Consider the following 115,343-nt stretch of genomic DNA (forward strand, 5'->3'; position numbering starts at 1 on the left):
TCCCTTTGAGCAATCAAGAAAGACCCCTCAGAGACGATGAGGTAGATAGGTCATGGGTGGAAGCACGGCGACGTGTGGAGCTGAATGATACTAATCGGTCGAGGCTTTGATCTAGTCTAAGGTTTGTATGAATTGATGAGTCTTCAGTTTTGAGAGAACGATCTCTCTATGTCTGGTGGCGATGGCGAAGTGGTCACACCCGTTCCCATGCCGAACACGGAAGTTAAGCGCTTCAGCGCCGAAAGTAGTTGGGGGTCTCCCCCTGTGAGGATAGGACGTCGCCAGGCAAACGGTGGTTCTGGAGCATTCGCTCAAGGGCCGCCGCTTTTTTTATTTATATCGTGATTCAAATGAAAGAGAGGAAGAACAGATGGCCAAAAAAATCAAAGTATACGTCGAGCCAAACGAGACAATCGATGACTGTTTAAATCGAATTGCTCAAATGGGGTATCGCCCGGTACGTAGGATTGAAAAGCCTGTCTTTGAACAAACGGGAACCAAAGACGAACCTGTACATTCCCATCAATCGATTTTGTTTGAGTGCGTTGCTCTCGAATCATAATGCCAAACCGTCACGAATGCGTGGCGGTTTTTTTGTATTTTAACACCACTAAAGACGAACGATAAATATTCAGACAATTAAATTGTTCGCAGTTTGTTGACATGTTTTGAAAGAACAAGGTACGATAGGCGTGTGAGTTAATAACAAATTAAATAGTGCTCCATATAATCGCGAGGAAATGGCTCGCAAGTTTCTACCTGATCGCCGATTCTGATCAGACTATGGGGTATAGTCGACATTTTTTTGTCGTGGCCTATACCCTAAACTGGTTATTCGGTTTAGGGATTTCTTTATTTAAGGGGGACATTTGAATGAAGACAACAGTAGGTGTGATCATGGGTAGCTCGTCTGATTGGGAAACGATGCGCCATGCTTGTGACATCCTAGAAGAATTGAGTATTCCATATGAAAAACAAGTTGTCTCGGCACATCGGACGCCGGACTTAATGTTTAAATATGCTGAAGAGGCCCGTGCTAGAGGCATACAAGTCATCATTGCAGGCGCAGGAGGAGCAGCCCATTTACCGGGAATGGTCGCAGCGAAAACAACGCTTCCTGTCATCGGAGTGCCTGTTCAATCTAAAGCGTTAAATGGACTTGATTCCTTGCTCTCGATTGTTCAAATGCCTGCAGGAGTACCAGTGGCAACGGTCGCTATCGGACGTGCCGGGGCGACGAACGCGGCCCTACTCGCCGTTCAAATCCTCAGCCTGCAATTCCCCGCACTGGTTGAACGCCTAGATACATATCGCCAAGCGAAGCGCGATATGGCACTTCAAGCGACGGAGGAACTGATCTAATGAAAATCGGCATTTTAGGTGGAGGTCAGTTAGGTCGCATGATGTCTCTCAGTGCGAGTGCTATGGGGTACGAAACGCTAAGCCTCGATCCAAACGCAAACGCGCCCGCCGCTCAGGTTGCACCAAGCATCGTCGCCGCATTTGACGACGTAACGGCAGCACGTGAACTTGCACATCGTTCAGACGTCATCACCTATGAATTTGAGAACATTGATACAGCGATGATTGAAGCCATTGCTGACAAATGTCCTCAAGGGATGGATGTCTTGAAGGCGACACAGCATCGAATCTTTGAAAAACAAATGATTGAAGGGGCAGGTCTTCAAGTCGCACCGTACGTTCCAGTCCGTTCCGTCCGTGATGTCATTCGAGCAAGAGACGTGTTAGGTTTTCCGTTTGTGATTAAGACGTGCCGTTTTGGTTATGACGGTAAAGGTCAAACGGTAATACGTTCAGAACAAGACGTAAGCTCGTTCACAGATCAGTTCGAAGAGACGGAATATGTGGCCGAAGCTTGGCTTCCTTTTAAAAAAGAAATCTCTGTTATCGTGACGAGAGGGACGCACGAGACGACGACGTTCCCCATCAGCGAGAACATTCATCGAAACAATATTTTATATCTTTCGATTGTACCGGCACGAGTGGAGCCTGATATTTTAGAGGAGGCGCGTCATTTGGCCCTCCAACTCGCTGACCACATCGGACTGATCGGTACGCTTGCGGTTGAGTTGTTCATTATGGAAGACGGTTCATTGTACGTGAATGAACTTGCGCCACGCCCTCACAACTCAGGGCATTACACGATTGATGCCTGTGAGACATCACAGTTCGAGCAACACATTCGGGCAATCACCGGGATGAAGCTTGGACGAACGACGCTTTACACACCAATCGTCATGGTCAACCTGTTAGGCGAACATATGGACGAGCTGAACCCGCAAACGTTACCGTCGAATGTTAAACTACATTTGTATGGGAAAGAAGAAGCGAAGCAGGGGCGGAAAATGGGACATTTGAACGTGATTGCTGCTTCCGTCGAAGAAGCGCTTCAGACCATCGAACAATTGGCAATTTGGAAGGAGACCGTTTTATGATTTCACGTTATACCCGTCCTGAGATGGCGGCGATTTGGACAGACCAGAATAAATTTGAAGCATGGCTCCAAGTAGAGCTGTACGCCTGCGAGGCGTGGAGCGAACTTGGTATCATCCCGAAGGAAGATGTCGCCGTCTTATGGGACAAGGCGTCGTTTGATGTCGAACGCATCCTTGAAATCGAGCAAGAGACGCGTCATGATGTCATCGCATTCACCCGTGCCGTCTCAGAGACACTCGGTGAAGAGAGGAAGTGGGTGCATTACGGACTGACTTCGACAGACGTCGTCGATACGGCCTTATCGTACTTGATTAAGCAAGCGAACGATATTTTAGAAGCTGATATCGACCGTTTCATCGACATCCTTGCTGAGAAAGCAAAAGCACATAAGTATGACATCATGATGGGTCGTACACACGGTGTCCATGCAGAACCGACGACGTTCGGGTTGAAGCTCGCCCTTTGGTACGAAGAAATGAAGCGCAACAAGAAACGGTTTATGGCAGCCCGCGAGACGATTGAATTCGGTAAGATGAGTGGTGCGGTCGGTACGTTCGCAAACATTGATCCATTCATCGAATCGTATGTGTGTGACAAATTAGGGATTCAAGCAGCACCGATTTCGACGCAGACGTTACAACGTGACCGTCACGCCGAATACATGTCGACGCTCGCGTTAATCGCCACATCGATTGAGAAGATGGCGACAGAGATTCGCGGCCTTCAAAAGACAGAGACACGTGAGGTCGAAGAATTCTTCGCCAAAGGTCAAAAAGGGTCTTCAGCGATGCCACATAAACGTAACCCGATTGGTTCAGAGAACATGACCGGCCTGGCCCGTGTCATTCGCGGTCATATGGTGACGGCGTATGAGAACGTCCCGCTCTGGCATGAACGTGACATCTCGCACTCTTCAGCCGAACGAATCATTCTTCCGGATGCGACGAGCCTTCTCAACTACATGTTGAACCGCTTTGGCAATATCGTGAAGAACTTGACAGTCTTCCCAGACAACATGCGGCGCAATATGGACCGGACGTTTGGCATTATCTTCTCCCAACGCATCTTGCTCGCGTTGATTGAAAAAGGATGGTCGCGCGAAGCCGCTTATGATGCCGTTCAACCGAAGGCGATGCAAGCGTGGGAAGAAGAGACGATGTTCCGCACCTTGATTGAACAAGACGCCGAGATGGGCGCACTCTTCACGAGTGACGAGCTCGACGACCTATTCGACCCGAGCCATCACGTGCGCCGTGTCGATGTTATTTTTGAACGCTGTGGTTTGTGATCGTTGAGGGGCTTCATGCCCCTCTCACTTTTAAGGGGGACGATACAGATGGAAGCAATTTACGAAGGTAAAGCGAAAGCGTTATTTGAGACTGAAGAACAGGGTGTGCTCCGCGTTTATTATAAAGACGACGCGACAGCATTTAACGGGGAGAAGAAAGAATCAATCGCCGGCAAAGGCGTGTTGAACAATGCCATCACGACGCGCTTGTTCGAACTCATGCACGATAACAAGATTCCGACGCATTTCATTAAGCGGCTATCGGATCGCGAGCAGCTCGTGCGCCGTGTCGACATCATTCCGCTCGAGGTCGTCGTTCGCAACGTCGCCGCCGGAAGCCTTGCCAAACGACTAGGTTGGGAAGAAGGGACACCACTCCTGTCACCAATCGTCGAGTTTTACTATAAAGATGACGCACTCGGAGATCCACTCTTAACGGAGGATCATATCCGTTTACTGCAAGTTGCCACACATAAAGAAGTCGAAACATTGCGACAACTTGGTCTGTGGGTCAACGATGTGTTGCTCGATTTCTTCAATGAACATGGTATCGATTTAATCGATTTCAAACTTGAGTTCGGTAAAGTCGACGGCACGGTCATCCTTGCCGACGAGATTTCACCAGACACATGCCGGCTTTGGGACAAAGAGACGAAACAAAAGCTCGATAAAGACGTTTTCCGCAGGGACCTTGGATCTCTGACAGACACATACAGCCAACTGTTAACACGCATAGGGGGAATGGACCGATGAAAAAAGTAAACGTGTACGTGACATTACGTGAAAGTGTACTGGATCCACAAGGCGTCGCCGTAAAAGGTGGACTCGAACATCTCGGTTTTACAGGGGTAGAGTCGGTACGCATCGGGAAAGTCATCGAGCTTCAAGTGGCAGATGAGACGACCGAAGCGATGGTGCGTGACATGTGTGAGAAGTTGCTCGTCAACACGGTCATCGAGAACTATCGAATCGAGATGGGGGTACTCGCATGAAATTTGCTGTCATCGTCTTCCCCGGATCGAACTGTGACCTCGACATGTATCACGCTGTAAAAGATGTCCTCGGCGAAGAAGCGGACTATGTGTTCCATACGGAAACGTCGCTTGACGGTTACGACGGTGTGCTCCTGCCAGGCGGATTCTCATATGGGGATTACTTGCGCTGTGGCGCCATCGCCCAGTTCTCACCAATTATGAGTGAAGTCAAACGGTTCGCCGAAGAAGGGCGTCCGGTACTCGGCGTCTGCAACGGTTTCCAAGTGCTCGTCGAAGCCGGGCTTCTCCCGGGTGTGTTGATGCGCAATCGTGACTTGAAGTTCATGTGCAAGACGGTCGAATTGAAAGTCGAGACGAACGAGACGATGTTCACGAACGATTATGCGCTCGGGGAGACGATTCAAGTCCCGATTGCCCACGGGGAAGGCAACTACTACTGTGACGAGGCGACACTTGAGACGCTCCGGACGAACGGACAGATCGCCTTCACGTATACCGACAATCCGAACGGATCGGTCGCGAATATCGCAGGAATCACGAACGTACAAGGCAACGTACTCGGAATGATGCCACACCCGGAACGAGCGGTCGAAGCACTCTTAGGCGGGGAAGACGGCAAACGATTATTCACTTCAATGGTGAAATGGGGGACTCGACATGCTACTTACAACTGAACCGACAGCAACACACATCCGTGAAGAGCGACTTTACGCCACGATGGGCTTGACCGATGAGGAATACGCGCTCGTCGTGTCACTGCTCGGTCGTGAGCCGAATTACACAGAGATCGGGTTATTCTCGGTCATGTGGTCTGAACACTGTTCGTACAAAAACTCGAAGCCTGTCCTCCGGAAATTCCCGACCACTGGGAAACACGTCCTTCAAGGACCCGGGGAAGGTGCTGGCATCGTCGACATCGGCGATGGCCAGGCCGTCGCATTCAAAATCGAGAGCCATAACCATCCGTCGGCGATTGAGCCGTACCAAGGTGCGGCCACAGGGGTCGGCGGGATTATCCGCGACATCTTCTCGATGGGCGCGCGACCGGTCGCACTCCTCAACTCGCTCCGTTTCGGAGATTTGAACGAATCACGTGTGAAACATCTTTTCGGCCACGTCGTCTCCGGCATCGCCGGTTACGGCAACTGTGTCGGCATCCCGACGGTCGGTGGGGAAGTCGCGTTCGACCCGGCCTATGCCGGCAACCCGCTCGTCAACGCGATGTGCGTCGGACTCATTCGCCATGAAGACATTCAAAAAGGGATTGCCGAAGGTGTCGGCAACTCGGTCATGTACGTCGGCGCGACGACAGGACGCGACGGCATTCACGGGGCGACGTTCGCCTCGGAAGAACTCGGTGAGGATGCGGACGAGAAACGCCCGGCCGTCCAAGTCGGTGACCCATTCATGGAGAAGCTGTTGATTGAGGCGTGTTTGGAAGTCATTAAGCACCCGGCCCTCGTCGGGATCCAAGACATGGGAGCGGCCGGTCTCACGTCGTCTTCAGCCGAGATGGCATCGAAGGCAGGCATGGGCATCGAGATGAACCTCGACCTCGTCCCACAACGCGAGGCTGACATGACGCCATACGAGATGATGTTGTCCGAGTCACAAGAGCGGATGCTTCTCGTCGTCAAGGCAGGGCATGAAGATGAAATCGAAGCAATCGTCACGAAGTGGGGACTTCATGCGATCAAAGTCGGTGTCGTCATCGAAGACAAAGTGCTCCGTCTTCTTCATCACGGGGAAGTCGCAGCCGAAGTACCGGTCGACGCGCTCGCAGAAGACGCACCGGTCTACCATAAGCCGTCGAAAGTACCGGCATATTATGAGACGTTCCAAACGATGGCACCGGTCCAACCGGTCGTCACGGACGTACTCACGACATGGAAAGACGTGCTCGCCATGCCGACGATTGCCTCGAAACGTTGGGTGTATGAGCAATACGACCATATGGTCCAAACGTCAACTGTCGTCGCGCCAGGAAGTGATGCGGCCGTCATCCGGATTCGCGACACAGACAAAGCACTCGCGATGACGACGGACTGCAACGCCAAATACGTGTACCTCGACCCACGTGTCGGTGGTGCGATTGCGGTCGCAGAGGCAGCGCGCAACATCGTTGCCAGCGGCGCCACACCGCTCGCCCTCACGGACTGCTTGAACTTCGGTAGCCCGGACAAGCCAGAAGGGTTTTGGCAGCTCGATCAAGCTGTCGAAGGGATGGCAGAAGCGTGCCGTGCCCTCGACACACCGGTCATCGGTGGGAACGTTTCGCTTTACAATGAGTCGAACGGGACGGCGATTTATCCGACGCCGGTCGTCGGCATGGTCGGCTTGATTGACAAACCGGAACATATCACGACGTCGTTCGCGAAAGCAGCAGGCGACATCATCTTCTTGCTCGGAGAGACGAAACCTGAGTTCGGTGGCAGTGCGCTTCAAATGCTGCAAGACGGTAAAGTGAGCGGACAGGCGCCGATGCTTGACCTCGAGACAGAGAGCCGTCAGCAACAAGTATTGCTTACGGCGATTCGGGAAGGTCTTGTCACAGCGGCCCACGACGTATCGGAAGGCGGACTCGCCGCGGCACTCCCTGAGCTCGTGTTCGGCACGGGCTTCGGCGCAGATGTCACAGTCGACGCAGATCTCGTGACGACACTTTTCAGCGAATCACAGTCACGGTTCCTCGTCACAGTCGCGCCACATCAGGCTGATGCGTTCGCGAAGTTGACGAAGGCGACACGCATCGGACAGGTGACAGACACGCCACAATTGACGGTCCGTGCGAGCGACCGCCTCATCGAAATGGATGTCACGGAACTTGAACGGGTATGGGAAGGAGCTATTCCATGTTATATGACATCCGAGGCATGAACGAGGAGTGCGGGGTATTCGGGGTTTTTAATCACCACGAAGCGTCACACCTCGCCTACTACGGCCTCCACAGCCTGCAACACCGGGGACAAGAAGGGACAGGCATCGTCACGGCTGACGGCGAGCGCTTGCACGCCAAACGCGGGCTTGGCCTTGTCGCTGAAGTGTTCGACGAACCGTCGCTCGACGCATTGACCGGGCATCACGCCATCGGTCATGTCCGTTATTCGACGGCAGGCGGCAACACGCTCGAGAACGTCCAACCGCTCCACTTCAAGTCGCTTACGGGCGACTTGGCGATGGCGCATAACGGTAACCTCGTCAACGCCAACGAGTTGAAACATATGCTCGAAGCGGAAGGTGCGATTTTTCAGACGACGTCCGATACGGAAGTCGTCGCCCACTTGATTAAACGAAGCCGCGGCAACTCGATGAAAGAGCGGATTGCAGATAGCTTGGCCCGTCTCGTCGGCGCATTCGCCTTCCTCTTCTTGACGGAAGACGCGCTCTACGTCGGCGTCGACGTTCACGGCTTGCGCCCGCTCTCGCTCGGCCAGACCGAGGACGGAGCCTACGTATTCGCCTCAGAGACATGTGCGTTTGACGTCGTGGGGGCGACGTACGTACGCGATGTCGAGCCAGGGGAACTCCTCATGATCACGCAAGACGGGATCGTGTCGGAGCGGTACAGCGAGGCATCGGTCCGCGCGATGTGTTCAATGGAATACATCTACTTCTCGCGGCCGGACTCGATTATCGATGGCGTCAACGTGCACACCGCCCGTAAGGCGATGGGGAAGAAGATGTTCGACGAGGCACCAGTCGAAGCGGACGTCGTCACCGGCGTACCGGACTCGAGCATTTCGGCGGCCATCGGTTACGCCGAGGCGAGCGGGATTCCGTACGAGATGGGACTCATTAAAAACCGCTATGTTGGCCGGACGTTCATTCAGCCGTCGCAAGAACTACGGGAGCGCGGTGTCAAGATGAAGCTGTCGGCGCTTCGAGGCGTCGTGAACGGAAAACGGGTCATCATGGTCGACGATTCGATCGTCCGCGGTACGACGAGCAGACGCATCGTCAAGTTGCTCCGTGAAGCCGGGGCGACCGAGGTGCATGTTCGCATCACGTCACCACCAATCAAGCATCCGTGCTATTACGGCATCGATACATCATCAAAGGAAGAGTTGATTGCGGCCACCAAATCCATCGAAGAGATTAAAGAAGAGATTGGGGCCGATTCACTGGCGTTCCTCACATTGGACGGAACGGTCGAAGCGATCGACCGACCGTTCGAAGGGAACTTGCGCGGGCAGTGTGCCGCTTGCTTCACCGGACTTTATCCAACTGAACTGGCGGAACTTGTAACAGAGACAAAAGCTTGAGGGGGACTGACGATGAGTTTAAGATATGAACAAGCGGGTGTGAATTTAGAAGCAGGCTATGAAGCAGTATCACGCATGAAGCGTCACGTTGCACGGACGATGCGTCCAGAAGTGATGACCGGGCTCGGTAGTTTCGGGGCGATGATCGACCTCGGCTCGATGCAGTTGAAACATCCGATTCTCGTCAGCGGAACGGATGGGGTCGGCACGAAACTCAAACTCGCGTTCGCGCTCGACCAACATGATACGATTGGAATTGACTGTGTGGCGATGTGTGTCAACGACTGTCTCGTCCACGGGGCCGAACCGCTTTATTTCTTAGACTATATCGCGACCGGCAAGGCAGAACCGGCCAAACTCGAGCGCATCGTCGCAGGGGTCGCCGAAGGTTGCGTCCAAGCGGGCTGTGCCCTCGTCGGAGGCGAGACGGCCGAGATGCCGGGGATGTATCCGGACGGCGAGTACGATATCGCTGGATTCGCCGTCGGTGTCGTCGAGAAGGAAGCACTGATCGATGGACGGACAATCGAAGCGGGGGACATCGTCCTAGGTTTAGCATCATCAGGTGTCCATTCGAACGGATTCTCGCTCGTCCGCCATATCGTCGAGTCGCAAGGGCTCGCCTACACTGATGAGATCGCCATGCTCGATACGACGCTCGGGAACGCCCTTTTGTTGCCGACACGCATCTATTCCGAGGCGACGAAAGCGGCCATCGCGACGGGGCGTGTCCAAGGCATGGCCCACATCACGGGCGGCGGTTTTTACGAGAACGTGCCACGCATGTTGCCGGAAGGTCTCGGTGTCACGTTCGACGCATCGAATTGGCCGAGTCTGCCCGTGTTCGACTGGCTCGAGCAAGTCGGGCACGTCTCGAAACAAGAGATGTTCAACGTATTCAATATGGGCATCGGCTTCATGATCACGGTCCGGCCTGAAGATGTCGAAGCCGTCGAAGCCGCACTCGAACGCGCTGGAGAGACGTCGCACCGCATCGGGAAAGTTGATGCCAAACCGGGCGTCCGCATCATGGGGGTCGACCAGTGAAAAAATTTGCCATCTTCGCCTCCGGGTCCGGTAGCAACGCCGAAGCGATTTGGCAAGCCATTGACCGAGGCGACTTGTCAGGGGAATGCGTCCTGCTCGTCACGGACAAACCAGAAGCGAAAGTACTCGAGCGGGCCGATCGGTTCAACATCCCGACCTTCTCGTTCGAACCGAAGACGTACGCCTCAAAAGCGGAATTCGAACAAGAAATACTCGTCCTACTACAGGCACTCGGCGCCGACTATATTGTCTTGGCCGGGTATATGCGGTTGATTGGGGACGTGCTGCTTACCGCGTATCCAAAGCAAATCATCAACATCCATCCGTCGCTCTTACCAGCGTTCCCTGGAAAAGACGCCATCGGTCAGGCGCTCGCGGCGAATGTGCCGACGAGCGGGGTCACGGTTCATTACGTAGATGCCGGGATGGACACGGGACCAATCATCGCCCAACAAGACGTCGCCATCGCAGGCTGTGATGCGGCCGAAGCGGCAAGACGCATCCAAGCGGTCGAGCATCAGCTCTATCCGCGCGTACTACAACAAGTGTTTATCCAACAGGAGGTTTTCAAGTGAGAGCATTACTGAGTGTGTCAGATAAAACAGGAATCGTCGAGCTCGCGCAGGCGTTGCATGAAGCGGGCATCGAACTCATTTCGACAGGTGGGACGGAAGCAGCGCTCATCGCGGCCGGCCTTCCGGTAAAAAACATCTCAGCAGTGACGTCGTTCCCAGAGATGCTCGACGGACGTGTGAAGACGCTCCATCCGCTCGTTCACGGTGGTCTGCTCGGACGCCGCGATTTGGACTCGCACGTCGAACAGATGAGAGACCACGACATCGAGCCAATCGACTATGTCGTCGTCAATTTATACCCGTTCAAAGAGACGATTGCGAAAGAGAACGCGACGTATGAAGAAGCGATTGAAAATATCGATATCGGTGGACCGAGTATGCTTCGTTCGGCCGCGAAAAACCATGCCAGCGTGACGGTCGTCGTTGACCCGGCCGACTATGGTCATGTGGCCGAAGCGGTTCGTGACGGCGGGACGACGTTCGAAACACGTCAACGTCTTGCGACAAAAGCGTTCCGTCACACGGCGGCGTATGACGCCTTGATTGCCGACTATTTAGGGCAGCAGATCGGTGAGACGTTCCCGGAACAGCTCACGGTCACGTATGAGAAAGTACAAGACCTTCGTTACGGGGAAAACCCGCACCAGCAGGCAGCGTTTTATAAGACGCCGCTCTATCACGGGATGACGCTCGCGAACGCGAAACAACTGCACGGCAAAGAACTCTCATATAACAATATCCAAGATACGAATGCGGCGCTCGAGGCGCTCAGCGAATTGACGGAGCCGGCAGCGGTCGTCGTCAAACATATGAACCCGTGCGGTGTCGCTGTCGGAGAAACGATCAGCCAGGCGTTCTCAAGAGCGCATGCGGCCGATCCGGTCTCGATTTTTGGGGGTATCGTCGCCTTAAACCGTGAAGTCGATGTGGAAACGGCAGAGGCGCTCCGCAACATTTTCCTAGAAATCATCATTGCACCATCCTTTAGTGAGGCAGCACTTGACCGATTGAAAGAGAAAAAGAATCTTCGGTTATTGACGCTCGACATGGGCCAGATGACAGGGATGCGGTTGACAGCCGTCGCGGGCGGTCTGCTCGTGCAAGACGGGGACGACGTCACACTCGATGATGCGTCATGCCAAATCGTGACGGACCGTCGTCCGACGGCGTCTGAATGGGAAGACTTGAAGCTTGCGTGGCGTGTCGTGAAACACGTGAAATCAAACGCCATCGTCGTAGCCAAAGACGAGACGACAATCGGCATCGGTGCGGGACAGATGAACCGCGTCGGCGCGGCGAAAATCGCTTTCGAACAAGCAGGGGAACGTGCTCAAGGGGCCGCTCTCGGTAGCGATGCGTTCTTCCCGATGGGCGATACGGTCGAGGCTGCGGCTGCGGCTGGGATCACGGCCATCATTCAACCGGGCGGGTCGATTCGTGACGAAGAGTCGATCGAAGCGGCGAACCGTCACGGCATCACGATGGTGTTCACGTCGGTTCGACACTTCAAACATTGAGAGGAGCGATAAGATGAACGTACTCGTCATAGGACGTGGCGGCCGTGAACACGCGCTCGCCTGGAAACTGGGACAAGATGGACATGAGGTGTTCGTCGCCCCGGGTAATCTCAATATGGACGGTGTGACGTGCGTGCCGATTGAAGAGACGGATGTCTTGGCCCTCGTTGGGTTTGCGAAGCGCGAAGGAATCGACTGGACGATTGTCGGCCCCGAATCGGCCCTGATGGCCGGTGTCGTCGATACGTTCCAAGCAGAAGGTCAACACATCTTCGGACCGACGAAAGCGGCAGCGCTCCTCGAGGGTAGTAAAGCCTTCGCCAAAGAAGTGATGCGCGAAGCAAATATCCCGACCGCAGGGTACGACACGTTCACCGACGCCGAGTCAGCGCTACGTCATATCGATCAGTCGGAAGCGCCGCTCGTCGTCAAAGCGGACGGGCTCGCTGCCGGGAAAGGCGTGACCGTCGCGTTCACACTCGAAGAGGCGCGAGAGGCGATTCACGACATCTTCGGCACCGATAAGTTCGGGGATCAGTCCCGTGTCGTCATCGAAGAGTTTTTAGACGGGGAAGAGTTCTCGCTCATGGCGTTTGTCTCAGGCGAGCACGTCATTCCGATGATCACGTCACAAGATCACAAGCGTGCGTTTGACGGCGACAAAGGGCCGAATACGGGTGGCATGGGCGCGTACAGTCCGATGCCTCATCTCGACAATGCCGTGTACGCGGAAGCGGTCGAGCGCGTGCTCTTCCCGCTCGCGCGGACGATGGTCGAACGAGGAACTCCGTTCGAAGGGTTCTTGTATGCAGGCTTGATCTTGACGGCGGATGGCCCGAAAGTAATCGAGTTCAACGCTCGGTTCGGCGATCCCGAGACCGAGGTCATTCTCCCGAACTTGGCATCTCCTCTCCTCGACGTCATCGAGGCGGTCGTGGACCAAAAACCGTATCCGATTGAATGGGTGGAAGGCTATACGATTGGAGTCGTCGTCGCGGCAGAAGGCTATCCTGATCGAGCGACGACCGGACAGGTACTATCAGGCTTCGGTGACTTACGAGACGATGTGCTCGTATTCCATGCGGGCACGACCCGTGACGGGGCGGACATCGTCGGCAATGGGGGGCGTTTGTTCGTGCTCACGTCGACAAAACCGACCTTGCTCGAAGCAAAACATGCCGTCTATACGGCACTCGAACAACTTGATTTGCCAAAGACGTTCTACCGTCGAGACATCGGGGGACGGGCGTTGGCACATATTTTTTAAAGGATGGGTCAACCCGTCCTTTTTTTCATGCGAAAAGAAGGGAATTCACACTTCCTGCTCTACAATAATGGAGTAGATTGAAGGAAGAAGGTGGTCGACGTGCGCATTCGGACGAAACTCATGATTGCGGTGGCCGTGAATATAGTCGTGTTTGTCGGAGTCATCTTTTTTGGGGTCCGCCCTTATTTTATCGAAAAAAGCATGGAACAAGACCGGCAGACGGTCGAGAGTCACGTCGCGAGCGTGTCAGAGACGCTTGCCAATCGGAAGCATACGCTCGAGCGCACACTCGTCGACTGGGCTGTCTGGAATGACACGTATACGTTCGTGCAGCGACGGAACGCCTCCTATGTTCAAAGTAACATTAGTGAGGAATCGCTTGAAAACTTGAGCGTAAACGCCATCGTCTATTTGGACCAGAACGGAGAAACTTTCTACTCGTCGTTCCGTTCAGCGGGCACGACGTTGTCAAAATCCGATCAACAAACGCTCATCAAGGCGGTCACTTCTCGATTGAGTAATCAGGAAGGTACGCAAAACGGCATATATGCGAGTGATTTCGGTCCGACGCTGTACGTAAGCCACCCGATTTTACGAAGTGATAGTAGTGGTCCAAGTCAAGGTACGCTCGTCATGTTCGAGTTCGTGGATTCGGCATTTCTGGCGGACATGAGCACTCAGACGAAAATTCCATTGACGATTCAACCTGCGCGTCAAAATCAGACGGTCATCACGGATGGCGATGCGGGGACCAACGTTGTGATTCCACTTGGCACGGTGTTTCAACAGTCCGATTTCGAAGTCAAATTCACCGTCGAACAAACACATTATGAAAATACGGTGGCGATGTTGCGACTCGGGATGATCGCCCTCGTCGTCCTTGGGCTCGGCCTGTTCTTTTCGTTGCTATGGACGATTCACCGGGTCGTGATTCGGCGACTCATGGAAATCGTCAGTGAGTTGAAAGTGATCACGCTCGAACGGGATAGTCGGCTCCGGCTCAGTCGTGATGCGAACAGCCACGATGAGATTGAACAGATGGCAACGAGCATGAATGAAGTGCTCGCGGCACTCGAAGACACACGTGCCGAAGTGATTGATCGGGCGTTCCGTGACGCGTTGACGGTGCTCCCGAACCGGCTCGCGCTTGAGGACTACTTCTCGAACATACGCGGCAAACAAGACCAAATCGGCGTGCTCGGTTTGGACTTGGACGATTTCCGGCGCGTCAACGACCAGTATGGACACCGGACAGGCGACGCCGTCCTGATTTATATCGCTTCCCGACTTAACTTTTATAAAGAAGACGGATTTGTCGCCCGAATCGGTGCCGATGAATTCATGTTCGTCCACCCAAGCTGGACGCTCGAACAATTGCAGCCGGTCGCCCGGCGTTTGATCAAAGACTTGAAGGATTGGGCTGAAGTCAACGGGGTGAAGGGGATGGCGGCGACAATCGGTATCGATGTGTTCACTTGTGCCGAACCGCACCATACGTACGAGATGATGATGGGGCGGCTCGATGTCGTCATTCATGAGGCAAAACTTTCAGGAAAGAATCGAGTGCTCACGTTCCAAGAAATTGAGGATGGAAGCCACTACTTACAGACGCTCGAGATGGAGCGTGACTTGCGCCATGCTCTCGAACATGATGAATTCGAACTATATTATCAACCAATCGTGTCGCCGCGACCGTTTACCGTACGTGGCGTGGAGGCGCTCGTTCGTTGGAATCATCCGACGAAAGGTCAAATCTCACCTGGACTGTTCATACCTGTCGCCGAACAGCTCGGTCTCATCTCTGATTTGGGTCGTTGGGTGCTCGAACAAGCGGTCATAGAGATGAAAGACCACGTGGAACGACATCACTTGTTCCTATCGATTAACGTGTCGAAGCGCCAAATCGCCGACGGATCGTTTTTAGCTTCATTAGAACGAGTGTTGATGAGTTCGAGGTTTGACCCTCACCGTCTCCATGTGGAAATCACCGAGAGCGAGGTCGGCGGCAATTTATATGAGCTTCAGCAGTTCATTCAATCGCTCAAGGCCATCGGCGTCAAAATCTCGCTCGATGACTTCGGGGTCGGCACGTCGTCGCTGTCGTTTTTACAGTCGCTCCAACTCGACTTGATTAAAATCGACCAGAATTTCGTCAAAGGGATTCCAGAGAACACGTTTGACCGGGCGTTGCTCGAAGGATTATATCAGACGTTCCACACGCTCGGGCTCGATATCGTCACCGAAGGAGTCGAACGTCCAGAACAGCTTGCCTTCGTGCTCGAACATAGCAGCTCCCTCATTCAAGGCTATCATTACAGCAAGCCCGTTCCGCTCGCTCAACTCGAGCATTATTTGAAAAAGACGGTCACGATGTATGAATGGTGAAGGCGTCTCCCGCGGGAGACGTCTTTATTTGTGTGAATTTCATGTGAATTCCGTTACAATGGGCAACATAGCTTGCGAGCCTTTCAGAGAAAAGGTAAACTTGAATCAGAAGAAAGAAAACGCTTACAAAATTATTTTCTAATAATAATGGCGAGGCGATTAAGGGAGGATTGGGTTCGATGCCACCAAAACGATCGGCGCGGGCACCGTGGTCTAAAGCGATGATTCGGTCACAATTAGAAGTCGTGAGCCAAGTCAGACCACCTTCGCTCGTATTGACGAATGCCACATACTTAAACATGTACGTGAAGCAGTGGAAACAAGCAAACATATGGATTGAGCATGACCGAATCGTCTATGTCGGGCCAGATGTACCGAAAGCCGCCGTCGAGACGGTGGATATGTCAGGGAAATACATCGTGCCGGGCTATATCGAGCCGCACGCGCATCCATTCCAACTATATAATCCGGCGACGCTGTCGAAGTATGCAGGTGAGCGGGGGACGACAACGCTCGTGAATGACAACATGCTTCTTTTTTTACAAAATAAGGAGCAAGCGTTTGCGCAACTGGAAGCGATGCAACAGCTTCCGACGAGCACGTACTGGTGGGCGCGTCTCGATACGCAGACCGAACTTGACCGTGATAGCGTCCTCGTCGACTCCGAGCGGATTCACGCTTGGTTCAATCACCCGGACGTCATCATGGCCGGAGAATTGACGGCCTGGCCGCGAACGTTAAAAGGTGATGACGAGATGCTTCAGTGGATGCTCGATGCGGAGACGTGCGGGCTCCCGGTCGAAGGACACTTCCCAGGTGCCTCGGCGAAGACGTTGACGAAGATGGCGCTGATGGGTGTTCACAGCGACCATGAAGCGATGACGGCCGAAGAAGCGCTCTGCCGGCTTGAACACGGTTATACGACGACGCTCCGTCATTCCTCAATCCGTCCCGACCTACCGGGCATCATCCGTGGTCTGCTCGACGCAGGACTCGAGGCGTTCGATCATCTTATGGTCACGACAGACGGTTCGACGCCAGGCTTTTATCAAGACGGGCTCCAAGACGCACTCGTAAAAATCATGATTGAGGCCGGATTGCCTCCGGTTGAAGCGTACCGCATCGTCTCGTTGAACGTGGCGCGCCACTTCGGGCTCGATCACGTCCTCGGTTCGATTGCGCCGGGACGCATCGCCCATCTCAATATTCTTGATGCGATTGATGAGCCACGGCCGACCGCTGTCATTGCTAAAGGGCAATGGATTTATCGGGACGGGACGTCCGAATTTCCGAACGAGCTCGTCGATGCGGCGCTTGCCTTGATGCCGTCAACGAACGTCGACATCGAACTGACGCCGAACGATCTGTCGTTCAGCATGCCTGTCGGGCTCGACATGGTCAACTCGGTCATCATGAAACTGTTCAAAATCACACACGACACCGGTCAAGACGAATTGCCGCGTGACGGGGACGAGTCGTTCCTCATGTTGCTTGATAAAGAAGGGAAGTGGCGCCTCAACACGGTGCTGAAAGGATTTGCCAACGACTTCGGTGGGCTTGTCAGCTCGTATTCAATTAGCGGCGACTATTTAATTCTCGGAAAATGTAAACGCGACATGATGACGGCGTTCGAGCGGATGAAAGAACTTGGCGGCGGCATCGTCCTCGTCGACCGCGGTGAAATCGTCGCAGAAATCCCGCTCCCGCTCTGTGGCATGACGTCGAAGGAACCGGTCGAACAACTGATTGTCCAAGAAGAAGTGTTGCGGGCTGAGCTCCTCGCACGCGGGTACAAGTTCGAAGATCCGATATACACGCTCCTGTTCTTGGCATCGACGCACTTGCCGTACGTCCGGGCCACGCCACTCGGAATTTACGAAGTGATGAAGAAACAAATACTATTTCCGGCAATTTTACGATGAACAGTTGAGTCCGAGCCGGTCGTGCTTTAGAATGATAAAGAAGTACGATGAGAGAGGATGCTTGCGGATGCAACTCGATAAATTACGAGGACGAGAGCTCGATCAGCTGTTTGAGGCGATTTTGAAGCTCGATACACTCGAAGACTGTTATCAACTATTTGAAGATTTAGCGACCGTGAACGAAGTACAGGCGCTCGCCCAACGGCTTGAAGTGGCCCGCCAAATTCGCGAAGGTAGCACATATCATAAAATTGAAGAAGCGACAGGCGCTTCGACAGCCACCATTTCCCGCGTCAAGCGTTGCTTGAACTACGGGTCTGGCGGTTATGATCTTGCCCTTGAACGTCTACAACAATCAGAAGGTGACTCGTAAGAGTCATCTTGTTTTTGATGGGAGAGGAGGGGCGAGATGCAAGACAAGTTTATGAAACGAAATGTACAGCTGTTCTTTCGAAACCTGACACCGGTCCAGACGCTCGTACTCATCTATAGTGCGGCGGTCGTGTTGTCGATCATTCTGCTCGCCTTACCGATTGCGCGACAGCCGGGTGTCACGATCACGTTCACCGATCTCGTCTTCTTCGCGGTCAGCTGTGTAAGCGTCACCGGCTTGACGCCAATCGTCGTGACGGAGACGTTTTCGACGTTCGGGCTGTTCATCATCCTGTTCATCGTTCAAGTGAGCGGGGTCGGTCTGATCAGTTTGCACGTCATCATGTGGATTTTGCTCGGAAAGCGCATCGGTTTTCGCGAGCGGCAGCTGATTTTACGGGACCAGAACCAGACGTCGATGTCTGGAATCGTGAAGTATATTGCGGAAATCGTCATCACCGTTATCACGATTGAAGCGATTGGGGCAATCATACTCGGAATCCATTACTTAAATTACTTTGATACGGCCAGAGAGGCGTTCCTGCAAGGGCTGTTCGGTTCAATCAGTGCGACGACGAACGCCGGGTTCGATATCACCGGCAGCTCGCTCGCGCCGTTTCGGGAAGACCCGTTCGTCATCTTTACGCAAATCGCGCTCATGACCGGTGGCGCCATCGGGTTCCCGGTCCTCGTCGAGATTCGCACCTACTTGACGAACCGAATTATGCGGAAACGTGAAAATTTCCCGCGCCGTTTCTCGTTGTTCACGAAATTGACGGTATCCACGTTCTTCGGATTGATTGCGGTCGGGACCGTCGGCTTGTTTCTATTTGAATACAATAACGCGTTCAAAGACTTACCGCTCTGGCTGGCGCTCTCGGATTCGTTGTTCCAGTCCGTGACGACGCGAAACGGAGGCTTGACGACGGTCGACGTCAACCTCTTCTCGGAAGGCAGTATGTTATTGTTATCGATTCTGATGTTCATCGGGGCGTCCCCGTCCTCGGTCGGCGGGGGGATTCGGACGACGACGTTCGCCGTCGCCGTGCTCGGGGTCGTCGCGTTCATTCGCGGGGACTCGTCCATCAAAATTTTCGGGCGTGAGATTGTGCTCGAGGATATTTGGAAAGCGTTTGTCATCATCACGGTGTCACTCGCTGTCCTGCTCACGGGGGTCATGGTGCTCACCTTCTTTGAAGACGCATCGCTTACCCGCATCTTGTTCGAGGCGTGCTCAGCGTTCGGAACGACCGGCTTGTCGGTCGGTCTGTCGGCAGAGTTCAGTAACGTCGGAAAATGGGTGCTCACGATTTTAATGTTCATCGGTCGAATCGGTGTCATCGCCTTCATTTTGATTTTGCAGCGGAGACAGCCGAAACGGATGTACAATTATCCGAAAGAATCAATCATCTTAGGCTAAGGAGCTCAGATCATGAAGGCTTTTTGGATCAATTTTGGTTACGTGTTCGCCGTCCCGGTCTTACCGTTCATCGCGGTCGTAAACGGAACGGCGCTCTGCTCGCCGGATTCACCGTTACTCGAGATTCCAGTGCTCGGCTTCTTTTTGGCCAATCCGCTCTGGTTCATCCCAGTTTACGGACTGTTCGCACTCGTCGTCGCCAAATGGATGACGGCCCGCGAACAAAAGACGCACGCTAGACGTGCTTGAGACTTGCCTCGGCAAGTCTTTTTTTGTTCAACAGATGCAAGCGACAGGAAAAATCGCTACACTAGAGAAGGTATCGAATGGGAGGGAAGCCGAATGGATTTTCAATCGTGGCGCCACGTCTTTAAACTTGATCCGAATAAACCGCTCGATGATTCGGCGCTCGCGGCGCTCATCCGTTCGGGCACGGACGCTTTCCTCATCGGCGGGACGGACGGGGTCGACGCGGAGAACACGTTCGCGCTCTACACTCGTCTCGAAGGATGTGGTATCCCGCTCGCGCTTGAGATGAGCCATCCCGAGCAAGTGATTCGAGGCTTCGACCACTATTTCATTCCGACCGTCTTGAACGCGGGCACCGTGGACTGGGTCATCGGTCATCAAACGAGGGCGTTCGAACGATACGGACACTTGTTTCATGCGGATGTGACCGGACAAGGGTATATCGTTTTGAATCCAGATGCGAAAGTGGCCCATGTGACCGAGGCGAAGACCGATTTGTCCATCGAGACAGCCATCGCTTATGCGGAAGCGGGACATCGCTTGTTCCACCTGCCTTCCTTGTATGTGGAGTATAGCGGCACGTTCGGATCGGTCGAGCTCGTCCAAGAAGTGCGGCTAGCGGTGCCGGACGCCCATCTGTTTTATGGGGGCGGCATCACCGGATACGAGTCAGCCCGGGTGATGGCTGAACACGTCGATACAATCGTCGTGGGCAATGTGATTTATGACAATTTCGAAGGAGCGCTTGCGACTGTCGCGGCACTCCGATAAAATAAGAACAAATGTTTGGATAGGGAAAGGAAACGATTATGTATAACTTGAGTGAAGAATTAGTCAAAGGCATGAACCCTCCGCAAGCGGAGGCGGTCAAATATACGGACGGCCCGTTGCTCATCATGGCCGGAGCAGGGTCTGGGAAAACACGTGTCTTGACGCATCGCGTCGCCTACTTGATGGCGTCGAAACAAATCGCGCCGTGGAACATTCTCGCCATTACGTTCACGAACAAAGCGGCCCGCGAGATGAAAGACCGGATCGCCCGCCTCGTCGGTGGCGTCGCGGACGATATTTGGATTTCGACGTTCCACTCGATGTGCGTCCGGATTTTACGGCGCGACATCGACCGCATCCGTTATGACCGGAACTTCTCGATTCTCGACTCGTCCGATCAGTTGACGGCCATCAAACAAGTGCTTAAAGAGTTGAACCTTGACCCGAAAAAATATGAGCCGCGGACGCTCCTCGGTATGATCTCGAACCATAAGAACGAGCTCCGCACGCCACAAGACGCGGCCGCACTCGTCAGCAACAACCCGTACGAGAAAGTCATCTCGGACGTCTACACGGCGTATGAGAAGAAATTAAAGCAAAACAACGTGCTCGACTTTGACGACTTGATCATGAAGGCGATTCAGTTGTTCCAAGAAGCGCCGGACGTGCTCGCGTTTTATCAGAAGAAATTCCAATACATCCACGTCGACGAGTATCAAGATACGAACCGGGCCCAATACACGCTCGTCAAGTTGCTCGCGCAGGCACATGAGAACTTGTGTGTCGTCGGTGACTCGGATCAGTCGATTTATCGCTGGCGCGGTGCCGATATCGCCAACATCTTGACGTTCGAGAAGGATTACCCGAGCGCGCATGTCATCTTGCTCGAACAAAACTATCGGTCGACGAAGCGGATTTTGGAAGCGGCGAACGGTGTCATTCAAAACAACTCGGGTCGAAAAGACAAGCAGCTTTGGACCGAGAACGTCGAAGGCGAGAAACTCCTCTTGCATGTCGCCTCGGATGACCGGGATGAAGCGTTCTTCATCATCAATCAGATGAAGGAGCTCCGCCAAGAAGGTATCGATTACGGCGAGATGGCCGTCCTGTACCGGACGAACGCCCAATCGCGTGGACTCGAGGAAATGCTCCTCAAGTCGAACATCCCGTATAAGATGGTCGGCGGGACGAAGTTCTATGAACGAAAAGAAATCAAGGATATCTTGGCGTATTTGCGCTTAATCGCCAACCCGGACGAGGACATCTCATTCGTCCGTGTCGTCAACGAACCGAAGCGCGGCATCGGCGCCGCGACGGTCGATAAGCTCGGCGACTTCGCCGGGATGCAAGGCGTGTCGCTCATGGAAGCGATTCGTGACATCGAACTGTCGGGCATTGCGCCGCGCACAGCGACGAAGCTCGCCGAGTTCCGTCAATTGATGGTCGATTTGCGTCAAATGGCCGACTACTTGTCCATCTCGGAATTGATTGAAGAAGTGTTGAAGAAGTCAGGCTACGAAGAGATGCTCAAAATCGAGAAGACGCTCGAAGCCGAGAGTCGCCTCGAGAACTTGCAAGAATTCCTCTCGGTCGCCCAAAACTTCGAGAAAGAGAGTGACGAGCAGACGCTCGTCGCCTTCCTCACAGATTTGACGCTCGTCTCGGATCTCGATTCGCTCGAAGAAGTCGACGAGTTGCACCAAGTCACGCTCATGACGCTGCACTCGGCCAAAGGACTCGAGTTCCCGGTCGTCTTCTTGATTGGGATGGAAGAAGGGTTGTTCCCGCACAGCCGCGCGTTGAACGACCCGGAGGAGATGGAAGAAGAACGCCGTCTCGCGTACGTCGGCATCACGCGGGCCGAGAAGCGTCTCTATTTGACACGGGCCCAGTCCCGCATGTTGTACGGGCGTTTCCAAAACAACCCGGAGTCGCGCTTCTTGCACGAGTTGCCAGAGACGCTCTTGGAGCGCTCGGGCAAAGCGAAGAAGCCGATGCCATGGAATCCAGTCGAGTCGCCGGGGAAACTTCCTGTGAACGGCTTCAGCTCGAAACCGAAACCAAAACTTGCCCAGTCGTCCGGCGCCGAATCAATCGGTTGGAACGTTGGGGACAAGGCCAATCATAAGAAATGGGGACAAGGCACGGTCGTTCAGACGCGTGGCGAAGGCGATCAGCTCGAGCTCGATATCGCTTTCCCGGCAGTCGGCATCAAGCGCCTGCTCGCCAAGTTTGCCCCAATCGAAAAAGCGTGAGGTGATCATATGGAGATGGCAGAACGCGTTGAAGCGATTCGTCAAAAGTTAAATCAATACGGGTATGAATATTATGTGCTCGACCGACCGAGTGTCCCGGATGCGGAATACGACCGTCTCATGAACGAATTGATTGAAATCGAGACGGACTATCCGGAACTCCGGAGTCCGGATTCACCGACGCAACGTGTCGGCGGCGTCCCGCTCGATGCGTTCGTCAAAGTGACACATGACACGCCGATGCTGTCGCTCGGGAACGTCTTCTCCAAAGAAGAACTCGTCGAATGGGTCGAACGGATTGAGAAAGATCTCGGCTACAGTCCGCTGTTCGTCGCCGAGCTCAAGTTTGACGGGCTCGCCGTGTCGCTGAAATACGAAGAGGGTCGGCTCGTCCGTGGCGCGACGCGCGGGGACGGGACGACTGGGGAAGACATCACGCAAAATTTGAAGACAATCCGCTCGATTCCGCTCCGGTTGAACGAGGACGTCACGTTCGAGGTGCGCGGTGAGGCGTACATGCCGAAACGATCGTTCGAACATTTGAACGACGAGCGGGAACGTCTCGGCGAACCGCTATTCGCCAACCCGCGCAATGCGGCGGCAGGTTCGCTCCGGCAGCTCGACTCGAAAATCGCGGCGTCGCGGAATTTGGCATTCTTCGCCTACGGGCTCGTCTCGACGGACGATCTCGTCGCCTCGCATGACGAGTCGCTCGAATATTTGCGCCGTCTCGGGATTGCCGTCAGCCAAGAATACACGACGTGTCATACGGCCGATGAGTTATGGGACTATATTGAAACGTATGTGACGAAGCGGTCGGAGTTGCCGTACGAGATTGACGGCATCGTCATCAAAGTCGCAGCTTACGAAGAGCAAGAACAGCTCGGCTTCACGGCGAAAAGTCCGCGTTGGGCCGTCGCGTATAAATTCCCGGCCGAGGAAGTCGTGACGACGATTGAAGACGTCGACTTTAGTGTCGGGCGGACCGGGAAAGTCACGCCGCGTGCGCGGTTCGCACCGGTCTCGGTCGCAGGGTCGACCGTGACGTATGCGACGCTCCATAACGAGGACTTCATTGTAGAGAAGGACCTTCACATCGGAGACCGTGTCGTCATCAAGAAAGCGGGGGACGTGATCCCGGCCGTCGTCTCGGCGCTCGTCAGTGAGCGGACCGGGGAGGAAAAGGAAATCGTCTTCCCGTCGCATTGTCCAGCTTGTGAATCTGAACTCGTCCGGTTGGAGGGCGAGGCGGACCACCGCTGCGTCAATCCGGAATGCCCGGCCCAACTGCTCGAAGGGCTGATTCATTTCGTATCGCGCCCCGCGATGAATATCGATGGGCTCGGTGAGAAAGTGATTACGCAACTCCATGCGTCTGACCTCGTCCATAACGTGGCCGACCTATATCGTCTCGACCGGGATGCGCTGCTCGCACTCGACCGGATGGGTGAAACGTCGGTGACGAACTTGCTCGCGGCGATTGAACAGTCGAAACAGAACTCGCTCGAGCGCGTCTTGTTCGCGCTCGGTATCCGCCTCGTCGGACAAAAAGCGGCCGCGTTGATTGCGGAACGGTTCGAGACGATGGAAGCGGTCATGGAGGCATCCGTCGACGAGTTGACGTCAATCGATGGTATCGGTACGAAGATGGCTGAATCGATCGTCTTATACTTTGAGAAGCCGGAAGCTCGTGACCTCGTCCGTGACCTCGGCGCTGCAGGTGTCAATCTGACGTTCAAAGGTGCGAAACGACCGGTCGCTGACGCTGATGCGCCGCTCGCCGGGAAGACAGTCGTCTTGACCGGGAAACTGCATGAGATGACGCGTGGCGAGGCCGGTAAGCAACTTGAACTACTCGGTGCAAGCGTCACAGGCAGCGTCAGCAAGAACACCGACCTCCTCATCGCCGGCGAGAAGGCAGGGTCGAAATTGACGAAAGCCGAGTCACTTGGCATCGAAGTGTGGGATGAGGCAGCGTTGCTCGCCTTCTTAGCCGACCGATCTTGAACGAGGTCCTCCGTAGGGAGGGCCTTTTTTCATTGACCTGATTTTCAAACGTTTCCGTTTTCGAGCAGATTCGTGCCCTCATGGGACGGGTAATGATTAGTATCTACAAATACTTTTCGACACCAAGACCTTACACCACGACTCGCGCACACTCATCCTCCATCCCTCTCCCGTGCCGGAGCGTGTCATCGCAGACGTTCGTCACACCTTAGAGGAGGGGACCATCATGCAACGCACCAACCGACGTTTCATCGCACTCATCACATTCGTCCTCGTATTGATTGGCATGTGGGCACCGCATGGAAGTTACGCCAACACGACAATGACACCTACGCCAATTTATGCACAAATTGATTTGAGCCCTGAAGAAATCGAAGCGTACGATGACGCGAGTTTGATTTACGCGGACGTCACGTATTACGGGGCGCGTGAGACGTCAACGATTTGGCGGTTCATGATTGATGCGACAGAGGTCGACTTGACGACGATCGATCAAGTCACCTTGTATGATAAAGCCGGTGTTCCTTATTCATTTCCGAACGCCGTCTATGCGTTTCAGATGGAGGAGCTTGCAGGTGAGTCAAGCGAACCGGGCGATGATGGGACGGAGACCGTTCCAGACGTCGACACACCGGTCGAGCCTCCGCTCGTTGATCCAGAGCCATCACCAGAGGAACCTGTCACAGAAGAAGTGGTCGCACCCTCCGCTAATCCGGCAGTTGCCATCGAGCAATTGGTGCTCGGTGCCGATGGGCCAATCGAGCGTGTGTTAAGCGGAGATTTAGTGACACATCGGCTCGTCATCGATGTGACGGGCGCTCCAATTGAGAACTTGTCTGTGACCAACACGGTGCCCGAAGCGTTGACCGTCGTCGCGGATTCGGTCGAAGTGCTCGGTCCGGAAGGCTCGGTCGCTCCAACGACCGTGAGTGGGCTGCCTGCATTTGAATGGACGTTCCCGACGATACCGGTCGGGACGACGACGATTCAATTCGACACGTTCGCACCAGACGTGACGAGTGAGACCGTCGTGACGAATACGTTCTGTATCGGTGTCGAAGACGAGGCTGTCCCGTCAGCTTGTAAGGAAGCGAGCGTCACGGTCGTACCGAACGAGACGATTGGCCTTGAGGTTGGGAAAGAGGCAAACATTGACCAAGCCGTCGTCGGTGGGATGATTCCGTATACGTTCGTCATCGAGAATACAGGCGAGACGGCGCTCACAATCACGTCCATCGAAGATGAGTTCTTTAGCGGCGACATCGACGCCAAGGCGGTCGATACGTTTAATGCAAACGTCCGCGAGCGCTTATTGGCACTCGTCGGCGATGATGGGCTTCTCGCTGGGGAACGAGTCGAGGCGACCGTCAACTTATCGATTCCAACCGATTACGATTGGACGAGCGCCCCTGAAATCGGGAACGTGTTCCGCGTCGCTGCGACCGATGCTTACGGTCGGATCATCGATGCCGAGAGTCAACAAATCGTCTTATTGAATCAAGCCGACTTCACCGTCACGAAGATGGCGCGTCCCGAGACGGTGCATCCAGGTGAGGCGATTCGCTATACGTATACAATCACGAACACGTCGAACGTCACGTTGTACTTCGTCGACGTCCTCGACGAATGGACGAGCGGGTCGTTGACGACCAAAGAACAGCGCGAGACGACCGAGACGCTTCGAGACGGAATGCGTGCCCTGGCTGAAGTCGAGAACGGACTAGTCCCAGGCGAAGAGGTCGTACTCGAGATGGAGAAAGTACTCTTGCCATCTTACGATGTGCGGGCCGGCGCAGTGCTCACGAACCGGACGACGTTCACGTTCGAAGTCAATCGTGAGGTGCGCGTGTCGCGGACGGTCGAGGCGACCGTGCACGTGAAGCAAAGCCTTCCAAAACCGGACGACGATAACCGTGATGACCAAGATGAATCGGTTTATGTGCCGGAACCGACGACTCCGGTGACGCCAGACCAAGCGACCCTCCCGATGACAGGCACGACCAAAACGTGGGGAACGGTACTCGGACTCGTCTTGATCGTGCTCGGTCTCTTGTTCTTGACGCATCGACGTCGCCCATCCCCGAAAGCATGACGTGGACACCCTTCAACTCGAGTTGAAGGGTGTTTTGCTGTGAATTGGCACTGATTCCGCTTCGACACTTTTTTCAACGGATGATTTTGTTATAATGGACAAAGTGTAACGAAACGAATCATTAAAGGAGTTCTGACATAGATGAAATGGAAACAAATGCTCATCCCAGCTCTCGCCGCAACGGTTTTTCTCGGTGGGTGCTCTATGAAAATCCCGATGGGGGAAGAAGAAGTCACACCGACAGGCGAAGAGACGGCAGCCGAAGGGGTCACGCAAGCGATTCAAGCGCGTGATTCATATTACCAGATGGTCATTCCGTTTAAACCGGCTGCGGCCAGAGGGCTGGCGCAACGTCAAGTCAGCTCATCGCTCGAGCTCGAAGAAGTGGAACTCGGCCTCATGCGCCATTCGACCGGCGCGTTCGATCCGGAGAAGTACGCCTATCAAGAAGGGCAGCTATTGACGAGTGAAGATGTATCGCGTCTGCTTGGCCGTAAAGACAAAACGTCAGAAGGTCTCGTCCCGCTTAACCCGGCGTATGCGAACGGCACGGCCGAAGTGGCCGAAGACCAGTTCGTCGAGGGGAATAAAAAGTCGCCACTCTATTTGGCATCGCTTGTCGAACAAAACTATATGACGAAAACGGATAGTGGGTATCAACTCGGCGGTGTGTCATTCGCCTTGATTTTGAATCAAGAGTACGTGTTCCAGGCTCCGAATTTCGGTCCGACGTATACGGAAAAGTTGGACGAAAAGAAAGTCATCGCTGAAGGAGAACGCATGGCGAATGAACTCGTCGCCCAGTTGCGGAAACGTGAGGACTTTAAAGACCTCGATATTAACGTCGCGTTGTATATGAAAGCGCCGCAAGGTTCACCGACACCAGGGAACTATATCAAATCGGCATTCGTCGGCTCAGCTAATGAAGTGGCGGCAAACGACTGGACCGCCATCGATGAGACATATTATTACTTCCCGTCCGCCACGGCGACGACAGAAGTGCGCGACGATGCCCAAAAGTTCTCCCTCTTCAGTGATCGGATTGCCGATGTGTTCCCGGATTTCAGCGGAATGATCGGGAAGGGCTTCTATCAAAACGGCGAGTTGTCACGAATCGAAATCGACATCCCAATCCAGTTTTATAGCCGGGCCGAGCTCGTCGGGTTCACCCAACACGTCGTCGGTCTGCTCGAGAACCGGTGGGAGTACAACCGGAACGTACCGGTCCGCATTAACGTCACCTCACTCGGTGGCCAACAAGAAGTGACCATCGTGTTCGAAGAAGGCATGGACAGTCCAAGAGTATATTTCTAATCGTAAGAAGGCATCGTGATGAAACGGATGCCTTCTTTTTTTCGTATGCTAAGTAACGAGGAAATTCTTTGACCTTCTTTGACCAAATCGGTAGAATAGACTTAACAGAATCGGGTAAGAAATAGGTGAGGTGAAACGAGATGGCAAAAAACTATTATGACGTCCTTGGCGTGCCGAAAGAGGCGTCCGACCAAGACATTAAGCGAGCGTATCGAAAACTGGCAAAACAATACCATCCGGATGTGAACAAAGACTCGGACGCACAGGACAAGTTCAAAGCGATCCAAGAAGCGTTCGATGTGCTGAGCGATCCCGATAAGAAAGCGAACTATGACCGCTATGGCAGTCCAGAAGGGCCGACGTTCGGCGGAGGGACTTACAGCGGCGACGGATATGGGGAAGGGTCGGCCCAGTTCGAAGACTTGTTCCGCCAGTTTGGCGGCGGGTCACGGACAACGTCGCGGACGTTCGGGTTCGAGGACATGTTCGGCAGCTTCTTTAATCAAGCGGTCGAAGAAGACCTCGATGAGACGGTCCGTGTCAACGTCCCACTCAGTCAATTGACGTCTGATTCCAAAGTGAGTCTGCGTCTCCAGACGGGGACGGTCAACGTGAAAATCCCGCAAGGCGCCCACGAAGGGCAAAAGTTACGGCTCAAAGGTAAGAGTAGCAAGGTCGGACAAGCGGGTGACCGCGGCGACGTGTACGTCGAGCTGCATTTCACGGATGATGATACGTACCGTCGAGAAGGAGCGAACGTCATTACCGTCAAACGGTTGCGCCCGCTCGCTTTCCTCGACGGCACAGAAGTCGTCGTGGCGACATTAGATGGTGGCCGGGTCAAACTGAAAGTGAAACCGGGGTCACGCCCGGGTCAACGGATGCGCATCCCAGGGCGCGGGTTCATGACCGCCTCGAAAGTCCGGTCGGATCTCTTCGTCCAACTCGAAGTCGACTTGCCGCTAGACGCCGGCCACCGATCTGTTTACGAACAACTCGAACGTTGAGCCTAAGGAGGAAGCAAAATGGATTTCAATCGATTTACCGATAAAGCACATGAAGGCATCGTCAGTTCGCAGGCACTTGCGAAACAGTACCACCATAGCGAGATGAACGAATGGCACGTCTTGGCGTCGATGATTTCACAAACGGACGGCATCGCGCCGCTCCTACTGCAAAAAATGGAATTGAGCGTCGCCGACATCGAGGCCGAGGTCGCGATGGCACTCAAGAACGCACCGAAGCTTCAGACGCCGACGACGCCGATGATCTCGGCCTCGCTGTTGAACGTGTTGACGACGGCGGAACGGGAAGCGACCGGTATGAGTGACGAGTACGTCTCGGTCGAGCACGTCCTGCTCGGCATCATTATGAATAAGAGCCAAGCGCAAAGCATGCTCGAGCGCAAAGGTGTGACCGAAGAGAAACTACGCGAGGCGCTTGTCGCCGTCCGCGGAAATCGGCGCATCACGTCGAAGTCGCCGGAAGCGACGTATGATGTCTTGACGAAGTATGGCCGCGACTTGATTCAAGAAGTGAAGACCGGGAAAATCGATCCCGTCATCGGGCGCGATAGCGAGATTCGGCGCGTCATCCGCATCTTGAGCCGGAAGACGAAAAACAATCCGGTCTTAATCGGGGAGCCGGGTGTCGGGAAGACGGCAATCGTCGAAGGGCTCGCCCAACGCATCGTTCGCGGCGACGTTCCGGAAAGCTTGAAAGATAAGACGATTTTCAGCCTCGATATGAGTTCGCTCGTCGCCGGGGCCAAATATCGCGGCGAATTCGAAGAGCGGCTCCAAGCTGTCTTGAACGAAGTGAAAGAAGCGGAAGGGAAAATCATCCTCTTCATCGATGAACTGCACACGATTGTCGGAGCCGGCAAGTCCGAAGGGGCGATGGATGCCGGGAACATGCTCAAACCGATGCTCGCCCGCGGCGAACTCCACTGCATCGGCGCGACGACACTCGATGAGTATCGCCAATATATCGAGAAGGACCCGGCACTTGAGCGCCGCTTCCAACAAGTGCTCGTCAACGAACCGGACGTCGAAGACACGGTGTCGATTTTGCGAGGTTTGAAAGAACGCTTCGAGATTCACCACGGTGTCCGCATACACGACAACGCGCTCGTCGCAGCGGCAGTCTTATCGAATCGCTACATCACCGACCGATTCATGCCGGACAAGGCGATTGACCTTGTCGACGAGTCGTGTGCGATGATTCGGACGGAGATGGAGTCGATGCCGGCCGAACTCGATGAACTCGTACGTCGCGTCATGCAACTCGAGATTGAGGAGGCGGCTTTGAAGAAAGAAAGTGATGACGCCTCGAAGAAACGACTCGATGCGCTGCAACAAGAACTCGCCTCAATTCGCGAACAGTCGGACGCGCTCCGACTCCGCTGGGAGAACGAGAAAGAGTCGACGCACCGAGTGCAACACATCCGTGGCGACTTAGAAAAAGTGAAGCTCGAACTGCAAGAAGCTGAGAGCCGCTACGATTTGAACCGGGCCTCCGAGCTCAAATATGGCCGTATCCCGGAACTCGAGCGTGAACTCGCGGAAGCAGAACGGCTCGCCGGTTCGGTGACACGTGAACTCGTCCGCGAAGAAGTGACCGAGGAAGAGATCGCCGAGGTCGTCTCGAAATGGACGGGCATTCCCGTGACGAAATTGACCGAAGGAGAACGAGATAAGTTGCTCAACCTCGAGACGGTGCTCCATCAACGTGTCTTTGGACAAGACGATGCGATTCGCCTCGTCAGTGATGCCGTCATTCGGGCTCGAGCCGGCATTAAAGATCCGAACCGTCCGATTGGATCGTTCCTCTTCCTCGGGCCGACCGGTGTCGGGAAGACCGAACTCGGGAAAGCGCTCGCCGAGGCGATGTTCGACTCGGAAGACCATATCGTACGTCTCGACATGAGCGAGTATATGGAGAAACACGCCGTGTCGCGTCTCGTCGGAGCACCTCCGGGTTATATCGGCTATGAAGAGGGTGGCCAGTTGACGGAAGCGGTCCGCCGCAACCCGTACTCGGTGCTCCTGCTCGATGAGGTCGAGAAAGCGCACGCCGATGTGTTCAACATCTTGCTGCAACTGCTCGATGATGGTCGCTTGACCGATTCGCACGGACGCGTCGTCGACTTCAAAAACACAATCGTCATCATGACATCGAACATCGGGGCCGACATCTTGCTCGAAGCGGCGAAAGATGGTGTCATCGATGAGGCGGAAGAACGCCAAGTCATCGAGCGGCTCCGTCGCCACTTCCGTCCCGAGTTTTTGAACCGGGTCGATGAGACGATTTTGTTCCATCCGCTCACGCGGGCCCAAATCGGCCAAATCGTCGAAAAAGCAGTCGCGCGCATGGGTAGTCGCTTGACGGCGCGCTCGATTCAAATCGAGATCACGGATGCCGCGAAAGTGTTCATCGCCGACGAGGCGTATGAGCCACAGTTCGGGGCCCGTCCGATCAACCGGTACGTACAACGGACGATTGAGACGAAACTCGCCCGTAGCATCCTCGCCGGAGACATCGAGGACGGCCAGACGGTCGTCATCGATGTCGAGAACGACGAGCTGACGCTTCGTCCCGCAACGGTGACGCATTAAACATTGAAAGAGCGCTGGCTGATGCCGGCGCTCTTTGTTTAGGAGACGGGTGCGGGTTGATAGATGCAGTATGGTTCTTCGGCCTTATAGTCGCCGGTGACGGCATAAGCTCGGGCCCGCGAGCCGCCGCAGACGTAACGATACTCGCAGTAGCCGCATTTTCCGTGATGAGTATCGGGATCGCGTAGTGATTTAAAAACCGGGTGGTGCCGATAAATCTCGGCGAGCGGTGTCTGTTTCACGTTGCCGCACGTGATTGGTAAAAAGCCGGACGGCTGCACGTCGCCCGTATGCGAGATAAACACGAAACCGTTCCCGTCATTCGTGCCGCGGGGTGCTTTGGCGAGATCGTCATGCGGATGGCCGATGGGTGACAATCCAACTTGTTTTCGGTTCAAGTTTTCTTGCCGGGCGATGCGCCGATAAAACTGGGCTTCGGTCGTCGAGATGATGAATGGGACGTGTTCTTGCAAGGCGAACGCCCAGCGGAGCACATCTTCATGCCGTTCCGGAGAGATGGGCTGCAGGAGCGACCCGCGGCCGGTCGGAACGAGGAAGAACAGCGTCCACACCGACACCCCGAGCTCACCGACGAGTTTGGCGATTTCCGGGAGTTGATCGACGTTATATTCCGTGACCGTCGTATTGATTTGGAATGACATGCCTTCTTCCCGGAAGTAAGAGATACCGCGCAACGTCCGTTCGAAACTGCCGCGGGTACCCCGAAAATAGTCGTGCGACTTGGCGTCCGGACCGTCGAGCGAGAACGCCCAGCGCGTCAATCCGGCATCTTTCGCCCGTTTGACGGCGTCATGGGTCACGCGTGGCGTTGCCGATGGGGTCATCGATACGCGCATGCCGAGCGAGGCGGCGTATGCCGTCAACTCGAACAAGTCTTCGCGCATGAGCGGGTCGCCCCCGGTGAAGACGAGAATCGGATTGTCCATCGCATGTATGTCGCGGATGAGCGCCTTACCTTGGGCGGTGTCGAGTTCATCCGGATAACGATGGAACTGGGCCTCGGCCCGGCAATGGACGCAGGAAAGCGCACAGGCGCGTGTCACTTCCCAAATGACGATGAACGGATTCTCGTTGTAGTCGATTCGTTTCATACGGACACCGCCTGTCTTGCCGTGATGCGTGTGACGGCTTGTTTGGCCGAGTCGACGCAGTCAGGGAGACCGACGCCGTGTAAAATCGCCCCGCAAGCTTCGACGCCGTCGAGGGAGGACATCGTCTCCTCGAACGCGCGCACGTATTGTTTATGACCGACCTCATACTGCGGCATCGTGTCGACGTGACGCTCGACTCTCGTGAAGATCGGGGTACCGACGTGTTGAATTTTCCGAAGTTCACGGAGCGCGAAGTCGGCAATCGTGTCGTCGGATTCTGTCAACAAGTCGGGAACGAACGCGGAGCCGATGTAGACGCGTAACAGCGCCTTGTTTTCGGGTGCCATATGCGGCCATTTCTTATGCATCCAGCTACAAGCGGTCAAGGCGTTGCCTTCGCCTTTGGCGATGACGTAGCCCGTCCCGTCGAGTGCCTCGACGTCTGCTTTCTCGAACGCCGCGAGCACGGTGATGGAAGACGTGCGTTTCAATGACGACAACCGTTCCGCTTCCGGGAGACCGAGGAGCGGGCCGAGGGCGTTCGGCGAGGTGGCTAACACGATGCCGTCAAACGACTCGACCCTTCCGTCCTCGAGCACCACTTCATGGGGCCGGACTGCCGCGACTCGTGTCTCGAGACAGAGGCGATCAATCGATGGACGGAGCGCCTCAATCAAGACACCAAGCCCTTGGCCGAGCGATAAAAATTTACCAGCCTCGCGCGGTTTGACACCGGCTTGGACAGGAGGTGTCAATGCTTTCATACCGAGAATCAGGCTGCGTGTTTTTTGTTCAATCGTGATAAACTGAGGGAAAGTAGACTCGATGCTCATATCGTCGAGCGTACCATTGTAAATCCCTGACAGGAGCGGTTCGATCATCGCCTCGACGACTTCCGACCCGAGCCGGGCCCGAAAAAACGTATCGAGCGAGATATCTGATCCCGCATAGACGCGGGGTAACACGAGATCTATACCGGCCCGAAACTTGCCGCGCCACGTGAACAGATCCGTTTTGACCATCGGCCAGAACTTGGTCGGGATGCCCATGACCGAACCTGAAGGCATCTGTCGCAGTCGGTTCCGGACGTAAATGTACGAGGTCCCGGTCATCGACCGGACGAGATCGTCGTCAAGCCCAAGTTCGGTGATCAGCTCGGTCAATGTCGGCTTACGGGCCATATATCCGTCCGGCCCACATTCTAAGACGAAGCCGTCCCGATAAACGGTCTTGATTTTTCCGCCAATCCGGTCACTTGCTTCATACAATGTGACGTGCGCTCCCGCCTGTTTCGCATAATACGCGGCAGCCATGCCAGTAATCCCTCCACCGATGATTGCAATCTTGTTCAATCCATTCACCCATTTCTATGTAGTATTCCTACTAACGGTACCGAGAATGTTGACGTAGACATAGGATAAGTCTCACACGGTTCAAGACAAATTCGTCACGATTGGAAGGAGGACCACCTATGGTTTGGTTCGGGATAACGGCCGCGGTCGTCGTCGTCGGCATCATCGCGTTCATCGTCTCGATGAATCGGCATGGCGAGAAGCTCGAAGGTGACGAGGACAGCCCGCCGGTCATATGGGCCGACGAGGAATGGTATAAGCCGGACAAGGAAGACGGTCCACTTGATGGTTAACCGTCTTCAAATATGTTAAGATGACCCGGGTAAAAACTATCGGACATGGGGTGATTGGATGAACGTATTGGAACAGCAGTTGGCGCATTTGGTCGACGAGTGTCGTCCGTACACAGCACAAGGAAAAGTCGCCGACTATATTCCGGAGCTCGCGCATGTACAAGATGATTTGCTCGGCGTGGCGATTTGCCTACCTGATGGTTCTTATATTCATGCGGGGGACGTCCATCATAAGTTCACGATTCAAAGCGTCTCGAAGGCGTTGACGCTCTGTTACGTCTTGATGGAGTTCGGAGAAGATTACGTGTTCTCAAAAGTCGGTATGGAACCGACGGGGGATGCATTCAATTCGATTGCCAAACTCGAAGAGACGGTGCCATCGAAACCGCTCAATCCGATGATTAACGCCGGGGCGCTCGCGGTCACGAGCATGATTTTAGGGGACACGGCGGAGCTGAAAATCTATCAGTTCCGTCAATTTTTGGCGACGTTGCTCGATGTCCCGGTCGAGGAAGTCACGTATAACGAAAAAGTCGCCCGCTCGGAATACGAGACGACCGACTTGAACCGGGCCTTGCTCTATTTCATGCGCCATCACGGAATCGTCGAGGGCGATGTCGATGAGATTATCGATGTGTACACGAAACAGTGTGCCATCGAAATCGATTGTTTTGACTTGGCTCGCATCGGCCGGATTCTATCAGGTAACGGAGAAGACCCGGTCACCGGCGAAGAGTTGATTCCACGTCGTGTCGTCCGTATCGTCAAAGCCATCATGACGACGTGCGGCATGTACGATGCATCGGGTGAGTTTGCCGTCCGTGTCGGCCTGCCCGGAAAGAGCGGGGTGTCGGGTGCGATTCTTGCGACCGGCAAACACGAGCTCGGATTGAGTGATGTCGGCTTTGGTATTTTTGGGCCTGCCCTCGATTCAAAAGGGAACTCGATTGCTGGGATGAAGTTGCTCGAACTGCTCGTCGAACGCTACACGTCGCGCTAAAGCTTGATGGCGTCGACCGATTCGTCGAGCCGGGTGTGCAATTGCTGGACGACTTGTTCATAGTCGTCGGTCAAGGCGGCTGGCGGCGTGAAATCGGTCCAGCGCAACAACAGCTGATGCCGGTCATTCATATCACCAAGTTCGGTCTGGAGCCGCTTCAGTTTTTGAACTTGGTCTTTTGAGGCGCTCGGCTCATAGTTCAATAAGTACTCATTTAAATAGCGCTCCCGCTTCACGGCGAGCCGGACTTTGTGGAGGGTATCGAGCCGGTCGTTCCGTTTCGTCGCTGCGTGATAGGTCGCGATGCGGCGCTTGCGGTCGGCTTTGGCTTTATCGAGAAACACCGCCGCGTCTTGTTTGCGAAAGGCGCGGAACAGCTGCCCGCCAATGAAGCGACGGACTTGCTGGTCGAGCGAAGGCGTCATTTTTTCGGTCACACGCGCTTTCAACAGCGTGCGGTCCTTGGCCCGTTGTGTTTCGACATGCTCAACAAAAGCTTGATCGAGCTCGGTCTCGACGGCGAGCCCTTCAAGCAGGACGTCTCCGTCACGCACCGCACCGAGCGCCTCCATCAACTGCTTTAATTGACGATACGTCGAGGGCTTCGTGTCGTACAATTGGATGAACGTCAATAGCTTGCGCAAGTGGACCCGAGCTTGATGGATATCTTCGCTGTTTTGAAACGTCAGCGCTTCGGTCATGTAATGATTGAACGTATTCCACGTCTCTAACAGCTCATATTTTAATTTTTCCGCATTCCGTTGATTCATTCTAATTTTTCCTTTCTGAAATGAGATGAGGTTGCCCATGTATCAAACACATTCACTAAATGAAAAAATCAAACTGTTCTTCACCATCTTCTTCCCGATTTTGGTGACACAAGTGTCCTTTTACTTAATCAGCTTTTTTGACACAGTCATGTCGGGCCGAGCCGGCGCCGTCGATTTGGCGGGTGTCGGTGTCGGGTCGAGTTTATGGATGCCGGTGTATACGGGGTTGAGCGGGATTCTGCTCGCCGTCGCACCGATTGTCGCTCAGGCGCTTGGTGCCCGTAATATCCAACAAATTCAACGGACGCTGTACCAAGGCGTGTACTTAGCAATCGGTTTAAGCATCGCGACGCTCGTCCTCGGCTTTTGGCTCGTGCCGACGGCTGTCGACGGCATGGGACTGAGCGAGGAAGGAAAACGGATTGCCAAAGGGTATTTGCTCGCACTCGGATTCGGGGTGTTGCCGATGTTCTTGTTCAACGTGCTACGCACGCTCATGGACTCACTCGGCAAGACACGAATCTCGATGCTGCTTATACTATTAGGGTTACCCATTAACGTCGGATTAAATTACATCTTCATCTTTGGAAAACTCGGCGTCCCAGCGTATGGCGGTGTCGGGGCGGGAATCGCCTCGGCCATTACGTATTGGCTGCTCTTCTTTATGGCGTTCGCGTTTGTCCGGAACGGCAAGCCGTTCCTTGAATATCGTTTCTTGCGCTCAGTGGAGCGTATCTTCTGGCCGAGACAGAAAGAACTGCTCAAGCTCGGGACACCGATTGGTCTCGCCATTTTTGCGGAAGTGAGCATCTTTGCGGCGGTGACGTTGCTCTTGAGTGAATATGGAGACAATATCGTCGCGGCCCACCAAGCGGCCATCAACTTCGCTTCGTTCGTCTATATGTTGCCGTTGTCCGCGTCGAGCGCGCTCACGATTGTCGTCGGCTATGAGCTCGGGGCCCGGCGGCTTCAAGACGCCGTGCGCTACGCCAAAATCGGCATTGTGCTCTGCCTGGCTGTGTCGCTCTTTTCCGGTGGGCTCTTGTTTTGGCAGAATGAACGGGTCGCCGCCATCTATACGAACGACGCGGCCGTCGTGGAACTCGCGGCCCACTTCATGATCTTCGCGGTCTTCTTCCAATTGTCGGATGCGGTAGCCGCCCCGATTCAAGGGATTTTGCGTGGGTTCAAGGACGTCAACGTGACGCTCATCTTGTCGCTCATCGCCTATTGGGTCATCGGCCTCCCGCTCGGCTATACGCTCGCCGAAAGGTTCGGTTTCGGACCGGACGGCTATTGGATTGGTTTGATTGCGGGTCTAGCGGCCGGAGCCGTGTTGCTGGTCATGCGTCTCATCCATATCGTCAAACGGTATGAGGCCCAACCGATTACGAACGAAACATCCTAAACAAGACAGGTTGACGCTACGGCGTCAGCCTTTTTTGTTGTTTGAGGGGGAAACAGGACGGGCAAAGAATTGGGGAAATAGAGTTTATTAGTCAGTTGAATTGGTCTATACAACTATACTGGTTTTTGATATGATAACGATGAAGCTACTTGAAGAAAGGTGGATGACCGATTATGGTGATCATCAATGCACACATCGTTTCGGGGGACGAAACGTGGGAACGAGGCTATATCGAGTTCGATGGCACGACGATTGTGAGCGTCGGTGCGATGGAGGACTATCAGGCAGGAACAAATAAAGAGATTGACGTTCACGGGGCGCTCGTGACGCCAGGCATGATTGACGTCCACATTCATGGAGGTTACGACGTCGATACGATGGATGCGGACGTGGATCGACTACGTCATCTCAGCCGTTCGATGCTCGCTGAAGGTGTGACGTCTTATTTTGCGACGACGATTACACAGTCACCGACTGCCATTACGAAGGCGCTGCAAGCAGCCCGGACTGTCATCGAGGCGGGAGACGCGGCACTCGTCGGCATCCATCTAGAGGGACCGTTCGTCAACGTCGACAATGCGGGGGCACAGCCGGCCGAATATATTATCGATCCCGATGCAAGTCAATTCCGCACATGGCAACAGGAAGCGGGCGGTCACATTCGCCTCGTCACGTATGCGCCGGAACGTCCGGGAGCACGTGAGCTTGAACAGGTGATGGGTGAGACCGGTGCAATCGGATCGACCGGACACACGAACGCCACGTTTGCCGAGAACAAGGAAGCGAACGTCAAGCATGGCACGCACTTATACAATCAGATGCGAGGGATTCATCATCGGGAGCCGGGAACGGTCGGCTATTGTCTGTTGGAGCGGGACGTCATGGTTGAAATCATTCCAGACGGGATTCACAGCCGGCGCGAGATGATCGACTTCGCCTATCGCATGAAAGGGGCGGACGGTCTCGTCGTCATTACAGATGCGATGCGCGCCAAAGGTCTTCCGGACGGCCGTTATGAACTCGGGGGTCAACCGGTCATCGTCGAAGGCGGGGCGGCTCGACTCGAAGCCGGTAACTTGGCCGGCAGCGTCTTGACGATGGACGCGGCGTTCCGCAACGTAATCGCGTTCACGGGATGCACGGTGCAAGAAGCGGTGAAGATGACGTCGGCGAACCAAGCGCGTGAGTTCGGTTTGACGAACAAAGGGGCCATCGCGCCTGGCTTCGACGCGGATCTCGTCATTTGGGATGACGCGATGACGGTCGTGACAACGATTCATCAAGGACAGGTCAGTTATTCGAAGGAGGACATGCAATGAACATATTAGTGGCGAACACACCGACGGACGCAGAAGAAATCGCATATACACTCATCAAGGAACGGGTCGCCGGGAAGCGCGATTTCGTGCTCGGACTCGCGACGGGCAGTACACCGGTCGGGATGTATCAGATGTTCAAACGAGATCAACTCGACTGCAGTCACGTGACGAGCGTCAATCTAGATGAGTATATCGGGCTCGCACCGAGCCATCCGCAAAGCTATCATCACTTCATGGAAGAGAAGCTGTTCAATGACATCCCATTCAAACAGAGCCATCTGCCTCATGGTGACGCGGCCGACCCGGAAGCGGAAGCGGCCCGCTATGAACAGCTCATCCGCTCGATTGGTGTCGACCTGCAATTGCTAGGCATCGGAGAGAACGGACATATCGCCTTCAATGAGCCGGGTACCGCGCTCGATGCGAAGACGCATGTGACCGAACTGACCGAGTCGACGCGTGAAGCGAACCGCCGTTTCTTCGATTCAATCGAAGACGTGCCGACGCAGGCCATCACGATGGGACTCGATACGATTATGAACGCACGCGAGATCGTCCTCGTCGCGACCGGTACCCGTAAAGCCGAAGCCGTGCATCACATGATTGAGAGCGTGCCGACGATTGACTGGCCGGCTTCCATCTTACAGGCGCATCCAAGTGTGACCATCGTGCTCGATGCCGAGGCGGCCTCGGCTTGTAGCAATGTGTTACAGGCGCGTGGCAGTGAAGCGGCCGACCGATTCTTTTCGATTCGAGCTTGATGACCTGGAGACAAGTGTCTCCAGGTTTTTTTCTCGTTAACTGTGGGAAATTGTATGGAAATGGATTTGTAATCAAAACGTTTTCGACAAAAGTCGAGGTTTCCTCTATAATAGGTGAGGCTCATATCATTCGATCGCGAAGGAGAAACTCATGAATTCAAGAACCCAAGCTCGTAGACGGCGCAAAGGCCCGTCTGCGTTTTATAAGCTGTTCAGCGCCCTTGTATTGATTGCCGTCATCGTTGGCTCAAGCATGTATGGAACGGCTTTTTATAAAGCGCATAACATGCTGTCAGGTACTCAAGTGACGCTTGAGGATGATCCGACTATCGAACCGACTCGATTTGATAAAGAGGATACCGAGAGCTTCCTCGTGCTCGGGACGGACTTGTCCCCGCAGAAGAAAGCGCGCGGCGAGTATGGTCGGTCTGACGTCATGATTGTCGTCATTCTGAACAAGAAAAACAAACAGACGACGATGCTCAGCATCCCGCGTGACTCGTACGTCAACATCGACTATACGGGCTTCAATATCCCGTACGGTAAGACGGGTCTCGATCAAGACAAAATCACGCACGCCTATTACTTCGGGTCGATGGATGAATCGAACCCGAACAACGGCATGCGGATGGCGACGAACACGATTGAAGACTTGGTCGGCATCGACATCGACCACGTCGTCTCCCTCAACTTCCAAGGGTTCGTCGACTTCATCGATGCCGTCGGCGGGGTCGAAATCGACGTCCCATTCTCGTCTGAACAGAAGAGTTACGACGCTTCACGCGAAGTCGTCCAAGTCGAAGCAGGGCTTCAACAGTTATCGGGCGAAGAGGCACTTGCTTACGTCCGTAACCGTTATGACGACCCACGCGGAGACATCGGTCGCGGACAGCGTCAGATGGAAGTCATCAATGCCGTCCTTGACCAAGCGCTCGGCACGTCGCTCATCAACAACTACGACAAAGTGTTGAAAGCAGTCGGGGACAACATGCAGACGACGCTCGGTCCGAACGACTATATGCGTTTAATCGAGGACGTCGGCGCCCTCAACAACACGGTTCAATATCAGTTGACCGGTGAAGGGGCCCGCGGTGTCGACGGTCATTTCTATTACTTCTTGAACGAGCCGTTGTTCGAAGAAGTCCGTTATCGCGTCCAACAGGCCGATGCCGGGAATGAAGTCGAACCGATGACCGATACCGAGCTTGAGACGTATATGTACGACCCAGCTGGAATCACGTACGAAGCACAATAAAAAATGGTTTGCCGTCCGCGGCAAACCATTTTTTATGTGCGTTCCATCGCGACGGTGAATGAGTAGGCGTCGCCGCGGAACAAGGAACGGCTATACTCGAACATGTCCCCGTTCTCGAGATACGTCCGTTGGTCGATTAAGAGCACAGGGGCGTTCGAAGAAATCGTCAACAGCTTCGCTTCCTCCGGTCCCGCGCTCCTCGCCTCGAGGGTTTGGGTCGCATTCTTCAACCGGAGCCCCGACTGCTCGGCGAACTCGTAAATCGAACCGACGGCATCTGTCTCGGTCAAGTTCGGTAGTAAGGCGACCGGGATGTATGCTGTCTCGAGGGCGAGCACGTTCTCATCGGCGAGACGGAGACGTCGCATCTCATAGACGGGGGTGTCGAGCGCGACACTCAGTTTTTGGGCGATTTTGGCTGGTGCCGGAATCGTTTGGAACGATAACAGGCGGCTAAACGGACGCATGCCCCGATGTTTGATTTCTTCCGAGAAACTTGTCAATCCGGACAAGGCCATCGTGATTTTTTTTTTGGCGACGAACGTGCCTCGGCCTTTTTGACGGCTCAAATAACCGGCGTTGACCAAGTTCGTGATGGCTTGGCGGACCGTCATCCGGCTGACGTTATAGCGCTCGGAAAACTCCCGTTCGGATGGGATGGATTCTCCCGGTTGAAGCTCGCCGGCATCTATTTGTTGCTTTAAATAGGCTTCGATTTGATAATAAATAGGTAGCGGTGATTGTTTATCAATCTGTAACATGCATATCGCTCCTGACTGCTAAAGTAAGTGTTTCTTATTATAGACCAAATTAGACTAGTTGTCTGAACATATCCTACAGAAAAGGTGGCGATCAAGATGAAGCCATGGCAATTTGAAACGACGGTGACCGACGTGCGCACCGATGCGCGCGGGACGTGGGTCGCGCTTGAATCCACATTATTTTATGCGGAAGGCGGGGGCCAACCTCCGGACGTCGGAACACTCGACGGACAACCCGTTCTCGACGTGCAACGGGTTGATGAGGTCGTCTGGCATTTAGTCGAAACGGGGCTCGAACGTGGGAAGTTCGTGACTGGAATGGTCGATGACGCGGTCCGTCACGACCACTCGATTCAACACACGGCTCAGCACGTGTTGACGGCTTTATTGGAAGACGAATACGGTATTCAGACGCTCAGCTTCGGCATCGGACAAGAGGAGTCGTCGCTTGAAATCGAGACAGAGACGCTCGATTGGACTCAAATCGAGTCGTTGGAACGAGACGTGCAACGCATTATCTTTGAGAACCGTCCCGTCTCCACGTACGAACTCACGTCCGCAGAGGTCGAGGTCGATCGGTTACGCAAACCGACCGACCGCACCGGGATGATCCGGATTGTCGACATTGAGGGACTCGATTACAACGCGTGCGGTGGGACACATGTCGAGACGACCGGCCAACTTGGGATCGTCCATGTGACCTCGATGAAAAAAGTTCGTGGGAACGTCCGCCTGACGTATGTGGCCGGTCACCGGGCCTTGTCCGCCATCCATTCGTCACGGACAGCGCTGCGGACGATTCACCAAACGTTATCGACGACAAACGAGACGGTCGCTGCCCGTGTCCTCGAGGAACGAAATCTTCGTCTCGAGCGGGACAAGGAAGTGAAGGCGCTCGAGGCGCGCGTCGCGAAAGCGAAAGTCGCTGCCTTTTTGCAGGAAGACAATTACGTCATCACCCATATCGGTAAGACGGAAGCGGAAACGTTGACGACGACCATCGTCGAACGCATCGCTGCGACGGGCCGAATCGCTGTCGGAGCCAATCATACAGGTCAAAAGCTATGGCTCATGCATGACGGGACACATGACATCGCCATCGGTAAATTCTTAAAACGGACGCTCGACGACCTCGGCATCGGTCGCGGTGGCGGCAGTCATAAACAAGCCCAGGCCCGATTCGAATCGGTCATCGAGTTGGAACGTGCGACGGCAGAAATCGTGAAACGGCTTCAGGAAGGAATGGTATCATGTTGAAGATTGAGCACGGCACGGAAGCAGAACTGATTGAACAGGCACGGGTTGTGCGAGCGACAGTGTTTATTCACGAGCAAGGCATCGCCCCTGAAATCGAGTATGATGAGCTTGACCCAGACTGCATCCATTTCGTCGGGACGGTGGACGGTGAGCCGGTGACGACGGCGCGTCTGCGTCCAATCGGTGACGCGGTCGGGAAAGTCGAGCGGGTCGCCACACTCGCTTCGGCGCGCGGTAACGGGTATGCCAAGGAAATCATGCTCGCCATCGAGTCTGTCGCGCGAACGAGTGAGTTACATCAGCTCAAACTTGGTGCTCAACTGACGGCTCTGCCGTTTTACGAGCGTCTCGGATACGAGGCGTACGGGGACAATTTTTTAGACGCGGACATTCCGCATCGGATGATGAAGAAGACGTGGTGACTGTTTTTAGAAATTTTCCTTTTTTCTAAAAAAAGGTTGGCAAGCCGGGATGCATTTGTTATAACTAAAACTAACAACTGACAGATAGAGGTTGCGAATGACATGAGTACGCTTGATCGACACGGACGCATTCCGGATCGAGCCGAAAGGGGAATTTCGCCGAAGTCGACGTTCGCATGCGTACGAACGAAGGCTGGGGTAGTCGTGAATAACGCCTACACTGCCATGGATGAAATGCCATGGAGCGCTATCTACGGAACGATTCTTTAATCGTTTTTCAACTGCGCGTACAAGCGGCAGACCGTAGGGAGAGTGCTTCCTACCGGTCTGCCGCTTTTTCTGTTGGTGGACATCATGAAAGTGGGGAACCTGATGACAACCGTATTGAAATTTGGAGGCAGCTCCGTTGCCACGATTGAACAAATCCAGGCCATTTCCGAATATTTACAGACACGGGCCGCGGCCGGAGAGAAACTTGTCGTCGTCGTCTCCGCGATGGGGAAAACGACTGACTCACTGTTGTCACTCGCCAAACAAATCACGGAACGCCCGATGATCCGTGAACTGGACCGCCTGCTTGCGGTCGGTGAGGAGCAGACGATCAGCCTGCTCAGCATCGCTTTGAACTCTCGAGGCGTGGCGGCCATCTCGCTTACCGGACAACAAGCCGGGATAGACACGATGGGTATTCACACGAAAAGTAAAATCAAAGCGATTCGCAAAGAGGTGCTCGAAGAGAAGCTCCGGACATATGACGTCGTCATCGTCGCCGGTTTCCAAGGCGTCAACGAGTTCGGTGATGTGACGACGCTCGGACGAGGCGGATCGGATACGACTGCTGTCGCCTTGGCCGCCGTCCTCAGCAAACGCTGTGAGATTTACACGGACGTCGCCGGTGTCTATACGGCTGACCCGCGCATCCATCCGACGGCCCGCCGATTAGATACCGTCTCGTATGACGAGATGATGGAAATGAGCGCGCTCGGGTCGAAAGTGATGGAGATGCGTAGCGTAGAGCTCGCGAAAAAATTTGATGTGAACATCTTTGTAGGAAAGACGCTTGCGAGCGAAGGAGGAACATGGATCATGGATATGACACAGGCGATGGAACAAAAAGCGGTGACGAGCGTGAGCGTCGTGAAGAACGTGCTCAGCGTCTCAATCAAACATATTCCACATTCGGTGGCAGGAGTTGCCGACATTTTCGAGAAATTGTCACAGCGTCATGTCAATATCGATATGATCAGTCAGACGGCGTTCGATGGTGAAGTATTCCTGTCGTTCACCTGTCCGCTCGATGAAGAGACGTTTCTCGAAGAGGCACTCGCGGAACTGACTGAGACGTTCCCACAAATCAAAATCGACCGTCATACCGAGCATGCGAAAATCTCGGTCGTCGGCATCGGCATGCGTGATGCGACCGGTGTCGCTGCCGAACTGTTCGCCACGTTCCGCGAGAGCGGGATTCCATTCTATCAAGTCACGACATCCGAGATTAGCATCTCGTACACGATTAACGAACAAGACGTCGAAGCAGCTGTCGCGGCCATCGCGACCCGCTTCAAGTTATAAGGAGGACGCCACATGTATAACGTAGCCGTCGTCGGTGCGACCGGTGCCGTCGGCCAAAAGATGATTGAAGTATTGACCGAGTATGAATTTCCAATCAACGAATTGATGTTGTACGCATCGGCCCGTTCAGCCGGGAAGACCGTGAACGTGAACGGCAAGGACGTCGTCATCCGAGAACTGTCGGACGCGATTTATGCGGACCCAATCGATATCGCGCTCTTCTCAGCCGGTGGGAGCATCAGTGAACAATATGCGCCTCGCCTGAGCGAACAAGGTGTCATCGTCATCGACAACTCGAGCGCATTCCGGATGAAAACGGACATTCCGCTCATCGTACCGGAAGTGAACCGAGTCGAATTGAGCCCGGACAAGACGCTCATCGCCAACCCGAACTGCTCGACGATCCAATCGGTCGTCGCGCTCGCACCACTCGCGGAAGTATACGGGTTGACGCGTGTCGCCTATACATCGTATCAAGCCGTCTCTGGCTCGGGCCAAAAAGGGATAGAGGACTTGGAACGCGGAGCACGTGGGGAAGAGCCGAAGAACTACCCGTATCCGATTTACGATAACGTCTTGCCACACATTGATGTGTTCTTAGAGAACGGTTATACGAAAGAAGAACAGAAGATGATTGAAGAGACACGCAAAATTTTAAACGCGCCGAACCTCGGTGTCACAGCGACATGTGTCCGTGTCCCGGTCCGCAACAGCCACGCCGTCTCCATCACGGTCACGCTCGACCGCGACGCGACGCTCGCCGAAGTAAAAGCCGTGCTCGCGGACGCGCCAGGTGTCGTCTTGATGGACAACCCAGGGGAGCTCGTCTATCCGACACCACTCGATGCGAACGGGACAGACGACGTGTACGTCGGTCGTATCCGTGTCGACGAGTCACAGCCGAACACGTTCCATCTCTGGTGCGTCGCTGATAACGTTCGAAAAGGCGCGGCAGCGAACGCCGTCCAAATCGCCCAATGTATGATTGGGCAGACTGCTACGAAATAAGGGGGAGATTATATGTTCACAGGAGTCGCAACCGCACTCGCTACACCGTTTCAAGCAGACGGTCTGCTAAATCTCACAGCGTGGGAAGCGTTGATTGAAGATCAAATTAAAGAAGGTGTCAGCGGTCTCGTCATCGGGGGAACGACTGGTGAAGGCATGACCATCACGGACGAAGAGTTCGAGACGCTTCTCGTCAAAGCGATTGAAGTCGCTGCCGGCCGCGCCGTTATCATCGCGGGAACCGGGTCAAACAACACGGCGCTCAGCATTCAAAAGACGAAACGGGCCGCCGAACTCGGAGCCGAGATGGCGATGGTCGTCACGCCTTATTACAACAAGTCGACGCAAGCGGGTCTGATTGCCCACTTCACAGCGATTGCCGACGCGTCACCGATTCCGCTCATGCTCTACAACGTACCATCTCGGACGGGCGTCGCACTTGATCCGGCAACGGTTGGGGAACTCGCTGATCACCCACGCATCGCTGCGCTTAAAGAAGCGAGTGGGGATATCTCAGTGATGGCTCAAATGATGGCGCATGTGCCGGAAGGGTTCCCAGTTTATTGCGGGAACGATGATCAAATCCTTCCTTATATGGCTTGGGGGGCGCAAGGTGTTGTATCGGTCCTCTCGAACGTCTATCCGGGTGCGACGGTCGCTTTAGCTGAAGCGCTCCTCGTCGGAGATTTGGAAACGGCACGCACATGGCAGCTCCGACTGCTCCCGGTCATCGACGAATTGTTCGCGGAAGTGAACCCGATTCCGGTCAAAGCAGCATTGAATGCACGCGGATTCGAGTTCGGTGCACCACGTCTCCCGCTCGTCCCAATGAGTGCGACGGCCGAGGCCCGCTTGTTGTCGGCAATGGAGCAGTTCAATGAGGTGAGACAGTGAACTTACTCATTCATGGATACGGCGCGATGGGACAAATCGTCGAAGAAGTCGCCCGGACACAAAATTTGAACGTTGCGGCCATTGTTTCGCCGGCCGGAGGGGAACATCCTGTCTCGCTACAAGATGTCGAGGCCGAGGTCGATGTCGTCATCGACTTCTCGAACCCGGCGCTGTTGGATGATGTGCTTGCGTTTGGAAAAGCTAAACAAATCCCGCTCGTCATCGCGACGACGGGCTTCTCGGAAGCAGAGCTCGCCAAAATTGAGGCGGCGTCTCAAGAGATCCCGATTTTCCAGTCGTATAATACGTCTTACGGGATCGCTCTTTTGAAACAGTTGCTCGACCAACTCGTCCCGCTCACGCTTGGTTATGACATCGAAGTGATTGAGGCGCACCACCGTAAGAAAGTCGATGCACCGAGCGGGACGGCGGAACTGCTCGCCCGTGCCATCGAGGCGAAACGCGACGTGACACCGGTATATGACCGTACACCGCGTCGTGAAGCGCGCGCAGCCGATGAACTCGGCATGCATTCGGTACGCGGGGGGACGATTTTCGGTGAACATACCGTCCTCTTTGCCGGAGACGACGAAATGCTTGAATTGAAACACACGGCCCTGTCCAAACGCGTCTTCGCGAACGGGGCACTCGCTGCGGCGGCAACGATTCTTGACCGCCCAGCCGGATTATACAATTTAACGAACCTATACGAGGAGGCCACTCATGTTACTCACAAACGCTTATGAAATCGCGCAATACATTAAAGATGCCAAGAAAGAAACGCCTGTCAAATTGTACGTCAATGGTCAATTGGCCGGTCTGACGATCGAAGATGCCAAAGCTTTTGGAACGGACGAGTCGAAACTGTTCCTCACGACGGCTGAACGTGCGGCTGCTTTCCTAGAAGCGAACGCTACCGTCATCACGGACACGCACCTCGAGTACGACCGCCGCAACAGCGCCGTACCGATGCTTGATACGACGCAGTTGAATGCCCGCATCGAACCAGGTTCGTTCATTCGCGACCACGTTCAAATCGGGAATAACGTCGTCGTCATGATGGGTGCTGTCATCAATATCGGTGCCGTCATCGGTGACGGGTCGATGGTCGATATGAACGCGGTCATCGGTGCCCGCGGGACGCTCGGGAAAAACGTCCACCTTGGCGCTGGCGCTGTCGTGGCGGGTGTCCTTGAGCCACCTTCAAAAGATCCGGTCATCATCGAAGATGGCGTCATGGTCGGTGCGAACGCCGTCATTTTGGAAGGCGTCCGCATCGGTGAAAATGCCGTTGTCGCAGCAGGTAGTGTCGTCACACAAGACGTACCGCCAGGCGTCGTCGTTGCCGGTACACCAGCCCGCGTCATTAAGCAAAAAGATGAAAAAACCGCAGAAAAAACACAACTTGTTGATGACTTACGCTCCCTGTAACGTATAATAGACAGAAAATATCAAAAATGAATGGGAGAGTTGAACAATGGAACAGTATGGACAATGGATGTGGCAAGACGGGGCTTGGATCGAGCCGAGTGACGCGAACACGAGTATCATGACACACGCGATTCACTACGGTAGCGGGTTCTTTGAAGGAATTCGGGCATACCACACAGAGGAAGGCCCGGCCATCTTCCGACTCCGTGAACACTTGGAGCGACTCGTTCGTTCGTGTGCATACTATCACGTCGACTTGCCGTACACGGTCGATGAGCTCGAACAAGCGACAATCGAATTGATTGAACGCAACGGATTCGAAGCTTGTTACATCCGCCCATTCGTTTTCCTCGGCACACCTTGGCAGGCACTCATGCCGACACAGGAAACGAAAGTACACGTTGCCATCTCATGCTGGCCGCTCGGCGAATATTTCAGCAAGACGGTCGGGATCCGCGCGAAAGTCGCCTCGTATCGTCGCGTCTCTTCGACGATGATGCCGATGCAAGCGAAAGCGGCAGCGAACTATATGAACTCACAACTCCTTAAAGGAGAAGCGGTCCGCGACGGGTATGACGAAGCGATCGCCCTCGACATGAACGGAAACGTCAGCGAGGCGAGCGTCGCCAACATCTTCCTCGTCAAAGGAAACAAAATTTTCACACCGTCACTCGATTGCTCGGTGCTCGACGGCATCACGCGTCAAACGGTGATCGAACTTGCCCGTGAGGAAGGGTTCGAGGTCATTGAACGCCACATCGGACGTGACGAACTATATGTCGCAGATGAGATCTTCTTAACAGGAACGGCGGCTGAAGTGACGAGCGTCATCGAAATCGACAACATCTCGATTGGCGGCGGCGTCCAAACGGTCGCGACGAACATGCTCACGCGTTACCGTGAGGCCGTGACCGGACAAATCGCGGGCCACCGTGATTGGGTCACGTTCGTCAAAGCCGGAGTCAAAGAATAAAGGAGTTTTTTGTATGGGAGTCACAATTGACTTGAATGCGATTCGCGAAAACAAACGTCGGATTGAAGCGCTTGGCCGACCGGTGTTCGCCGTCGTAAAAAACAACGCCTATAACTTAGGGATGGAGCCAGTTGTGACGACACTGTACGAAGAAGGGGTGCGTCACTTCATGGTGACGACGCTTGACGAGGCGAGCGAGGTCCGGGCATCAGCTCCGGAAGCGCGCGTCCTTGTCATGAACCCGGTCTACGAGTGGACAAGCGTCCATCGGGACCATCTTGACGTCGCCATCGGTTCTTACGATTGGCTCGTCTCGCAACGGGACCAGCTCGACGGGGTCCGGCTTCATTTGAAGCTCGACGTCGGCATGAACCGTTTCGGTGCGAAGACGTTCCAGGAAGCGTTGGCCATCGTCGCCTTTTGCCAAGACGAAGGGCTCGACCTTGTCGGCTTATGTACACACTTCCCACTCGCGGACGCGGATAACGCCGAAATCGAGCATAGTGTGCACGTGCAACGGTTCGCCGACTGGTCGAATCGTCTCATGGAACGGCACACGTTCGAGATCGTGCATGCGGCCAACAGTGCGGCGACGCTTCAAGCGGATCCGCGTCTCGGACATTGCACGCACGTACGTGTCGGCATCTTTCTGTATGGCTACTCTTCGGTCGAACCGGTCGATTGGCTCGTCCCGGCGTTTCGCTGGGAGACAGAAGTCGTCGCCGTGCACGACATCGAGGCCGGTGCCCACGTCGGTTACGGCACGGGCTACACGGCCGAGACGAAAGAACGCATCGCCGTGCTCGCGGTCGGCTATGGCGACGGACTCATGCGGGCCCGGCGCTTCTTACCGGCCCACATCGAAGGACGGGCCTATCCGTTCATCAGTAACATCTTCATGAGCCACAGCTTCCTACGCGTCGATGACACGATTCAAGTCGGAGACCAGGTCGAGCTTTACGGCCATCTCACGAAAATCGATGACGTGACCCGCACCGGGCACGCCAACAACTCAGAACAATTATGCGCACGCTCATGGCGTGTCCCGCATCGCTTTGAAGGAGGCAATGTATGTACACCACCAACCAATCAGTTTGTATGATCGAAGGCGTGTCCGTCCGTGAACTTCAAGCGACGTACGGGACACCGCTCTATATCATGAGCGAGCCTGAACTCGAACGTCGCCTCGGCCTCATCCGGAACGCGTTCCTCGACAAGTATCCGAACACGTACGCGCTGTACGCATCGAAAGCGATGTCGATCGCGGCCGTGTACGACAAAGTGATGGCAGCCGGTCTGAGCATCGACGTCGTCTCGCGCGGCGAGATGTTCGTCGCGCTCCACGCCGGTGTCCCGGCCGACCGGATTCACGTCCACGGGTCGAACAAGACGGTGCAGGACATCACGTTCGCGCTCGAGAACGGGATCACCCACTTCACGATCGACAACATGCGTGAGATTGGGCTGTTGTCGGGTCTGGCCGCTGCGCAAGGGGTAGACGTTGATGTATTGCTCCGCATCGTCCCACAAGTCGTCGGAGGCGCCCACGAGGCGATTCAGACGGGCGGGGTCGATACGAAGTTCGGCTTCCCGACCCATGACGACACGTATCTCGAAGCGATCAAGGCGACGCTGCAAGCGGAACGGTTGAACTTGACGGGGATTCATTGTCACGTCGGTTCGCAGATTCAAGAGCCGACGCTGTTCATCAATACGGTCAAGACGATGGTCAACTTCATCGAGACGATTCGTCAAGAGACGGGGTATACGGCCGACGTCTTAAATATCGGAGGCGGCTTCGGTGTCGCCTATCTCGAATCGGACGACCCGCTCGACTTCGCCGATACGATGACGCAAGTGATGGATACGCTCGTCGCGGAAGTGGAACGCTTCGGCTTGCCGCTTCCGAAAATCGGCATTGAACCGGGCCGTTGGCTCGTCGCCAACGCCGGTGCGACGCTCTATGAAGTCGGGACGGTGAAAGAAGTGAGCGGTGTCCGCACGTACGTCTCGGTCGACGGAGGGATGACGGATAACATTCGTCCCGCTCTCTATGACGCTGAATATGACGTCATTGTGGCGACACGGATGGATGAAGCGAAGACGCTCGAGGCGAAAATCGTCGGGGCGTGCTGCGAGTCGGGAGACATCATCTCGAACCGTTCGCTTATCCCGCCGGTCGAAGCGGGTGATCTCTTGCTCGTCAAAGCGACGGGAGCGTATAACTTCTCGATGGCGAGCAACTATAACCAGATGCTCCGCCCGGCCGTCGTCTTCGTGAAAGACGGAACGCATCGTCTCGTCGTCCGGAGACAGACGCTCGAAGACTTGGTCACCTGTGAGATTATCGGACAATCGACATGACGCCATAAACGCATTCCTGAATCAGGGATGCGTTTTTTTATGGAAGTCGTTCTTCTTCAAATGAGAAATGCTTTTAATTATGATGAGAGAGAGAACAGAGGGGGAAGTGACTTCAATGGAAAAGACAGCAGGACAACAGTTGATTGAATCACGGCGGACGATTCGCATGTTCACGGAAGAACCAATCGCGACGAAAGTACTCTATGACTTGTTGGCGTCAGCTCATCAAGCGCCGTTTCATAACAAAGTCGAACCGTGGAATCTCTATTTGTTCAACGGGGAGGGAAAAGAAGTCTTGCTTCAGGCGCTCGAACCGGCGTTTCAAGATGGACCAGAGGGGAAGCGTGAGAAGATTGCCGGGCGTATTCGTAACGCGGCCGCATGTGTCTACGTGACGACGAAGCATTTCGAGACGGACAAAGGGAAGAAAGATGCAATGCTCGCAACGGCGACGATGATTCAAAACTTCCATTTATTATGTAGCGAGCAACAAATCGGACTCGTTTGGCGGACGGGCGGTATTTTTGAGGATGCTAGGCTTCAAGAGATGATTGGAGCTGAAGGTGAGACGTTTGTCGGGTTACTCCAGCTCGGTCGTTACGAAGACGTGCCACCGACGAAGCAACGTCAATCGATTGACGCTAGTTTGACAATTTTTGAGTGAACGAAAAGGCCCGAGCGTAGGTGACTACGACCGGGCCAATATTTATAGGTCAATGAGACTGAGCCGTTCATGTGAGCGCTCGGTTTATTTTTTTAACTTGGCTGCAAGCCAGTCTTGAATGACATTCGTTGGAATCATTGTGTTCACGTTCCCTCAGTTTTAATTTCTTTCTCTATATTATTATCCAATTGCAGTCGTTCCCAAACCTCGCGATGTGTTCCTTGAAGCGTAGCGTCAAATGAATCCTCGATATGCAGGTAATGACTTGGGTTAATGGACGAGGCGTACAAGTCTAGAATCAGTTCGGCATGGTTTGGATACATACAATTGGCCCCTTTCGAAACGTCGGCTTGACTACATCCTCAGTATACAGGGGGAACATGAAGAAAAATCGGGGGAATCGTTAACATTTTATGAATCTTGCAAACGCTTTCACAAACTTTGTGTAGATGTCAGTGGTTCACACGTCTGTTTGTACTGCTCGGCCCGCTTCGCGTATTTGTTGACGGTCCGTTCCATGATAAAGCGATCCTCATCATTGAGCGGACGGACGACTTTGGCGGGGACACCCATGACCATGACGCCTTCCGGGATTTGCATGTTCGGTGTGACGAGCGCCCCGGCGGCGATGAACGACCCCTTCCCAATCTTTGCCCCGTCGAGGACGGTCGCATGCATGCCGATGAGACAGCCTTCTTCAATCTCACAGCCGTGAATCATCGCCATATGTCCGATGGAGACGCGGTCATGGATGACCGTCGGAGAGCCTTCATATTGGTGCACCATCGATCCGTCTTGGATGTTCACGTAAGAACCGATGCGAATCGGTCCTTCATCTCCCCGAATGACCGTATTGAACCAGACGCCGGAATGGGCACCGATTGTGACATCACCGATGACATGGGCTCCGGGTGCGAGAAACACCGTCTCGTCGACTTGCGGCGTCAATTCGCCTAATTTGTATTGCATATGTGTAACCCCTTTCAAACAGATATGCTTTCATTGTCGCATAAGTTGAAAAAGAAATTGCGCCTGAAAGATTATTCTTGTTAAGATAGTAAAAATACGTAGAAAAAAAAGGAGACACACAGATGGAGAAACAACATTTGATTGACATCGCGGCGAAGAAAAAGAAAGCAGCGGTCGTCTTTAAAGATGTGGCGGTCATTGACGTCTACAGTCGCGAGACGATTCGCACGGATGTCGCCATCGACGCAGGATACATCGTGGCCATCGGGGACGGCTACGAAGGGGAGACAGAGTATCACGACCCGTCTTGGACATTGGCACCATCGTTCATCGATTCCCACGTCCATATTGAGTCATCGATGGTTCCACCCCACGAGTTCGCCAAAGCGGTCCTGCCGCTCGGTGTGACGACGGTCATCGCCGATCCGCACGAGATCGCGAACGTCAACGGGGCACTCGGGATTGAGTATATGCTCGCGGATGCTGAGGGGTTGCCGCTCGACGTGCGCATGATGCTCCCGAGCTGTGTACCGGCGACGCCGTTCGAGCACGCAGGGGCGAAACTATACGCCGAGGACTTGGCGCCGTTTTTAGACGATCCAGGGGTGCACGGTCTCGGCGAAGTGATGGATTATCCGTCCGTCGAGTCGGGGAGTGCGGACATGCTTCAAAAGATCGCCCAGACCGAACTTGCCGGGAAAGTCGTCGACGGCCATGCCTCAGGTCTTGGTCCGGATCAGTTGAACGTGTATCGCACGGCCGGTATCATGACCGATCATGAATGCACGACCGCTGAAGAGGCGCTCGAACGGGTGCGCCGCGGTTTTTACGTTCAGATTCGGGAAGGATCGGTCGCCCGGAACGTCGAGCAGGTCAGTTTGGCCATCACCGAGAGCAACGCCCACCGGTTCTTGTTCTGTACGGACGACAAGCATTTGGACGATCTCGTCGCCGAGGGTGGCATCGACTACAACATTCGCATGGCGATCAAACAAGGCGTCAAGCCGGAAACGGCGTATGCTGTCGCCAGCCTGCACGCGGCCGAGGCGTACGGGTTGAAAGAAGTGGGGGCCATCGCACCGGGCAAGCGCGCGAACTTTGTCATCTTGTCAGACGTCGAATCGGTAACAATCGATACTGTGTACGTGAACGGGGAAGTCGTCGCCAAGGCAGGCAAGGCCACGTTCGAGGCTGATGGGATCGAAGTGCCGAAACCGATGCGAGGCGAGCTGAAGCTGCCGGACTTGACGCCGGAGTCATTCCGCTTGGCCGTGAAGGAAGAGGCGGTCGATGTGATTCAAGTGCTGCCGAACAGTCTCTTAACGAAACGGGAGCGGCTCGTCTTTAATCCGGACGCGTCGGGTGCCGATTTCACGCAAGATATCGCCACACTCGCTGTCATCGAACGTCATCACGGGACGGGTCATATGGCGCTCGCGCCGGTGACCGGTTTCGGCTTGAAACGAGGGGCACTCGCAGCGACGGTCGCCCATGACAGCCACAACCTCGTCATCGCCGGGGTGAGCCCGGACGACATGTTGCTCGCAGCCGAGACGCTTGAAAAAGTGGGCGGTGGGGTCGTCGCGGTGTCAGAGGGCAAGGTGCTGGCCGTCTTACCGCTTGAGATTGGCGGACTCATGACGAAACGTCCGTATGCGGAAGTGGCGGACGTGCTCGAACAGTTGAACGATGCGCTCGACGTCGTCGGGGCCCATCGTCACTTCAACCCGTATTTGACGATGTCGTTCCTCGCGCTTCCGGTCATCCCGGATTTGAAGTTGACCGATATGGGACTATTCGATGTGACGACGTTCTCATTCATCGAGTCGTAAGTCAGTCTAACGTATGATTTTTGTTAAGAACGACCCGAAACGATTGAATGGATCGGCTTAAGTTGGTATAGTTACGACAAGTTTCATCGGTAAATATGGAAAGGGGGGATATCACAGATGGAACAAGTTGCATACAACCGGTCGTATGATGAACATGGGGATTTGATCAATTCTGTATATCGTGCCTTCCAAGACCGATGTCAAGAATTGCCCGACGAGACGCGGACGAAACGGCGATTGCGTCACCTTATTTTCTTAACAATCAAAGAACATACGACGTCACACGCCGAGCGTTTTGTCTTATATCATTTCTTTAGTGATTTCTTTAAAGCGGTCGAGTCAGACGACCAGGCTGCACTCGCGGTGTTGAAACAAATCATCCGAGATGAAAAAAACTATTGATTAGTCACTATGACCTATGATAATTTAGACGTAACTTTAAATGAATATTCGTGCTATCGATGAGGTAGAGGTGCGATGCTGATGAGTAAGTAGTCCGAGGATGACAACGGTGAAGACTACAGAAAGGCAAGATCGCCGAAGTGTAAAGTCATGTCTCTGACTTTGTGCTGGGCTGACGGGAAATACCCGTCAGACTGCCATACATATTTACGTATGGAGCGCTCCAAGTCGGCTAAGAAAGACGGAACATCCAGCGAGGGTGTCGGCTTTGTTGCCGATGCCCTCGCTTTGCGTTTTTTTAAGCATAGGGGGGCCTCATCTCTAACAAAAGAGGAGGAAATCACATGGTAGATTATTCAACTTCGGTACTCTCACTCGTACCGGCTTTATTGGCCATTATTATGGCCATCACAACACGGAAAGTCATTCCGTCACTCGGTGTCGGGATTATTGCAGGGGTCTTATTGCTTCACAATTTTAATCCTCTCGAATCGATTCAATATTTGTGGTCGAACGTCATCGCCTTATTCTGGGCCGACGGAGCCATTAATGAATGGAACGTGCTCTTGATTGCGTTCTTGCTCTTGCTTGGGATTTTGTCATCGATCATTCAAACGTCGGGTGGCGCCCGCGCGTTCGGAGAATGGGCCGCTTCAAATGTCAAGACAGCCCGTGGTGCTCGTCTCGTCTCGTTCGGACTTGGGATTTTAATTTTCATCGACGATTACTTCAACAGTCTCGCCGTCGGGAATATCAGCCGACCTCTCACGGATCGGAAAAAAGTGTCACGGGCGAAACTCGCCTACATGATTGACTCAACGGCCGCACCAGTCTGTGTCATCAGTCCGTTATCGAGTTGGGGAGCCTACATCATTGCCATTCTTTCAGGTATTCTTGCAAAATATTCGATTGACAGCTATTCATCGTTCTCGGCGTTCATTCAAATTATCCCGATGAACTTTTACGCCGTGTTCGCATTGCTTTTGACAGCTTATGTCGCCTACACGGGACTTGCCATCGGACCGATGCGCACGCATGAACTCCGTGCCCTCCAAGGGGAACTCTACGACGCTTCGAAAGGTGCGCCGATGGGGATGAGTGAAGATTTGAACGAACATGAAGGTGGGAAAGTCCGTGACCTGATTGTCCCGATTATCGCCTTGATTATCGCGACAGTGTCGGCCATGCTCTATACGGGCGGCCAAGCACTCGCAGCGGACGGTCAGAGTTTCTCGTTGATTGGCGCCTTCGAATCGACGGACGTAACCCGTTCACTCGTGGCAGGTGCTGTCGTCAGTTTGATTGTGACGTTCATCTTATTAATCGGCCGCAAAATTCCGGCGAAAGACTACGGACAAGCGACATGGGGCGGAATTCGCGCCATGTGGCCAGCCGTGCTCATCTTGTTGTTTGCTTGGACGATTATCGCCGTCATCGGTGACATGAAGACAGGTGACTACTTGGCAAGTTTCGTTACAGATTCGATTTCACCATCTTACTTGCCGTTCCTCTTGTTCTTGATCGCCGGTCTGATGGCGTTCTCGACAGGAACGAGCTGGGGAACGTTCGGTCTCATGCTTCCAATCGGAGCCGATTTGATTATGGCAGTCGAGCCGGAGCTCTTGCTACCGACACTTGCCGCTGTTCTCGCCGGAGCGGTGTTCGGAGACCACTGTTCACCAATCTCGGATACGACGATTCTCAGTTCGACGGGTGCCGGGTCGCACCATATCGACCACGTGTTGACGCAGTTGCCGTACGCCTTGATTTCAGCCGGCGTGGCAGCGGTCGGTTACTTGGTCCTTGGAATCTCAGACTCGATGTGGGTCGGATTCTTCGCAGCCCTCGCGACGTTCGTCGTGGCGCTCGTCATTGCGCAAATTATCTCGAAACGCGGACGCGTACCAGCCGATATGCGGACTGAGCGCGAAGCGTAATCATCTAGATAAGGGACATACCACAACTTCGTGGTACGTCCCCTTTTTTTGCGTCACAACGGCATAGCCCCAACAAACAAACCCTGCCGCAAGCAAGCGGCAGGGTTTGTGGGTTAGTTGACGTCCAACCATTTGAAGCTAGCGTCAGCTCCGAACGGGTGGCGGTACATGTTTTCGATGTTTGAACGCTCAAGGTAAGCCTCACCTTTTTGGTAAATCGGTGCGATCGCGAAATCATCTTCGAGCAAGATGCGTTCGGCTTCTTGCATCGCTTCCCAACGTTTCATTTGATCGGCTTCTTGTTTCGCGCCTTGAATCAACTTGTCGTACTCGTCGTTCGAGTAAGCCATACGGTTGAACGGACCGTCTGTGACCCACATGTCGAGGTACGTCATCGGATCTTGATAGTCAGGGCCCCAACCGGCAGCGGAGACGTCATAGTCGCCAGCGCCTTCAAGTTCAAGGAAGTTTTTGAACGGCTGTTGCTTAATGTTAAGTGTGAGGCCAGGAAGGTTCTTCTCGAGCTCACCTTTGATATACTCGTTGACTTTCTTGAACGCTTCTTCGTCACGTGAGAGGAACTCAAGTTCGATTGTCTCGACACCGAGTTCGGCAAGACCTTTCTCCCATGCCGCTTTCGCCTCGTCGACGTTATAGCTTTGAAGGTCTGGATACTTCTCGCGGAAGTCAGCTCCATCTTCTGTGAACGTGAAGTCTTTCGCGACGATATAGTTGGCCGGCTGTGAACCGTCCGTCAAGATGACGTCTGTGACGCCTTGCTTATCGAAGCCTTTTGCGAGTGCCTCACGAATGTTGACGTTTTGAAGTGATTCGTTCTTCTGGTTGAAACGAAGGAAGTTGATTCGTGCGTCGGCACGTGTCTTGAACTCATCCGAGTCTTGGAATTGTGGAACGAATTCAGATGACAAGAGCGTGTAATCGACTTCGCCCGATTCGAACAAGTTGACGCCCGTCGCGACTTCTTTAACGACCTTGACGTTGATTGTATCCATCTTGACGTTTTCAGCGTCCCAATACTCAGGGTTCTTTTTATAGACCCAACCTTCATTGTCTTGCCAGCTATCTAACACATATGGTCCGTTGTAAAGTGTCTTATCGACAGCTGTCGCAAACGACTCGCCTTGTTCTTCGACGAACTCTTGCTTTTGCGGCATGTACGTCGGGAATCCTGTCAACCCGAGGAAGTAAGGGGCAGGTGCCTCCAATTGTACTTCGAGTGTCTTCTCATCGAGCGCTTTCGCGCCAAGCGTATCAAGTTCTTCTTCGCCTGCGAGAATTTTATTGGCGTTTTTCAAATCTTGGAGGATATAGGCGTACTCAGCACCTGTCTCAGGATTGAGGGCGCGTTTCCATGAGTAGACGAAATCTTCAGCTGTGACCGGTGAACCGTCTGACCAGTTCGCATCACGCAATTTGAAGGTGTATGTAAGTCCATCTTCTGAAATTTCTACGTCTTCAGCAATTCCCGGTACCGGTTGGTTATTTTCATCCAGACGATACAGTCCCTCGAAGACGTTGTTCGTCACGATGACTGACGTCGAGTCCGTTGTGAGCGTCGGATCGAGCTGTGGCAAATCTGTCGCCGAGACGAGCGTGATTTCCTTTTTCGCATCACTTGATGAAGAGCCTTCAGACGAATCTGTTGTTTCTTCTCCGCCGCCACATGCTGCCGTTGCAAGCAAAGCGACACCCGATAAAGCTAACCATTTTTTGTTGCGCATTGTGTTACCTCCCGAAAATTCTGATTGTTTCGAATATATTGCAATTAAACTACAAACAAGATGAATGCGCAATAAAATTTTTTAAATTATTCGAAAATATAAACATTAGCAAAATACCTATCTAAACACCATTAGTTTCAGTAGAATAAGGAAATCATCGAATGATTATACATTATCGATGTATAGTTATTCGTCAGACGTCAACTTTTTGTGGAGGGTTTTAAATGAAGTCACAGTCAGCCGGAATCGGCTTTTTTGGGCTCGCTGCCATGGTCGTTGGAACGATGATTGGCGGAGGCGCATTTAATTTACCGGGAGCGATGGCACAAGGTGCTGGAGTCGGTTCGGTGTTAATCGGATGGACGATTACCGGTATCGGGATGGTCATGCTCGCGTTCGTGTTTCAGTTTTTAGCCAATACACGTCCTGAACTTGAAGGTGGGATTTACGCCTATGCGAAAGAAGGATTCGGCAAGTTTGTCGGATTCAATAGCGGGTGGGGCTACTGGATGTCGGCGTGGATTGGGACGGTAGCGAACATCACGTTAATCTTCAGCACGCTCAGCTACTTCTTTCCGATTTTCTCGTCAGAACATCGGACGTTCCGCTTAATCATGAGCGCGGTCGTCATTTGGGGGTTGTTTTGGATTATCTCACGCGGGATGAGAGAAGCGGCGCTTCTTAATATTGTCACGACAATCGCCAAACTCGTCCCAATCTTTTTATTTATTGTCCTCATCTTGTTTGCGTTTCGGATTGACACGTTCCAAATCGACTTCTGGGGACAATCGGGATTTAGCTGGTCACAGGTGTTCCCGCAAGTGAAGTCGACGATGCTCGTGACGCTTTGGGCGTTCGTCGGGATTGAAGGAGCAGTCGTCTTGTCATCACGGGCTCGTCATAAACGGGACGTCGGTCGGGCGACGGTGATCGGACTCGTCGGAACGCTTGTCATTTATATGATGATCTCGATTTTATCGTTTGGGGTGATGACCCAGGAACAACTCGCGGCACTTTCGGAACCGTCGATGGCGTACGTGCTCGAGGCCGTCGTCGGACCAGTCGGTGCGACCATCATCAACATCGGACTCCTCGTCTCGCTCTCGGGTGCCCTGCTCGGGTGGACGATTCTCGCGACGGAGATTTCGTACGTCGCGAGTCGTGACGGCGTGTTCCCGAAACTGTTCAATCGACTCAATCGAAATGAGACGCCGGTGAGCGCCTTGTTCATCACACAGGCGTTCACACAACTCGTCACGATCATCGCTCTCTTTTCGGAACAGACGTACTTGGTGCTCTCGAGTATCGCCGGCATCGCGGCGCTCGTCCCATACTTGTTCTCGGCCTTGTTCGGTTGGAAAGAGGCACGGCGGACCGGAACACGCCCGATGCTCGTCATATCGGGGATTGCGACCGTTTATGCGGCCTGGCTCCTCTATGCGTCAGGTGTCGAGTATATGCTCATCGCCATGATTTTGTACGCGCCGGGCGTGTTCGTCTTCATGTTGGCCGAACGTGAACAAGGCCGGCCGTACCTCAGCCGGTTGCAATATATGATTGCGGTTGTCATCCTGTTGGCGGCCACTTACGGTGTCTATGGACTATGGACGGCGACAATCAGCCTATAACAAAAAGTCATCGTACGTCGTGAGACGCGCGATGACTTTTTTCATTGACTGTTGTCCGTCAATAAGCGAACGACTTCAATTGGAGGAAGCGGCTTGGCGTACAAAAACCCTTGGAACGAGTCGCAAGCGGTTTGCTTCAAGTGGTCGAGCATCTCTTGGTCCTCGACACCCTCGGCCACGACGTGCAGATTCAGGCTCTTGCCGAGGTGGACGATGACATCGAGTAAGTGTGACTTCGACGTCAACCAATCATCGAGGAAGACTTTATCGATTTTTAGCTCGTCGACCGGGAACGACTTCAAGTATTGCAGTGACGAGAAGCCGGTCCCGAAGTCGTCGATGGATAGGCGATAATCGAGACGTTTGATTTGATCCATCCGGGCGATAATCTCGTCCGTCTGCTGCATGACGAGACTTTCGGTAATCTCGAGGATGATATCGGACGGATTCAAATTGAGCTGTTGCTTGATGTTGCGAAGCGTATTGATGAAGCTGTCGCTCCGGAATTGGTTCGGCGAAATGTTGACGGCCATCGACAACGGGTGATCGACGAGTTGTTGCCAGGCTTTCAACTGTTTGGCCGCCTCGAGAATGACCCAGTTGTTGATCGGGACGATGAGCGCCATCTCTTCGGCGAGCGGGATGAACTCTGACGGCGGGATTTGACCGAGCTCTTCATGGTGCCAACGGAGGAGCGCCTCGAAGCCGATGAGCGTGTCAGTCTTTAACTCATACTTTGGTTGATATTCTAAATAAAAATGTTTTTCTTCAAGCGCTTGATAAAGCGCCTTCTCGATATGGATTTGACGTGAGAACGCATCGTCCATATCTTTCGTGACGAACTGGATTGTCCCGACACCGATTCGCTTGCCTTTGAACAAGGCGCTCTCGGCGCGTGTGTACAGTTCTTCTAGTGAAGACGTGGCGGACGGATAGAAGACGCACCCGATGGAAATCGACACCATGATGGAGTGATGATAAATCCGGAACGGACGCTGCAGTTCATGTTGTAATTGACGTAGCAACTGGAACACTTCTTCTTTCGACTGTTCAAAGAAAATCAACCCGAACAAGCCACCCGACGGATGGAACATGACGCTCGTCTCAGGCAAGAACTGCGCGGCCCGGTCCTTGATTTGAAGGAGCAATTCGTTGCCGACGCGTGAACCGAACGATTCATTGATGATTTTGAAGCGATCGATATCGAACAAGGCAACGTGAACCAAGCCATCTCCTTGATCGACATCCGTCAACACGTGGCTGTACTGACGGAGCCATCCTTTCTTGTTCAAGAGTCCGGTCAAGTCGTTATGGTACGCGAGATAATTGACCTCTTGCTCGAGTCGCTTTTTATCTGAGACGTCAAAGCCGAAGGCGGTATATTGTACGATTTCGCCTTCATCACTCAAAATCGGGACGACCGTCAAATTGAGCCAACACATGTTGCGGACATGCCGCTCGGAACGGACAGGCATTTCACCGTTCCAGATGCGGTCGGTCGTAAGTGCTTGAAGCACGTCCTCGGCAAGCGGATGATTCTCAAATGACGGATGGATGAGCTCGAACCAGTTACGACCGATGAATTGATGATCGGGTGCGCCGATTAACCCGCAGAGCAACGGATTGATTTCTGTAATCTCGCCGTAAGCGTTTGTTGCCAAATAATACGTCGATTGTTCAATCATCGCTTGAAAGTGGTGAAGCAGATTGAACTGTTCTGTACTGATGAGCGGCCCAAACCCTTTCGGCAGGAACGCAAGGAAGTAGCCCGTATAGTTGTTGATGGAAAAAGATTGTAAATAAGCAGTCGCATAGACGACTGATCCGTTTTTATGTTTGAACGGCGTCATCGCCGTCGTCGAGAACGGATATTGAAGGAGCATCGGTGACCAGGATTCAAGCGCATCCTGTAAGTGTTGGACAACAGGGAGCGGATGGTGAAGCACCTCGTTTCGTCCCCATCCGAACAGCGTTTCCGCATATTCGTTCCACAGCAGGACGTTGCCATCGAGATTGATGTAACAGCATGGAACAGATAAAGCATCGATAAACTCGTCAATCGGCAAATCACGCAATGAAGCCACGTCGTTTCCTCCAATCTACATCAAATGAATCATAATCTACGTTCAGTGTACCTTATTTTGCCAAACCGAGGAATGGGCAAGTTGGTCGTTGTCAAAAGAAAGACGGTCATCATATACTGAAGGAGTAAGATAGTTTTTTGATAAGGGGGAAATCAAATGTCAAAGACACAAGAAGTGATTGAATTGACAGAGAAATTCGGGGCGCACAATTATCATCCACTTCCAATCGTCATCTCGGAAGCGAAAGGGATCTGGGTGACAGACCCAGAGGGGAACCGCTACATGGATATGTTGAGTGCCTATTCGGCCGTCAACCAAGGTCATTGCCATCCGAAAATCATTCAAGCACTTAAGGACCAAGCCGATAAAATCACGCTGACGTCACGTGCGTTTTACAATGATCAACTCGGTCGTTTCTACAAAAAAGTGGCAGCGCTTACAAACAAAGAGATGGTGTTGCCGATGAACACGGGTGCGGAAGCGGTCGAAACGGCTGTCAAAGCGTCGCGGCGCTGGGCGTATGAAGTGAAACAAATCCCAGGTCAAGCGGAAATCATCGTCTGCTCGGGCAACTTCCACGGCCGTACGATGGCGGCGGTGTCGATGTCGACAGAAGCGGAATATCAACGTGGATTCGGGCCGCTATTGCCAGGGTTTAAAGTCGTGCCGTACGGTGACATCGATGCGTTCGAGGCGGCCATCACTGAAAATACGGCGGCGTTCATTGTCGAACCGATTCAAGGCGAAGCCGGCATCATCATCCCACCGGTTGGTTACTTGAAGCGTGCTAGCGAGTTGTGCCAGCAGCATAACGTGTTGTTTGTGGCCGATGAGATTCAATCAGGGCTCGGTCGCTCAGGTAAATGGTTCGCCATCGAATGGGAAGATGTGGAGCCAGATATGTATATTCTCGGAAAAGCGCTCGGGGGCGGCGTGTTCCCGGTATCGTGTGTGGCGGCCAATGAAAACGTCTTGAGCGTATTCAATCCAGGATCACACGGTTCGACGTTCGGGGGGAATCCTCTCGCGGCGGCCGTGTCGATCGCGTCACTCGAAGTGTTAGAAGAGGAGCAGTTGCCAGAACGTTCCCTCGAACTCGGCACATATTTCATGGATCGTTTGAAATCAATCGACAATCCACTCATTAAAGATGTGCGCGGTCGCGGTCTGTTCATCGGGATCGAATTGACGGAAGCAGCCCGTCCATACTGTGAGGCGCTTAAAGAACGCGGCCTGCTCTGCAAAGAGACACATGAGACGGTGATTCGATTGGCACCACCGCTCGTCATCACGAAAGAGGAGCTCGATGAGGCGTTCGAGGCCATCTCGGCCGTGTTCGCACCAGCAGCTATTTCGTGATCACTCATCGCTTGGTATAATGGTTACAGACTCAACACCTGTCTCGCGACGTGCTCGCGGCAGGTGTTTTTTTGAAGGGAGGCCTGGCGATGCTATATGCATACGTCGGTTTGGCAGGAGCGCTAGGTGCCTTGGCACGTTATGGGATCGGCACAGGCATCGAGACGTTTTGGGTCGGTATGTTTCCGCTCGGGACGCTGCTCATCAATTTATCAGGCAGTTTCGCTCTCGGTTGGCTGACACACTTCCTGTTTCAGTCCGGACGACTCTCCCCGAGTGTCGTCACCGCGGTCGGAACCGGGTTTATCGGCTCGTTCACGACGTTCTCGACGTTCAGTGTAGAGACGATTGAGTTGCTGGAGTCCGGCGCAGTTGGCATGGCCTTGCTCTACGTGACACTAAGCCTTATGCTCGGTCTGTTCAGTTCGTGGCTCGGGTTTTGGTTCGGACGGCGTCGGTTCAAACAGTTCAGGCGAGAAGAGGTGGTGCGATGACGATCGCCATCATTATGCTGGGGGCGTTCTTTGGAGCGATGGCACGGTTTGGCATTGGTCAGCTCGTCAAAACATGGACGACATCTATGTTCCCGTGGGCGACGCTGTTCGTCAATGTGAGTGGGTCGTTTTGTCTCGGCTATTTATATGCGTCGAGTGCCGGCCCGTCGCTCATGCTTGGACTCGGTGTCGGCTTTCTCGGTTCGTTCACGACGTTCTCGACGTTCAAGCTCGAAGTGATGCGGTTCGTCGCCAAAGACTGGCTTCGTTTCGGGATGTATTTGCTTGCGACCTATGTACTTGGTCTGCTGGCGGCCTATCTCGGTTATCATCTGCCATGACAAATCCCTCGGAACACGTTTCCGAGGGATTGTTTTATTCGCTAAGTTGGAGTTTTTCAGCACAAGATGGGCACGTGTTCTCGTAAGACTCGCACTGCTCATCCATCTGTTTCCCGCACTCTTGACACGTCTTGTCCGGTAACTTCCGATAAAATTCGACGGAAGATTCAAGTCGGCTTGCCCATTCATTCATTGTAACTGCCCCCTTTATTTAAGTAACGTAGCTGTTATGTTGTTTTGATTGTATTATAACAGAGGGTGATAAGTCAATAATAATATATAACAGATTTATAAATCGGATTTTGTTAGAATGAGAGTATAGAAAATGAGGTGAGATGGATGAAAGCACCCCAATGCGAAACGATTGCCATTCAGAATGAGGATGTCGGGGTATTACAACAAGCGTTGACCGATCTTGATGCGACGCGGGTCAGTCGATTATTCAAAGCGTTCGCCGATCCGACCCGACTTAAAGTGCTCTACGTGCTCACGCTCGAAGCGGAACTGTGCGTCTGTGACGTGGCGGCCGTGATTAAACATTCGAATGCCACGGCGTCCCATCACTTACGGACATTGCTCGAGCAAGGACTTGTCAAATATCGAAAGGATGGAAAAGTCGTTTATTATTCGCTCGACGATGACCACGTCCGGTTGCTCGTCGAGATTGCGATGGCCCATAGCGCCGAGCAAGATGAGACTGAATCAGACACGTGAGGCTGACTGGGATTCCAGTCGGCTTTTTTTTCGGTTGTAATTGTGAGGCGACCGCGTTACGATATATTCAAATGAACGTTTGAATATAAAAGGGGCGAAATTAACGATGAAACGAGATGTATTGCCCGTCGAAGGGATTACATGTACGAACTGCGCCGCCAAAATCGAGAAGAGTGTGACGGGAGAGGACAGTGTCGCCGCTTGTCAGATTGATTTTGCGACAAGTCGAATGATTATCGAATGGAATGATTCGAAAGATCATACGGAGACGCTACGGGCTATCGAAGCGTCGATGGCGCGAATTGAACCGGGTGCTCATTTTGTGAAAGATGATGAGGAAGTACCGATGTCGAGTCGCTTGTTATGGCGGTTCGGGATTGCATTCGCATTTCTGCTCGTCGGTCTGTATACCGATTCGCTTGTCGTGTACGGAATCGCCTACGTGGTTGCGGGTTATGATGTCGTCTATGCCGCATTTCGTAACGTATGGCATCGGGAATGGTTTGATGAGAAATTTTTAATGACGATTGCGACGGTCGGTGCGATTGCGATTTCGGAGTATCCGGAAGCGGTCGCCGTCATGCTGTTTTATCAACTCGGTGAGTATTTCCAAGCGAAAGCGGTCCACGCTTCACGGCGGTCGATTCAATCGCTATTGAATTTGAAACCGACACGCGCACGCGTTCTTGTTAAGGGGCGAGAAGTTGAGAAACGACCTGAGGACGTAACGGTCGGCTCCGTCATCATAGTGCGGGCTGGTGAACAAGTGCCGATGGATGGTCAGGTGTTACAAGGGGACAGCTCACTGGATACGGCTTCTCTGACAGGAGAGTCGTTGCCACGCCAAGTCGGGCCTGGTGAAGACGTATTGGCCGGCATGATCAACCTCGAAGGACGGCTCGAAGTTCGGGTCGAGCGACCGGCTGCGGAGTCGAGTCTTCAAAAGATGATTGCCCTCGTTGAACAGGCGAGCATGAACAAGGCGAAGACGGAACAGATGATTACAAGGTTAGCTAAAGTGTACACGCCGATCGTCGTCGTTTTAGCGGCTGTGGTCGCGTTTGTCCCGCCATTGTTTGTCGGAAATTTGGAGGAGTGGGTGTACCGGGCTTTAATCTTCCTCGTCATTAGTTGTCCGTGTGCCTTAGTGATCTCAATTCCGCTCGGTTATTTCGGTGGAATTGGTGCTGGCTCGCGGCGTGGCATTTTAGTGAAAGGCGGCGAGTATTTGGACGTCCTCGCCGAAGTTGAGACGGTTATCTTTGATAAGACCGGAACGCTCACGACGGGACGTTTTGAAGTGACGGATATCGCGACGAATGGTGAATTGACGAAGAACGAGTTGCTCCAACTTGCGTCTCGTGTCGAGATGGCTTCGACGCATCCGCTTGCAAAAGCAATCGTCGAGCAAGCCGGTCCGGTCGCGCCGTTCGCAACAATCCAAGAAGAGCCGGGTTACGGACTGATGGCTATAGACGGTGAACACCGCATTTACGTCGGTAGTGCCCGCTATATGAAAAAATTGGGCTGCTCGATCCCGACGGAGACATCGGGGACGATTGTGCATGTCGTGAAAAATGATCGCTGGCTCGGACGAATCGAGTTGAGGGACGAAGTGAAGGCGGATGCGGAACAGACGATTCGTGCGTTGAAACAATACGGATATCGGACAGTCATGCTGACGGGTGATCGGCAAGAAGTCGCGAATGCCGTCGGTTCAGCGATTGGCATCGATGAAGTGTACAGCGAGTTGCTTCCACATCAAAAAGTAACGGAAGTCGAGCGGTTGGCAACAACCGGCAAGGTCGCTTTTGTCGGTGATGGCTTGAACGATGCGGCGGCGCTTGCGCGTGCTGATGTCGGACTCGTGATGGGTGGTGTCGGTAGTGATACTGCGGTCGCAGCAGCTGACCTTGTTCTCATGAATGATGCCCCACACGATGTTGTGGCGGCGATTGATTTGAGCAAAAAGACACGACGAATCGTCTGGCAAAACATCACGTTCGCGTTCGGGATGAAGGCGCTCTTCCTCTTACTCGGCGTATTCGGACTCGCCTCAATGTGGGAAGCCGTGTTTGCCGATGTCGGGGTCGCCTTACTCGCCATTGGGAACGCCACCCGATTGATTCACGCCAAATAAAAAACCTCGAGCATGCTCGAGGCTGGGAACCGACTCATTGAGGTCGGTTCTTTTTGCGTGTTTTGAAAATCAAAAATAAAATGACGATAATCACAGCGCTGAGGAGGATGGCGATGGACGTGAGCGCTTGCATCAGCACATCGATTTGATTCTCGGTCGCAATCAATTGTTTGCGGATGTCGTCATACTGCATCTTTTTTAAGGCTCGTAAATCTTCGAGAATCGTTTGACGTTGATCAGTCATCGTTTCAGCGAGGTCAGTCGCGGCTTCGATGTCGCCCCTTTCATAGAGGACGAGCACTTGATCGGCCCCTTGCTCCCAAATCCCGTCGCGATGGAGCAAATCGATGAGTGAGCTCGGAGTGCCGGGATCATTCGCAATGGACGTTTTCAATTCTTCTGCTTGCTGGGACATACTGTAATACGATTCTAAAAAGCGCCGGTCTTCATAGGCGAGAAGACCACGGATGGCGTTGGCTCGTTCGATGTTGAAATACATGATATCCTCGATAGCGTCATACGAGTCGAGACGTTGACCGTGAATCGATTCGATTTGCCTTGTCGTGTCGCGAAGTTGGGAGGCGAAACTAGCGAGAACGAGTATGGATAAGACGGATAACGAAATGAGTACGGTCAGCCATTTTCGTTGGGACATGGTCATCCCTCCTTCTGTAAACATCGTACAATACTTCCTGATTTCACCGCAAAATATTTTTTTGGAAAAGGAAAAAATCGGGTAAAGGTATAAATATTAAAGGTATAAATATATAGTAATGCGTTTCTTGATATCGTTTACAATGATAGAGGAACGATTTTATTCATAAGGAGAATACACATGCCAGAGAACTCATCGTTAATCAAGTTGCACCAAGTCTTGAAAGAAAAACGAACGAATGTCCATTATGAGATTCCGACGTTATGGAACCGGCTGCAATTCGCTTCAGAGCCTGTACGTGATGGGGTCGAACGGGTCAATCCATATGATTTCTTGATCGATACGATTGAAAAAGCGATTCTTCCCCATGCGGTCGACGGACGGGGTTACCATCAATCGGTCGCCCAAGCGGACGGATATTTGCAAACTGGCGGCGATTGGATCAAGCGGGCATCGGTCTACTCGATGCAAGTCCGGACGTCGACATCATGGGATCATGATGGATCAGGCTATGTCGAAATGGAGAACTCGATCGGCATGAAAGACACGGGGACGTTCGTCAAAACGCTCGCGTTGATTCCGCATCTCCTTTACATGGGAATCGACACGTTGTTCTTATTGCCAATCTCGCAACACAGTCATAAAAACAAAAAAGGCGAATTTGGTTCTCCTTATGCCGTGCAAGATTTTTTCGGAATCGATGAGGAACTGAAAGAGACGTTGACCGGAGACGGCTTGACGGTCGAAGAAGAGTTCGCGGCGTTCGTCGAAGCATGTCACATGGTGGGGATTCGTGTCGTCATCGATGTCATCCCGCGTACATGTGCCCGTGACAACCGACTCATTCTCGAAAATCCGGAATGGTTTTATTGGATTCCGGTGACCGAACTCGATTACTATCATCCGCCGCACGTACCAGGGATTGGAGAGAACGTGAAACCAGAGCACGCTTTCTTGCCTATGATTTATGGGTCAGAAGATGTCTGGGCGCACTTACGTCGCTTCTCGATGGCGCCGAATCTCGTCGATGCGGACAAGTGGGAGACGGTGAGAGCGTACTTGCTCGAGCATCCAGAAGAGAACTTGCTTGCCGTCATCGAGCGCGAGTTCGGCTTGACGACCGCTCCAGCCTTCTCCGATTGCATCAATGATCCGCAGCCGCCATGGTCGGATGTGACGTATTTTCGTCTGTTCTTGGACCACCCGACAGCGGCAACGCCTTACGTGAGCGAAGCGAACTTGGCACCTTATATCTTGTTCGACTCGATCAAATCGAATCAATTCCGAGGCAATCAAATCAACGAGCCGCTCTGGGCGATGCTCGCCGACATCATTCCGCACTATCAGCGTGAATATGGGATTGATGGAGCTCGCATCGACATGGGGCACGCCTTGCCGGTCGATTTAGCGCAACGGATTCTACAGCAACCGCGTGAACTCGACGCCAACTTCAGCTTCATCGCTGAAGAATTAATTGAAATCGGTGCGTGGGCGGCGAAAGAAGCGGGCTATAACATGATTATCGGGTACGGGTTCTATAAAGAGCCACGTTTTGATACACATGAGACGCACCAGTTCGTATATGACTCGCGCTTCTTACCGTTACCGGTGTTTGCGGCCGGAGAAACGGCAGACACGCGCCGTATCGCGACACGAGATGGGGGACGGCAGGCGAGTCGCTTGCTCACCGTCTTGAACGGCTTCGTACCGAACGGCGTCCCGATGACGAACTCTGGACTCGAACTGTATGAGACACAGCCGATGAACACCGGGCTCGACTGCCGACCGGAAGAAGCGTATCAACTGTTCCCGACCGATCCGTACTTTGGAAAGCTTGCTTTCTTCGATGCGTACCAGTTCCATTGGGATCATCCAGAGCGAGACGAGATGATCGAACTGATGCATCAAGTGGCCGAGGTGCGTCGTCGTTGGTTGGACGTCCTCGTCAACCCGAGTCATTTCGAACCGCTCGCCATGGCACATATGGATGCGCCGTTCATCGGCCTCGCTTGGTTGCGTCCGGATACGAACGAGACGCTTCTCGTCGTGGCCAATACGGATATGTACCAACCGCTGCAAGGGAAAGTCCCGCTCGACGGGGTGCGACGCCGTAACTGGAACGCGAGCCGTTTCGCCGAGATGGTGTACTCACCGACGTCATGGCCGTACGCCGAGCATTCGTTCGATGAGAATTGGGACCTGTGGGTCGATTTGAAGCCGGGCGAAGTGAAAATCTATGAGATGAAATAAGCAAATGCCCCGAACCGGATACCGGTTCGGGGCATGTTCGTTACATCGTCTGCTTCATATAGTAAATAACAAACTCATCGAGTGGCATCGGTTTCGCATAGCGATAGCCTTGCATCGAATCACAGCCGATTTTCCGTAAGAAATTCTCTTGATACTCGGTCTCGACACCTTCAGCGACGAGCGCCATCCCGAGTTGCCGGGCCATCGCGACGATGGTCGCGGTGACGGTCTGATACTCCCGGTTCTCTTCGAGTTGCATCGTGAACTCGCGCGGGATTTTCAGCTCATCGATTGGATAGCGGACGAGGTAGGCGAGCGAGCTGTAGCCGGTACCAAAATCGTCGATCGACAGTTTGATGCCAAGCGCCTTCAACTCGAGAATCCGTGTCAACACGCGGTCGGAGTGATGGGCCGCGACCGTCTCGGTCAACTCGAAGTTAAGTCGGCCAGGTTCAATCGGGAACCGTTCGAATAACGTCGTCAAATATTCGATTAAGTGCTCATCGAACAGTTGGCGAACGGATAGGTTGACCGATAGTTTTGGTAAATCGATATCGCCTTGCTCGAAAGCGTACATCAATTGGAACGTCTCATGAATCATCCAGCGGCCGAGATCATGGATATGCCCCGTCTCTTCGGCAATCGGGATGAACTGGCTTGGCGGGATGAAGACGCCGTCTCGTTGCCAACGCATGAGCGCCTCGGCCCCGATGATGGCTTTCGTCGAAGCGTCAACTTGAGGCTGAAGATAAAGCGAGATCTCGCCTTTCTCGAGGGCGGTATCAAGCCCTTCCATCAACAGTTTGCGCTCTTCTTTGTGGGCCCGCAATTCAGGAGCGAACAAAACGGTCTCGTTGCGTCCTTTGTCCTTCGCCTTATACATAGCAAGGTCGGCGTTCGACAGCAAATGCTTGAGCGTCGAGCCGTGTTCAGGATAGCGGACGATACCGATGGACGCGTGAATCTCGACGAGCGTCCCGCCCATGAAGTACGGCGGACGATAGACGGAGCGTCGTAACCGTTCGACGAGCATCTCATCGTCGTCATGCTCGGCGACAACGATGAATTCGTCACCACCGAGCCGGCCCGCACACTCGTTCGGCAACAGGGCGCCCCGCAAACGTTTACCGATATGTTGCAACAACTCGTCACCCATATGATGGCCGAATTGGTCGTTAATTTCTTTAAAACCGTCGAGGTCGGAGAACATGAGCGAGAACGGACGTCCTTCCGCGATCAGCCGTTCAATCTGTTCTTGCAGGGCGTAGCGGTTATGAAGCCCGGTCAGACTGTCATGGTTCGCTTGATAATAAATCTGTTCTTGTTGGACGATCATTTGAGTGATGTCCTTGACGATTGCATAGATGCCTTCGACTTCGCCGTCGATAATCATCGGAATGTTCATCAACTGCCACACCCGTTTCGCCCCGTCTTCGGTGACGACATCGACGTCGAGCGTCCGGGGGCGACCGTTCGTTAAATCGTGCAACACGGTCGCATAGGCGGACCGGTCTTTTTGTTCGATAATGTCTAAAATGTTGGAGCCGATTAACGTTTCCGTATCATGACCAAGCACCGAGCTGCCGGCCTCGTTCACAGACAACACTTCGCCATGGAGGTCGAACAAGAAAATCGGTTCGGCATGATAGGCGAATAGCGAGCGATACTGTTGTTCACGGACCTCAAGTTCATGCGCCTTTGTTGTCACCGCGACTTCGAGGTCAGTATTGACGGTATGTAAACGGTGACTGATCAATGCATTTTGTTTGGCGACGACGAACTGACGGATGAGCAGCAACAAGACTGCGTTCGCCGTCATCGAGTCGAGTACAGACGTGCCGAGCAAACGGTCCGAGGCGAGCATGAACAGCATGACGATTGCGCTATAGACGACGTAGTCGAACACGGAGTCATAGACGAGGGCATCTTCTCTCGATTCATCAAACACGTAGCTGATGGAAATGATGAAAATGCTACTCACTTGAAGCAGGTGCACCAACTCATGACCGATGCCGTTAAAGATGAGCAATTGGTTCAAAATCGAGGCAGTCGTGAAGCCGAGAATGCCGATCAACAAGAGCACACGGAACGTTTGGCCGACCGAGGTGATGCGATTCAAGTACAGGAAGCCGAGCATCATGTAGAGACTAATCAACACCATCTGTTCTTCAAAACCGTTCAAATGAGCCGCATAACGTGCTCCGTCGTTCGAATAAACGAACAGATGCAACGCCCCAATCAAGAGGAAGCTGAACAAGGCGAAAATGTCGAACGTTCGCAGTTTCAATGTCCGAATTTCAATCGATTGCGTGATGACAATCAGCGACATAATCAAATAAAAAAAGTTCTGAATGAACGGCATGTGGTTGATTGCTGTCGATGCACCAAAATGGTGTCCGACCAAATAGGCGATGAAGCAGACATTGCCGGCGCTAATCAGTAAATGTATGTAGCGTCGCATTCCTTGATTTTGAAACACGGCCGTCGCGCTAAAGATGGTCGCGATGAGAGTGACCGCCGTGAAATAGACGAACAAACTCGTCTCCCTTAAAGCGTAAGGGGTGAACAGAATCAATAAAAGTCCGAGAAAAAAGGTCCCGACGAGCAAAGCGGGGACTGTTTGGCGCAACGAGTGGTTGGTCAACTCATGCACCTCCTTCTGTATATGTCTAAGAGGCTCACCATTATTATCGGATTGTTCATGCGTTTGTTACATAAAAAAATCGACAGCAAGTTGCTGTCGATTAAAGTGTATACGAATGTTCTTTGAAGTTACCGACGACCGAATCGATTTCAGAGACGGTGATGAACGCTTCTGAATCAATCTCGGAGACGATTTGACGCAGTTTTGGAATCTCGTTATTCTGGACGACGACATACAACATCTTCTTCGAGTCGTTCGAGTAACCGCCGGTCGCGTCCATAATCGTGACGCCGCGTTTCAAGTTCTGCTTGATGACGAGGTTGATTTCATCGGCTTTTTTACAGATGATGAAACACTGCTTCTGCGCCGAGAAGAACCGGTGAATCGTCAACAACGTCCGCGACCGGACGAAGCTGAGCACGAGCGCATACATGACGGCTTTAATATCGAACGTGATGAACACGAGGATATAGACGATGATATCTTGTGTCAAAAAGATTTTTGGGAGTGATAAGTTCCGGTTGTTCGTATAAATGACTTTCCCGAGAATGTCGAGTCCGCCGGTCGAAGCGCCTGCGAACAAGAGCAGGGCGAGGCCGAGTCCGGAGACGATGCCACTGAACACCGAGGCGACGAGTGGGTCATCGAGCGGTGTCGGCGGGATGAGTACGGGCAACGTGTCAATCAAAATGGATGATAAGACGACGACGAGTCCGGTCATGAGAATGAACCGTTTGCCTAAATATTTAATCCCGATAATGAAAAGGGGGATATTTAATAGAAGTTGGCTGAACCCGATCGGCGTGCCGAACAGTTCATTGATAATGAGCGTGATTCCGACGATACCCCCGGACCCGATTTCGTTTGGTTTGAGCAATAGACCGACAAAAATCGATTGTAGAATCGTTCCGGCGATGATGAACAAGGTCGTCTCGACGGCGATCCGTTTTCTAGTTTTTGCATACATAGATAATGGCTAGGCGCCATACGCCCCCTTTGAAATAAACTCATTCAAGCGTACTCCGACGATGTCGGAATTTCAAGCGTCGAATGATTACAATTCATTATGGAAGCGGTCGATATCACTTGCGAGCTGTTCATGAACGTAATCGATGACTTGAGCGTCATCGAATAAGCCGAGCGGAGCGTCATCCGGAATCGCGTCGAATGGGGACACGAAATATAGAATCGCAGCGACAAGAGCGTGTTGTTTGTCCGCCTGCATCTCGAACTGGTCGTTATAGAGGGCGCGCAACATATTGAGCAACTGTTTCATTTGGAAGTAGAGCGTCAGTTCTTCTTCCCGTTCGATATTGCTAATCTCGCTTGACGCGACATCGACTGTCACTTTAGCGAGAGCGAGTTCACCTTGGACCAAGAGATCACCCAATTTTTCTTTGTTGGTATATTCCTCGGTCGCGCTTGTTAAAAAGTGTGTGTACGTCGTTTTCCAATCTGACATGTATATTCCTCCTTCTGTCTTCATCTACTAATATGCCCGTTTTTGCGATTTGGTTGCAACTTTTCCGAAAATTTAAGAAAATAGAAATAAGTGAAAAAGGAGGAACTGTACATATGTCTACTGTAACCATGCCGACTGAGGCAGAATTTGCCCGCTACGCTGAGCTTGCCGTCAAAAAAGGCGTCAACATTCAGCCGGGCCAACAGCTTGAAGTCCGAGCTGATATTAGCCAAGCACCGCTCGTCCGTCAAATCGTGAAAGCAGCTTACACGGCTGGCGCGAAACAAGTGTATGTGAACTGGAGCGACGAAGAGACGACGAAAGTCCGTTACTTCAACGCCCCAGCAGATGCCTTCAAAGAATACCCGGAATGGCTCAAGGCACGCTTTGAGCAATTGGCCGAAGAGAAGACGGCGTTCCTATCGATCGTCAGCGACGACCCGGACGCACTGAACGGCGTCGAGTCGTCACGTATCGCGGACTCGAACCGTGCTGCCGGCGTGGCGCTCGCGAAATGGCGCAAATATGTCATGAGCGACAATGTCAGCTGGTCAATCGTCGCTGGCGCTTCGGAAGCATGGGCGAAGAAAGTCTTCCCAGACCGTGAAGACGCCGTACCAGCCCTTTGGAAAGCGATTTTCGAAGCGACGCGCATGGACCAACCGGATGTCGTCGCGGCGTGGGATACGCATGACGCATCGCTCCGTGAACGCGCGACGTTACTCACGAACAAGAAGTACACGAAGCTCCATTACAAAGCACCGGGCACGGAATTGACGATCGGCTTGCCGAAGAAGCACGTCTTCCTTGGCGGCGGCGGTCCGAACATCGACGGTGTCGATTTCATCGCCAACATGCCGACCGAAGAAGTGTTTACGCTCGCCGATAAAGATTCGGTCGAAGGACACGTCTCGAGCACGAAACCGCTCAGCTATAGCGGCAACTTGATCGATGGATTCACGCTCTGGTTCGAAGGCGGGAAAGTCGTGAAAGCGGAAGCGAAACAAGGACAACAGGCACTCGATGAGTTGTTGAACCTCGATGAAGGGGCGCGTCGCATCGGAGAAGTTGCGCTTGTGCCGGACGACTCACCAATCTCGAACTCGGGTCTCCTTTTCTATAACACATTGTTCGACGAGAACGCATCGTGTCACTTGGCGCTCGGACGCGCCTACTCGACATGTCTCGAAGGCGGACCACAAATGTCAGCCGAAGAGCTCGCCGAGAATGGTGCGAACGACTCGATGACACACGTCGACTTCATGATCGGCTCGGCCGAGATGAACATCGACGGCGAACTCGAAGACGGTTCACGCGAAGCCATCATGCGTGACGGCAACTGGGTCATCTAATCAAGCAAGAGACGAATCCCTTCGTGGAATTCGTCTCTTTTTTATGTCAATTCATAGAGGAAGGCGAGGGCGTTCGGTAGCCGACGCCGCCACGCGATTTCATTATGGACGGCACCGGGCTCGACCTCATAGCGGAAGGCGATCCCTGTTCGCGCGACCGTCTCGACGAGTTTCGCGTTCGTATAGAGGTAATCCTCGGGCGTGATCGGTCCGCTCGTCTCGTTCGTCCCGATGTCCATATAGAGACGCGCCGTCACATCGGCCTGCTTCACATCCCGAATGAGGGAGTCGAGATTGGCCCAAGCGGCTGTCGAGAGCGAGCCGACGCGCCGGATGGACGGATAGGCCGTCATCATATGGAGCGAGATGACCCCGCCCATCGAGCTGCCCATCACGCCGACGTCGTCCGGGTCGGTCGCGTAGCGTTCATCAATCCACGGCTTCAACTCTTTCATGAGCCAGTCGGCGTAAGCCCGACCTCTCCCGCCGAGCGTGGGCCGTGTCTTGGCGAGTTCCGGCCCGATTCGGCGATATAGCATCTCATCCTCATAAAACGAATACTCATCGTAGCGGTCGAGCCAGTCCGGGGCACTCGCGATGGCGACGACCATGAGCGGCAATTGCAAGTCCTCGATGTGGCGGTCGATTGACCAACCTTCGCCGATCGTGGCGGTCTTGCCGTCGAACACGTTTTGACCGTCGTGCATATAGAGGACCGGGATTCGTTCGTCAGCCGACACGAAGTCGGGACGATAGACACGGACAATCCGCTTCCGGCCACGTATGGCCTCGGTCGGTAAGGTGAAGCTGAATTGGTCGAGCATATAAAGCGCTCCTTTCGCAGTCAACTGGTTTTAGTTTGCCGGGTGTGGACGAGAAATGCAATCGCGACATTTGACTACCTACCGTTCGTTAGGTAAAGTGATAATGAAGAAAGGGGTCGATGACGGATGAATACGAAACAACGAATCGAGCTGGCGGCACGGCGGCGCTTTGCGCTTGAAGGGTATGAAGGACTATCATTAGCGGCACTCGCCGAGGATGTTGGCATTAAGAAAGCGTCGCTATACGCCCATATCGAAGGAAAAGAGCAATTGTTCAAACAAGTCGTCGAGGACATGGCAGATCGTTACGATCGCGTCTGGCGAGAAGCGCGGGACGCCACTGAGGGCGCGGCACCGCTCGAACGGATCGAGGCCATCGTCGAGACGTTGATTTGCTTCTTTGAAGAAGAGGAGACATGGATGCTGACGAAGCGGATGTTGCTCGTCCCGCCGCCTGAATTGCGATCGTTCATCGAGACGACGCTCGGGTCGGTCGAGACGGACTTGCAAGCGTTTGAGAAAGAACAGTTTCGATTGGCGATGGAGCAAGGGGCGTTACCCGAACAGTCGCTCGAGGACGTTTACGATGCCTACTATTGTTTTCTCGACGGCGCGCTCATCTCACTCTTCACGCTCAAGACGAATCGCGTCAAGCGGCAACAGGCCGCATTCACCATCTATAAGAAAGGAGTCGGATGGACGTGAAACAAGATCAAATGGCCTGGGTTTGGCTCATTCTAGCCGGCCTGCTTGAAATCGTCTGGGCCACGACGATGAAACTGTCGAACGGCTTCACGGTGCTCGGTCCGAGCGTGGTGACCGTTCTCTTATTAGTTGTGAGCTTTGGGCTGTTGGCGATGTCGTTCCGGACGTTACCGGCTGGGACCGGTTACGCAGTGTTCACCGGCATCGGGGCCGTTGGAACGGTCATCGTCGGTGCGGTCTTGTTCGACGAGGCACTGACCGGCATGAAGCTCGTCTTTATCGCGACGCTCCTCATCGGTGTGATTGGACTGAAACAAGTGACAGGAGGGGAATCGGCATGAGTTGGGTATTTTTGATTGGCGCGGGTCTTGCCGAGATGATGGCGGTCTTTTGGATGGGAAAATCGAAAGGCTATCAGATTGTTAAATGGTCGATCTTGTCCGTCGGAACGTTTGCCTTAAGTTTTTATTTGTTGTCGCGCTCTCTCGAGACGCTCCCGCTCGGGCTTGCGTATTCGATTTGGGTCGGGATTGGGGCGGCCGGCGGCGTCGTGCTCGGTATGCTGTATTTGAACGAATCTCGAGACCGGTGGCGCATCTTTTTTCTTTTGCTCATTATCGGGAGCGTCATCGGATTGAAAGTTGTCGCCTAATTAGGATTGAATCGAAATAAAAACGGGAATTGAATAGTTCAGACTGTGAACGAAAGGGGCGAGGACGATGAGTCATATCAAACTGCAATCCGAGCGTCTACGACTCGAACCTTACACGATTGCTGATTTTTATTTCGTGAAATCGCTACTCCAAGATCCGCGCGTGATGCGTTTCATTAGCCCGGATGGAAAGCCATATACGGATGAACAGACGATCGAATGGTTCGAGCGCCAGTTGGCCCGCTATCAGACGGGTCGTCAAACCGGGTTGCTCAAATTGATGTCGCATGAAAATGACGAGCCAATCGGTCATGCCGGCACGTTGCTCCATGAACTCGACGGCACGATTGAACTTGAAGTCGGATATTGGTTGGCGCCGAAGCATTGGCATATGGGCTACGGGCGTGAGGCAGCGGCGCGTCTCATGCGTTACGCGTTTGAGACCGGAGAAAAGGAAATCATCTCCTTGATTCATCCGGATAACGTCCCGTCGCAACGAGTCGCGAAGGCAAACGGACTGCATTGGGATCGAGACACCGAATATGAAGGCATGCTCGTCTCGGTATATGCCGGTGATTTAGAGCGGTTGTGCCGCCATATGAAACGTGAAGAAATGACGCGCTAAAAAAACTAAAAAAAGTTTTAAAAAAACAGTTGCCAAGGCATTAGTTTCTTGATATATTAATAGTGTCCTTAAGAGAGGACACGACCTGATTCTGTAGCTCAGCTGGGAGAGCGCTACCTTGACAGGGTAGAGGTCGCTGGTTCGAGCCCAGTCAGAATCACTTGGGTGCCAAACCCGATGCGAAACCCATAGGAACGTGGGTTTCCGCGACGCCACTTCTTGCGAGAAGTGGCTTTTTTTTATATTTTTAAATATACGCTGGTTACGTCTAGTTCCTTGATTAAATACAAATCGACTTCTTATTCATCTTCTTCAAATTTATCAACGAACCTTAAGTAATAATGATATTGCTAGATGTTGGTCTCTTTTAACATCTAGAGGCAATAATGAATAATTTTGATAATGCTTTTTACATCAAATACTTCAGAGGAATCAACATTTCTAATGAAAGCGCCTAAAGGATTGAGAATTGGAGAAATTAAGGTATCTTACTTAAATTGAGTTTTATAATACACCGTGTTTAGAAATGTGCTAATTAATAATTCCGTTGCATGTACTTATTGATTATTAAAATCTAAAAAAGGATTTTAGAAAAATGCAAAGCAAATTGAGTTGAAAGTTATCTCTAAAAATAGTAGTAAGTTAAAAGTAATTGTGAAAAAGTCTTGTGTTAAAAATGGATAATTTGTAATTACTAAGATTAAAATAAACACATTTTTTTAATAAGGAGGAGCGGATGAAAAGATTAAGTGAGATAGAAGAACTTAAAAACTTACGATTTTTTGTTAAATTCGTGAAAAAAGAACATGTGGATATGTTGCTTGATGGAGAATTATATATGAATACGTTAGAACACTACATCGTCCAGGAGAATACCACGAAAGTTCGTGGACAAGGGGATAAAAATGAGGGTTCTCTCGTTGTTGAGGTACAAAATATTCAGATATTTGATAGTAAGACAAAAAAATTAATAGGATCAGCTAAGAAGGGAATTCATAGAGAAACCTACTCTGGACTGAAGAAAATACCTGTGTTTTGTTTTACTATTTTCAATTCTAATGACTTTTTAGTTACTAAAGAGAAGGAGGAGTTGTTAGAGTTCTCCTTGGACATCGATAAAGAGGATATAAAAAAGATATGTGATAATTTCGGAGAAGTTGCAGTAGTACTACCCCAGGACTTTTGTGAATTAGTAATTGAAGAAGCTGAAAATCAAAACCTTGATAGCAGAATAAAAAGTGTGACGTATCATGATTACTCCATTCTTGATTCCAAAAGAATGAATCTCTTTGAAGAAAAATCTCCTGATATTGTAACTTGGAAAGACGATTTTTTTAAGTACCAAAGAGAAATAAGATTCGTTATTTATGAGCAACATGAGCAAGCAAAAATATTCAAAATGGGCTCAATTAGAGAACATGCGCAAATAGTAAATACTGAAACTTTTTTGAAAAACGGGAAATTTCAGATTAGATTTGAGGCTATTGCAGATAAATGTAATTAAATTTTCTTCGACATATAAAACATACTCTATAAATATATAGTGTATATAGTTATAGGTATCTGTAAAAAGCAATATACCATTGCAAAAAAAATTATCCGAAGTCGATGCGAAACCCATAGGAACGTGGGTTTCCGCGACGCCACTTCTTGCGAGAAGTGGCTTTTTTTTGTTTTTCTTTCAATTGACAGCCTACATAAACAGTTGGTATATTCCTCTCAATACATACAGAAACGGGGAATTATACGATGGTCTTAACTGGAACAATCGTCAACGCGGCGTTGATCGTGATTGGTACATTACTTGGACTCTTGTTTCACCGCATCCCCGAACGAATGAAAGAGACGATCACCGCAGCCATCGGTCTCGCCGTCGTCTTACTTGGCGTGCAAATGGGGATGAAGAGCGAGAACTTTTTAATCGTCATCGGCAGTCTCGTCATCGGGGCCGCCCTCGGCGAATGGTGGAAGCTTGATGAAAAATTGAACGAGGTCGGCTATCAATTGGAACGCCGTCTCGGCGGCAAGAGCAAGTCGAGTATCGCCGAAGGGTTCATCACGGCGACGCTCATCTTCGTCATCGGGGCGATGGCTGTAATCGGCGCGCTCGACAGCGGGTTGCGCGGAGATCATGACGTGCTGTACACGAAAGGATTGATCGACGGCTTCACGGCACTCGTGCTCAGTTCGACGCTCGGCATCGGGGTCATGTTTTCGGCAGTGCCGGTACTCTTATATCAAGGGGCAATCGCCTTGCTCGCCATCCAAATCATGAAGTTCATCCCGGAATCGCTCATGGATGACTTTATTTTAGAGATGACGGCGACCGGTGGTGTCATGATTGTCGCGATCGGGTTGAACTTGGTCGGCATCACGCGGATTCGTGTCGCGAACTTATTGCCGGGCATCTTGATGGTCGCGGTCATCGTCTCCATCTTACATATCGTTCAATAAAAAAATCCGAGAAACGCGATGCGTCTCTCGGATTTTTTTAGTTTTTCGGTTGTTCGACTTCTTCTTTCGCACTTTCGCGAAGGGCCGACGCCATGACGTCTGCTAAATCGCGCGAGCGGAGCACGCCGACACCGCGGTCGGTCGGGCCGTCTGGTGCGGCCACGTCCGCAATCAAATCGTTCGTCGGTCGTGTCTCGTGAAGCAATAGTTCGGCCGAACCTTTCATCGCCTGGGCGACGATTTGCCGTGCCGTCGCCTCATCGAAACCGGCCTCGGTCAAGACGGGCGTCATCGAGCCGACGATCTCATAAAAGAAAGCGGGACTGCATCCAGCGGCAGCCATGAAGGCGGACATCGTCTTCGCATCCGTCACGGCCGTCCGTCCGACGCGTTCAAACAGCGCCGTCGCCGTCTCGCGGACTACATCATCCGTCTCGGGACCGAACCAGAGTCCGGTCATCCCGCTCCGATAAGCGACCGGGGTATTCGGCATCGCACAGACGGCAGGGAGACCTGACGCTTCCTCAAGCTCGCTCGGTTCGATATGTGCTGCGACGGAAATGAGGAGCGGCGTGCTCCACGTCTTAGATTGCACATAAGGCATGACCCCGTCCGGCTGCATCGCGAGGACGACGATGTCATACGCGTTGACATCCTCTTCGTCGACGATTTGCACACCGAGCTCAGCTTGGAGCGCTGTCAAACGGGTCCGGTCACTCCGGTTCGTCATGGTGATTTGTTCAGGCGACACACCTGAGGCAAGCCATCCGCGCACGAGTGACTCACTCATCGATCCTGCACCTACCATTAAAATATTCATTCTCGTCACCTCTTCATATAGATTCGGTCATATACATGTTGCTTATCATAACAAATGATCCGGTAAATAGCGCCCATCGTGCTCAAATTGTAAAACAAAGGAAAAACAAATGAACGGATTGTCATTTGATTGTCGCATTCGTCATAGATGACAAGCTGGCCCGAGCGAGCTATTATGGCAGTAATCAAACTGGAGGCGATGGAAGTGAAACGAGTATTAGTGCGGGGAATCCAAGGGTATCAGCGGTTCATCTCGCCGTTGAAACCACCGACTTGCCGCTTTTATCCCACGTGTTCCCATTATGGAATCGAGGCGATTGAAAAACATGGAGCCCTCAAAGGCGGATATTTGACGGCGCGCCGTCTATTGCGCTGTCAACCGTTCCATTCGGGTGGGCTCGACTACGTGCCGGATGAATTCGATTGGCATGCGCCATTGCAACGTGAAAAGCCCCTATCTCAACGAGACGTCTAAGCGGCGTCTCGCTGTTTTAGATACAGAAGCTAAATCTCATCTTTGTTTTATTACAATACTTTTGACAATCTTCTAAGTATTCTGAAAAAATAGAGATGTACGATTACATAAGGGGAAGGGGAATTCAAAATGAGTCAATCGTTCAGTGAACTCATCGGTACGATTTCGAACTTTGTGTGGGGACCACCGTTATTGATTTTGCTTGTGGGGACAGGCATCTACTTGACGGTACGGCTCGGGGGACTTCAAGTCACGAAGTTGCCGTACGCATTGAAGCTCGCGTTTTCTAAAAATCAAGACAAAACATCGAAAGGGGATATCAGTCACTTCCAAGCGCTCATGACGGCGCTCGCAGCAACCGTCGGTACGGGGAATATCGTCGGGGTTGCGACCGCGGTCGTGCTCGGTGGACCGGGGGCGATCGTCTGGATGTGGGTATCCGGATTTTTCGGTATGGCGACGAAATACGCCGAAGCCGTGCTCGCCGTTAAATATCGGGTGACCGATGAACGCGGACAAATGGCCGGGGGGCCGATGTATTACTTGGAACGGGGTTTAAAGCAACGTTGGCTCGCCGTCGCATTCGCGGCATTCGCCTCGCTCGCCGCGTTTGGGATCGGGAACGGGGTGCAGACGAACTCGGTCGCGATGGCGCTCAAGACGACCTTTGACGTGCCGTTGTATGTCTCTGGTATCTTGATTATGATTTTCACAGGCGCGGTCATCTTGGGCGGTGTCAAATCAATCGGTCGCGTCGTCAGTTACTTCGTACCAGTCATGATCGTCTTTTATCTCGGCAGCGGATTGTTGATTATGGTGATGAACTATACGCTCATTCCGGATGCCATCGCCCTCATCTTCAGCAGCACGTTCAGTGCCGAAGCAATTGGTGGCGGAGCCATCGGGGCCGCCATTCGTTACGGTGTGGCGCGCGGCGTCTTCTCGAACGAGGCAGGTCTCGGTTCGGCGCCGATTGCCGCAGCGGCTGCTAAAACGGATATGCCGGGACGTCAGGCGCTCGTCTCGATGACGCAAGTGTTTCTCGATACGCTCATCGTCTGTTCGGTCACGGGAATCACGCTCGTCATGGGCGGTCAAATCGGTTCGGGCCTCGAGGGGGTCGAATTGACGACGGCGACGTTCGAGCAATTCCTTGGACCGGCCGGCGGTTATATCGTGACGATTGGACTCGTCATGTTCGCCTATTCGACGGTGCTCGGGTGGTCATACTACGGGGAACGGTCGATTCATTACTTGTTCGGTCAAAAATCGATTCTTCCTTATCGGATTGCGTTCGTTCTCGTTGCCGGTCTCGGTGCGATGACGACGAACCTCAACTTGGTTTGGGCGCTCTCGGACGTGTTCAACGGCTTGATGGCCATCCCGAACTTGATTGGCTTACTGTTCTTGTCGGGTGTCGTCATTGCTGAGACGAAGCGATTCAATCAACAGCTCGAACTCGAAAATCGAAATCGAAAAGCCTCTTAAACCAATACGCCACCATCCTCACGGGGACGGTGGCGTATTTCGTTTGCGAACCTCTTCGAGCCGTGCTTGTTGAAGATGGTCGAACACTTTCGTGATGAAACCGACCATGATGCCGACACCCGTGATGACATAGCCGATCGTGAACACTTTGCCGATATCGGTCGTCGGGACAAAATCCCCATAGCCGATTGTCGTGAGTGTGACGACACTGAAATACAGGGCATCGAGCCAACGCATGTCTTCGAAGCGTGAGTAGAACAGTGTCCCGGAGAGGATGGTCAGGAAGGCGAGACTGAACAAGACTTGAAACTCCGCATCCTTCAAGCCACGCCAAATCCCGCGGAACATGCGCCGGAACGTCAAGATGAAAGATAGCATTTCATTTCCTCCTTTCCCTATAGGTTTGTTCGCTAGCAACAGGGGAACATCCTTTATAGCAAAACTGGAGAGGATGATCATGATGACACGACTGATTCCAAAAGAAGAAGGGCTCGATCATAGCCTGGCGTTCCTACGGGAGGGCTACTTGTATGTCCCGAACCGCAGAAAAAGCTTTCAGTCAAACCTATTCGAAACGCGTTTGCTTGGGGAGCGAGCAATCTGTCTCGGTGGTGCCGAGGCAGCCGCTTTATTTTATGACGCGGACAAGTTCGTGCGCAAAGATGCGGCACCGAAACGGTTGCTGAAGACGTTGTTCGGGGAGGACGGGGTGCAGACGTTAGACGGTGCGGCGCATGCACATCGAAAAAAGATGTTCATGTCGCTCATGTTCCCAGGAAATATCGAGCGTCTGACGAGACTTGTCAGCCGTGAATGGGAACGAGCGCTCGATGCGGCCGAAGACGAAACAGTGCTCTATCATATGGCGCAAGAAGTCCTCATGCGAGCCGTTTGTGAATGGGCCGGGATCCCGCTCGGTGAGCATGAAGTGAAACAGCGGACGGACGAGATGCGGTTGTTGTTCGAATCGGGAACAGCCCTTGGACCAAAGCACATACGTGGACGAGCGGCCCGGTCGTCGGCCGAGTCTTGGGTTCGGAAGATGGTCGAGGAAGTGCGGACGAACCGGTTGCTTCCGAACGAACAGACAGCGCTGTATGAATTTTCATGGCATCGTGATGAGGCTGGGGAGCTGCTTCCGGCTGATGTCGTGGCGGTCGAGGTGATCAATATTATACGACCGACCGTGGCGGTGTCGATTTACGTCTTGTTCACTGTGCTCGCGTTGCATCAGTTTCCGGAGGCTCGTGCCCGGTTGGCCTACGGCGAGACGGATTCGACATGGTTCGTCCAAGAAGTCCGGCGCTTTTATCCGTTCTTCCCGGTGACGGCTGCGCGCGTCAAACAGGACTTCGAATGGGATGGGTTTGCGTTCGAGCAAGGGACGCTCGTCTTGCTCGACTTGTATGGGACGAACCACGACCCCTCGCTTTGGACGGAACCTGAACAGTTCAATCCAGACCGGTTCAAAGGGTGGACCGAGAGCCCGTTCACGTTCATCCCTCAAGGTGGCGGGGATGTGGATTTTGGGCATCGCTGCGCCGGGGAACATGTGACGATCGCCATCATGCGTGAAACGATCGACGTGTTCTTGAACCGCTATCGCTATGAGGTACCGTCTCAAGACCTTAGTTATAGTTTTGTGGACTTACCGAGTTTGCCGAAAAGCGGGCTCGTGTTGAAACGGGTTGAACGCAAATGAGTCGCCGAGAGGCGACTCATTTTGTGTGCAAGGCTAACCGTTTCGTGATCGGTTGGATTGTGATGTTCGTGTCGACCATACGGTTATCCCGTTTCGGTTCGTCGGTTCGTTCGATTTGCCATGATGTGTCATGCAACTCTTTCAAGCCGAGTACGATGTCATAGAGGGAATGGCTCGGGTTGCCGTTCAATTGATACAGTCCCGGCCCACGTTTCGTCAAAAACTCGAACAAGGCGTCCGCCGTATCTTCTAAAAACGAGCAGGACGGGTACCAGTGTGCGCTCGCGACGATTACACCTTTTCGCTTCATCTCGGTCTCGAAATAATCCATCATATTGTTCGAACCGGGACCGTCCCCGATTTGCCAACCGAGGCGGACTATTTGGGCACCGGGATTAGTCCGGGCGATGGTTTCTTCACACGCCCGTTTATAGGCACCATATTCATCTGTTGCATCGGGCGGTGTGTCCGGGGTGATTGGTCCCGTCACATCGTCGGAGAAGACGGAGACGGTGCTCGTGAAGAGGAAGGGGATTTTGTATTCCCCGCATAGACGTGCGAGCGTGTCGGCCCATTCGACGGCACCCATCCCGATATGAAGAAAGTAGTTCGGACGCACCGATTCGATGAAACGTCGCATCTCGGCCTCATCTGTGGTCGATACTTTCGTTCGGTCCCAGGCCACGGGCTCGATGCCATGCCGTGTTAACGTCTCGGCAACGACGGGGGCGACGGTCCCGTTCATACCTGTCAAAATTGCTTTCATCATGCATTCCTCCCTTTTGTTTCTATCATCCCACACTTCACGAACTGACAAACCCTTTGTGGACAGCTTTATGCTAGACTGTTGAGTGGAGGCGATAATGATGAATATTCGAAAAGCGACACCGGACGATCAGTTGCAGATTGCACCGCTCGTCTATACGGCGATTCATGAAATCGCCTATTCATTGACCGGCACATCCGATCAAGAGCACGTGCTCGATCGACTCGCGATGTGGATTGGTCAGCCTGGCAACCGCTTGAGCTACGAGAACATATGGGTGGCCGAATCCGATGCGACGATTGCAGGCATTCTGATTGCGTATCACGGCGAGCAGGCGGCAATGCTCGATGAACCGATTAAAGCTTGGCTCCGGACAAACGGTCAGTCTGGCGAGTTGGATGTCGAAACGGAAGGCGACGTCCTGTATATCGACTCGGTCGCCGTCGACGCGACGTTCGGCGGACGCGGGATTGGGACGGGCTTGATTCAACAGGCGATTGCTCATGCGCGTGCCATGAACATTCCTCGCGTCACGCTCAACGTCGATCAGACGAACCCGGCAGCAGGTCGATTGTATGAACGTCTCGGCTTTATGAAAGAGAAAGAGATTGAGATATCCGGGGGACGGTTCGATTATATGACGTTTACGGTAAGCGAGAACGCCTGAACACGTCACGAAACCGATGCAAACCGATCGGGACTCGGCTATACTATAGGCTTGATCACATTGAGAGAGAAAAAGGAGATTGTGTATGGAGTGGAAGAATATGTTGCGCGGCATCGCGATGGGAACGAGTGATTTGATTCCTGGCGTCAGCGGCGGGACGATTGCAGTTATTTTAGGAATTTATGATCGTTTGATTGAAGCCATCAGCGGTATCTTCAGTCGGCATTGGAAACAGCACTTGTTGTTCTTGATTCCGCTCGGGATTGGGATGGCAGGGGCGATTTTAGGACTCAGCCGCGTGATTGAGTTCCTCTTGCTCGAATATTATGAACCGACCCAGTTCTTTTTCATCGGATTGATTCTCGGGATTATCCCGATGCTCTTCTTTGAATTTCGAACGAGAGCCGTCATGCGACCGGTACATATCGTCGCGATGGTCATCGGGGCGATTCTTGTGGCCAGCATGGCAATCATCAAACCAGCAGATACGGTCATCATCACGGAACTCTCGACAGGGACGACGATTCTCTTGTTCTTCTCAGGATGGCTCGGCAGTATGGCGATGTTGTTGCCGGGAATCAGTGGCTCATTCGTATTGCTTTTGATCGGGGTGTATCCGACCGTCATCAGCGCGTTGTCGAACTTGAACCTGCTCATTATCGGCATCGTCGGTCTTGGAGTGGCCGTCGGGTTTATCGTCAGCAGTAAAGTGATTCGCTATTTGCTCGGTCATTTTCCGGGCATGACGTTTTCGGTCATCATCGGGTTGGTCATCGGCTCGCTTGCGGTCGTATTCCCAGGTCTGCCGGACACGACAATCATGTGGATACTCAGTGTCCTCTCGTTCTTCGCTGGATTTATCATCGTCCGTCTACTTGGACGTTTCTCCGTTTAACCAAACATGCACGCCCGTCAATGAAGACGAGCGTGCATGTTTTTTGCTTAATAAATGAACGGGATCAAGCGTTTACGTGACTTGGCCCACGTCTGATACGTCACACCGAAGTGAGATGTCAACATTTTCTCCTCGATATGGATGCGCCATAAGAGAGCGAGAATCATCAAACATGTACCGACGAGAGCAATCGTCCAAGGCGCGAAAAAGAGAGAGAATCCGAACGTGATAAATAAGAGCCCCGTGTAGAGGGGATGGCGTAAATAACGATACGGTCCCGAACTGACGAGCTCATCCGCGGGCCGGACGACGACGTGGCGGGTGAACTGATGGCGCAATTGTCGGATGCCCCAATAGCGAAGTGAGACACCGGCGATGAACCCGCTAAGGCCGAGCAGGCGTTGCAGTGTGGCCTGACGTGTATCGGTCCAAACAGAAAGTCCGATCGAGATAGCGAATACGGTAACCATCATCAATGAGACGATATAAAAACTAGCGTGCTCACTGGCACCATCGGTCGGTTCGGACCGGTTTCGGTATCGCCAAATTTCATATAGCCAAGCGACCGAGGTGAGAACAAATAATCCATCGAGCCAATCCATAACGTGCCTCCTTTTTCAATACCTTCGATGTATTACCCGTGTCTTCCTCCTCACTAACGTGCAGGAATCGAAAAAACGTCTCGCGATGTGCGGGACGTCAAGAAAGCCTAACGGGCATTGGCGAGCAAGGTTGCGGCGGCCTGCTGGGCAGGAGGCGCTTCTTTTAGCTCATCTTTAATCAAATGGTAAGTGAGACACATCGGTTTTTCGGTCCGGGGGTCACGCCCGATGATGGCATCGATATGGAACACTTGTTTGAGCACGAGCGGACAAATGACTTCCTCAGCCGAACCGGTCGCGAGCACCTCGCCGTTTTTCATCGCAACGATATGATCGGCAAAGCGAGCGGCCTGGTTCAAATCGTGGAGCACCATGACTATGGTCCGCCCTTGCTCTCGATTGAGCGTTTCGAGCAGTTCGAGCACTTCGAGCTGATGGGCCAAATCAAGGTAAGTCGTCGGTTCATCCAAGAAGATTAAATCGGTCTCTTGGGCGAGTGCCATCGCAATCCACACGCGTTGACGTTGTCCCCCAGACAGGGCGTCGACGCTGCGGTCTTTATAAGCGAGCGTCCCGGTCACATCGAGTGCCCAATCGATGACTTCATGGTCATGTTTCGAGAGGCGTCCAAATCCGGACTGATAAGGGAATCGACCGTAGGAGACGAGTTCGCCGACGGTCAAGCCGCCGGCACCTTCCGGCGTTTGTGGCAAGATGGCCATTTTACGGGCAATCTCTTTCGTATTACATTTCGCGATATCGGCCCCGTCTAAATGCACAGCGCCAGCAGATGGAGAAAGAATCCGTGTCATCGCTTTTAAGAGCGTCGATTTTCCACAACCGTTCGGTCCGATAATCGTCGTGATTTTATGGTCGGGAATCGACAAGCTCAATTGTTTTACAATCGTCTTGTCCCCATATCCGACCTCGATATCCGTCGTATGTATCCGTGACATGATGGATTCCCCTTTCCGTAAATGACGCCCGTGATAATGATTCTCAATATCGAGTTTACTATAGCAAGTGCGAAACATCGTGTCAATGTTTGTTTGATGTCAAAATAGATTGTCGAGCGGTCTAATTCGCGGTATAGTGAATGAGAATGAGAATCAATGGCGCAGGAGTTTTGAGGAAGGGTGAGGACGATGAGCGAACAGGACCTATATGATGTAACGATTATTGGAGGCGGACCGGCCGGGCTATATGCGACGTTTTACAGCGGATTGCGGGGGATGAAAACGAAATTGATTGAGTTTCAACCGCATCTCGGCGGGAAAATCCATGTCTATCCAGAGAAGATGATTTGGGATGTCGGGGGTGTCACGCCGACGACCGGGGCTCGACTCATCGAACAACTGGTAGAACAAGGCTTGACGTTCGACCCGACCGTCGTGCTCGGAGAAAAGGTCGAATCGATGACGAAAGATCACGATGGCCATTTCGTATTGGATACGACGCACGGGCAACATCGATCGAAAACGGTCATTGTCGCGACAGGAAGTGGTATCCTGCAACCGCAGAAAATTGATATTAGCGGAGCGGAGCGCTTCGAGGTCTCCAACTTACACTATACGGTCAAATCGCTCATGGCGTTCAAAGGGAAGACGGTGTTGATTTCGGGTGGCGGCAACAGTGCGATCGATTGGGCCAACGAGCTTGAACCGATTGCCGAGCGTGTCATTTTGACGTATCGAAAAGAGGCGCTTAAAGGACATGAGTCGCAAGTCGATAAGCTCCTCTGTGGACGTGTCGACTGTCGATTGCATACGCAAATCGAGGATTTGATTTCCCGGGACGGGACGACGATTCATGCCGTCGCTCTCGTCGATTGCGGAACAGGCGCCCGCGAGGTTGTGGAAGTGGACGAGGTCGTCATCAATCATGGGTATGAGCAGGATACAGCGCTTCTCGGGGAATGTGAGCTTCAAGTCGAGATGGTGAACGATTTTTACGTGAAAGGCAATGCGAGCAGTGAGTCGTCGGTGCCAGGTCTATACGCAGCGGGCGACATTTTGACGCATGAAGGGAAAGTCCATCTGATTGCGGGTGCTTTCCAAGATGCGGCCAACGCTGTCAACCGAGCGAAAACGTTCATCGATCCGGATGCGACGAAAACCGCAATGGTATCATCCCATAACGAACGATTGAAAACGAAGAACCGGGATATTATCGAACAGGCATTACAAAAGCAGTGAGGGGAGCCCTCACTGCTTTATTGTTGGATAATCACATAGTTCGACGATGACGCCTCCGGAATGACGGGGGTCCATATAGATGAGGCGCCGGCCTTTGGCCGTCGTCCGCAACGTGTCCTCTAAAAAAGTTACACCGTCACGTTTAAGTGACTCGATTGACTCGTCCAAATCCTCGACGCGATAGGCGATATGGTGAACACCTTTACCACGCGCTTTCATGAAGCGAGCGATTGGGCTGGTCGGACTCGTCGGCAATAATAGTTCAATTACGTCGTCACCCACGTGGATGACGGCAATCTCCGTCTCGACGCCGATGGCTGTGTTCGTATAACGGTCGACCAACTTTCCTTGTAGAACGGTCGTGTAAAATGCGATCGCCTCGTCTAAGTCACGGACGGCGATTCCGGTATGGTCAATGTGCATGGTTGTTCCCTCCTCTCGCTCTAGTTTGACGAAACTTGAACAAATTGTCACTTCACAACGTTTTGTCGGAATCCGATATACTAAAAGAGGGAGGGACGGCGAAATGAACGGAAAGATCACTCTTGGATTGGTCAGCGCGTTCGCGCTGGTGTCATTTGTGTTTGGACTCTCACTTGCGACGTTTGTCGACTATCGGATCAATGAAGAGCAAGTCGTTCTGGAACGCTTGACGACCCATAAAAAAATTGGTCCATCTGAACTTCTATCCACAGAAGTGGACTTTCACTTGAACGGTTCGAACTACGCCCTGCGGTTTACAGACGAGCCCCACATCACGTACTGGTTCAGTGTGACGGATCGTGAAATTCAGTTCGACCGGATTGAATCGTTGGACCGACGTGATACGGGTCTTCGGACCAATCTCTTTGAAAAGATGCCACCGCTCGCGATGGATTCGACAAACGCTGCCGAATAAAAACACGAAACGAACGAGTCTGATTGACGGACCGCGGACGTTTCGTGTTTTTTTTATTAATCCGTTCGCGCTGGAGTCAAATACTTCAATAATGTATAAGTGGATGATGGCGTTGGACGGGCACCTTGCTCGTATAAAGCGTGCAGGACGTGTGTCTGCATCGAAGTGGCAGTGACACTCATCAATTCTGTCTTTTTAAATTTATCATAGTATGATTGCTGAAAAAATGAGATGCCTTCTTGAGTAAATTCTTTTTGGCCAACGATATGCAACTCGTGGAGGTACAATCGACCTTGCTTAATCTCGCCGTACATCGTACCGACCACAGTGCCTTTCCATTTTAACGAATAAAAGATTGTTTGCCTTCGATGGAGCATATCAAGTGTCCGAGCCGTAAGGGGGACGGCTCCAGGCAAGAGCCAGAAATATTGATTTCGTTTTCGTAACCAATCTCCATGCGTCTCGGGATACTCTATACAAAATTGCCATTGGTCAAAAGTTGTTTTTGTGTACGGAACGAAAGGGAACTCAAACGACGTCGCCTCGAGGTGGGGAAGAAATCCAATGTCCTTGAAACCATTCAACAAATTGCCTGGTGCGTCAGTTGGGAGAGTTACCGAAACCGTTGTGTTGTGACGAACCTCTAATCGAAGTTGGAACAAGACCTGATCGATTAAACCACTTAACATCATGCGATTTTTGCAAGTGGTGTCGCTCAAGCGAATCAAATGCGAGGTTTTGAAATCCTTGCAGTCAACTGTGACAGCGGCGACTGGCTTGTTACGAAACCACCCGGTATAGTGGTAGCAGTCAGCAGGCAGACAGAAAAGATGTGGAAGTTGACCTGCTGGATAGAGAGAGTGGAGCATGGACCGTTCGTGGGGCTTGAGTTGTCGGCTTTCTTTGACGATAAAGGTGTGCTTCATGAAAGCAACCTACTTTCTACAGTTATTGGAACACCCTTAAATTGTAAGCGTTACCACTTTAAAATGCTCGTATTAAAATGATGAACATTATTTGGTTAAAATAGGGATGAATTTAAGGCATTTTCCTGAGAGTCCCGTTTGAAAAGAACAGGAGAATGGCTTCAGAAATAGGTTTGTATCAAACTGAATCGAAAAAAACAAAACTAGATCTTTTAAACGGAAATGGGTGTGAGAATTATTTAACTGGGGGGGAAACGAAGAAAACCGTGTCATGACTTTGAAATCGACATGCTATAATTGATGTAAAGAAACGAACCGAGGAGACGACTATGCGATATTTGACAGGCTTGTGGTTGATAGTAGTGCTGTTGGCGGGGACGCCGCTCGTGGCTCAAGCGGATACAGAAGAACCGATTGTGGTCCACGAGAATGTCGTCGTCGACGAGGCGGTAGAACTATATGAGGGGTTTCGCTCCCCGAATGAGATGGTCTTTATTTTTGTGCTGATCGTGTTACTGTCCGTCATCGGTCTTGGAATCATTAATGCCATCGAATAACGTGAAAACGTTCACAAAAATGCAATATCTAAAACGGAAGCGGTTTCAAATCTGATTTATACTAAACGTGTAGGAAGGAAGTTCTGCACCAACTTCCCCTCCTTTTCAGATGAACACCCCTCGTTCATATCATGTATTGGAGTCAACCGACGATGTCGAGTGACTCCCTTTTTTTCGTATGCAGCATGAGGTTACAACTGGATGCGCTTTTCTTTGGCGAGACGACGCAATCGTTTCGTTTCATTCGTATGTCCATGACTTTCAAGCATATTGACATACACTTTGAACGGTTCAGAACGATGCGAGAAGAACGGGATATATTCGGCGAACAATTTTTGTTCGGCCTCAGATAACAAGCCGCGTTCGACGAGCAATTCTAGCTCGAGCATTTTTAAAGCTTGATAATCGGCGAGCGCATTATCGTCTGTCTGAGCTTTTGCTAACGTACGGTCGCACAACGTGATGAGGCGTTCGTGGAGCAAGTTCCATTCAGCTATACTATACGATTGCTCGAGGAGGGTCGAGAGCAAATCGACCCGGGTGGAATCGACATCTTTTGGGACGTGGAGCGCGGTATACAAAGACCGATCGATCCAAACGGCAGGGGCGGGGGCGTCGAGTTGATAATATTGAATCAGTTGGGATAACATCGTGGTTTGAGACAATTTTAATAGTCGAAACGGGTCACTTGTCGTGAATAGAGGATCTTCTCCCGCTGAAGACGACAGCAACAAAAACATTTCTTCATACATCGTCCGAGCCTCGGGCTCATCGTCAGCGTAATGGACGAGGTCGCGAATAATCTTTTTAGCGTGAATGTACCAGTTTTTTTGATCCCGTTCGCTCATCACTTGATTGGGCACTAAATATAAATGGTCATATGCCAATTCGACAAAGCGCTCAGCGAGGATGATGGTCTGTGAGAGCGAATGACGTTCGTCTGACGACTTTTGTTCTTTATAGCGCGTGAACTGGCTGACCATAAAGTCGATGTCTTTCTCTTCAATCACGGTTTTTGGGATGTTGCGATACATCTCGACAATTACATCGCGAAGCGTGGCTTCACCGTATTGTTCCAGCAACATCCGTAACTTCCCGATACGCATTAGCTCTCCCTCCTTTCGAGAGGACGTCGAACAATCTATCCATCCACAGATGGGCAGACACCAATTATTATTCCTTTCCCGGTTTCGATTCAAAACAACCATTCCGTCTCATGCTTAAGACGGATTTTTGCGCTAACCGTTGTCAGAATAGCGTTTGTCGATGATAATGTAGAAAAATCTAACCATACTAGAGGTACAGCACATGAATGACGATCAACACTTATCACGTGTCGAACGACGGAAACGGGAGCTTGAACGCGAACGATTAACCGAACAAGCCCGGCTAGACGAACAAGTCCGATTAGATGAAGAGGCTCGACACGAGACGCATCAGCACCAAGGGCATGAAGCAGACAAGTTAAACAATGATTCGAATCGGCCGACAGATCCAGGACAAGGCGAGCATCCGTTTTTAAATCGTTCGGACGAACCCTCGTCGGAACGAAAGAAAAAATCGCTCAACGTCAAAAAACCGAAACTAAGTCTTCCCTTCGGTAAGAAGCGTAAGTCGAAGCCGCGCCGAGATGAACGACGTGAGCCTAGACAGAAAACACGAGAGCCGGAACGGACGCACGCCAAACGGGAGACGGCCGCTCCGAAGGAAAAATCACGCCGTCGCAAATGGAAAGGGAAATTGCTTCTCGTCCTGTTGCTCTTGATGATTGGGGCCGGCTATATGGCGACACGTCCGGTCACGTTCCTCGTCATGGGCAGTGATGCCCGGGTCGGAGAATCGTTATCAGGATCACGGACCGACTCGTTACAGCTGATGGAATTCGTGCCGCGTTCCCGCACTGTCCAAAACGTCTCGATTCCGCGGGACACGTATACAGCGATTCCTTGCGAACCAGAACGAGAAGGCGATAAGATCACCCATGCGTTTGCCTATGGCGGTGCGGATTGTACGGTCGGGGCGGTAGAGGGACTGACGGAAACCTCGGTTGACGGTCAAGTCGTGATCACGTTTGAAACGTTTATGGAATTGATTGACCTCGTCGGCGGCGTCAACGTCACAGCGACCCACTCGTTCAGCGAGAAAGGCTTCAATCAAACGTATGAGTACACAGAAGGAGTGTCTTACGCCATGGACGGGGACATGGCGCTCGCCTACGCCCGTCACCGGAAGACAGACACGGACGGTGCTCGCTCGAACCGCCAAACCGAAGTCATGTCGGCCGTCGCCGATAAATTGGCCAGTCCGACGGGGTGGACGAAAATCCCGGCGACGTATCGTTTCATGAAAGACGAAATGGGACTCGAAATGAATCCGTTGCAGATGGCATCGATCGGAATGACGATGGTATTACAGCCGCAGGTGGATAAACTTCAAATCGAAGGAGAAGACGCCTACATCGATAACGTCTATTACTATCAACCGACCGAAGCGAGTGTTCAAGCCATTCGTGACGCCCTCGACTTGACAATGTGGGGAACGGTGAGATAATTTCGCGAAAAGGGTTTGATTCCGTTCCGAAAGAGGAAATTTAATCAAATGAACTACTCTTTTGAGGAGGGAAATTTGAATGAAAGTTTTAGTCATTGGAGCAACAGGAGAGATCGGGAAACGTGTATTGAAAAACCTGGCGAAAACCCATCAAGTGACCGCTTTAATTCGTTATCCTGAACTACAAGCAGAGTACGAGAAAATGAGTGCACGCGTATTGACGGTTGATGTCGAGACAGAACTCGAGAAAAAAGTACATGAGGCGACAAACGGACAAGATGCCGTTATTATCGCGGCAACTGCCGGCGCGGATGGTTCGATCGCTGAAATTGAACTACTTGACCGAAACGTTGCGATGAATGCCATCGATGCCGCCAAGAAGGAACGAGTACGTCATGTCATCTTACTCAGTGCCTATGGCGCCGATCAACCGAACGCTGCACCGAAAGAACTCTTCAACTTTCTGTCAGCTAACAATGCCGCTGAGGAGTATATCGAACAGAGCGGTTTGAACTATACGATTATTTGCCCAGTGACCATTGTCGATGAACCGGGTAAAGGTTCAATCGAAGCATCAGAGGACTTGAGTGATGCGGATGGTGCGACCATTTCCGAAACGGATGTCGCGACGATCATCACCGCTTCGCTCGATAATCGTGGGTTGTATGGCCGTCGGATCGAAGTGAAATCCGGCAGTACCCCAATCAATGAAGCACTCGATTTTGACAGTCGTGGAGAAGTGGCGACAGGTGGCAGAACGACGCTCCGTCGACCACAGCGTTAACGAAAAACTGGAGGAGAAGGTGTCTTGATGGAACGAAAACTGTATAAAGATCCGTCGAATCAAATGATTGCTGGTGTTTGTTCGGGACTCGGGAACTACTTAGGTGTCGATGTGACATTGATGCGAATCATCTTCGTCGTTCTCGCCCTATTTGGAGGTCCAGGTCTTCTGATTTATATCGTCCTCGCCATCGTCATGAAAAAACCGCCTTCAGAGTATGAGGCGGAGCAAGACAGTCGCTTTTAACAAAACGTGCTGACCATAGCGGTCAGCACGTTTTTTATTCCATATACAAGGTGTAAGTCGCTTCGAACGACTCGCCTGGTTCGAGCAGTTGCATGTCTTCCTTATGGAGGATGTCTTTCCGGTGCCCTTTATAGTCGGCATGTCCGAACCACGGCTCGAGACAGGCGAACGGGGCGTCGGAATGTGGGGGTGACCAGATGCCGAAGTGGGTGAACTGGGGGGATTCCATGACGATGGCCCGGCCGCTCGGCTGATGCCGGAGCGCCGCGTATTCGATTTGTTCAAAGATAAGGGCGTCCTGGTCGAACAAATGATGCGTCAACGGGATATAACGACGTTCCCCAAGCGGTTGATAAGCACCCGTCAAGTAAGGTCCTTCGAGCAAGAGACGGTCGAGTGTTCGTGTCTCCCCAAAGTCAATCGTATAGTCTTCGAACGTGCCCCCGGCAAACGGAATGTTGAAGGCCGGATGTCCGCCGATGCTGAATGGGAGTACGACATCATCCCGATTGAAAACGTGGTACGTCACATTCAACTCTTCGCCGATCAAGCGATAGATGACGTTCAGTTCGAATGAGAACGGATAGTGTTTACGGGTCTCGATCGAATCACGAAGAATGAACCGGACGTGTGTGTCCGAAGCCTCGGCGACCTCGAACAGTTCGTCTCGTGCAAATCCGTGTTGGCTCATCGTGTATGTCAGTCCTTCATATAAGTAGCGGTCGTCAAGCATCCTTCCGACGAAAGGGAATAGGATTGGGGCTTGCCGCCCCCAATACGTCGGGTCGCCTTGCCAAAGGAGCTCCGTTCCTTCGACTTTCCAACTTGTCATTTCGGCGCCGTGCGCTTTTAGGGTGAGGCTAACTTTCTCATTGTGAAGTTGCAAGATAGTTACTCTCCTTTGAATGATGTGATAAGTTAAGTTTAGGAGTGAACAGTCCACAGAACAAGGGGTAAATCATGCGATTTCATAAACTAGCAATCAGTCTCATCATGGCCGGCCTCATTGGAGGATTGGCTTATAAAGGTTACGACGAGTACAAGACGAGCCAAGCGAGTGAGCTGACGGTCGAAGTCGCCACGGACGACGGCGTGCTCGGCGGTCTTGAAGTCGGACAGCGGGCGCCACAGTTCGAGCTCGAGACGACGGAAGGGCAGTCGGTGTCCCTCGCCGACTATGAAGGGCAACAAGTCATCCTGAACTTTTGGGCGACGTGGTGTCCACCGTGTCGGGAAGAGTTGCCAGAGTTGATTGAATTCGGCGAAGATACAGGCATCCCTGTGCTCGGGGTGAATGCGACGAAAAACGAGCGGCTCGGTAAACGAGACGTCGATGCGTTTTTACAGGAAGTGCCGGTCAGTTTCCCAATCCTATTGGACGAGACGGGGACGGTGGAGAAGACGTATCGTGTCGTCGCGCTCCCGACCACCTACTTAATTGGGCCAGACGGCATCATCACGGCCAAACAAGTCGGACCGGTCGATTTCGACTGGCTGCATGACCGAACGAAATGAACGGACAAAGACAGACTGGAAAGAAACCGGTCTGTCTTTGTCTACTTTTTATAATGTTGTTTAATCAGCGCATCGAAATTGGGTGTCATGTCTTCTTCGAGATAGTAATGGTGGTTATCTCGAATGATGGTATCGCCAACACGTGCTTCTGATGGCAAGAATCGTCTTGGGATAAAGCTCGAGCCGTTGTTCCAACGTAACACGGCATACTTCCCTTCGACCCGCACCAACGTGCCGTACTTGATCATGCCTCTTCCTCCTCAACGAACAGCTTTCTGTCTCTTTTATTCTTATAGAGTGTATTCCCACATTCCACAAAACCTACACATATTTGCGCAAGGCTAGACAAGCGAAAGTAAAAACAGAAGCGTGACAAAATTGTGAAGAAAGTAAGAAGAAAACGCTTTCTTTTTGATTTGTTTTCTTCTATAATGAAGGCACGGGGTGATTATGACGAATTTGTGAACAATGGGGGTATGGTCAATGTTTTCATCAGCTATGATTGGATTGCTCGCTGTCACCGGCGTGACCATTTATGGGATTGACCGTATGTTCACGGTCCGTTCAGAACGCGTCACAAAGAAATAGGTCTACATAATAGGGGGGGATCGCAACGTCTTGGGGAGACGTTGCGATTTTTTTGCGTCAATAATCTTGTTGCCGCGACTCGCGATCTTTTGCTTTTTGCTCGACGTGCTTCCGATTACGTTCATGGACGCGCTGGAAGAAAGCGTGTTCGGGCCAATGCGGAGACCAGACGCGTTCTTCTGGCAAGGCGAGGATATATTCTTCGGCGGCGCTCAGTCGCTCCATCATTTTGCTACGGTCGTCACACAAGTCGCCGTGGCCAGGAATGAGCCACAGAATCTCATACTCGTAAATGGCAGCTTGAAGTTTCTGCAACGACGTCAAATACGCCTCGGCATCGTCTTCGATGAACGGGGGCTCGATATTGGAGGCATAATCGCCACATACAAGCAGACGTAACGGCTCGACGATTAAAGACATGTGGGTCGACTCATGACCAGGCGTCAATAGGAACGTGATGGGCGTAGAACCGAGGGCGAGGGTACCATCTTCCGAAATCATAATATCAACAGCAGGTTTGATGATGGGACGATCGATGTAATACTGTTCGTAGAACGATTGAATCTCATCGAGCTGAGAACTCGCATCCGTCTCGACGAACGCTTGAGACGCGATGACGGTGGCATCGGGGAACGCGTAAGCCCCGATGATATGGTCATAGTGCTGATGCGTATAGATGACATACAGCTTTTTCCCGCGGCGTCGTAATTCGACGTCCCGGCGAATCGTGGCGATTTCTTCGGGCAACCAGGTCGGATCAATCACAATTAAGCTTTCGTTCGTCTCAATTAACGTCGAAGTCGTGCGCATCAAAGCACTCTCGTATACGGTGAACGGTTGAAGACGTACTTGAATCACAGGAATCCCTCCTTCTTGTCTTCCATCCTTTTCCCGAATTAACGTCATTTAAGCGTTGTTGAAATCGGTGCTATTATGCTGAAAAACAAACAAGCAGAACGTCGAATGACGTTCTGCTTGTTGCACGGGACACCGTGCGGTTATGTGTGCGAGCAAATTCTCGCGTATATGTCGGTAATTGGAGCGGGTGAAGAGAATCGAACTCTCGTCATCAGCTTGGAAGGCTGAGGTTTTACCATTAAACTACACCCGCATATGAAATTTTAAAATGGAGCGGGTGAAGAGAATCGAACTCTCGTCATCAGCTTGGAAGGCTGAGGTTTTACCATTAAACTACACCCGCGAAACGCTTAACGTTACGGTAATATAATAGCACAGGATTTTAGCTTTGCAAACCCTTTTTTGAAAAAACATTGGTTGTTGCGGCTAGGTCGTCTTGCTAAGATAATAGAGGAGAGGAGTGAATGGGGCATGAGTGAGCGTAAATCCTATTTACAGATGATGAACGAAGGGTTTCGGATGATGAAACAATCCAAACAACTCAACCACGAGACGAAGCTTCGCCAATGGACATTCTCGATTAATCGCGAGTCGGACTGGCAGGTGATTCTTCGAACGGAACGATTGAAATGGATCGGCCCGGCGACGAATGAGTTCATCGTCGAACCGCTATCCGTTCAAATTGGGGCACTTCAGCTCACGCGTCATCTCGAAACGAACGAAGTACGTTTGAAGATCGAGGAAGAATGGGGAATTGAAAGTAAGGTCGTCTGTGACGACCAAGAGTGGGAACGATTCGTCGCATCGCTCAAACAATTGAAGGGGGAGTAGTCGTGAGTCGAGAAAGGCTATATCGGATTGAAGCGGAAGCCCGGGGCAGTGCCTGGCGGGCCCGTGTATTGACCGGCATCCAACGATTCCGCTTTTTTAAAGGGGAATTGCTCGCTCCGACTGAACGTCCTTATGTCGTCTTGAGCATCTCACAAGACAAACAGGCACTCCCCGATTTGATTGAGACGGATATGGGTGTGTTGCTCATCCATGAGCGAATCGGCCCGATCTTTATGAATCTATGCCCATATGATATTCAACTCGTTCGAGTCGAGTTGCACACGAGCACCGGGAAGACGGATCAATATTGCGCGCTCAACGTATTGCGTCGCTTCGAGATTGAGCATCTCGAAGATTCAGGCGAATATCGACCGTTAGACCCGGACCGACTCTATTTTTTATCACATCAAACCGTACGATTGAACTTATTCGGGCACATGATTGCCCAAGACCAAAACAGTCAACGTCTTTACGTGACCGAGCGCCTCAAATATGCGCTCCAAGCGAAGATGGTGACAGGTCTAGCATTTAAGAAGACGAAGGAGCAAACAGCATGAAGGAATACGAGATTGACGGTTGGATCCGTCTATCCTACCCAGAACACTTTGAATACAATGAAGAAGAAGACCATGTCAGCTTTTATTCGGTAGAAGCCGACGCCCAAGGGACGCTTCAGATGTCCATCTATGAAGCCGAGGAAGCACAAGCGCCGAGCGACGCGGCTCTCCAAGAGTTGAACACGTTTTTAGGCGAGTTCCCGATTGACGTCAAAGTCGCACCGAGTGTCACGACAGACGCAGGTGGTATGACGACGGCCTATGCGAGCGGAATCGAAGATGGGATGCATCTTGACGTCTGGTCACTTACAGACGGGAAACGACTTTTATTTTTGACGTACGTCGCCGATGAAGTGACGAATGAAAAAGTAGAGATTGAAGCAATCGTCGACTCAATCGAATGGACATAACAAGAGACACGCGCCATCGTCGGCTGCGTGTCTCTTTGTGTCTTACTGGAATTTTGGAACGTCGAAGTAAAGTGTATAGGATTCGAGCTGTTGGTACATGTTGTAAATGTTAGTGGTCTGTTTCGTCGCCCAAGCGATATCCGTGGCGTATTGTTACGTACCAGGATTGTTCGGATTGAACCGCATCTTATAGACAGTGTTTTGATTGCGATTAGAGTTGTGAATATACTTTTCACTGATAAATTTGGCACCGCCGATGATGGCGGCTTCCGGTGTGAACCAGCCTTCTTTATAGGCGTGCTCGGCCCCTTTGGCATTGGCGTTCCCATCAATCGCACCGATGCCGTACATGTTGTAGACGGTCTTCGGTGTGACGGGCTTGCCGTCGACGCTTGAGACGAGGATTCCGGTCGCGAGTGCCGAAGTACCGTGTCCGGTCTCGATCAATGCATGTGACAACAGATAAATCTCATTGACTTTGTGCGTGCGGGCCGCATCGATGAACGCTTGGCCACGGCCGGCTAAAATCCCTTTGCCGACGAGCGACTTATTCAACACCGGCGCTGTCAAATCGGCACTCTTCGACAAGTCGAGGAATTGGAAATATTCCCGTGACGTCGTGGCGAATGAAGACGGCGACACGTGACGTGTGATTTCTTCATCCGTAGCCCGACGCCAAGTTTGGTCATAGACACGAATATGGTATCCGCTCGGTCGGTAATAGCTGATTGTATAATATTGGCCGAGCTCACCGGTGATGGTCACCGTTTCGCCCGGGTTGAGCACACCGAACGAATGCGCCGTCAACGAGGCGTCTTTGAAGACATTGACATTTCCAACGACGAAGGAAGCGTTGACATACCCCGTCAATAGACCTGACTTCACTTTAAACCACGTCGTCGAGCCGACTTTTTCTGTGCCTAGGTACTCGAGTTTCGTATTCGTCGACAACCCGGCCAAGTTGGCCGAGGCGGATGACGCGGTCGCCTTCAAATTTTGAAATGCGGTCGTGAATAGTTCTGTCGAGTTAATCGTTCCGGTCGTGGCGGTCGGTGTAGTCCGTGTGATGAAAGACTTCGGCACATAGGCGTTCGCAGCCCGGAAAGCGTCCGATTGGGCGAACACGTTGCGTTGCGTCGTGATCATTGATGCGAGCGTGTATGGGTAAGGCGTCTCAGTGATGACCATTTCCTTGCTGCCGGCGACAGGCGGTGTATACGGTTTCGTATACAGGAGGGAGATGTACCCTTTCACGAGCGAACCGTTGACGAGATACGAGATGACACCCCAGTCGCTGCCGACAATCGGCTTCACTTTGACGACCGTCCCGTTCGCGAGCGTTCCGATGACGGCGCCATCAACTGCTTTATTGCGCACGTTCAGCGTCCCGTTGTTCGCGACGACGACCTCGACTTCACGTTCGGCCTCAAGCTGTTCTTCTGGCACTGGCGGTTTGTCCCCGAAATAACTGGCGGTCGCATAGCCCGTGAGCGAGCCGTACTTGATTTTATACATCGAACTCGTCAATCCGCTTTCCGAGATTTGTTGTACTTTTGTCCCTGTCGGAATGACGGCAATTTTTGATTTCGGCGAAACGGACTTGTCGTAAAGAACGACTCGTTGCGTCGTGTAGTAATCTGTCACGACTATCACCTCCGGTTTTTCGACTGAGAAGTGACGTGAAGCGGCATAACCGGTTTTCCCGTCATATCGGACTTTGAACCATGAGCTCGATAAGCCGCTTTGAGAGATTTGTTCGATTTTCGCACCGAATGGAATCGTATCGATTTTCGTTGCGCCCGAGGCGGACGAACTGTACATCGCCACGTTCCGAATCGCGTAATAAGGCTTGATGACAATCACTTCAGGTGGTGTCGTCGAGAAATTGCGAGCGGCGGCATAGCCGGTGACACCGTCATACTCGATTTTAAACCATGAACTCGCGAGTCCAGATTCCGATACTTGTGTCACTTTACTGCCGGCGCGGATGGTCCGGAGACGATCAGCACCCGAAGCAGACGATTTATACAAGACGAGATCGCGCGCAGCGTAGTAAGGCGTTCGTACGATGACTTCCGGTTTCGTCTTCGAGAAGTTACGGGCAGCGGCATAGCCGGTGATGCCATTGTATCGAATCTTGAACCACGACGAACTTAGTCCAGTCATGGCGATTTGTTCGACTTGGGAACCTGACGGGATGGTCGCGATTTTCGTCGCACCTGATGCCGAACTGTTATACATGGCGACGTTTGTGATTGAAAAATATGGCGTCGTCGTTTCAGGCGTCGACGTATCTGGAGTCAATAGTGACGTCGAGAAGTTACGGGATGGAGCGTAACCGACAATTGTGCCATATTGGATTTTAAACCATGAGCCGGTCGCGCCGAGTGAGGCAAGATGCGTCACTTTGGCACCAGCCGGAATCGTCGCGAGTTTCGTCGCGCCCGAACCGGTCGAGTTGTATTGCACCGCTGTCTTGTTCGCGTAATACGGTGTTTCGACAGGAGCCGACGGCGTAAAGTATCGAGCTACGACGTAACCGGTGTACTTGCCGTACGTCACTTTCATCCATGAACCGGTGGCGCCGTGTGAAGAGATATAAGTGACGGTCGCGCCTTTCGGGATGGTCGATTTGAGTGTCAAATAAGTCGACGATACGTAGCGCTTTTCGCCTTCGAATTCAATTTGAGCCCAGTTGTCGTTCGTCGTATACACTTGAACGGTTTCGCCTTCGGTCAATTTCCCGACAATATCCGAAGTGGTAGATGTGGCGGAACGAACATTTAAAATCGATGTATTCACTGTTCCTTCGTATGTTGCTGCATATGAGTGAGCGGGGAAAGCGTACTCAACACCGTGCTAGAGATGAGGACGGCCGTGCTCAATCGTGTGATCGTTGGCTTCAATGTGTTACCCCTTTCGGTGAATACGTATCAAAATATGAGTATTCTTTTAGTGTGCGGTCTAAGTATAGCGCACTTAAAAATTGGAAAGAAGAATCTAAATTACAAAAAAAGGTAAATGAATTAGAATCCTATTGTATGATTTTGGTAAAAGGAAAGAACCTCCTAGGAAATGGAGGTTCTTTTTGCGATTCGTATCGTTTGATGCATCCAGTCACCGATGTCCGTCCAGATGTCTTGGCGTTGGCGCTCACGAAGCACTTCGTGGCGAGCCTGATCATAAGACAGCACGGTCAATTCGATGTCGGCGGCCTGATGTTTGCGGACGATTCCGGAGAGTCCTTCTCCGTCATGTACGACGGGGTCATCGGCACCTACGACGAACAAAATTGGTAGTGTTTTCGGATGTTCTTGTATCCGGGCGGCAGAGGTCACATCGAGTGACGCTTTTGCTACCTCGTGTAAATATCCGAGCGTCGGAATCCCACCACAGTCCGGGTCGTTCATATAGGCGATCACTTCCTCGGGGACACTAGAAATCCAATCGCTCTCGGTCGTGGCGGGTAAGAATTTCAAGTTATATCGTCCGAACAACAAGCGTTCGAATAAACGGGATTCATGGGTGCTCCCTTTGAACCGAATGGCCAAATCGATCGCATACAGTCCGGCACGTCCAATCAATCCAGAATGCGGGGGCGGGGAAACGGCGATGACACCCGCCAAGCGATGACCTAACTGTTGACCGAGTCGACGCGCGAGCAACGAGCCGAAACTATGGCCGAGGACGACGGTCGGCAATTCATCTTGATAGTGATCGAGGAGCGAGATGGCGTCGTCGACCATTTGATCAAATCCTTCGTGTGGAGATAGATGAGCGTAAGTGGACTGGGTTCGGGCCAAAGAACCGGCGCCGCGAAGGTCGCACAGAAACACATTAAAACCAATTTCTGACAAAAAATCAGCGAATTCGACATAACGTTGATGATGTTCAAGCATCCCATGGAAAATGAAACAATTTCCAATCGGTTGTCTGGCCTTGACGTGCAATAGTTGTGTCCGGTATCCATCCGCATACGTATGTTCCGTGACGTCCATCCTGATCCCTCCGTTGTCTTGATTAGAATAAGCCAATCGCTTTCCCTGTCTCATCAATCCCCATATTCAAGGCGGCCGGTTGTTTCGGCAGACCCGGCATCGTCAAGACGTTACCTGTCAAGGCGACGAGAAAGCCAGCGCCGACCGACGGTTTCAACTCTCGCACCGTCACGGTGAACCCGTGTTGGTATCCGAGTTTCGTCGGGTCATCCGAGAGCGAGAACGGCGTCTTCGCCATACAAATCGGCAAGTGCTGCCAGCCGTTCGCTTCGATTTGTGCCATCTGTTTTTTCGCGGTTGCGGTAAAGGTGACGTCGGCCGCTCCATACACTTCACGGGCGATCGTCAAAATTTTCTGTTCGATGGAATCGGTTAACGCATAGAGCGGGGTGAACGCACTCTCGTTCGACTCGATTGTATCGATGACAGCCTCGGCGAGGGCACGACCGCCTTGTCCACCGTTCGACCACACTTCACTGAGCGCCACTCGAATGTGGTTCGCTTCACACCAATCGAGGACGGCGGCCAACTCTTCGGCTGTATCCGAATTGAAGCGGTTGAGGGCGACGACGGTCGGCAAGCCGAGTTTACCCATCGTCTCGACATGTTTGGCGAGAAGTTTCAACCCGTTGCCGACAGCTCCGACGTTCTCGACGTGGAGTTGGTCCTTGGCGACACCACCGTGCATTTTCAAAGCACGGACCGTCGCCACGAGAACGACGGCGTCCGGGTTCAATTTTCCGATGCGTGATTTGATATGACAGAATTTTTCGGCCCCAAGATCGGCTCCGAAACCAGCTTCGGTGACGACATATTCACCGAGCTTGAGCGCGGTTTTCGTCGCAATCAATGAGTTGCATCCGTGCGCGATATTGGCGAACGGACCACCATGAACGAGGGCTGGTGTCTGTTCAAGTGTTTGCACCAAGTTCGGCTTGAACGCTTCTTTCAATAGCAGTGTCGCGGCACCGGCCGCACCGATTTGTTCGGCTGTGATCGGCTCATTGTCCCGATCGTATGCGACGACGATTCGCTTGATGCGTGCCTCGAGGTCAGTCAACGAATCGGCGAGACAGAGGATGGCCATGATTTCAGACGCGACTGTAATATCAAAGCCGTCTTCACGAGGTACGCCATGGGCACTACCGCCAAGGCCAATCGTCACGTGACGGAGCGCCCGGTCATTCAAGTCGAGCACACGTTTCCAGACGATTTTCCGGACATCGATGCCAAGGTCGTTCCCTTGATGGAGATGATTGTCGAGTATGGCGCTAATCGTGTTGTGGGCCGAGGTGATAGCGTGCATGTCGCCTGTAAAGTGAAGATTGATGTCTTCCATCGGCAACACTTGGCTGAACCCTCCGCCGGCGGCACCGCCTTTTAAGCCCATTGTCGGCCCGAGCGACGGTTCTCGCAAACAGACAATCGCTTGTTTGTCGAGTTGGTTGAGCGCTTGGCCGAGCCCGACGGTCACGGTCGACTTTCCTTCACCGGCTGGAGTCGGATTGATTGCCGTGACGAGAATGAGCTTCCCGTCTTCGCGAGTCGCCATCCGATCGATGACGTCGAAGGATAACTTAGCTTTATATTTCCCGTATAGGTCGAGGTCATCTTCTTGTAAGCCGAGTTTTTCTGCTATCTGTTTGACGGGCAACATCTCGGCTTGTTGGGCAATCGTTAGGTCGGATAACGGTTTAATCGTCGTCATGTATAAAATCCCTCCACTTTCGAACATTGTAATCATTTTCGTTCATTTCATTCGTGAATCGACTTTGAATCAAGGTTTAATTCTTCATTCGGGAAGACTCGTTCGTGTTGTCATTGAGTTTATCATAACGCATCGCCTCGTATAATTCACCCATTGAGTGCAATATATTCCACCCTTTCCGTCAAATGTATCCGTTTTCATTTTGTCTTGAGGGAGGTAAGTTGATAGTGGAGGCGATGAACATGACAGAAACACCAAAACAACACAAGCGAAGACGGAATTGGAAGAAACCAGCGAGTTTTATCGCATTCGTCGGTCCAGCCTTTCTGGCGTTTGTGGCGATTGTGCTCATACCGTTCGTTAACGGGATTTATTACAGCTTCACGGATTGGAACGGTGTGACGGGTCAGTTAAACGTAGTCGGGTGGGACAACTATCAGCGGATTCTATTCGAGGATGAACAGTTCCGCGCCTCGTTCTGGATCACGACGAAATACACGCTTGTGGCCGTCATCTTGACGAACATCGTCGGTTTCTTGCTGGCCTTACTGTTGACGATGAACATTAAGACGCGCAATATCCTGCGCACCGTCTTTTTCATGCCAAACTTGATTGGCGGGCTCATTCTCGGATTCATTTGGCAGTTTATCTATGTGAAGGGCTTTGAATCAATTGGGGCACTGACCGGATGGAGTTTGTTCGAACTGCCGTGGCTCGGTGACGCCCAGACAGCCTTTTGGGGCATCGTCATCGTCGCCATCTGGCAAGGCGGAGGCTACGTCATGGTCATCTACATCGCAGCGCTTCAAAACGTGCCGACGGATTTGCTGGAAGCGGCCAAAATCGATGGGGCAAATCGATTGAAGATGTTGCGTCACATCACGTTACCGATGATTATGCCGTCGATCACCATCTGTCTGTTTTTGACGATCTCCTGGTCGTTCAAAGTGTTCGACACGAACTTGTCGCTCACGAACGGTGGGCCGTTCAAATCGACAGAGATGCTCGCCTTGAATATCTATACAGAATCGTTCGTGAATAATAATTACGGGCTCGGCTCGGCGAAAGCGGTCATCTTCTTCCTTGTCGTCGCGGCGATTACCGTCACTCAAGTCTATTTGACGAAAAAGCGGGAGGTGGAGGCATGACGACAGAAAAAATTGAACGCATCGAAGCGAAGGTCGATTCATCTCCACAGCGATTGCTACCGCAAAAACCGCTGCGGGCGGGTGGATATACGGCCGGTCTCGGTCTCGTCGAACTGGTGGCGATTCTACTTGGACTGTTATATCTCGTCCCGTTCTATTACGTCATCGTCAACTCGTTCAAATCAATTGCCGAGATTTACACGAACACGTCTGCCTTGCCGAGCGTCTGGCTCGCGTCGAACTATACAGAAGCCTGGGAGGCGATGAACTACGGACGCGTCTTCTTGAACTCGCTTCTCATCACGGCCGGGGCGAACCTTCTTATCGTGCTGTTCACCTCGATGGCGGCCTGGAAGCTCGTCCGGACAAAACATTGGATTTCGACCGTCATCTTCTTCTTGTTCGTCGCGGCGATGGTCATCCCGTTCCAGTCGATCATGATTCCGCTCGTCAAAGTGTCGAGTATCCTCGGTCTGTTGAACAGCCATTGGGGACTGATGGTCATGTATCTCGGCTTCGGGTCAGGCATCTCCGTCTTTCTCTATCATGGTTTTATGAAGTCGATTCCGGAAGAGATTGAAGAAGCGGCCATCATTGACGGCTGTTCGACGTGGGGTGTGTTTTGGCGGATTGTCTTCCCGCTCCTCAAACCGATCACGGTGACAATCGTCATCTTGAACAGCCTTTGGATTTGGAATGACTTTCTCTTACCTTCTCTTGTCCTCCGAGACATCGAGCTGCGGACGATTCCGCTCGCGACGTTCTATTTCTTCGGACAATATACAAAACAATGGGATTTGGCACTTGCTGGTTTAGTCCTTGGGATCGTTCCGCTCCTCGTCTTTTTCTTCGGTATGCAAAAGCATATTATCAAAGGGATTACGAGCGGCTCGATCAAATAACCCTGCCCAAGGGAATCTCCCCCGTCCGCTACACGGGGGAGAATTTTTTTTGAAAAAGTGGTTGACATTCGTCTGAATATTGATAATAATTGGGTCAATTCAATTGTGAACGACATTGAAAGGACGAGTACACAGAAGACGTAAGCAAAGCGAGCCGGGGAAGGTGAGAGCCCGGACTGAAATCTCTGTCGAAGAACCTCCTGGAGTCGCTACCCGAACGCTTTGCAAGTAGACGTAGCCGGACTGTTCCCCGTTATCGGAACTACGAGATGTTCGTCTCGAAAAAGTGAGTAGATTCGTCTACTAATTTGGGTGGCACCGCGGAGCTTGAAGCCTTCCGTCCCATAGTCCATGGGATTGGAGGGCTTTTTTCTATTGCTCCATCCCGAAATCCCACAATTGGAGGAAGAAAACATGACAACAACAGCAATGAGCAAGATGAAGGAAAAACAACAGGCGATTACAGTAGTGAAGGCGACATTCGAAGACAAGTTCAGCACGGCGCTCGGACTCACACAAGTTCAGGCCCCACTGTTCGTCACATCGGCGAGCGGTGTCAACGACCACTTGAACGGTGTCGAACGAATCATCCAGTTCGATACGCAGTATCCAGGGCATGAACTCGAAATCGTTCAGTCGCTCGCGAAGTGGAAACGTGAAGCGCTCGGCCGCTACGGATTCGAAGTCGGTGAAGGGTTGTACACACAGATGCGCGCCATCCGTCGGGATGAAGAACTCGACGCGACACACTCACTCCACGTCGATCAATGGGACTGGGAACGTGTCATCGCTCGGGAACACCGGACGACGGAGTACTTGAAGGCGACGGTCGAAACGATTTACGCGGCACTCCGCGAGACGGAACAGACGGTCGAAACGATGTACGGGATTGAGGCGATCTTGCCAGAGTCGATTCACTTCTTGACGAGCCAAGAGTTAGAAGACCTTTACCCGGATCTTACACCAAAAGAGCGTGAGCACGCGATTTGTAAAGCGTACGGTGCGGTCTTCCTCTCGCAAATCGGCGGCGCACTCGCTTCGGGCGATAAGCACGACGGTCGCGCGGCTGACTATGACGACTGGTCGCTCAACGGCGATATCCTCGTCTGGCACCCGGAACTCGAATCGGCGTTCGAACTGTCATCGATGGGAATTCGTGTCGACGAGACAGCGCTTGCCGAGCAGTTGGTGACAGCCGGAGCTGAAGACAAACGCAAGTACCCGTTCCACCAAGCGGTCCTCGAAGGACGTCTCCCGCTTACAATCGGGGGCGGCATCGGGCAATCGCGTGTCGCCATGTATTTGCTTCGTGCTCGTCACATCGGTGAAGTCCAATCTTCGGTCTGGCCGAGTGAGATGATCACAGCATGTGAAGAAGCTGGAATCAGCCTGTTGTAATTATATAGAAGAAACTAAAACCAGGACTTTCTTTTCAATAAGAAAGTCCTGGTTTTCTGTGCAACATTTTCCACCCTACACGTCAATTTTGACACCTACATAATGGAAGCGTTTTCATCTAAAGTTAGGGTGTACCGAATGATGAAGGATTGTCGACTCTATACTTAGGAGGAAGCGAAATGAAACGTAAATGGAAATTATCAACTGCCGTCATGACGGCAGGTATGGTATTGACGCTTGCGGCCTGTGGCGGCGGGTCGCTTACGGAAGATGAAGGATCGAACGATGCGAACGCGGATAACGGGGACAAGCAAGACGTCACGTTGAACGTCTTCCAGTTTAAAGCGGAAATCGCCAAAGATCTTGAAGCGATGGCTAAAGAATACGAGGAAGAGACGGGCGTCAAAGTGACCGTTCAAACGGTCGGCGGCGGAGCCGATTACGGCGCTGCGCTCAAGTCACAGTTCGCGTCAGGCAACGAGCCGGACATCTTCAATAACGGCGGGTTCACCGAAGCTCAGACATGGAAAGACAAATTGGAAGATTTGTCAGGCGAGAAGTGGGTCGGGGATTTGACGGAAGTGGCCAAGGAACCGATGACGATGGACGGGAAATTGTACGGCATGCCGATGAACTTGGAAGGGTACGGCTTCATCTATAACAAGGAGCTATTCGAGAAGGCGGGCATCAGTGAGTTGCCGAAGACGTTGTCCGAGTTAACGGATGCGGCAGAGAAGTTGGATAAAGCAGGCATCACACCGTTCTCGGTCGGTTACGCCGAATTCTGGATTCTCGGGATTCACTTGCTCAACATTCCGATGGCACAACAAGACGACCCGGATGCGTTCATCCAGGCGCTCAATGAGAATAAAGAAAAATTCGAGGACAATGAGCAGTTCCAACAGTTCTTGAAGCTGTTCGATCTCACGATCAAATACGGCAACAAAAACCCGCTCACGACGGACTATAACACGCAAGTCACACAGTTCGCTCAAGGTGAGACGGCGATGTTGCAACAAGGGAACTGGGCGCAACAGATGATTCTCGACGTGAATCCGGACATTGAGATGGGCTTCGTCCCGATCCCGATCAACGATGACAAAGAGAAGATGGACCGTCTCCCGGTCGGCGTCCCGAACAACTGGGTCGTCAATAAAAACTCGAAGTATAAAGAAGAAGCGAAAGACTTCCTCGAATGGATGGCAACATCCGACACGGGTAAAGACTACATGGTCAACAAATTCAAATTCATCCCGGCGTTCAAGTCGATTGAAGCGAACGATCTCGGTCCGCTTGCAGACGACATCTTGGCCTATTCGAACGAAGGCAAGACGATCTCATGGAACTGGTTCAAGTATCCGGACGGCGCGGTCAACGAGTACGGCGCGTTGATGCAAGCGTATGTCGGCGGTCAAAAGACCGGGGACGAGATGCTCCAAGACTTCACGAAAGTATGGGCGGATAAGGCAAAATAACAGCAACACAAGCGGCGAAATGACCCCTTCGCCGCTTGTGTTTTTTAGTGCGGGCAAAGCCGGGCAGAAGTTGAGGCTTGTCAAACGGGCGTCGCTCGCACAAAATAATAGACAGTTGAAGTGGTGCTCGGAACCTTCCGGCACCGCTATTTTATTGGGGAGATGACAGATATGAGAAAGAATGTCACGGTCGCATTGTTATTGGCGACTTTTTTAGCGGCGATTGAAGGGACGGTCGTCTCGGTCGCGACACCGGTCATCGCGAGCGAGTTGAATGGGGCCGCCCTCGTGAGTTGGGTGTTCGCCGCCTTCCTGCTGTTCACGGCGGTGTCGACACCGATTTATGGGAAAGTGGCCGACTTGTTCGGGCGCAAGCGGGTCCTATTGTTCGGGATTGGATTGTTCACACTTGCCTCGCTCCTATGTGGCCTCGCCACATCGATGGAACAATTGATTATCTTCCGGGCGCTCCAAGGGCTTGGCGCCGGGGCGGTATTGCCGATTTCAATGACCATCATCGGCGACTTGTACAAGTATGAGGAGCGCGGCAAGATTCAAGGCATCTTGAGCGCGGTCTGGGGTGTCTCGGGCGTGCTCGGGCCGGTCATCGGCGGGTTCTTGGTCGAGACGTTGTCTTGGCGCTACGTCTTCTTGCTGAACGTCCCGTTCGCACTGTTATCATTCATCATGATCATTGTCTTCTATAAAGAGACGGTGACAGAGACGACGGAGCGAATCGACGTCAAAGGGGCGCTGTTGTTCGCGTTCGGAACGACGGCGTTCTTATATGGATTGATCACCTTCAGCGAGACGAACGTCTGGACGCCATCGATTATCGTCAGTGCCGTGTTCAGTGTCGTGCTGCTCACGAGTTTCTTTTTATCGGAACGGCGTGCGAAAACACCGTTGTTGCCGCTCGATCTGTTGAAACAACCGATTATCGCGTCCATCAATGGTGCCGTCTTCTTCGCAGCATGGGTGCTCGTCTCGATGTCGGCCTATATCCCGATCTGGGCCCAGGCCGTCCTTGGTAAATCGGCGACGGAAGCCGGCTTCATGCTGATGCCGCTCTCGGTCGCTTGGACGTTCACGTCGATTATCGGCGGCCGTACACTTGGCGCGGCCTCGCCACGACGTCGGGCCGTGATGGGAATGAGTCTCTTGTTGATTGGGACAATCATCTTGACGTTGCTCACGCAATCGAGCCCAGACCTGTTCGTCTACCTCGCTGTCGCCATAATCGGCGTCGGGTTCGGCTTGTCGCAACCGATGTTCATCGTCGTCTTACAGACGGTCGTGTCGTATCGTCAACGGGGGACCGCGACAGCGGCGAACTCATTCTTGAGCACTGTCGGTCAGACGCTCGGTGTCGCCGTGTTCGGTGCCGTGTTCAACTTCATCGTCCTGAGCGGCTTCCGTGAGGAGGCCGGGTTAAGCGGTGTGTCACTCGAATCGTTCTTCAATCGGAGTATGACCGAGGCGCTAGACGCGACCGTCCGGCTCCAAGGCGAGCAACTCATCGCCAGCGGATTGAACACCGTCTTCATCGGCGCAGCCCTCGCCGCGTTCATCGCGCTCTTGATTGCGCTGCGATTACCGGTTAGCCCACCGGCACCTTCACGTGACAACTAAAGACACGGTATGATGGTGAAAAGGAGGCGATCACGTTGAAACGATGGATGTTCATCTTGTCGCTCGTATTTGTTGCCGGTTGTGCCTCGGAATCGACCGAGACGCCGGAACCTGAACAGGCACCAGTCCAGGAGTCGACCGAAGAAGCACCGTCTGACACGGCACCAGAGCAGGAATCAACTGAGCCGGAAGGCAACGTGTCGACCGGTGCAACCGAATCGATTGTCGAACAGTTAGAGGCACCGTGGTCGATTGCAAAAACCGATGACGGATGGCTCATCTCGGAACGCGGCGGCACGATTGCCGTCATCGATGCAGACGGGAATCTCGACCGACAACCGGTCGTCTTGAACGAGGACGTGCTTGAAATCGGGGAAGGCGGTCTCCTCGGACTCGCGTTGACCGCAGATTTTGCGACGTCACGCCAACTGTACGCTTACCATACGTACGGGACACCTGGTAACGTCCAAAACCGGGTCGTCGAGTTGACGTGGGATGGCAATCAGTTTGAAGAGACGGACGTCGTGCTCGATGAGATTCCAGGGGACCAGTTCCATAACGGCGGACGGTTGTTGCTCGATGGGGACGTGCTGTGGGTCACGACCGGAGATGCGCTCGTGCCGGAACTGGCCCAAGATGAAACATCGATCGCCGGAAAAGTGTTACGAGTGCCCTTATCCGGAGAGGGCGAACCGACCGATTGGATTTATTCGTCCGGTCACCGCAATCCTCAAGGCTTGACGAAGATCGAAGATACGCTTTACGCGAGTGAGCACGGAGCTTCGGGGCATGATGAAGTGAATATCCTCGAAGAGGGTAACAATTACGGCTGGCCGCTCATCGAGGCGGATCAAGCACGAGATGGGCTCGAGACACCATGGTTCGAGGTCGGGGAGACGTCATGGGCACCGTCGGGCATCGTTGCCGACGACCGTTACGTGTATATGGCGACGCTTCGTGGAAATCGTCTCGTCGCCATCGATCGGGAATCACGTGAGGTCATCCCGCTCGTCGAGGATAAAGGTCGCATCCGTGACGTCTGGTTGGAGGACGAAGGACT

At 52.6% G+C, this 115,343-nt stretch carries 107 protein-coding genes, 3 tRNA genes, 2 rRNA genes, 3 riboswitches and 1 other annotated feature (1 of these 116 running past the window's edge); of the genes, 83 read left to right on the top strand and 29 right to left on the bottom strand.

The features are described 5' to 3' along the window. The 27 genes from KNP80_RS06055 to clpB form a co-directional block, all read left to right on the top strand. Positions 1 to 114 (top strand): 23S ribosomal RNA (locus KNP80_RS06055); the annotation flags it as partial. Between the two features lie 57 nt (positions 115 to 171). Then, positions 172 to 287, top strand: a 5S ribosomal RNA gene (gene rrf / locus KNP80_RS06060). Between the two features lie 83 nt (positions 288 to 370). Continuing rightward, on the top strand, positions 371 to 562 hold the full coding sequence (locus KNP80_RS06065) for an NETI motif-containing protein (protein WP_021065189.1): 192 nt from the start codon (positions 371 to 373) through the stop codon (positions 560 to 562). 140 nt (positions 563 to 702) lie between these two features. Further along, positions 703 to 804, top strand: a riboswitch (purine riboswitch). Between the two features lie 69 nt (positions 805 to 873). Then, positions 874 to 1,362 (top strand): 5-(carboxyamino)imidazole ribonucleotide mutase, encoded by a 489-nt coding sequence (purE, locus tag KNP80_RS06070; protein ID WP_214833137.1) that lies wholly within the window; start codon positions 874 to 876, stop codon positions 1,360 to 1,362. Beyond that, positions 1,362 to 2,456: a 5-(carboxyamino)imidazole ribonucleotide synthase gene (purK, locus tag KNP80_RS06075; RefSeq protein ID WP_214719781.1), complete on the top strand. Its 1,095-nt coding sequence runs from the start codon at positions 1,362 to 1,364 to the stop codon at positions 2,454 to 2,456. Before purE ends, purK begins: the two co-directional genes overlap by 1 nt. Next, positions 2,453 to 3,745: an adenylosuccinate lyase gene (purB, locus tag KNP80_RS06080; RefSeq protein ID WP_214833141.1), complete on the top strand. Its 1,293-nt coding sequence runs from the start codon at positions 2,453 to 2,455 to the stop codon at positions 3,743 to 3,745. The genes purK and purB overlap by 4 nt, the downstream gene beginning before the upstream one ends. 48 nt (positions 3,746 to 3,793) lie before the next feature. After that, positions 3,794 to 4,498: a phosphoribosylaminoimidazolesuccinocarboxamide synthase gene (gene purC / locus KNP80_RS06085; RefSeq protein ID WP_214719783.1), complete on the top strand. Its 705-nt coding sequence runs from the start codon at positions 3,794 to 3,796 to the stop codon at positions 4,496 to 4,498. Continuing rightward, a complete protein-coding gene (purS, locus tag KNP80_RS06090) occupies positions 4,495 to 4,737 on the top strand; it encodes a phosphoribosylformylglycinamidine synthase subunit PurS (RefSeq protein ID WP_021065194.1) in 243 nt (80 codons plus the stop codon). Before purC ends, purS begins: the two co-directional genes overlap by 4 nt. Further along, on the top strand, positions 4,734 to 5,414 hold the full coding sequence (gene purQ / locus KNP80_RS06095) for a phosphoribosylformylglycinamidine synthase subunit PurQ (protein ID WP_214719784.1): 681 nt from the start codon (positions 4,734 to 4,736) through the stop codon (positions 5,412 to 5,414). The genes purS and purQ overlap by 4 nt, the downstream gene beginning before the upstream one ends. Beyond that, positions 5,398 to 7,617 (top strand): phosphoribosylformylglycinamidine synthase subunit PurL, encoded by a 2,220-nt coding sequence (gene purL, locus KNP80_RS06100; protein WP_214834222.1) that lies wholly within the window; start codon positions 5,398 to 5,400, stop codon positions 7,615 to 7,617. Before purQ ends, purL begins: the two co-directional genes overlap by 17 nt. Beyond that, positions 7,593 to 9,002 carry an amidophosphoribosyltransferase gene (gene purF / locus KNP80_RS06105; protein ID WP_058765678.1) on the top strand — a complete coding sequence of 470 codons (1,410 nt, stop codon included), beginning with the start codon at positions 7,593 to 7,595 and terminating at the stop codon, positions 9,000 to 9,002. Before purL ends, purF begins: the two co-directional genes overlap by 25 nt. A 12-nt stretch (positions 9,003 to 9,014) precedes the next feature. Further along, the gene (purM, locus tag KNP80_RS06110) at positions 9,015 to 10,049 is read left to right on the top strand and encodes a phosphoribosylformylglycinamidine cyclo-ligase (protein ID WP_214833145.1); all 1,035 of its coding nucleotides are present in this window, start codon (positions 9,015 to 9,017) and stop codon (positions 10,047 to 10,049) included. Further along, complete coding sequence (gene purN, locus KNP80_RS06115) at positions 10,046 to 10,624, top strand: phosphoribosylglycinamide formyltransferase (RefSeq protein WP_021065199.1); 579 nt, start codon at positions 10,046 to 10,048, stop codon at positions 10,622 to 10,624. The genes purM and purN overlap by 4 nt, the downstream gene beginning before the upstream one ends. Continuing rightward, positions 10,621 to 12,141, top strand: coding sequence for a bifunctional phosphoribosylaminoimidazolecarboxamide formyltransferase/IMP cyclohydrolase (purH, locus tag KNP80_RS06120; protein ID WP_214719787.1), 1,521 nt, complete (start codon positions 10,621 to 10,623; stop codon positions 12,139 to 12,141). The genes purN and purH overlap by 4 nt, the downstream gene beginning before the upstream one ends. Before the next feature lie 13 nt (positions 12,142 to 12,154). Then, a complete protein-coding gene (purD, locus tag KNP80_RS06125) occupies positions 12,155 to 13,408 on the top strand; it encodes a phosphoribosylamine--glycine ligase (RefSeq protein WP_214834225.1) in 1,254 nt (417 codons plus the stop codon). Positions 13,409 to 13,507: 99 nt separating this feature from the next. Next, complete coding sequence (locus KNP80_RS06130) at positions 13,508 to 15,793, top strand: bifunctional diguanylate cyclase/phosphodiesterase (RefSeq protein ID WP_353047975.1); 2,286 nt, start codon at positions 13,508 to 13,510, stop codon at positions 15,791 to 15,793. Positions 15,794 to 15,972: 179 nt separating this feature from the next. Then, positions 15,973 to 17,715: an adenine deaminase C-terminal domain-containing protein gene (locus KNP80_RS06135; RefSeq protein WP_214834231.1), complete on the top strand. Its 1,743-nt coding sequence runs from the start codon at positions 15,973 to 15,975 to the stop codon at positions 17,713 to 17,715. A gap of 67 nt (positions 17,716 to 17,782) precedes the next feature. After that, positions 17,783 to 18,088: a YerC/YecD family TrpR-related protein gene (locus tag KNP80_RS06140; protein WP_034781303.1), complete on the top strand. Its 306-nt coding sequence runs from the start codon at positions 17,783 to 17,785 to the stop codon at positions 18,086 to 18,088. Between the two features lie 36 nt (positions 18,089 to 18,124). Next, on the top strand, positions 18,125 to 19,507 hold the full coding sequence (locus tag KNP80_RS06145) for a TrkH family potassium uptake protein (RefSeq protein ID WP_214719791.1): 1,383 nt from the start codon (positions 18,125 to 18,127) through the stop codon (positions 19,505 to 19,507). A 12-nt stretch (positions 19,508 to 19,519) separates the two neighbouring features. Continuing rightward, positions 19,520 to 19,756 carry a hypothetical protein gene (locus KNP80_RS06150; RefSeq protein WP_021065206.1) on the top strand — a complete coding sequence of 79 codons (237 nt, stop codon included), beginning with the start codon at positions 19,520 to 19,522 and terminating at the stop codon, positions 19,754 to 19,756. Positions 19,757 to 19,849: 93 nt separating this feature from the next. Further along, positions 19,850 to 20,527 carry a heptaprenylglyceryl phosphate synthase gene (gene pcrB / locus KNP80_RS06155; RefSeq protein ID WP_214834234.1) on the top strand — a complete coding sequence of 226 codons (678 nt, stop codon included), beginning with the start codon at positions 19,850 to 19,852 and terminating at the stop codon, positions 20,525 to 20,527. 38 nt (positions 20,528 to 20,565) lie between these two features. Continuing rightward, positions 20,566 to 22,782, top strand: a complete 2,217-nt coding sequence (gene pcrA / locus KNP80_RS06160) for a DNA helicase PcrA (protein ID WP_214834237.1) — start codon at positions 20,566 to 20,568, stop codon at positions 22,780 to 22,782. Between the two features lie 9 nt (positions 22,783 to 22,791). Continuing rightward, positions 22,792 to 24,789, top strand: a complete 1,998-nt coding sequence (gene ligA, locus KNP80_RS06165) for an NAD-dependent DNA ligase LigA (RefSeq protein ID WP_214719794.1) — start codon at positions 22,792 to 22,794, stop codon at positions 24,787 to 24,789. A gap of 226 nt (positions 24,790 to 25,015) precedes the next feature. Then, positions 25,016 to 26,881, top strand: a complete 1,866-nt coding sequence (locus tag KNP80_RS06170) for a DUF7507 domain-containing protein (RefSeq protein ID WP_214834395.1) — start codon at positions 25,016 to 25,018, stop codon at positions 26,879 to 26,881. A 141-nt stretch (positions 26,882 to 27,022) separates the two neighbouring features. After that, complete coding sequence (locus tag KNP80_RS06175) at positions 27,023 to 28,195, top strand: CamS family sex pheromone protein (RefSeq protein ID WP_214719795.1); 1,173 nt, start codon at positions 27,023 to 27,025, stop codon at positions 28,193 to 28,195. Positions 28,196 to 28,335: 140 nt separating this feature from the next. Further along, on the top strand, positions 28,336 to 29,202 hold the full coding sequence (locus tag KNP80_RS06180; RefSeq protein ID WP_214719796.1) for a DnaJ C-terminal domain-containing protein: 867 nt from the start codon (positions 28,336 to 28,338) through the stop codon (positions 29,200 to 29,202). A gap of 18 nt (positions 29,203 to 29,220) precedes the next feature. Next, positions 29,221 to 31,812: an ATP-dependent chaperone ClpB gene (clpB, locus tag KNP80_RS06185; protein WP_214719797.1), complete on the top strand. Its 2,592-nt coding sequence runs from the start codon at positions 29,221 to 29,223 to the stop codon at positions 31,810 to 31,812. Between the two features lie 38 nt (positions 31,813 to 31,850). On the opposite strand, the gene KNP80_RS06190 is transcribed toward clpB, so the two are convergent. Then, positions 31,851 to 32,924, bottom strand: coding sequence for a TIGR04053 family radical SAM/SPASM domain-containing protein (locus KNP80_RS06190; RefSeq protein WP_214834241.1), 1,074 nt, complete (start codon positions 32,922 to 32,924; stop codon positions 31,851 to 31,853). Then, positions 32,921 to 34,285, bottom strand: a complete 1,365-nt coding sequence (hemG, locus tag KNP80_RS06195; RefSeq protein WP_214834244.1) for a protoporphyrinogen oxidase — start codon at positions 34,283 to 34,285, stop codon at positions 32,921 to 32,923. Before hemG ends, KNP80_RS06190 begins: the two co-directional genes overlap by 4 nt. Before the next feature lie 110 nt (positions 34,286 to 34,395). Between hemG and KNP80_RS06200 the strand changes: the two genes are divergently transcribed. Together KNP80_RS06200 and glsA are read left to right on the top strand one after the other, a co-directional pair. Continuing rightward, a complete protein-coding gene (locus KNP80_RS06200; protein ID WP_214719800.1) occupies positions 34,396 to 34,569 on the top strand; it encodes a hypothetical protein in 174 nt (57 codons plus the stop codon). Between the two features lie 58 nt (positions 34,570 to 34,627). Next, positions 34,628 to 35,569: a glutaminase A gene (gene glsA / locus KNP80_RS06205; protein ID WP_021065217.1), complete on the top strand. Its 942-nt coding sequence runs from the start codon at positions 34,628 to 34,630 to the stop codon at positions 35,567 to 35,569. On the opposite strand, the gene KNP80_RS06210 is transcribed toward glsA, so the two are convergent. Next, positions 35,566 to 36,339, bottom strand: coding sequence for a CHAD domain-containing protein (locus KNP80_RS06210; protein WP_214719801.1), 774 nt, complete (start codon positions 36,337 to 36,339; stop codon positions 35,566 to 35,568). The genes glsA and KNP80_RS06210 overlap by 4 nt on opposite strands. 37 nt (positions 36,340 to 36,376) lie before the next feature. Here KNP80_RS06210 and KNP80_RS06215 point away from each other — a divergent pair, with 37 nt between their 5' ends. From KNP80_RS06215 to KNP80_RS06230, 4 genes are all read left to right on the top strand, one after another. After that, complete coding sequence (locus KNP80_RS06215; protein ID WP_214719802.1) at positions 36,377 to 37,747, top strand: MATE family efflux transporter; 1,371 nt, start codon at positions 36,377 to 36,379, stop codon at positions 37,745 to 37,747. A 173-nt stretch (positions 37,748 to 37,920) separates the two neighbouring features. Next, positions 37,921 to 39,066, top strand: coding sequence for an N-acetylglucosamine-6-phosphate deacetylase (gene nagA / locus KNP80_RS06220; protein WP_214719803.1), 1,146 nt, complete (start codon positions 37,921 to 37,923; stop codon positions 39,064 to 39,066). Further along, positions 39,063 to 39,827: a glucosamine-6-phosphate deaminase gene (nagB, locus tag KNP80_RS06225; RefSeq protein WP_214719804.1), complete on the top strand. Its 765-nt coding sequence runs from the start codon at positions 39,063 to 39,065 to the stop codon at positions 39,825 to 39,827. The genes nagA and nagB overlap by 4 nt, the downstream gene beginning before the upstream one ends. A gap of 151 nt (positions 39,828 to 39,978) precedes the next feature. Further along, a complete protein-coding gene (locus KNP80_RS06230) occupies positions 39,979 to 41,082 on the top strand; it encodes an LCP family protein (protein WP_214719805.1) in 1,104 nt (367 codons plus the stop codon). 32 nt (positions 41,083 to 41,114) lie between these two features. Here KNP80_RS06230 and KNP80_RS06235 read toward each other — a convergent pair whose 3' ends face one another. Beyond that, positions 41,115 to 41,843 (bottom strand): GntR family transcriptional regulator, encoded by a 729-nt coding sequence (locus KNP80_RS06235; protein WP_214719806.1) that lies wholly within the window; start codon positions 41,841 to 41,843, stop codon positions 41,115 to 41,117. Positions 41,844 to 41,939: 96 nt separating this feature from the next. Here KNP80_RS06235 and KNP80_RS06240 point away from each other — a divergent pair, with 96 nt between their 5' ends. From KNP80_RS06240 to KNP80_RS06290, 11 genes are all read left to right on the top strand, one after another. Beyond that, complete coding sequence (locus tag KNP80_RS06240) at positions 41,940 to 43,100, top strand: alanyl-tRNA editing protein (RefSeq protein WP_214719807.1); 1,161 nt, start codon at positions 41,940 to 41,942, stop codon at positions 43,098 to 43,100. Then, on the top strand, positions 43,094 to 43,522 hold the full coding sequence (locus KNP80_RS06245) for a GNAT family N-acetyltransferase (RefSeq protein WP_214719808.1): 429 nt from the start codon (positions 43,094 to 43,096) through the stop codon (positions 43,520 to 43,522). The genes KNP80_RS06240 and KNP80_RS06245 overlap by 7 nt, the downstream gene beginning before the upstream one ends. Before the next feature lie 77 nt (positions 43,523 to 43,599). Further along, a riboswitch (Lysine riboswitch) is annotated at positions 43,600 to 43,780 on the top strand. A gap of 114 nt (positions 43,781 to 43,894) precedes the next feature. Next, on the top strand, positions 43,895 to 45,094 hold the full coding sequence (locus tag KNP80_RS06250; RefSeq protein WP_214834247.1) for an aspartate kinase: 1,200 nt from the start codon (positions 43,895 to 43,897) through the stop codon (positions 45,092 to 45,094). 12 nt (positions 45,095 to 45,106) lie between these two features. Beyond that, complete coding sequence (locus KNP80_RS06255) at positions 45,107 to 46,102, top strand: aspartate-semialdehyde dehydrogenase (RefSeq protein ID WP_214719809.1); 996 nt, start codon at positions 45,107 to 45,109, stop codon at positions 46,100 to 46,102. A gap of 12 nt (positions 46,103 to 46,114) precedes the next feature. Continuing rightward, a complete protein-coding gene (dapA, locus tag KNP80_RS06260) occupies positions 46,115 to 46,996 on the top strand; it encodes a 4-hydroxy-tetrahydrodipicolinate synthase (RefSeq protein WP_214719810.1) in 882 nt (293 codons plus the stop codon). Continuing rightward, on the top strand, positions 46,993 to 47,742 hold the full coding sequence (gene dapB / locus KNP80_RS06265; protein ID WP_214719811.1) for a 4-hydroxy-tetrahydrodipicolinate reductase: 750 nt from the start codon (positions 46,993 to 46,995) through the stop codon (positions 47,740 to 47,742). Before dapA ends, dapB begins: the two co-directional genes overlap by 4 nt. Then, positions 47,720 to 48,427 carry a 2,3,4,5-tetrahydropyridine-2,6-dicarboxylate N-acetyltransferase gene (gene dapD / locus KNP80_RS06270; RefSeq protein WP_214719812.1) on the top strand — a complete coding sequence of 236 codons (708 nt, stop codon included), beginning with the start codon at positions 47,720 to 47,722 and terminating at the stop codon, positions 48,425 to 48,427. Before dapB ends, dapD begins: the two co-directional genes overlap by 23 nt. 46 nt (positions 48,428 to 48,473) lie before the next feature. Further along, a complete protein-coding gene (locus KNP80_RS06275) occupies positions 48,474 to 49,400 on the top strand; it encodes a branched-chain amino acid transaminase (protein WP_214719813.1) in 927 nt (308 codons plus the stop codon). A 13-nt stretch (positions 49,401 to 49,413) separates the two neighbouring features. Then, entirely contained in the window at positions 49,414 to 50,502 is a 1,089-nt protein-coding gene (gene alr / locus KNP80_RS06280; RefSeq protein WP_214719814.1) for an alanine racemase, read from the top strand. Beyond that, on the top strand, positions 50,472 to 51,764 hold the full coding sequence (gene lysA / locus KNP80_RS06285) for a diaminopimelate decarboxylase (RefSeq protein ID WP_251132342.1): 1,293 nt from the start codon (positions 50,472 to 50,474) through the stop codon (positions 51,762 to 51,764). Before alr ends, lysA begins: the two co-directional genes overlap by 31 nt. A 115-nt stretch (positions 51,765 to 51,879) precedes the next feature. Beyond that, positions 51,880 to 52,428, top strand: coding sequence for a nitroreductase family protein (locus KNP80_RS06290; protein WP_214834250.1), 549 nt, complete (start codon positions 51,880 to 51,882; stop codon positions 52,426 to 52,428). 432 nt (positions 52,429 to 52,860) lie between these two features. Here the strand turns inward: KNP80_RS06290 and KNP80_RS06295 are convergent, their stop codons facing one another. Continuing rightward, positions 52,861 to 53,397 (bottom strand): gamma carbonic anhydrase family protein, encoded by a 537-nt coding sequence (locus tag KNP80_RS06295; RefSeq protein WP_214833186.1) that lies wholly within the window; start codon positions 53,395 to 53,397, stop codon positions 52,861 to 52,863. A 122-nt stretch (positions 53,398 to 53,519) separates the two neighbouring features. Between KNP80_RS06295 and ade the strand changes: the two genes are divergently transcribed. The 3 genes from ade (at position 53,520) to KNP80_RS06310 (ending at position 57,568) form a co-directional block, all read left to right on the top strand. After that, a complete protein-coding gene (ade, locus tag KNP80_RS06300) occupies positions 53,520 to 55,229 on the top strand; it encodes an adenine deaminase (protein ID WP_214834255.1) in 1,710 nt (569 codons plus the stop codon). 117 nt (positions 55,230 to 55,346) lie between these two features. After that, positions 55,347 to 55,631: a hypothetical protein gene (locus KNP80_RS06305; protein WP_021065238.1), complete on the top strand. Its 285-nt coding sequence runs from the start codon at positions 55,347 to 55,349 to the stop codon at positions 55,629 to 55,631. Between the two features lie 57 nt (positions 55,632 to 55,688). Beyond that, a riboswitch (Lysine riboswitch) is annotated at positions 55,689 to 55,863 on the top strand. Positions 55,864 to 55,975: 112 nt separating this feature from the next. Further along, on the top strand, positions 55,976 to 57,568 hold the full coding sequence (locus KNP80_RS06310; protein WP_214834258.1) for a Na+/H+ antiporter NhaC family protein: 1,593 nt from the start codon (positions 55,976 to 55,978) through the stop codon (positions 57,566 to 57,568). A gap of 113 nt (positions 57,569 to 57,681) precedes the next feature. On the opposite strand, the gene KNP80_RS06315 is transcribed toward KNP80_RS06310, so the two are convergent. Then, positions 57,682 to 59,310 carry a peptide ABC transporter substrate-binding protein gene (locus KNP80_RS06315; protein ID WP_214719819.1) on the bottom strand — a complete coding sequence of 543 codons (1,629 nt, stop codon included), beginning with the start codon at positions 59,308 to 59,310 and terminating at the stop codon, positions 57,682 to 57,684. A 224-nt stretch (positions 59,311 to 59,534) separates the two neighbouring features. Here KNP80_RS06315 and KNP80_RS06320 point away from each other — a divergent pair, with 224 nt between their 5' ends. Continuing rightward, a complete protein-coding gene (locus KNP80_RS06320) occupies positions 59,535 to 60,938 on the top strand; it encodes a basic amino acid/polyamine antiporter (protein ID WP_214833192.1) in 1,404 nt (467 codons plus the stop codon). 41 nt (positions 60,939 to 60,979) lie between these two features. Here KNP80_RS06320 and KNP80_RS06325 read toward each other — a convergent pair whose 3' ends face one another. Continuing rightward, entirely contained in the window at positions 60,980 to 63,022 is a 2,043-nt protein-coding gene (locus KNP80_RS06325) for a bifunctional diguanylate cyclase/phosphodiesterase (protein WP_214834263.1), read from the bottom strand. Positions 63,023 to 63,178: 156 nt separating this feature from the next. Between KNP80_RS06325 and KNP80_RS06330 the strand changes: the two genes are divergently transcribed. The 3 genes from KNP80_RS06330 (at position 63,179) to KNP80_RS06340 (ending at position 65,216) form a co-directional block, all read left to right on the top strand. Continuing rightward, complete coding sequence (locus KNP80_RS06330; RefSeq protein WP_214833196.1) at positions 63,179 to 64,381, top strand: ornithine--oxo-acid transaminase; 1,203 nt, start codon at positions 63,179 to 63,181, stop codon at positions 64,379 to 64,381. A gap of 89 nt (positions 64,382 to 64,470) precedes the next feature. Further along, positions 64,471 to 64,875: a fluoride efflux transporter CrcB gene (gene crcB, locus KNP80_RS06335; protein ID WP_214833198.1), complete on the top strand. Its 405-nt coding sequence runs from the start codon at positions 64,471 to 64,473 to the stop codon at positions 64,873 to 64,875. After that, positions 64,872 to 65,216 (top strand): fluoride efflux transporter FluC, encoded by a 345-nt coding sequence (locus KNP80_RS06340; RefSeq protein ID WP_029596084.1) that lies wholly within the window; start codon positions 64,872 to 64,874, stop codon positions 65,214 to 65,216. The genes crcB and KNP80_RS06340 overlap by 4 nt, the downstream gene beginning before the upstream one ends. A gap of 34 nt (positions 65,217 to 65,250) precedes the next feature. Here KNP80_RS06340 and yhfH read toward each other — a convergent pair whose 3' ends face one another. Then, positions 65,251 to 65,409 (bottom strand): protein YhfH, encoded by a 159-nt coding sequence (gene yhfH / locus KNP80_RS06345; protein ID WP_021065246.1) that lies wholly within the window; start codon positions 65,407 to 65,409, stop codon positions 65,251 to 65,253. Between the two features lie 146 nt (positions 65,410 to 65,555). Here yhfH and KNP80_RS06350 point away from each other — a divergent pair, with 146 nt between their 5' ends. Both KNP80_RS06350 and KNP80_RS06355 read left to right on the top strand, forming a co-directional pair. Next, complete coding sequence (locus tag KNP80_RS06350) at positions 65,556 to 65,930, top strand: ArsR/SmtB family transcription factor (protein ID WP_021065247.1); 375 nt, start codon at positions 65,556 to 65,558, stop codon at positions 65,928 to 65,930. A 106-nt stretch (positions 65,931 to 66,036) separates the two neighbouring features. After that, a complete protein-coding gene (locus tag KNP80_RS06355) occupies positions 66,037 to 68,070 on the top strand; it encodes a heavy metal translocating P-type ATPase (RefSeq protein WP_214719824.1) in 2,034 nt (677 codons plus the stop codon). Positions 68,071 to 68,104: 34 nt separating this feature from the next. Here KNP80_RS06355 and KNP80_RS06360 read toward each other — a convergent pair whose 3' ends face one another. Further along, positions 68,105 to 68,725 (bottom strand): hypothetical protein, encoded by a 621-nt coding sequence (locus KNP80_RS06360; protein WP_251132343.1) that lies wholly within the window; start codon positions 68,723 to 68,725, stop codon positions 68,105 to 68,107. A 180-nt stretch (positions 68,726 to 68,905) separates the two neighbouring features. Between KNP80_RS06360 and KNP80_RS06365 the strand changes: the two genes are divergently transcribed. Then, positions 68,906 to 70,975: an alpha-amylase family protein gene (locus tag KNP80_RS06365; protein WP_251132344.1), complete on the top strand. Its 2,070-nt coding sequence runs from the start codon at positions 68,906 to 68,908 to the stop codon at positions 70,973 to 70,975. Positions 70,976 to 71,015: 40 nt separating this feature from the next. Here the strand turns inward: KNP80_RS06365 and KNP80_RS06370 are convergent, their stop codons facing one another. The 3 genes from KNP80_RS06370 to KNP80_RS06380 form a co-directional block, all read right to left on the bottom strand. Then, complete coding sequence (locus KNP80_RS06370; RefSeq protein WP_251132345.1) at positions 71,016 to 73,619, bottom strand: putative bifunctional diguanylate cyclase/phosphodiesterase; 2,604 nt, start codon at positions 73,617 to 73,619, stop codon at positions 71,016 to 71,018. A gap of 100 nt (positions 73,620 to 73,719) precedes the next feature. Then, positions 73,720 to 74,586: a YitT family protein gene (locus KNP80_RS06375; RefSeq protein ID WP_214833200.1), complete on the bottom strand. Its 867-nt coding sequence runs from the start codon at positions 74,584 to 74,586 to the stop codon at positions 73,720 to 73,722. A gap of 87 nt (positions 74,587 to 74,673) precedes the next feature. After that, complete coding sequence (locus tag KNP80_RS06380) at positions 74,674 to 75,081, bottom strand: YkvA family protein (protein WP_214719826.1); 408 nt, start codon at positions 75,079 to 75,081, stop codon at positions 74,674 to 74,676. A 113-nt stretch (positions 75,082 to 75,194) separates the two neighbouring features. On the opposite strand from KNP80_RS06380, the gene KNP80_RS06385 reads away from it, so the two are divergent. After that, on the top strand, positions 75,195 to 76,433 hold the full coding sequence (locus KNP80_RS06385; RefSeq protein ID WP_207391696.1) for an aminopeptidase: 1,239 nt from the start codon (positions 75,195 to 75,197) through the stop codon (positions 76,431 to 76,433). 41 nt (positions 76,434 to 76,474) lie between these two features. Here KNP80_RS06385 and KNP80_RS06390 read toward each other — a convergent pair whose 3' ends face one another. Continuing rightward, entirely contained in the window at positions 76,475 to 77,257 is a 783-nt protein-coding gene (locus tag KNP80_RS06390; protein ID WP_214834268.1) for an alpha/beta hydrolase, read from the bottom strand. 126 nt (positions 77,258 to 77,383) lie between these two features. Here KNP80_RS06390 and KNP80_RS06395 point away from each other — a divergent pair, with 126 nt between their 5' ends. From KNP80_RS06395 to KNP80_RS06425, 7 genes are all read left to right on the top strand, one after another. Further along, on the top strand, positions 77,384 to 77,962 hold the full coding sequence (locus KNP80_RS06395) for a TetR/AcrR family transcriptional regulator (protein ID WP_214834271.1): 579 nt from the start codon (positions 77,384 to 77,386) through the stop codon (positions 77,960 to 77,962). Between the two features lie 11 nt (positions 77,963 to 77,973). Then, positions 77,974 to 78,303 carry a DMT family transporter gene (locus KNP80_RS06400; protein ID WP_029596077.1) on the top strand — a complete coding sequence of 110 codons (330 nt, stop codon included), beginning with the start codon at positions 77,974 to 77,976 and terminating at the stop codon, positions 78,301 to 78,303. Then, positions 78,300 to 78,614 (top strand): DMT family transporter, encoded by a 315-nt coding sequence (locus tag KNP80_RS06405; protein WP_021065258.1) that lies wholly within the window; start codon positions 78,300 to 78,302, stop codon positions 78,612 to 78,614. Before KNP80_RS06400 ends, KNP80_RS06405 begins: the two co-directional genes overlap by 4 nt. Positions 78,615 to 78,681: 67 nt before the next feature. Further along, positions 78,682 to 79,239, top strand: coding sequence for a GNAT family N-acetyltransferase (locus KNP80_RS06410; RefSeq protein WP_214834274.1), 558 nt, complete (start codon positions 78,682 to 78,684; stop codon positions 79,237 to 79,239). Between the two features lie 87 nt (positions 79,240 to 79,326). After that, a tRNA-Val gene (locus KNP80_RS06415) sits at positions 79,327 to 79,399 on the top strand. A gap of 576 nt (positions 79,400 to 79,975) precedes the next feature. Beyond that, positions 79,976 to 80,743: a hypothetical protein gene (locus tag KNP80_RS06420; protein ID WP_214834277.1), complete on the top strand. Its 768-nt coding sequence runs from the start codon at positions 79,976 to 79,978 to the stop codon at positions 80,741 to 80,743. Positions 80,744 to 80,988: 245 nt separating this feature from the next. Beyond that, on the top strand, positions 80,989 to 81,693 hold the full coding sequence (locus KNP80_RS06425; protein ID WP_214834280.1) for a DUF554 domain-containing protein: 705 nt from the start codon (positions 80,989 to 80,991) through the stop codon (positions 81,691 to 81,693). A gap of 37 nt (positions 81,694 to 81,730) precedes the next feature. Here the strand turns inward: KNP80_RS06425 and KNP80_RS06430 are convergent, their stop codons facing one another. Further along, entirely contained in the window at positions 81,731 to 82,513 is a 783-nt protein-coding gene (locus tag KNP80_RS06430) for a pyrroline-5-carboxylate reductase family protein (RefSeq protein WP_214834283.1), read from the bottom strand. Between the two features lie 198 nt (positions 82,514 to 82,711). Between KNP80_RS06430 and yidD the strand changes: the two genes are divergently transcribed. Together yidD and KNP80_RS06440 are read left to right on the top strand one after the other, a co-directional pair. Continuing rightward, on the top strand, positions 82,712 to 82,987 hold the full coding sequence (gene yidD / locus KNP80_RS06435) for a membrane protein insertion efficiency factor YidD (protein WP_251128977.1): 276 nt from the start codon (positions 82,712 to 82,714) through the stop codon (positions 82,985 to 82,987). Positions 82,988 to 83,116: 129 nt separating this feature from the next. Continuing rightward, positions 83,117 to 84,475: an alanine/glycine:cation symporter family protein gene (locus KNP80_RS06440; RefSeq protein ID WP_214719834.1), complete on the top strand. Its 1,359-nt coding sequence runs from the start codon at positions 83,117 to 83,119 to the stop codon at positions 84,473 to 84,475. Between the two features lie 18 nt (positions 84,476 to 84,493). On the opposite strand, the gene KNP80_RS06445 is transcribed toward KNP80_RS06440, so the two are convergent. Continuing rightward, positions 84,494 to 84,853, bottom strand: coding sequence for a potassium channel family protein (locus KNP80_RS06445; protein ID WP_021065264.1), 360 nt, complete (start codon positions 84,851 to 84,853; stop codon positions 84,494 to 84,496). A gap of 79 nt (positions 84,854 to 84,932) precedes the next feature. On the opposite strand from KNP80_RS06445, the gene cypC reads away from it, so the two are divergent. Further along, entirely contained in the window at positions 84,933 to 86,177 is a 1,245-nt protein-coding gene (gene cypC, locus KNP80_RS06450; protein ID WP_353047977.1) for a CYP152 family fatty-acid peroxygenase CypC, read from the top strand. 16 nt (positions 86,178 to 86,193) lie between these two features. Here cypC and KNP80_RS06455 read toward each other — a convergent pair whose 3' ends face one another. Further along, positions 86,194 to 86,946, bottom strand: a complete 753-nt coding sequence (locus KNP80_RS06455) for a sugar nucleotide-binding protein (RefSeq protein WP_251132346.1) — start codon at positions 86,944 to 86,946, stop codon at positions 86,194 to 86,196. A gap of 97 nt (positions 86,947 to 87,043) precedes the next feature. Here KNP80_RS06455 and KNP80_RS06460 point away from each other — a divergent pair, with 97 nt between their 5' ends. Together KNP80_RS06460 and KNP80_RS06465 are read left to right on the top strand one after the other, a co-directional pair. Further along, the gene (locus KNP80_RS06460) at positions 87,044 to 87,610 is read left to right on the top strand and encodes a GNAT family N-acetyltransferase (RefSeq protein ID WP_251132347.1); all 567 of its coding nucleotides are present in this window, start codon (positions 87,044 to 87,046) and stop codon (positions 87,608 to 87,610) included. A gap of 85 nt (positions 87,611 to 87,695) precedes the next feature. Continuing rightward, positions 87,696 to 88,505, top strand: coding sequence for a DUF368 domain-containing protein (locus KNP80_RS06465; RefSeq protein ID WP_214719837.1), 810 nt, complete (start codon positions 87,696 to 87,698; stop codon positions 88,503 to 88,505). Between the two features lie 47 nt (positions 88,506 to 88,552). Here the strand turns inward: KNP80_RS06465 and KNP80_RS06470 are convergent, their stop codons facing one another. After that, complete coding sequence (locus KNP80_RS06470) at positions 88,553 to 89,107, bottom strand: methyltransferase family protein (RefSeq protein ID WP_214834289.1); 555 nt, start codon at positions 89,105 to 89,107, stop codon at positions 88,553 to 88,555. A 107-nt stretch (positions 89,108 to 89,214) separates the two neighbouring features. After that, positions 89,215 to 90,063, bottom strand: coding sequence for an ABC transporter ATP-binding protein (locus KNP80_RS06475; protein WP_214719838.1), 849 nt, complete (start codon positions 90,061 to 90,063; stop codon positions 89,215 to 89,217). A gap of 189 nt (positions 90,064 to 90,252) precedes the next feature. Here KNP80_RS06475 and KNP80_RS06480 point away from each other — a divergent pair, with 189 nt between their 5' ends. Then, positions 90,253 to 91,302 carry an NAD(P)/FAD-dependent oxidoreductase gene (locus KNP80_RS06480; protein ID WP_021065271.1) on the top strand — a complete coding sequence of 350 codons (1,050 nt, stop codon included), beginning with the start codon at positions 90,253 to 90,255 and terminating at the stop codon, positions 91,300 to 91,302. A 9-nt stretch (positions 91,303 to 91,311) separates the two neighbouring features. Here the strand turns inward: KNP80_RS06480 and KNP80_RS06485 are convergent, their stop codons facing one another. Further along, the gene (locus KNP80_RS06485; protein ID WP_029596069.1) at positions 91,312 to 91,725 is read right to left on the bottom strand and encodes a VOC family protein; all 414 of its coding nucleotides are present in this window, start codon (positions 91,723 to 91,725) and stop codon (positions 91,312 to 91,314) included. Positions 91,726 to 91,828: 103 nt separating this feature from the next. Here KNP80_RS06485 and KNP80_RS06490 point away from each other — a divergent pair, with 103 nt between their 5' ends. Then, positions 91,829 to 92,200, top strand: a complete 372-nt coding sequence (locus tag KNP80_RS06490) for a hypothetical protein (RefSeq protein ID WP_029596068.1) — start codon at positions 91,829 to 91,831, stop codon at positions 92,198 to 92,200. Between the two features lie 56 nt (positions 92,201 to 92,256). Here the strand turns inward: KNP80_RS06490 and KNP80_RS06495 are convergent, their stop codons facing one another. Next, entirely contained in the window at positions 92,257 to 93,126 is an 870-nt protein-coding gene (locus KNP80_RS06495; RefSeq protein WP_029596067.1) for a hypothetical protein, read from the bottom strand. A gap of 347 nt (positions 93,127 to 93,473) precedes the next feature. Between KNP80_RS06495 and KNP80_RS06500 the strand changes: the two genes are divergently transcribed. Further along, positions 93,474 to 93,683 (top strand): hypothetical protein, encoded by a 210-nt coding sequence (locus KNP80_RS06500; RefSeq protein WP_251132348.1) that lies wholly within the window; start codon positions 93,474 to 93,476, stop codon positions 93,681 to 93,683. Positions 93,684 to 93,874: 191 nt separating this feature from the next. Here the strand turns inward: KNP80_RS06500 and KNP80_RS06505 are convergent, their stop codons facing one another. Further along, positions 93,875 to 94,789, bottom strand: a complete 915-nt coding sequence (locus KNP80_RS06505) for a hypothetical protein (protein WP_214834292.1) — start codon at positions 94,787 to 94,789, stop codon at positions 93,875 to 93,877. A gap of 202 nt (positions 94,790 to 94,991) precedes the next feature. Here KNP80_RS06505 and KNP80_RS06510 point away from each other — a divergent pair, with 202 nt between their 5' ends. The 3 genes from KNP80_RS06510 to KNP80_RS06520 all read left to right on the top strand — a co-directional run bounded on the left by KNP80_RS06510 (position 94,992) and on the right by KNP80_RS06520 (position 97,263). Beyond that, positions 94,992 to 96,233, top strand: a complete 1,242-nt coding sequence (locus tag KNP80_RS06510) for an LCP family protein (protein ID WP_214834295.1) — start codon at positions 94,992 to 94,994, stop codon at positions 96,231 to 96,233. Between the two features lie 79 nt (positions 96,234 to 96,312). After that, entirely contained in the window at positions 96,313 to 97,017 is a 705-nt protein-coding gene (locus KNP80_RS06515; RefSeq protein ID WP_214834298.1) for an SDR family oxidoreductase, read from the top strand. A 27-nt stretch (positions 97,018 to 97,044) separates the two neighbouring features. Beyond that, entirely contained in the window at positions 97,045 to 97,263 is a 219-nt protein-coding gene (locus KNP80_RS06520) for a PspC domain-containing protein (protein ID WP_021065279.1), read from the top strand. 34 nt (positions 97,264 to 97,297) lie between these two features. Here KNP80_RS06520 and KNP80_RS06525 read toward each other — a convergent pair whose 3' ends face one another. Then, positions 97,298 to 98,206 carry an aldose 1-epimerase family protein gene (locus KNP80_RS06525; protein WP_286038433.1) on the bottom strand — a complete coding sequence of 303 codons (909 nt, stop codon included), beginning with the start codon at positions 98,204 to 98,206 and terminating at the stop codon, positions 97,298 to 97,300. Positions 98,207 to 98,223: 17 nt separating this feature from the next. Between KNP80_RS06525 and KNP80_RS06530 the strand changes: the two genes are divergently transcribed. Then, complete coding sequence (locus KNP80_RS06530) at positions 98,224 to 98,778, top strand: TlpA disulfide reductase family protein (RefSeq protein WP_214719843.1); 555 nt, start codon at positions 98,224 to 98,226, stop codon at positions 98,776 to 98,778. 41 nt (positions 98,779 to 98,819) lie between these two features. Here KNP80_RS06530 and KNP80_RS06535 read toward each other — a convergent pair whose 3' ends face one another. The 4 genes from KNP80_RS06535 to KNP80_RS06550 all read right to left on the bottom strand — a co-directional run bounded on the left by KNP80_RS06535 (position 98,820) and on the right by KNP80_RS06550 (position 100,567). Then, entirely contained in the window at positions 98,820 to 99,026 is a 207-nt protein-coding gene (locus KNP80_RS06535; protein WP_016508383.1) for a DUF3006 domain-containing protein, read from the bottom strand. Positions 99,027 to 99,423: 397 nt separating this feature from the next. Beyond that, on the bottom strand, positions 99,424 to 100,224 hold the full coding sequence (locus tag KNP80_RS06540) for an MBL fold metallo-hydrolase (RefSeq protein WP_214834302.1): 801 nt from the start codon (positions 100,222 to 100,224) through the stop codon (positions 99,424 to 99,426). Between the two features lie 179 nt (positions 100,225 to 100,403). Then, positions 100,404 to 100,477 (bottom strand) — tRNA-Gly (locus tag KNP80_RS06545). A 16-nt stretch (positions 100,478 to 100,493) separates the two neighbouring features. Beyond that, positions 100,494 to 100,567, bottom strand: a tRNA-Gly gene (locus KNP80_RS06550). A 128-nt stretch (positions 100,568 to 100,695) separates the two neighbouring features. Between KNP80_RS06550 and KNP80_RS06555 the strand changes: the two genes are divergently transcribed. Genes KNP80_RS06555 through KNP80_RS06565 form a run of 3 tightly spaced genes read left to right on the top strand, consistent with a single transcriptional unit; the run spans position 100,696 to position 102,022 of the window. Beyond that, positions 100,696 to 101,055 (top strand): hypothetical protein, encoded by a 360-nt coding sequence (locus KNP80_RS06555; protein WP_214834306.1) that lies wholly within the window; start codon positions 100,696 to 100,698, stop codon positions 101,053 to 101,055. A gap of 2 nt (positions 101,056 to 101,057) precedes the next feature. Then, on the top strand, positions 101,058 to 101,612 hold the full coding sequence (locus KNP80_RS06560; protein ID WP_021067839.1) for a hypothetical protein: 555 nt from the start codon (positions 101,058 to 101,060) through the stop codon (positions 101,610 to 101,612). Continuing rightward, entirely contained in the window at positions 101,609 to 102,022 is a 414-nt protein-coding gene (locus KNP80_RS06565; protein WP_214754023.1) for a hypothetical protein, read from the top strand. The genes KNP80_RS06560 and KNP80_RS06565 overlap by 4 nt, the downstream gene beginning before the upstream one ends. A gap of 153 nt (positions 102,023 to 102,175) precedes the next feature. Here KNP80_RS06565 and KNP80_RS15960 read toward each other — a convergent pair whose 3' ends face one another. The 3 genes from KNP80_RS15960 to KNP80_RS06585 all read right to left on the bottom strand — a co-directional run bounded on the left by KNP80_RS15960 (position 102,176) and on the right by KNP80_RS06585 (position 107,728). Then, a complete protein-coding gene (locus KNP80_RS15960) occupies positions 102,176 to 104,824 on the bottom strand; it encodes an SH3 domain-containing protein (protein ID WP_286038432.1) in 2,649 nt (882 codons plus the stop codon). A 266-nt stretch (positions 104,825 to 105,090) separates the two neighbouring features. Next, the gene (locus KNP80_RS06580) at positions 105,091 to 106,020 is read right to left on the bottom strand and encodes an alpha/beta fold hydrolase (protein ID WP_082665788.1); all 930 of its coding nucleotides are present in this window, start codon (positions 106,018 to 106,020) and stop codon (positions 105,091 to 105,093) included. Between the two features lie 22 nt (positions 106,021 to 106,042). Then, positions 106,043 to 107,728 carry a formate--tetrahydrofolate ligase gene (locus KNP80_RS06585; protein WP_214834309.1) on the bottom strand — a complete coding sequence of 562 codons (1,686 nt, stop codon included), beginning with the start codon at positions 107,726 to 107,728 and terminating at the stop codon, positions 106,043 to 106,045. Positions 107,729 to 107,970: 242 nt separating this feature from the next. On the opposite strand from KNP80_RS06585, the gene KNP80_RS06590 reads away from it, so the two are divergent. From KNP80_RS06590 to KNP80_RS06615, 6 genes are all read left to right on the top strand, one after another. Further along, positions 107,971 to 108,876, top strand: a complete 906-nt coding sequence (locus KNP80_RS06590) for a carbohydrate ABC transporter permease (RefSeq protein WP_251132349.1) — start codon at positions 107,971 to 107,973, stop codon at positions 108,874 to 108,876. After that, on the top strand, positions 108,873 to 109,778 hold the full coding sequence (locus tag KNP80_RS06595; protein WP_251128969.1) for a carbohydrate ABC transporter permease: 906 nt from the start codon (positions 108,873 to 108,875) through the stop codon (positions 109,776 to 109,778). Before KNP80_RS06590 ends, KNP80_RS06595 begins: the two co-directional genes overlap by 4 nt. A 106-nt stretch (positions 109,779 to 109,884) precedes the next feature. Beyond that, positions 109,885 to 110,126: a binding site (T-box leader), on the top strand. Between the two features lie 66 nt (positions 110,127 to 110,192). Continuing rightward, on the top strand, positions 110,193 to 111,176 hold the full coding sequence (gene asnA, locus KNP80_RS06600) for an aspartate--ammonia ligase (RefSeq protein WP_021067832.1): 984 nt from the start codon (positions 110,193 to 110,195) through the stop codon (positions 111,174 to 111,176). Positions 111,177 to 111,355: 179 nt separating this feature from the next. Continuing rightward, positions 111,356 to 112,651 carry an ABC transporter substrate-binding protein gene (locus KNP80_RS06605; protein ID WP_021067831.1) on the top strand — a complete coding sequence of 432 codons (1,296 nt, stop codon included), beginning with the start codon at positions 111,356 to 111,358 and terminating at the stop codon, positions 112,649 to 112,651. Positions 112,652 to 112,822: 171 nt separating this feature from the next. After that, a complete protein-coding gene (locus KNP80_RS06610) occupies positions 112,823 to 114,283 on the top strand; it encodes an MDR family MFS transporter (protein WP_214719853.1) in 1,461 nt (486 codons plus the stop codon). Positions 114,284 to 114,318: 35 nt separating this feature from the next. Next, positions 114,319 to 115,343, top strand: partial view of a PQQ-dependent sugar dehydrogenase gene (locus tag KNP80_RS06615; protein ID WP_251132350.1) — the 5' portion only. Its footprint extends 82 nt past the window's final position; the window shows 1,025 of its 1,107 coding nt (coding positions 1-1,025); its start codon is at positions 114,319 to 114,321; its stop codon lies off the right edge, out of view.

The organism is Exiguobacterium sp. E4787 (assembly GCF_018618375.1).
In the GTDB taxonomy this organism is placed as follows: Bacteria; Bacillota; Bacilli; order Exiguobacteriales; family Exiguobacteriaceae; genus Exiguobacterium; species Exiguobacterium chiriqhucha.

Excerpts from the sequence above, each read along its gene's own strand:
- ligA (WP_214719794.1), top strand. The coding sequence starts at position 22,792 with ATGGAGATGGCAGAACGCGTTGAAGCGATTCGTCAAAAGTTAAATCAA.
- purL (WP_214834222.1), top strand. The coding sequence starts at position 5,398 with ATGCTACTTACAACTGAACCGACAGCAACACACATCCGTGAAGAGCGA.
- clpB (WP_214719797.1), top strand. The coding sequence starts at position 29,221 with ATGGATTTCAATCGATTTACCGATAAAGCACATGAAGGCATCGTCAGT.
- KNP80_RS06490 (WP_029596068.1), top strand. The coding sequence starts at position 91,829 with ATGAACGGAAAGATCACTCTTGGATTGGTCAGCGCGTTCGCGCTGGTG.
- pcrB (WP_214834234.1), top strand. The coding sequence starts at position 19,850 with ATGGATTTTCAATCGTGGCGCCACGTCTTTAAACTTGATCCGAATAAA.
- KNP80_RS06320 (WP_214833192.1), top strand. The coding sequence starts at position 59,535 with ATGAAGTCACAGTCAGCCGGAATCGGCTTTTTTGGGCTCGCTGCCATG.
- KNP80_RS06565 (WP_214754023.1), top strand. The coding sequence starts at position 101,609 with ATGAAGGAATACGAGATTGACGGTTGGATCCGTCTATCCTACCCAGAA.
- KNP80_RS06065 (WP_021065189.1), top strand. The coding sequence starts at position 371 with ATGGCCAAAAAAATCAAAGTATACGTCGAGCCAAACGAGACAATCGAT.
- KNP80_RS06375 (WP_214833200.1), bottom strand. The coding sequence starts at position 74,586 with ATGTATGCAAAAACTAGAAAACGGATCGCCGTCGAGACGACCTTGTTC.
- dapD (WP_214719812.1), top strand. The coding sequence starts at position 47,720 with ATGTTACTCACAAACGCTTATGAAATCGCGCAATACATTAAAGATGCC.
- KNP80_RS06315 (WP_214719819.1), bottom strand. The coding sequence starts at position 59,310 with ATGCGCAACAAAAAATGGTTAGCTTTATCGGGTGTCGCTTTGCTTGCA.
- KNP80_RS06405 (WP_021065258.1), top strand. The coding sequence starts at position 78,300 with ATGAGTTGGGTATTTTTGATTGGCGCGGGTCTTGCCGAGATGATGGCG.
- purS (WP_021065194.1), top strand. The coding sequence starts at position 4,495 with ATGAAAAAAGTAAACGTGTACGTGACATTACGTGAAAGTGTACTGGAT.
- KNP80_RS06180 (WP_214719796.1), top strand. The coding sequence starts at position 28,336 with ATGGCAAAAAACTATTATGACGTCCTTGGCGTGCCGAAAGAGGCGTCC.
- yhfH (WP_021065246.1), bottom strand. The coding sequence starts at position 65,409 with ATGAATGAATGGGCAAGCCGACTTGAATCTTCCGTCGAATTTTATCGG.
- purM (WP_214833145.1), top strand. The coding sequence starts at position 9,015 with ATGAGTTTAAGATATGAACAAGCGGGTGTGAATTTAGAAGCAGGCTAT.
- purB (WP_214833141.1), top strand. The coding sequence starts at position 2,453 with ATGATTTCACGTTATACCCGTCCTGAGATGGCGGCGATTTGGACAGAC.
- KNP80_RS06400 (WP_029596077.1), top strand. The coding sequence starts at position 77,974 with ATGGCCTGGGTTTGGCTCATTCTAGCCGGCCTGCTTGAAATCGTCTGG.
- KNP80_RS06515 (WP_214834298.1), top strand. The coding sequence starts at position 96,313 with ATGAAAGTTTTAGTCATTGGAGCAACAGGAGAGATCGGGAAACGTGTA.
- KNP80_RS06200 (WP_214719800.1), top strand. The coding sequence starts at position 34,396 with ATGGTTTGGTTCGGGATAACGGCCGCGGTCGTCGTCGTCGGCATCATC.
- KNP80_RS06350 (WP_021065247.1), top strand. The coding sequence starts at position 65,556 with ATGAAAGCACCCCAATGCGAAACGATTGCCATTCAGAATGAGGATGTC.
- KNP80_RS06580 (WP_082665788.1), bottom strand. The coding sequence starts at position 106,020 with ATGGACGTCACGGAACATACGTATGCGGATGGATACCGGACACAACTA.
- purK (WP_214719781.1), top strand. The coding sequence starts at position 1,362 with ATGAAAATCGGCATTTTAGGTGGAGGTCAGTTAGGTCGCATGATGTCT.
- KNP80_RS06590 (WP_251132349.1), top strand. The coding sequence starts at position 107,971 with ATGACAGAAACACCAAAACAACACAAGCGAAGACGGAATTGGAAGAAA.
- KNP80_RS06530 (WP_214719843.1), top strand. The coding sequence starts at position 98,224 with ATGCGATTTCATAAACTAGCAATCAGTCTCATCATGGCCGGCCTCATT.
- dapA (WP_214719810.1), top strand. The coding sequence starts at position 46,115 with ATGTTCACAGGAGTCGCAACCGCACTCGCTACACCGTTTCAAGCAGAC.
- purC (WP_214719783.1), top strand. The coding sequence starts at position 3,794 with ATGGAAGCAATTTACGAAGGTAAAGCGAAAGCGTTATTTGAGACTGAA.
- KNP80_RS06355 (WP_214719824.1), top strand. The coding sequence starts at position 66,037 with ATGAAACGAGATGTATTGCCCGTCGAAGGGATTACATGTACGAACTGC.
- KNP80_RS06440 (WP_214719834.1), top strand. The coding sequence starts at position 83,117 with ATGAGTCAATCGTTCAGTGAACTCATCGGTACGATTTCGAACTTTGTG.
- KNP80_RS06595 (WP_251128969.1), top strand. The coding sequence starts at position 108,873 with ATGACGACAGAAAAAATTGAACGCATCGAAGCGAAGGTCGATTCATCT.
- purE (WP_214833137.1), top strand. The coding sequence starts at position 874 with ATGAAGACAACAGTAGGTGTGATCATGGGTAGCTCGTCTGATTGGGAA.
- KNP80_RS06310 (WP_214834258.1), top strand. The coding sequence starts at position 55,976 with ATGGTAGATTATTCAACTTCGGTACTCTCACTCGTACCGGCTTTATTG.
- KNP80_RS06360 (WP_251132343.1), bottom strand. The coding sequence starts at position 68,725 with ATGTCCCAACGAAAATGGCTGACCGTACTCATTTCGTTATCCGTCTTA.
- lysA (WP_251132342.1), top strand. The coding sequence starts at position 50,472 with ATGTACACCACCAACCAATCAGTTTGTATGATCGAAGGCGTGTCCGTC.
- KNP80_RS06420 (WP_214834277.1), top strand. The coding sequence starts at position 79,976 with ATGAAAAGATTAAGTGAGATAGAAGAACTTAAAAACTTACGATTTTTT.
- yidD (WP_251128977.1), top strand. The coding sequence starts at position 82,712 with ATGGAAGTGAAACGAGTATTAGTGCGGGGAATCCAAGGGTATCAGCGG.
- KNP80_RS06480 (WP_021065271.1), top strand. The coding sequence starts at position 90,253 with ATGAGCGAACAGGACCTATATGATGTAACGATTATTGGAGGCGGACCG.
- purD (WP_214834225.1), top strand. The coding sequence starts at position 12,155 with ATGAACGTACTCGTCATAGGACGTGGCGGCCGTGAACACGCGCTCGCC.
- KNP80_RS06190 (WP_214834241.1), bottom strand. The coding sequence starts at position 32,924 with ATGAAACGAATCGACTACAACGAGAATCCGTTCATCGTCATTTGGGAA.
- KNP80_RS06150 (WP_021065206.1), top strand. The coding sequence starts at position 19,520 with ATGAAGGCTTTTTGGATCAATTTTGGTTACGTGTTCGCCGTCCCGGTC.
- KNP80_RS06535 (WP_016508383.1), bottom strand. The coding sequence starts at position 99,026 with ATGATCAAGTACGGCACGTTGGTGCGGGTCGAAGGGAAGTATGCCGTG.
- KNP80_RS06495 (WP_029596067.1), bottom strand. The coding sequence starts at position 93,126 with ATGAAGCACACCTTTATCGTCAAAGAAAGCCGACAACTCAAGCCCCAC.
- nagB (WP_214719804.1), top strand. The coding sequence starts at position 39,063 with ATGAACATATTAGTGGCGAACACACCGACGGACGCAGAAGAAATCGCA.
- KNP80_RS06455 (WP_251132346.1), bottom strand. The coding sequence starts at position 86,946 with ATGATGAAAGCAATTTTGACAGGTATGAACGGGACCGTCGCCCCCGTC.
- KNP80_RS06395 (WP_214834271.1), top strand. The coding sequence starts at position 77,384 with ATGAATACGAAACAACGAATCGAGCTGGCGGCACGGCGGCGCTTTGCG.
- KNP80_RS06365 (WP_251132344.1), top strand. The coding sequence starts at position 68,906 with ATGCCAGAGAACTCATCGTTAATCAAGTTGCACCAAGTCTTGAAAGAA.
- crcB (WP_214833198.1), top strand. The coding sequence starts at position 64,471 with ATGCTATATGCATACGTCGGTTTGGCAGGAGCGCTAGGTGCCTTGGCA.
- KNP80_RS06275 (WP_214719813.1), top strand. The coding sequence starts at position 48,474 with ATGGAACAGTATGGACAATGGATGTGGCAAGACGGGGCTTGGATCGAG.
- KNP80_RS06290 (WP_214834250.1), top strand. The coding sequence starts at position 51,880 with ATGGAAAAGACAGCAGGACAACAGTTGATTGAATCACGGCGGACGATT.
- KNP80_RS06340 (WP_029596084.1), top strand. The coding sequence starts at position 64,872 with ATGACGATCGCCATCATTATGCTGGGGGCGTTCTTTGGAGCGATGGCA.
- KNP80_RS06520 (WP_021065279.1), top strand. The coding sequence starts at position 97,045 with ATGGAACGAAAACTGTATAAAGATCCGTCGAATCAAATGATTGCTGGT.
- KNP80_RS06135 (WP_214834231.1), top strand. The coding sequence starts at position 15,973 with ATGCCACCAAAACGATCGGCGCGGGCACCGTGGTCTAAAGCGATGATT.
- KNP80_RS06470 (WP_214834289.1), bottom strand. The coding sequence starts at position 89,107 with ATGGATTGGCTCGATGGATTATTTGTTCTCACCTCGGTCGCTTGGCTA.
- asnA (WP_021067832.1), top strand. The coding sequence starts at position 110,193 with ATGACAACAACAGCAATGAGCAAGATGAAGGAAAAACAACAGGCGATT.
- KNP80_RS06510 (WP_214834295.1), top strand. The coding sequence starts at position 94,992 with ATGAATGACGATCAACACTTATCACGTGTCGAACGACGGAAACGGGAG.
- purF (WP_058765678.1), top strand. The coding sequence starts at position 7,593 with ATGTTATATGACATCCGAGGCATGAACGAGGAGTGCGGGGTATTCGGG.
- KNP80_RS06445 (WP_021065264.1), bottom strand. The coding sequence starts at position 84,853 with ATGCTATCTTTCATCTTGACGTTCCGGCGCATGTTCCGCGGGATTTGG.
- KNP80_RS06430 (WP_214834283.1), bottom strand. The coding sequence starts at position 82,513 with ATGAATATTTTAATGGTAGGTGCAGGATCGATGAGTGAGTCACTCGTG.
- KNP80_RS06385 (WP_207391696.1), top strand. The coding sequence starts at position 75,195 with ATGTCTACTGTAACCATGCCGACTGAGGCAGAATTTGCCCGCTACGCT.
- KNP80_RS06145 (WP_214719791.1), top strand. The coding sequence starts at position 18,125 with ATGCAAGACAAGTTTATGAAACGAAATGTACAGCTGTTCTTTCGAAAC.
- KNP80_RS06230 (WP_214719805.1), top strand. The coding sequence starts at position 39,979 with ATGAATTCAAGAACCCAAGCTCGTAGACGGCGCAAAGGCCCGTCTGCG.
- KNP80_RS06475 (WP_214719838.1), bottom strand. The coding sequence starts at position 90,063 with ATGTCACGGATACATACGACGGATATCGAGGTCGGATATGGGGACAAG.
- KNP80_RS06555 (WP_214834306.1), top strand. The coding sequence starts at position 100,696 with ATGAGTGAGCGTAAATCCTATTTACAGATGATGAACGAAGGGTTTCGG.
- KNP80_RS06605 (WP_021067831.1), top strand. The coding sequence starts at position 111,356 with ATGAAACGTAAATGGAAATTATCAACTGCCGTCATGACGGCAGGTATG.
- KNP80_RS06305 (WP_021065238.1), top strand. The coding sequence starts at position 55,347 with ATGGAACAAGTTGCATACAACCGGTCGTATGATGAACATGGGGATTTG.
- KNP80_RS06175 (WP_214719795.1), top strand. The coding sequence starts at position 27,023 with ATGAAATGGAAACAAATGCTCATCCCAGCTCTCGCCGCAACGGTTTTT.
- KNP80_RS06505 (WP_214834292.1), bottom strand. The coding sequence starts at position 94,789 with ATGCGTATCGGGAAGTTACGGATGTTGCTGGAACAATACGGTGAAGCC.
- KNP80_RS06585 (WP_214834309.1), bottom strand. The coding sequence starts at position 107,728 with ATGACGACGATTAAACCGTTATCCGACCTAACGATTGCCCAACAAGCC.
- KNP80_RS06140 (WP_034781303.1), top strand. The coding sequence starts at position 17,783 with ATGCAACTCGATAAATTACGAGGACGAGAGCTCGATCAGCTGTTTGAG.
- KNP80_RS06210 (WP_214719801.1), bottom strand. The coding sequence starts at position 36,339 with ATGAATCAACGGAATGCGGAAAAATTAAAATATGAGCTGTTAGAGACG.
- KNP80_RS06425 (WP_214834280.1), top strand. The coding sequence starts at position 80,989 with ATGGTCTTAACTGGAACAATCGTCAACGCGGCGTTGATCGTGATTGGT.
- cypC (WP_353047977.1), top strand. The coding sequence starts at position 84,933 with ATGATGACACGACTGATTCCAAAAGAAGAAGGGCTCGATCATAGCCTG.
- KNP80_RS06295 (WP_214833186.1), bottom strand. The coding sequence starts at position 53,397 with ATGCAATACAAATTAGGCGAATTGACGCCGCAAGTCGACGAGACGGTG.
- nagA (WP_214719803.1), top strand. The coding sequence starts at position 37,921 with ATGGTGATCATCAATGCACACATCGTTTCGGGGGACGAAACGTGGGAA.
- KNP80_RS06380 (WP_214719826.1), bottom strand. The coding sequence starts at position 75,081 with ATGTCAGATTGGAAAACGACGTACACACACTTTTTAACAAGCGCGACC.
- KNP80_RS06245 (WP_214719808.1), top strand. The coding sequence starts at position 43,094 with ATGTTGAAGATTGAGCACGGCACGGAAGCAGAACTGATTGAACAGGCA.
- KNP80_RS06235 (WP_214719806.1), bottom strand. The coding sequence starts at position 41,843 with ATGTTACAGATTGATAAACAATCACCGCTACCTATTTATTATCAAATC.
- KNP80_RS06610 (WP_214719853.1), top strand. The coding sequence starts at position 112,823 with ATGAGAAAGAATGTCACGGTCGCATTGTTATTGGCGACTTTTTTAGCG.
- ade (WP_214834255.1), top strand. The coding sequence starts at position 53,520 with ATGGAGAAACAACATTTGATTGACATCGCGGCGAAGAAAAAGAAAGCA.
- KNP80_RS06485 (WP_029596069.1), bottom strand. The coding sequence starts at position 91,725 with ATGCACATTGACCATACCGGAATCGCCGTCCGTGACTTAGACGAGGCG.
- KNP80_RS06170 (WP_214834395.1), top strand. The coding sequence starts at position 25,016 with ATGCAACGCACCAACCGACGTTTCATCGCACTCATCACATTCGTCCTC.
- glsA (WP_021065217.1), top strand. The coding sequence starts at position 34,628 with ATGAACGTATTGGAACAGCAGTTGGCGCATTTGGTCGACGAGTGTCGT.
- alr (WP_214719814.1), top strand. The coding sequence starts at position 49,414 with ATGGGAGTCACAATTGACTTGAATGCGATTCGCGAAAACAAACGTCGG.
- KNP80_RS06390 (WP_214834268.1), bottom strand. The coding sequence starts at position 77,257 with ATGCTCGACCAATTCAGCTTCACCTTACCGACCGAGGCCATACGTGGC.
- KNP80_RS06240 (WP_214719807.1), top strand. The coding sequence starts at position 41,940 with ATGAAGCCATGGCAATTTGAAACGACGGTGACCGACGTGCGCACCGAT.
- pcrA (WP_214834237.1), top strand. The coding sequence starts at position 20,566 with ATGTATAACTTGAGTGAAGAATTAGTCAAAGGCATGAACCCTCCGCAA.
- purQ (WP_214719784.1), top strand. The coding sequence starts at position 4,734 with ATGAAATTTGCTGTCATCGTCTTCCCCGGATCGAACTGTGACCTCGAC.
- KNP80_RS06410 (WP_214834274.1), top strand. The coding sequence starts at position 78,682 with ATGAGTCATATCAAACTGCAATCCGAGCGTCTACGACTCGAACCTTAC.
- KNP80_RS06330 (WP_214833196.1), top strand. The coding sequence starts at position 63,179 with ATGTCAAAGACACAAGAAGTGATTGAATTGACAGAGAAATTCGGGGCG.
- KNP80_RS06465 (WP_214719837.1), top strand. The coding sequence starts at position 87,696 with ATGGAGTGGAAGAATATGTTGCGCGGCATCGCGATGGGAACGAGTGAT.
- KNP80_RS06250 (WP_214834247.1), top strand. The coding sequence starts at position 43,895 with ATGACAACCGTATTGAAATTTGGAGGCAGCTCCGTTGCCACGATTGAA.
- KNP80_RS06215 (WP_214719802.1), top strand. The coding sequence starts at position 36,377 with ATGTATCAAACACATTCACTAAATGAAAAAATCAAACTGTTCTTCACC.
- KNP80_RS06460 (WP_251132347.1), top strand. The coding sequence starts at position 87,044 with ATGAATATTCGAAAAGCGACACCGGACGATCAGTTGCAGATTGCACCG.
- KNP80_RS06255 (WP_214719809.1), top strand. The coding sequence starts at position 45,107 with ATGTATAACGTAGCCGTCGTCGGTGCGACCGGTGCCGTCGGCCAAAAG.